General features: G+C 39.1%; 81 protein-coding genes, 2 pseudogenes and 1 riboswitch. Of the genes and pseudogenes, 19 read left to right on the forward strand and 64 right to left on the reverse strand.

Annotated elements, in window-relative coordinates; translation table 11 throughout:
• Positions 1-174 precede the first annotated feature (174 nt).
• The 22 genes from JK635_RS21625 to JK635_RS21730 all read right to left on the reverse strand — a co-directional run bounded on the left by JK635_RS21625 (position 175) and on the right by JK635_RS21730 (position 21,072).
• On the reverse strand, positions 175-2,358 hold the full coding sequence (locus JK635_RS21625) for a sensor domain-containing protein (protein WP_202656007.1): 2,184 nt from the start codon (positions 2,356-2,358) through the stop codon (positions 175-177).
• 333 nt (positions 2,359-2,691) lie between these two features.
• Positions 2,692-4,743 carry a methyl-accepting chemotaxis protein gene (locus JK635_RS21630; protein ID WP_202656008.1) on the reverse strand — a complete coding sequence of 684 codons (2,052 nt, stop codon included), beginning with the start codon at positions 4,741-4,743 and terminating at the stop codon, positions 2,692-2,694.
• 489 nt (positions 4,744-5,232) lie between these two features.
• On the reverse strand, positions 5,233-6,357 hold the full coding sequence (gene eutH / locus JK635_RS21635) for an ethanolamine utilization protein EutH (RefSeq protein WP_202656009.1): 1,125 nt from the start codon (positions 6,355-6,357) through the stop codon (positions 5,233-5,235).
• A 198-nt stretch (positions 6,358-6,555) separates the two neighbouring features.
• Entirely contained in the window at positions 6,556-6,825 is a 270-nt protein-coding gene (locus JK635_RS21640) for a EutN/CcmL family microcompartment protein (RefSeq protein ID WP_202656010.1), read from the reverse strand.
• Positions 6,822-7,505 carry a hypothetical protein gene (locus JK635_RS21645; RefSeq protein ID WP_202656011.1) on the reverse strand — a complete coding sequence of 228 codons (684 nt, stop codon included), beginning with the start codon at positions 7,503-7,505 and terminating at the stop codon, positions 6,822-6,824. Before JK635_RS21645 ends, JK635_RS21640 begins: the two co-directional genes overlap by 4 nt.
• Positions 7,506-7,517: 12 nt before the next feature.
• Positions 7,518-8,141 carry an ethanolamine utilization phosphate acetyltransferase EutD gene (eutD, locus tag JK635_RS21650; RefSeq protein ID WP_202656012.1) on the reverse strand — a complete coding sequence of 208 codons (624 nt, stop codon included), beginning with the start codon at positions 8,139-8,141 and terminating at the stop codon, positions 7,518-7,520.
• An 18-nt stretch (positions 8,142-8,159) separates the two neighbouring features.
• Positions 8,160-8,927, reverse strand: coding sequence for a cobalamin adenosyltransferase family protein (locus JK635_RS21655; RefSeq protein ID WP_202656013.1), 768 nt, complete (start codon positions 8,925-8,927; stop codon positions 8,160-8,162).
• Positions 8,928-9,033: 106 nt separating this feature from the next.
• Positions 9,034-9,324, reverse strand: a complete 291-nt coding sequence (locus tag JK635_RS21660) for a BMC domain-containing protein (protein WP_202656014.1) — start codon at positions 9,322-9,324, stop codon at positions 9,034-9,036.
• A 62-nt stretch (positions 9,325-9,386) separates the two neighbouring features.
• Positions 9,387-10,850, reverse strand: coding sequence for an acetaldehyde dehydrogenase (acetylating) (locus JK635_RS21665; RefSeq protein ID WP_202656015.1), 1,464 nt, complete (start codon positions 10,848-10,850; stop codon positions 9,387-9,389).
• Complete coding sequence (locus tag JK635_RS24825) at positions 10,847-11,461, reverse strand: BMC domain-containing protein (RefSeq protein WP_202656016.1); 615 nt, start codon at positions 11,459-11,461, stop codon at positions 10,847-10,849. Before JK635_RS24825 ends, JK635_RS21665 begins: the two co-directional genes overlap by 4 nt.
• A 10-nt stretch (positions 11,462-11,471) precedes the next feature.
• Positions 11,472-12,125, reverse strand: a complete 654-nt coding sequence (gene eutL / locus JK635_RS21675) for an ethanolamine utilization microcompartment protein EutL (RefSeq protein WP_202656017.1) — start codon at positions 12,123-12,125, stop codon at positions 11,472-11,474.
• A 19-nt stretch (positions 12,126-12,144) separates the two neighbouring features.
• The gene (gene eutC / locus JK635_RS21680) at positions 12,145-13,032 is read right to left on the reverse strand and encodes an ethanolamine ammonia-lyase subunit EutC (protein ID WP_202656082.1); all 888 of its coding nucleotides are present in this window, start codon (positions 13,030-13,032) and stop codon (positions 12,145-12,147) included.
• Positions 13,033-13,053: 21 nt separating this feature from the next.
• Positions 13,054-14,421, reverse strand: a complete 1,368-nt coding sequence (locus JK635_RS21685) for an ethanolamine ammonia-lyase subunit EutB (protein ID WP_202656018.1) — start codon at positions 14,419-14,421, stop codon at positions 13,054-13,056.
• Positions 14,422-14,445: 24 nt separating this feature from the next.
• On the reverse strand, positions 14,446-15,876 hold the full coding sequence (gene eutA / locus JK635_RS21690; protein WP_202656019.1) for an ethanolamine ammonia-lyase reactivating factor EutA: 1,431 nt from the start codon (positions 15,874-15,876) through the stop codon (positions 14,446-14,448).
• A gap of 138 nt (positions 15,877-16,014) precedes the next feature.
• A complete protein-coding gene (locus JK635_RS21695; protein WP_202656020.1) occupies positions 16,015-17,418 on the reverse strand; it encodes a GAF domain-containing sensor histidine kinase in 1,404 nt (467 codons plus the stop codon).
• Positions 17,411-17,983: an ANTAR domain-containing response regulator gene (locus JK635_RS21700; RefSeq protein ID WP_202656021.1), complete on the reverse strand. Its 573-nt coding sequence runs from the start codon at positions 17,981-17,983 to the stop codon at positions 17,411-17,413. The genes JK635_RS21695 and JK635_RS21700 overlap by 8 nt, the downstream gene beginning before the upstream one ends.
• Positions 17,984-18,018: 35 nt before the next feature.
• A complete protein-coding gene (locus tag JK635_RS21705) occupies positions 18,019-18,453 on the reverse strand; it encodes a EutP/PduV family microcompartment system protein (protein WP_202656022.1) in 435 nt (144 codons plus the stop codon).
• A 9-nt stretch (positions 18,454-18,462) separates the two neighbouring features.
• Positions 18,463-18,813: an ethanolamine utilization microcompartment protein EutS gene (gene eutS / locus JK635_RS21710; protein ID WP_202656023.1), complete on the reverse strand. Its 351-nt coding sequence runs from the start codon at positions 18,811-18,813 to the stop codon at positions 18,463-18,465.
• Between the two features lie 200 nt (positions 18,814-19,013).
• A complete protein-coding gene (locus JK635_RS21715) occupies positions 19,014-20,153 on the reverse strand; it encodes a 1-propanol dehydrogenase PduQ (RefSeq protein WP_202656024.1) in 1,140 nt (379 codons plus the stop codon).
• 162 nt (positions 20,154-20,315) lie between these two features.
• A complete protein-coding gene (locus JK635_RS21720) occupies positions 20,316-20,777 on the reverse strand; it encodes a EutQ-related cupin domain-containing protein (RefSeq protein WP_202656025.1) in 462 nt (153 codons plus the stop codon).
• A gap of 17 nt (positions 20,778-20,794) precedes the next feature.
• The gene (locus tag JK635_RS26255; protein WP_202656083.1) at positions 20,795-20,929 is read right to left on the reverse strand and encodes an ethanolamine ammonia-lyase light chain EutC; all 135 of its coding nucleotides are present in this window, start codon (positions 20,927-20,929) and stop codon (positions 20,795-20,797) included.
• The gene (locus JK635_RS21730) at positions 20,926-21,072 is read right to left on the reverse strand and encodes a hypothetical protein (protein WP_202656026.1); all 147 of its coding nucleotides are present in this window, start codon (positions 21,070-21,072) and stop codon (positions 20,926-20,928) included. The genes JK635_RS26255 and JK635_RS21730 overlap by 4 nt, the downstream gene beginning before the upstream one ends.
• Positions 21,073-21,702: 630 nt before the next feature.
• Here JK635_RS21730 and JK635_RS21735 point away from each other — a divergent pair.
• Together JK635_RS21735 and cuyB are read left to right on the forward strand one after the other, a co-directional pair.
• Positions 21,703-22,572, forward strand: a complete 870-nt coding sequence (locus JK635_RS21735) for a LysR family transcriptional regulator (protein WP_202656027.1) — start codon at positions 21,703-21,705, stop codon at positions 22,570-22,572.
• Between the two features lie 148 nt (positions 22,573-22,720).
• A complete protein-coding gene (gene cuyB / locus JK635_RS21740; protein ID WP_202656028.1) occupies positions 22,721-23,413 on the forward strand; it encodes a cysteate racemase in 693 nt (230 codons plus the stop codon).
• Positions 23,414-23,532: 119 nt separating this feature from the next.
• Here the strand turns inward: cuyB and JK635_RS21745 are convergent, their stop codons facing one another.
• From JK635_RS21745 to JK635_RS21760, 4 genes are all read right to left on the reverse strand, one after another.
• Positions 23,533-23,730, reverse strand: coding sequence for an aspartyl-phosphate phosphatase Spo0E family protein (locus JK635_RS21745; RefSeq protein WP_202656029.1), 198 nt, complete (start codon positions 23,728-23,730; stop codon positions 23,533-23,535).
• 319 nt (positions 23,731-24,049) lie between these two features.
• Positions 24,050-25,345, reverse strand: a complete 1,296-nt coding sequence (locus tag JK635_RS21750) for an NCS2 family permease (protein ID WP_202656030.1) — start codon at positions 25,343-25,345, stop codon at positions 24,050-24,052.
• A gap of 85 nt (positions 25,346-25,430) precedes the next feature.
• A riboswitch (purine riboswitch) is annotated at positions 25,431-25,532 on the reverse strand.
• 271 nt (positions 25,533-25,803) lie between these two features.
• The gene (locus JK635_RS21755) at positions 25,804-26,325 is read right to left on the reverse strand and encodes a hypothetical protein (RefSeq protein WP_202656031.1); all 522 of its coding nucleotides are present in this window, start codon (positions 26,323-26,325) and stop codon (positions 25,804-25,806) included.
• Between the two features lie 178 nt (positions 26,326-26,503).
• Positions 26,504-27,136 carry a nitroreductase family protein gene (locus tag JK635_RS21760; protein ID WP_235888311.1) on the reverse strand — a complete coding sequence of 211 codons (633 nt, stop codon included), beginning with the start codon at positions 27,134-27,136 and terminating at the stop codon, positions 26,504-26,506.
• A gap of 135 nt (positions 27,137-27,271) precedes the next feature.
• Here JK635_RS21760 and JK635_RS21765 point away from each other — a divergent pair, with 135 nt between their 5' ends.
• Positions 27,272-27,628: a winged helix-turn-helix transcriptional regulator gene (locus tag JK635_RS21765; RefSeq protein ID WP_202656032.1), complete on the forward strand. Its 357-nt coding sequence runs from the start codon at positions 27,272-27,274 to the stop codon at positions 27,626-27,628.
• A 35-nt stretch (positions 27,629-27,663) separates the two neighbouring features.
• Here JK635_RS21765 and JK635_RS21770 read toward each other — a convergent pair whose 3' ends face one another.
• The 13 genes from JK635_RS21770 to JK635_RS21830 all read right to left on the reverse strand — a co-directional run bounded on the left by JK635_RS21770 (position 27,664) and on the right by JK635_RS21830 (position 38,925).
• Positions 27,664-28,683, reverse strand: coding sequence for a pirin family protein (locus JK635_RS21770; protein ID WP_202656033.1), 1,020 nt, complete (start codon positions 28,681-28,683; stop codon positions 27,664-27,666).
• 113 nt (positions 28,684-28,796) lie between these two features.
• Complete coding sequence (locus JK635_RS21775) at positions 28,797-29,471, reverse strand: YdeI/OmpD-associated family protein (protein ID WP_202656034.1); 675 nt, start codon at positions 29,469-29,471, stop codon at positions 28,797-28,799.
• A 143-nt stretch (positions 29,472-29,614) separates the two neighbouring features.
• A complete protein-coding gene (locus tag JK635_RS21780; protein ID WP_202656035.1) occupies positions 29,615-31,357 on the reverse strand; it encodes a hypothetical protein in 1,743 nt (580 codons plus the stop codon).
• Between the two features lie 15 nt (positions 31,358-31,372).
• On the reverse strand, positions 31,373-31,867 hold the full coding sequence (locus JK635_RS21785) for a prepilin-type N-terminal cleavage/methylation domain-containing protein (RefSeq protein WP_202656036.1): 495 nt from the start codon (positions 31,865-31,867) through the stop codon (positions 31,373-31,375).
• A complete protein-coding gene (locus JK635_RS21790) occupies positions 31,864-32,274 on the reverse strand; it encodes a type IV pilus modification PilV family protein (protein ID WP_202656037.1) in 411 nt (136 codons plus the stop codon). Before JK635_RS21790 ends, JK635_RS21785 begins: the two co-directional genes overlap by 4 nt.
• Positions 32,275-32,688: 414 nt before the next feature.
• A complete protein-coding gene (locus JK635_RS21795; protein ID WP_202656038.1) occupies positions 32,689-33,327 on the reverse strand; it encodes a response regulator in 639 nt (212 codons plus the stop codon).
• Positions 33,299-34,123, reverse strand: a complete 825-nt coding sequence (locus JK635_RS21800; RefSeq protein WP_202656039.1) for a sensor histidine kinase — start codon at positions 34,121-34,123, stop codon at positions 33,299-33,301. The genes JK635_RS21795 and JK635_RS21800 overlap by 29 nt, the downstream gene beginning before the upstream one ends.
• Before the next feature lie 33 nt (positions 34,124-34,156).
• The gene (locus JK635_RS21805) at positions 34,157-34,879 is read right to left on the reverse strand and encodes an ABC transporter ATP-binding protein (protein ID WP_202656040.1); all 723 of its coding nucleotides are present in this window, start codon (positions 34,877-34,879) and stop codon (positions 34,157-34,159) included.
• Positions 34,876-35,688 (reverse strand): ABC transporter permease, encoded by an 813-nt coding sequence (locus JK635_RS21810; RefSeq protein WP_202656041.1) that lies wholly within the window; start codon positions 35,686-35,688, stop codon positions 34,876-34,878. The genes JK635_RS21805 and JK635_RS21810 overlap by 4 nt, the downstream gene beginning before the upstream one ends.
• 77 nt (positions 35,689-35,765) lie before the next feature.
• Positions 35,766-36,275, reverse strand: a complete 510-nt coding sequence (locus tag JK635_RS21815; protein WP_202656042.1) for a nitrous oxide reductase accessory protein NosL — start codon at positions 36,273-36,275, stop codon at positions 35,766-35,768.
• Positions 36,272-37,549, reverse strand: coding sequence for a right-handed parallel beta-helix repeat-containing protein (locus JK635_RS21820; protein ID WP_202656043.1), 1,278 nt, complete (start codon positions 37,547-37,549; stop codon positions 36,272-36,274). Before JK635_RS21820 ends, JK635_RS21815 begins: the two co-directional genes overlap by 4 nt.
• 251 nt (positions 37,550-37,800) lie before the next feature.
• A complete protein-coding gene (locus tag JK635_RS21825) occupies positions 37,801-38,220 on the reverse strand; it encodes a GNAT family N-acetyltransferase (RefSeq protein ID WP_202656044.1) in 420 nt (139 codons plus the stop codon).
• A 21-nt stretch (positions 38,221-38,241) separates the two neighbouring features.
• The gene (locus JK635_RS21830) at positions 38,242-38,925 is read right to left on the reverse strand and encodes an MFS transporter (protein WP_202656045.1); all 684 of its coding nucleotides are present in this window, start codon (positions 38,923-38,925) and stop codon (positions 38,242-38,244) included.
• A gap of 53 nt (positions 38,926-38,978) precedes the next feature.
• Here JK635_RS21830 and JK635_RS21835 point away from each other — a divergent pair, with 53 nt between their 5' ends.
• Both JK635_RS21835 and JK635_RS21840 read left to right on the forward strand, forming a co-directional pair.
• Complete coding sequence (locus JK635_RS21835; RefSeq protein ID WP_202656046.1) at positions 38,979-40,238, forward strand: ABC transporter substrate-binding protein; 1,260 nt, start codon at positions 38,979-38,981, stop codon at positions 40,236-40,238.
• Between the two features lie 216 nt (positions 40,239-40,454).
• The gene (locus tag JK635_RS21840) at positions 40,455-42,047 is read left to right on the forward strand and encodes a long-chain-fatty-acid--CoA ligase (protein ID WP_202656047.1); all 1,593 of its coding nucleotides are present in this window, start codon (positions 40,455-40,457) and stop codon (positions 42,045-42,047) included.
• Positions 42,048-42,270: 223 nt separating this feature from the next.
• On the opposite strand, the gene JK635_RS21845 is transcribed toward JK635_RS21840, so the two are convergent.
• On the reverse strand, positions 42,271-43,944 hold the full coding sequence (locus tag JK635_RS21845) for an Ig-like domain-containing protein (protein WP_202656048.1): 1,674 nt from the start codon (positions 43,942-43,944) through the stop codon (positions 42,271-42,273).
• Positions 43,945-44,189: 245 nt separating this feature from the next.
• Between JK635_RS21845 and JK635_RS21850 the strand changes: the two genes are divergently transcribed.
• The 5 genes from JK635_RS21850 (at position 44,190) to JK635_RS21870 (ending at position 49,542) form a co-directional block, all read left to right on the forward strand.
• Entirely contained in the window at positions 44,190-45,401 is a 1,212-nt protein-coding gene (locus JK635_RS21850) for a sensor histidine kinase (RefSeq protein WP_202656049.1), read from the forward strand.
• Positions 45,398-46,075 (forward strand): response regulator, encoded by a 678-nt coding sequence (locus tag JK635_RS21855; protein WP_202656050.1) that lies wholly within the window; start codon positions 45,398-45,400, stop codon positions 46,073-46,075. The genes JK635_RS21850 and JK635_RS21855 overlap by 4 nt, the downstream gene beginning before the upstream one ends.
• Before the next feature lie 137 nt (positions 46,076-46,212).
• A complete protein-coding gene (locus JK635_RS21860) occupies positions 46,213-47,142 on the forward strand; it encodes an ABC transporter ATP-binding protein (RefSeq protein ID WP_202656085.1) in 930 nt (309 codons plus the stop codon).
• Between the two features lie 15 nt (positions 47,143-47,157).
• On the forward strand, positions 47,158-48,372 hold the full coding sequence (locus tag JK635_RS21865; protein WP_202656051.1) for an ABC transporter permease: 1,215 nt from the start codon (positions 47,158-47,160) through the stop codon (positions 48,370-48,372).
• A gap of 12 nt (positions 48,373-48,384) precedes the next feature.
• Positions 48,385-49,542, forward strand: a complete 1,158-nt coding sequence (locus JK635_RS21870; RefSeq protein WP_202656052.1) for an ABC transporter permease — start codon at positions 48,385-48,387, stop codon at positions 49,540-49,542.
• A 116-nt stretch (positions 49,543-49,658) separates the two neighbouring features.
• On the opposite strand, the gene JK635_RS21875 is transcribed toward JK635_RS21870, so the two are convergent.
• The 3 genes from JK635_RS21875 to JK635_RS27760 all read right to left on the reverse strand — a co-directional run bounded on the left by JK635_RS21875 (position 49,659) and on the right by JK635_RS27760 (position 51,938).
• Positions 49,659-50,027 (reverse strand): PfkB family carbohydrate kinase, encoded by a 369-nt coding sequence (locus JK635_RS21875; protein ID WP_202656053.1) that lies wholly within the window; start codon positions 50,025-50,027, stop codon positions 49,659-49,661.
• 239 nt (positions 50,028-50,266) lie between these two features.
• Entirely contained in the window at positions 50,267-51,265 is a 999-nt protein-coding gene (locus JK635_RS21880; RefSeq protein ID WP_235888312.1) for a LacI family DNA-binding transcriptional regulator, read from the reverse strand.
• 535 nt (positions 51,266-51,800) lie between these two features.
• A complete protein-coding gene (locus JK635_RS27760; protein ID WP_438803843.1) occupies positions 51,801-51,938 on the reverse strand; it encodes a zeta toxin family protein in 138 nt (45 codons plus the stop codon).
• 409 nt (positions 51,939-52,347) lie between these two features.
• Here JK635_RS27760 and JK635_RS21890 point away from each other — a divergent pair, with 409 nt between their 5' ends.
• The 4 genes from JK635_RS21890 to fucP all read left to right on the forward strand — a co-directional run bounded on the left by JK635_RS21890 (position 52,348) and on the right by fucP (position 55,780).
• On the forward strand, positions 52,348-52,758 hold the full coding sequence (locus JK635_RS21890; protein ID WP_202656055.1) for an RbsD/FucU family protein: 411 nt from the start codon (positions 52,348-52,350) through the stop codon (positions 52,756-52,758).
• A 91-nt stretch (positions 52,759-52,849) separates the two neighbouring features.
• Complete coding sequence (locus JK635_RS21895; protein ID WP_202656056.1) at positions 52,850-53,455, forward strand: KpsF/GutQ family sugar-phosphate isomerase; 606 nt, start codon at positions 52,850-52,852, stop codon at positions 53,453-53,455.
• Positions 53,456-53,476: 21 nt separating this feature from the next.
• Entirely contained in the window at positions 53,477-54,403 is a 927-nt protein-coding gene (gene rbsK, locus JK635_RS21900) for a ribokinase (RefSeq protein WP_202656057.1), read from the forward strand.
• A gap of 27 nt (positions 54,404-54,430) precedes the next feature.
• Positions 54,431-55,780 carry an L-fucose:H+ symporter permease gene (gene fucP / locus JK635_RS21905; protein WP_202656058.1) on the forward strand — a complete coding sequence of 450 codons (1,350 nt, stop codon included), beginning with the start codon at positions 54,431-54,433 and terminating at the stop codon, positions 55,778-55,780.
• Positions 55,781-56,062: 282 nt separating this feature from the next.
• Here fucP and JK635_RS21910 read toward each other — a convergent pair whose 3' ends face one another.
• Positions 56,063-56,608, reverse strand: a complete 546-nt coding sequence (locus JK635_RS21910; RefSeq protein WP_202656059.1) for a pyridoxamine 5'-phosphate oxidase family protein — start codon at positions 56,606-56,608, stop codon at positions 56,063-56,065.
• A 110-nt stretch (positions 56,609-56,718) separates the two neighbouring features.
• On the opposite strand from JK635_RS21910, the gene pdxR reads away from it, so the two are divergent.
• A complete protein-coding gene (pdxR, locus tag JK635_RS21915) occupies positions 56,719-58,149 on the forward strand; it encodes a MocR-like pyridoxine biosynthesis transcription factor PdxR (protein ID WP_202656060.1) in 1,431 nt (476 codons plus the stop codon).
• Between the two features lie 27 nt (positions 58,150-58,176).
• Here the strand turns inward: pdxR and JK635_RS21920 are convergent, their stop codons facing one another.
• Positions 58,177-58,620, reverse strand: a complete 444-nt coding sequence (locus tag JK635_RS21920; protein WP_202656061.1) for a MarR family winged helix-turn-helix transcriptional regulator — start codon at positions 58,618-58,620, stop codon at positions 58,177-58,179.
• Between the two features lie 143 nt (positions 58,621-58,763).
• On the opposite strand from JK635_RS21920, the gene JK635_RS21925 reads away from it, so the two are divergent.
• Entirely contained in the window at positions 58,764-59,288 is a 525-nt protein-coding gene (locus JK635_RS21925; RefSeq protein ID WP_202656062.1) for a CarD family transcriptional regulator, read from the forward strand.
• Positions 59,289-59,344: 56 nt separating this feature from the next.
• Here JK635_RS21925 and JK635_RS21930 read toward each other — a convergent pair whose 3' ends face one another.
• The 11 genes from JK635_RS21930 to JK635_RS21980 all read right to left on the reverse strand — a co-directional run bounded on the left by JK635_RS21930 (position 59,345) and on the right by JK635_RS21980 (position 71,269).
• Positions 59,345-60,529, reverse strand: coding sequence for a M20 metallopeptidase family protein (locus tag JK635_RS21930; protein WP_202656063.1), 1,185 nt, complete (start codon positions 60,527-60,529; stop codon positions 59,345-59,347).
• Positions 60,530-60,601: 72 nt separating this feature from the next.
• Complete coding sequence (locus JK635_RS21935; RefSeq protein ID WP_202656064.1) at positions 60,602-61,429, reverse strand: MetQ/NlpA family ABC transporter substrate-binding protein; 828 nt, start codon at positions 61,427-61,429, stop codon at positions 60,602-60,604.
• Positions 61,430-61,443: 14 nt separating this feature from the next.
• Positions 61,444-62,043, reverse strand: coding sequence for a methionine ABC transporter permease (locus JK635_RS21940; protein WP_202656086.1), 600 nt, complete (start codon positions 62,041-62,043; stop codon positions 61,444-61,446).
• 50 nt (positions 62,044-62,093) lie between these two features.
• Positions 62,094-63,116: a methionine ABC transporter ATP-binding protein gene (locus JK635_RS21945; protein ID WP_202656065.1), complete on the reverse strand. Its 1,023-nt coding sequence runs from the start codon at positions 63,114-63,116 to the stop codon at positions 62,094-62,096.
• A 350-nt stretch (positions 63,117-63,466) separates the two neighbouring features.
• Positions 63,467-64,315, reverse strand: a complete 849-nt coding sequence (locus JK635_RS21950) for a carbon-nitrogen hydrolase (RefSeq protein WP_308079184.1) — start codon at positions 64,313-64,315, stop codon at positions 63,467-63,469.
• 5 nt (positions 64,316-64,320) lie between these two features.
• On the reverse strand, positions 64,321-65,925 hold the full coding sequence (locus JK635_RS21955; protein WP_202656067.1) for an amidohydrolase: 1,605 nt from the start codon (positions 65,923-65,925) through the stop codon (positions 64,321-64,323).
• A 15-nt stretch (positions 65,926-65,940) separates the two neighbouring features.
• A complete protein-coding gene (locus tag JK635_RS21960) occupies positions 65,941-67,305 on the reverse strand; it encodes an APC family permease (protein ID WP_202656068.1) in 1,365 nt (454 codons plus the stop codon).
• A 575-nt stretch (positions 67,306-67,880) separates the two neighbouring features.
• The gene (locus JK635_RS21965) at positions 67,881-68,483 is read right to left on the reverse strand and encodes a response regulator transcription factor (protein WP_202656069.1); all 603 of its coding nucleotides are present in this window, start codon (positions 68,481-68,483) and stop codon (positions 67,881-67,883) included.
• The gene (locus tag JK635_RS21970; protein ID WP_202656070.1) at positions 68,480-69,619 is read right to left on the reverse strand and encodes a sensor histidine kinase; all 1,140 of its coding nucleotides are present in this window, start codon (positions 69,617-69,619) and stop codon (positions 68,480-68,482) included. Before JK635_RS21970 ends, JK635_RS21965 begins: the two co-directional genes overlap by 4 nt.
• A 7-nt stretch (positions 69,620-69,626) precedes the next feature.
• The gene (locus JK635_RS21975; RefSeq protein ID WP_202656071.1) at positions 69,627-70,364 is read right to left on the reverse strand and encodes an ABC transporter permease; all 738 of its coding nucleotides are present in this window, start codon (positions 70,362-70,364) and stop codon (positions 69,627-69,629) included.
• Between the two features lie 2 nt (positions 70,365-70,366).
• Complete coding sequence (locus JK635_RS21980; protein WP_202656072.1) at positions 70,367-71,269, reverse strand: ABC transporter ATP-binding protein; 903 nt, start codon at positions 71,267-71,269, stop codon at positions 70,367-70,369.
• A 351-nt stretch (positions 71,270-71,620) separates the two neighbouring features.
• Here JK635_RS21980 and JK635_RS21985 point away from each other — a divergent pair, with 351 nt between their 5' ends.
• Positions 71,621-73,063: a L,D-transpeptidase family protein gene (locus JK635_RS21985; RefSeq protein WP_202656073.1), complete on the forward strand. Its 1,443-nt coding sequence runs from the start codon at positions 71,621-71,623 to the stop codon at positions 73,061-73,063.
• Between the two features lie 513 nt (positions 73,064-73,576).
• On the opposite strand, the gene JK635_RS21990 is transcribed toward JK635_RS21985, so the two are convergent.
• Positions 73,577-74,146: a DUF5626 family protein gene (locus JK635_RS21990; protein WP_202656074.1), complete on the reverse strand. Its 570-nt coding sequence runs from the start codon at positions 74,144-74,146 to the stop codon at positions 73,577-73,579.
• A 172-nt stretch (positions 74,147-74,318) separates the two neighbouring features.
• Here JK635_RS21990 and JK635_RS21995 point away from each other — a divergent pair, with 172 nt between their 5' ends.
• Both JK635_RS21995 and JK635_RS22000 read left to right on the forward strand, forming a co-directional pair.
• A complete protein-coding gene (locus JK635_RS21995) occupies positions 74,319-74,456 on the forward strand; it encodes a hypothetical protein (RefSeq protein WP_202656075.1) in 138 nt (45 codons plus the stop codon).
• A gap of 43 nt (positions 74,457-74,499) precedes the next feature.
• Positions 74,500-75,450 (forward strand): annotated as a pseudogene (locus JK635_RS22000) (transposase); the annotation flags it as partial.
• A 537-nt stretch (positions 75,451-75,987) separates the two neighbouring features.
• Here the strand turns inward: JK635_RS22000 and JK635_RS22005 are convergent.
• The 7 genes and pseudogenes from JK635_RS22005 to JK635_RS22035 all read right to left on the reverse strand — a co-directional run.
• Positions 75,988-76,318 (reverse strand): annotated as a pseudogene (locus JK635_RS22005) (PTS system mannose/fructose/sorbose family transporter subunit IID); the annotation flags it as partial.
• Positions 76,319-76,378: 60 nt separating this feature from the next.
• Positions 76,379-76,696 (reverse strand): type II toxin-antitoxin system RelE/ParE family toxin, encoded by a 318-nt coding sequence (locus tag JK635_RS22010; protein ID WP_202656076.1) that lies wholly within the window; start codon positions 76,694-76,696, stop codon positions 76,379-76,381.
• Entirely contained in the window at positions 76,689-77,090 is a 402-nt protein-coding gene (locus JK635_RS22015) for an AbrB/MazE/SpoVT family DNA-binding domain-containing protein (RefSeq protein WP_202656077.1), read from the reverse strand. The genes JK635_RS22010 and JK635_RS22015 overlap by 8 nt, the downstream gene beginning before the upstream one ends.
• A gap of 298 nt (positions 77,091-77,388) precedes the next feature.
• Positions 77,389-78,300, reverse strand: coding sequence for a PTS system mannose/fructose/sorbose family transporter subunit IID (locus tag JK635_RS22020; protein ID WP_202656078.1), 912 nt, complete (start codon positions 78,298-78,300; stop codon positions 77,389-77,391).
• Between the two features lie 18 nt (positions 78,301-78,318).
• Positions 78,319-79,125 (reverse strand): PTS mannose/fructose/sorbose transporter subunit IIC, encoded by an 807-nt coding sequence (locus tag JK635_RS22025; RefSeq protein WP_202656079.1) that lies wholly within the window; start codon positions 79,123-79,125, stop codon positions 78,319-78,321.
• Positions 79,126-79,161: 36 nt separating this feature from the next.
• The gene (locus JK635_RS22030) at positions 79,162-80,130 is read right to left on the reverse strand and encodes a mannose/fructose/sorbose PTS transporter subunit IIA (protein WP_202656080.1); all 969 of its coding nucleotides are present in this window, start codon (positions 80,128-80,130) and stop codon (positions 79,162-79,164) included.
• A gap of 777 nt (positions 80,131-80,907) precedes the next feature.
• Positions 80,908-81,282, reverse strand: coding sequence for a DUF956 family protein (locus JK635_RS22035; protein WP_202656081.1), 375 nt, complete (start codon positions 81,280-81,282; stop codon positions 80,908-80,910).
• Positions 81,283-81,878 lie beyond the last annotated feature (596 nt).

The following is an 81,878-nucleotide window of genomic DNA, read 5'->3' on the forward strand; positions in this document are numbered from 1 at the left end:
TTTCATGTATTTAGCTTAGAACACTACCGCGCTTTCGCTTGGTGGCCCCTTCATTTGGTGAGCGATCTGACAATCCCTCACCAAATGAAGGGGTTAAATTTTGCCCACATTAATTTTACTCATACGTCCTAATTTGTTTTCCTTCCCTTGCTTTCTCGCCATTTTTTCAATTGATTAAAGTACCAGCCCTAATTTTGGGTCTACCTTACTTAGTTGGCTGGCCGCTTTCACTATATCGTCAAAGTTAGCTTGAATTTCTTCAATAGGTAACGGTTTACTAAATAAATATCCTTGCACTTCATGACAATCATTCTGTTGAAGAAATAATAGCTGCTCTTTTGTTTCCACCCCTTCAGCATTAATTTCTAATTGTAACTGATGGGCCATGGCAATAATTGTTTTTACGATTGTGGCATTATTAGAATTGACAAGACAATCACGAATAAACGACTGATCAATTTTTAATTTATCAATGGGAAATTGCTTTAAGTAATGGAGTGAGCTATACCCTGTCCCAAAATCATCCAAACTAATTCTAACCCCAAATTTCCGTAATTCACGAACAATCATGAGTGCATGATGAGTATCTATCATCATACTTTCGGTAATCTCCAGTTCTAGGAGTTCCGGAGGCATCTCCGTTTCTGTTAATACCTGGCCGACCATCTGAGAAAAGTTAGGTTGAAAAAACTGCTGCAATGATAGGTTAACGGAAACAACCAGCGGCGGAAATCCTGCTTCGCGAAACGCCTTTGCGTCTAAACAGGCTTTTCGCAGTACCCATTCCCCAATTGGAATAATCATGCCGGTTTCTTCGGCCAAAGGTATAAATTGGGCTGGCGAAATCATTCCTTTTTGTGGATGCTGCCAACGAATCAAGGCCTCTACACCAACAATTTTTCCCGTAAAAATATCCAGCTTCGGCTGATAGAATAAGATAAACTCTTCCCGTTCCAACGCCTTGCGGAGGTCTTTCTCCAGCTCCAATCTATCGTTTATTTGTTCCATTGACCTTTTTTCGTAAAATTGATAATTGTTCTTCCCCATTCTTTTTGCCTGGTGCATTGCCAAATCGGCTTTCTTAATTAATATGCCAATATCGTCACCATCTTGAGGATATTGGCTGATTCCCAAACTTGGTGTGACATACATTTCATATTCATTTAACAAAAATGGTTCATTTAAACGTGATAAAATTTTCTCCGCTGTTTTTAAAGCTCCTTCTTGGTTAACATTGGGCTGAAATAGAATGAATTCATCTCCGCCTAATCTTGCAAGACAATCATCAGGGAGGATACAATCTTTTAGCCGCTCGGAGACCTTTTTTAATAAAAGATCGCCCATGTCATGGCCTAATGTATCATTGATTAATTTAAAGCGATCCAAGTCAAGGAAAAGGATCGCTGCTGTTTTAATCTCTCGGTTTGCCATTGTTTCCTGGTAGTGGGATGTAAATTGATAACGGTTAGGCAGCCCGGTCAAAGCATCATAGTAGGCCAGATGTTTGATCTTCTCTTCAGCCATTTTTTGCTCGGTAATATCAATGACACTTCCAATGACAGCCGGTTTCCCTTGATAAATCGTTTTCGTCCCATACACTTCCAGATAAATAATACTTTGATCTTTTTTTATTCCACGATATTGGTATTTCATCCCTTTATTTTTATTAGTAAACCTTTTTTGAATATTTTCCTGTACAAAGGCTACGTCTTCAGGATGAATGAATTCGGAAAGTTTTTCTCCAATTATTTCTTCATACGTATAACCAAACCATTGTAATAATTGTGGGTTCACATACACGAACCGGCCATTTTGGATAATATAAATACCGACCAAAGATTCCTCGACTAAACTGCGATATTTCAATTCCGCTTCCATAAGGGCTTTTTGCGCCTGTTTAAATCTCGTAATATCCTTAAGAATAGCATAGGCGCCGACAATTTTTTCATTAATAATAATGGGAATGCTGGTTACATCCAATTCGATTCGTGCTCCTGATTTGCTGTAAATCGTTGTTTCGTAATTTGCGGCTGTACCGTTTATCGACTTTCTAAAGTATTTTACGGTTTTCTTTAACTTCTCCGGGGCAACATATTCAGCAAACGGACGTTGGAGCAGTTCTTCTATGGTATAACCATAAGACTCGACTACCGAATTAGCGCTTAACAGATTCCCCTTCAAGTCTATTGTTAAAATCATATCGGGATTATGATCGTAGAGGGACTGGTAGTATTGTTCACTCGTTTTTAGTTTTTTGGATTGTACAGCAAGCTTTCCTACAAAATATACCACAATTAAAATACCAAATACGATTATTGCAATAAGGCATAGTTCTAAGATCCGCATCTGCCATTCCATTCCATCACCGTCCCCGCAGCATTTAATATTCTCTTTTTTTAAGGTGATTAAATTTTACCATATTTTTTGATATAATTCTGAATATTTTGCTATTTTTTATAATTTTTTTACATTTTTTGTACTATCCTGACAAAACAATATTATGCTCACGCTTTACCTTAGCTTGATTTTATAAAATAAAAGGCTGAAACTTTGTAGAATCAGCCTAATTTTGCTTGTAAAATTGGTTAAAAATTCCCCAATTATTTACACGAAGACTTATCAGTCTCTGTATATTCACAAAATATTGGCTCGGGATTCTTTTCAATTCCCTCTTACTCTTGCACCAATTTTTTATATTTTAAACATACTGGTCGATTCCTGTAACTCTTGGGCCATTTTTTTAAGTGTTTCAGCTGATACAGCAATTTCGCCCATTGCCAAATTTTGCTCTTTCGCTGACATCGCGACATTTTGTATTCTTTCTGATGCTTGTTCAGCTATGTTCGCTACGTTTTCAATATCTTTTACCATTTCCTCGGAACTGTTATTAACCCCCATTAAATGATCTGAAACTTCTTTTGACATTTTCGCAACTTCGCCTATCATTTGGGCAATTTCATTAAATGTTTTACCACTTTGATTGACAAATTCCAGTCCATCTTGGACCATTTGTTTATTATTATTCATTGCCGTAACGGTTTTCTCGACTTCGCTTTCAATATCTTCAATAATTACAGAAATATTTTTTGCCGCTTCCTGTGATTGTTGCGCTAAAGTTTTTACTTCATTTGCTACCACCGCAAAACCTCTGCCGTTTTCTCCGGCTCTCGCCGCTTCAATAGAGGCATTTAATGCCAGCAAATTCGTTTGTTCGGAAATAGCGGTAATCAAATCAACAATCTGATTAATTTGTTTGGATTTTTCACCTAATTCATCCACCCGACTGGCTGTTTCTTCAGTCGTTTGATGAACCAAATCAATTTGGGAAATCGCCTTCCTAACCACTGCGCTACCGTTATTAGCTTTATCGTTCGTTTCTGATATCAAGTTTGAAATGGAAGTATTAGAACCTAATGCTTGTTCCATTCTAGTTGTAATTTCTTCAGCTACCTCTGTTGAATGGGTGGTTCTTTCCACCTGTGTTTTGGATCCAATAGCGACTTCCTGAATTGCATTATTAATCTGAACGTTTGCTGTGCTCGTTTCTTCAGCGATAGCCGATAATTCTTCAGAGGTTGCTGCCACTTGGTCTGATTGACTTTTCACTTGTTGAATGATGTGTAAAAAGTTATCTTTCATTTGATTTAAATAGCCGGCCATTTTTCCAAACTCATCTTGGCTCTTGATATCTAACTGATGTTGGAAATCGCCATTAGCCAATGTTAAAGCCATGTCATTGACTTTATTAATATTTTTCACAATGGATTGATTATAAAAAAGAATCACTAAAACAATTAATGCAATTCCTACCAAACTGACAATGATTAAAATGTTTGAAAGTGAACTTAATGATGCATACAATTCATCATCTGGAACCACTAGACCAATTGTCCAATTTGTGTTTGGTATTTTTTTAAAAAATAAAGAAGTGTCCACATTACTGCTATTTGTGAAGCGAAGGGATCCGTTTTTCTTTTCGATAATTTGACTGCCTAACTTCGCCAAATTGGCATCATTATCTTCTGTAATCTTCGCTTTCATCACTTTTTCGGAGTCAGGTGCAGCAATATATGTTCCATTATTATCTATTAAAAATGCATAACCTGTTTTTTCAACTTGAATATCCTCAATCGTTTTTTGGATTTGACTTAAGTCAATATCAGCTGTGACCACACCAAGAAATTGTTTTTGCTGATCATAAAATGGAGCAGTAGCCGTTACCATAGAGACGTTTACGTTCGTATCGAGATACGGACTTGTTAGCACAACAGGTTTATCAGTATTGGTTGCAATTTGATACCAATCTTGAGATGTGTAATCAAATTTTACATCACTGTATTTTTGTGTTGTTTTTATTGCATTTTGATCCCAGTAAGCATAGGTTGAAAAATATCTTAAATCCTTTTTATATTTATAAGGTTCAAAAAAGATTCCTCCTCCAAACGCATTTTTATTTGAAGAAAAAACATTTGTAAGGATTTTTTGGTAATTTGATAGAGAGTAGCTCTTTGGTGATACTTCAATCATCCTGGTAAGTTGCTCAGGTATACTACTTGTTTCCAGCAAATAGTTTTCTACGGATTGTGTCACACCATCTAATCTATTTTTCATTCGATAATTTATCTGTTCTTCCAGTAGACCTTTAGCATTAATATAGGTGACCGATATGATAGACCCAAAAATCACCAGTAATAAAGGAAGTATAATTGCCAATGTACGCATTTTAATACTTTTGAATTTCATTTAGATTCTTACCTTCTTTCTGTATATTCACTCCGTGATATGTATCGATTTGTTTCCCATCTTTATGTCCTCTTCTAAATGAACGGCATTATATCTACGTTCCATCCCTCTCTTCTCCATCATTTGAGTTTCATATTTTCTCTTCCTCAATACCCATAATTTTTTCAGTTTTATTTACCCAATTACTTATATTCGCATCTCCAGAAAATTAAAATACGTGTGTATTACTTTCAAAACAATCCTTTCCTATCCACCTTTTCCAAAAAAAAGAAGCTTTAAAGAGAAAAAAATCTCTATAAAGCTCCTTTGCTTTTATTGCACGCCGTTGTGCCAATTTAATTATATCATGAGAAATTCATAATTAATTGGCGATTTTATGACATTTTGTAAAATATATCTATTCTAATTCAAAAGAGATATTTTTTCTGAACAACCAAACAAGGAAAACGACCATAATTCAGACATGAAAATTGCATCAAACCAAAAACTTTAGTTAGCTTTAGCAAGTGGAGATTGTCCACCTTTATCTCCTGTCTTTCCAAACATTCTGTTAGCGATAAAAATCGCAACAAAGATTACCGTAATTCCTCCAACTAGTTTACCAACAATCATTGGGAAGATCATATCTTTTGCTACACCAGCTGCAAAGCCTAAGTGGTCACCAAATACAAAGGCTGCAGATACAGAAAAAGCAACATTGATAATTTTACCGCGGTCATCCATATCTTTTAACATCGAAAACATCGGAATATTATTAGCTAAAGTTGCAATCATACCAGCTGCAGCTATCTCATTCATACCGAGAAGCTTCCCTAATTTCAACAGTGGCTTTTTGAATACTATCGTAATTACATCAACCATAACGTAAGCTCCTGCTAGAACTATCGCAATACTGCCGACGATGGAAACCCCTTCTTCCACTTTTGCTGTTCCCGGAATAACTGTTAGCCCAGTTAATGTCTGAATAATCCCAACCGCAAGACCAATTGTTGCAACAACCACAACACCATGTCCAAAAATGGTAAACCCTTTGATCATTTTTTCAGGTATTAACCAAAGACCTACCACAATTAAAGCGGAAACTAAAATGATTGGAACAAGGTTTTTCAAAATCATAATAATTGAAAACCCAGCTGTTAGCCCTCCTGCTAAACACCCAAGAGGAATGGTAATCATTCCTGCCAAAATCCCGGTCGCTAAAAACTTATGATCTTTCTTTTCAATAATTCCTAATGCAACAGGAATCGAGAACACAATGGTCGGTCCCATCATTGATCCTAAGATAACCCCTGAAAACATTGCAGCATCCGGTGTTTTAGCCATCTCCTGAGCCAACTGGAAGCCACCCATATCAATCGCCAAAAGACTTGTTGCAAACATCGATGGGTCAGCACCAAGGGCACTATAAATAGGGACAATTATTGGACTTAATACCTTTGCCAATACAGGTGCAATTACGATAATCCCAACCATGGCCAATGTTAAAGAGCCCATTGCCATAATCCCTTCATCAAACTTATCGCCTAAACCGATTTTATTTTTGAAGCACTTATCTAAAGCCCCTATCACCATAAAAATAACCATTAAATACAAAATAATATCATTGATTCCCATTATTGGAGTCCCCCAATTTTTTATTTAGGATTAAATGTTTTAGTTCCGTACTTGGAGAGTGTATTTCTGAAGAATCTACTATATATTTAGGATCAATCCCCGAAAGTGAACATGAAAGGGCCTGGTGCTTTTTTAAACATGTAATCAGCTGTCAAATAGCCTCTGCTGATACTCCGAAGCTCCAATACTCCAATAGCATTATTCATTTTCAACCTCGATTGAATCAATGACCCCGACAATTACGGCATCAACTGGTATGTTTGGATTTTCGAGTGACGCCCTTGCACCCCCGCCCTGACTAATCAGTACCAAATCATTGACACCAGCACCGGCATTATCAGCGGCAACGAAATAGCCTTTCATATCACCATTCTCATATAGAGGTTCTATTACGAGAAACTTTAACCCATTTAATTTATCGTCTTTTCTTGTAGCCCATAGACTTCCGACAACTTTTCCGACAATCATGACAATTCCCTGCCTTGATGAGTAATCACCAAATGATGTGTCCGAATAAAGTCTTTTGCAAGTGGAGTGATGATACTTTTGTCACTAATGATGATTTCCTTTATATTTTGTAAATGCATTTTTTGTAAATCAGCTTCAGAAATCACTCTCTTGGTGATTTTTGAACTTTTTTTACAGGGAACTTTCAGTTCTTGCTCCGTCAACTGTTCCGGTTTTTCTTTCTCTAATTGTTTTGGCTCTTTTAACAATTCATTACTATATAAAAAGAAAACTCCAAAACCTTTTAATTTCTTTTCATATTCCTCATAAACTTTATATAATAACGCAGGTGACTGCTTCTTGTATTCACGGTATTCCACTCCATTTTGCAACACGATAACCTTTTGGCCCTGTAATAATTGATAGAGAATAAATTGTTCTTCAACTGTTGTTCCAATACCATTTGCCAAATTTGCCAGCATCGTAACTGTTAAACGAGGAATGAGGACCATTTTATACGGACCATGCTCCAAGTAATTTTCTTTAGAAAAATAAACGATATCAGAGGATTCTTTGAAAATCCGTTCTAGTTCAGGAACCCGATTGTGGGAGAGGACACATACCGATCCTTGCTTTTTATCTTGTTTCAGTTTACAAGCAAGTTCCTGATAAACAGCCTCTACTAATCGTTCAAAATCCATTACTATCACCTCCTAAGCGCCATTTTTAATAATTCGGCCCAAGGTACCTTTGCTAAAGCCACAGGCATTTGCCTCATCATAGTCAATATGCATATAGGTGCGATATTTTTCACTAACTCGGACTAATACATCATCAAAGATCAATGGGCGACTGCCATACACCTTGACCTGGACAATTTCCTTGTCTTCCAGTTTAAAACGTTTGGCATCCTCTGGACTTACGTGTATATGCCTTTTGGCAGCAATGACACCATTTGGCAGCATGATTTTAGCTATAGGCGACTTTAAAATGATGGAAGGGGTGCCGAAAATATTACCGCTTTCACGAACTGGAGCTTTAATACCAAGAGTTACAGCATCTGTTAACGATACTTCAACTTGCGAGTCCTTTCGTTCCGGTCCCAAAATTACAACGTTTTCGAATTTCCCTTTTGGGCCAATAATGGTCAGCCTTTCTTTACAAACAAATTGACCTGGCTGTGAAAGTTCTCGGTTCTTTGTTAATTGATATCCTTCTCCAAATAATTGATCAATCGCTGTCCGATTTAAATGAATATGGCGACCGGATGCTTCAACCTCAATGAACTGTTCCTTTACTTTCGAGAAAACCTCAGTGATTAGTGTTTCGATTTGCAATCCATCTCACCATCCTTCTTATGATTTGTACTGGCCAGTTTTAAACTTAAACATCATAATGTAAAATAAGGAGGAAAGACGGTTTAGTGCTAGGATAATATCGCCTCGCTCAGCATCGCCTGTCTCTGTTCTAAAAGCAGCGTAAGCAGCTAATTCCGTTTCTCGAACCGAACTTCTTAAGGAGTTTAGAAGAACAACTTCTTCTCCCATTTGATAGTCTGGAATAAAATGTCCGGTTCCGAAATATTTATTCGGATGGTGGGACATTTCCCTTAGCTCGGTGGGATTCATGTGTTGGAGATAAAATTCCTTTACTTCTTCCCCAAGTACTTCACATCTAAGGATATTCCTTACAAACTCCAGAATCTCTTGCAGATCTTCAACCAATCTTGGAACTTTAAGTTTTTGAAATGCAATTTGCGTTTCCATAATCTTTGACTCTAGTGAATCTAGTTTTCCACGTAAAACAATCCGTTTATGGTCTTTAAATACGAGAACATTGCCATACAAGGCTGTCATATGCTCCGGTTTTTTTTCTAAATTGCCTCCATATAAAGTTCGATAAGGATATCTCTTTTCTTCCGACTTATCTATCTTTGCTGCGACTTGCTGCCCATTTATAGCAGTTTGCTTCTCAATAAACTTCAGTTTAATATGGTGCTCAGCTAAAAATCCTTTGGCCGATGGTGTTACAACTGTCCCTTTGGGAATTTCTAATGCATCTGTTGTTTTAAGACCTTTTCCTTTTAGAAGTTTACGAATCTCACTTTCAGTTAGCACAGCCATTTATGTCACTTCCTTATAAAAAGAAGACTGGCCCGTACGACTAAAGAAGTCTCCTTGAATGCAACAACGTATTTTTAAGTTTTGTATACGGGTCAGTCGTTCTTTCTTACTCTTCAACATTTACATTAGGCAAAATTGCAGCTACTTCTGTATGTGGGCGTGGGATTACATGAACTGAAATTAATTCACCGACACGTTCAGCAGCTGCAGCACCGGCATCTGTTGCCGCTTTAACAGCGCCAACATCTCCGCGAACCATTACTGTAACAAGGCCAGCACCGATTTGTTCCTTCCCGATTAAAGTGACATTTGCTGCTTTTACCATTGCATCTGCTGCCTCAATTGCTCCAACTAATCCTTTTGTTTCAATCATTCCTAATGCATTTGTGTTTGCCATTTTTACTTCCTCCTCGAATTTTTATGTTTAAATTCATCATTTTCATTAAAACAATCATCTAGTTAATGTAATTGTGCCAGCACTTGCTTCACGATTGATTCAATCAATTCCTTTTGATCGCAAACCCCAAAGGATGGTTCACATGTTGGTGTATTTTCCCTCAGATCCTCCAGTTCCTTAACTCCATAGGCAACACGGCGAATATTGATCAAGTTCAACGGACCAATATTATCCGATGTAGATGTTCCTCCAACAGCACCGCAACCAAGTGTAAGTGCTGGGACAAGATTAGTCGTTGCCCCAATACCCCCTAGAGCACCAGGAGTATTAACTAGTAATCTTGAAACTGGTTTCTTCAAGGCAAATTGTTTAATTACTTCTTCATTTTCAGAGTGAATGATTAAGGTATGCCCCGCTCCTTCATTCAAAAGAAGTTGTATGCATCTCTCACATGCTGCCTGCCAATCTTTTTCTGTATAAAAAGCCAAGATTGGTGCTAGTTTTTCCCGTGAGTATGGTACGTCTCGTCCGACTCTTGATTCCTTGGCAATTAATACTCTTGTGCCATCCGGAATGTTTAATTCTGCTAATTTGGCTATTTGCTCAACGCTTTTTCCAACAATCGCTGGATTCATTGTTCCATTAGAGCGCATTATAAATTTCTCTAATTGTTTTCGCTCTCTTTCAGAAAGAAAATAACCGCCCTGCTTTGAACATTCTTCAATTACTTCTTCACGGATGCACTCCTCTACGACAATTGATTGCTCAGAAGCACAAATAACGCCATTATCAAAGGTTTTAGAATCAAAGATTCGTTTTACAGCTAATGGAATATTAGCAGTTCTTTCAATAAAGGCAGGGCCATTTCCAGGTCCTACCCCGATTGCAGGGGTTCCCGACGAATAGGCAGCCTTTACCATTGCGGACCCGCCAGTTGCTAGAATTAATGAGACATCCTTATGTTTCATTAACGTTTCTGTACCTTCAATAGCTGGAATCGACATACAGCTTATAGCATCGCTTGGACATCCCGCTTTTACCGCAGCTTCTTTAATCACCCGGACTGTTTCCAAAATGCAGTTAATAGCGTTTGGATGGGGCGAAAAAATAATTGCATTTCCGGCTTTAAGGGAAATCATCGCTTTGTAAATGGTTGTCGATGTCGGATTGGTCGAGGGAATTAATGCTGCAATTACTCCTAATGGAACACCAATCTCCATTACTTTCTGTTGCATATCCTCTTTTAGAATGCCAATTGTTTTTAAATCCTTAAGTGATTCGTACACGGCCTGAGAAGCAAAGGCGTTTTTTAACACTTTGTCCTCCCATTTGCCGAATCCTGTTTCTACCGCTGCAATTTTTGCCAGTTCCTCCCTATTATCATAGCCAGCTTCGGCAATTGCCTTAACAATTCGATCAATCTGTTCTTGGCTTAACAGTGCAAGCTGTGATTGCGCGGCTTTCGCCTTGCCAATTAACTCACGTGCCTCTTGTATCGAACGCAAATCTTTATCTAATAAGGTCATTTACCTTGGATCTCCTTTAAATGATTTGTTAATATTTCCAATAGAAATTCCTTTCTGCCATATTTTATTTGGCTGGGCTTTATATTTTTAATATGACAGGAACGAGCAAGTTTTCTTAGCTCCTCAACAGTTAGCCCTTCAAGATTGTTGATATCTGGCTCCGAGGATTTTTCAACTAATTTTTCTTGTTGCTGTGTAATTAGCTCAGCTTCTTCTACAGTAGGATGGAACTCTTCTTCTTTCACTGATCCAATTTCTTCCGTTTCTATCGTCTCTTCTAGTTCTTCCATAACTAATTGAGATTGATCCTCTACATTAGGAAGAGTTGCTTTCCTACGAGGTTGAATAAGGATCTGTTCTGTTTCTTCATGAACTCTTGCGATGACATGGGACGATAGAATTGTACTGCATTTGGCTGCTGCCTCTGCCCCAGCCTCCACAGCTGCTTTAACTGCCCCTACATCCCCAATCACCATGATGGTGACTAGTCCACCTCTAATTTTTTCTATATTTTGCAATGTGACGTTTGCAGCTTTCAGCGCGGCATCTGCGGCTTCGATTGCTCCGACGTATCCTCTTACTTCAATGAGTCCAAGAGCAGTTGTATTCATAGTCAACTACCTAAAAATTCGTTGGATTTTCTGCTACAAATTCAACTGCCGCCGCAAAAGCATCACATGCTGCTTTACAAGCTGATTGACTGCCTGTTAATAAACCGCCGCCAAAGTTTGTTTCTGAAGGTGGACCATAAAATGCTGCAAGTTGAACGTCTGCTGCTTTTAATGCAGCATCTAGACCATACATAGCCTCTAGTGGAGGTGCAATCAAGTAGGCAATTGCTTCTCCCTCTTTAATACCGGCTACTTGTGATAAATAAGATCCTGTCCTAGAGATACAATGAGCATAGTACGGAATCGAGTTATCATCATTTGCGCTAACAAAATGGGCGCCATTTTCAATAAAGTCTATAGCTGCATTGATTCCGCTCCTTACTTCGGCTGGACTTGGACCAGCAAGAATCCCAATGATTTCCCCGGCTAACTTCGTTGAGGCATTGGCGCTTCCGGCATACATTGATTTGGCATAAACAACGTCTACATCCGCTGCTTTTGTTGCTTCATCCAATGCGGTATAGGTAACATCATCAATATCAGCTGTAATTAAACCAATACTTTTATGATGAGGTTTTAATGCAAGCTTCTCTGATAAATCAGGGTTGACATTAGAAATTATTTTTACACTCAAAACTGTTGCGTGGATCGGTTCATGTTTCATTTTATCTCTCCCATTTCCGTTAATTTTTCAAATCAATGCCGGAAGCCTTTTTGTCAATCATCTTTTTGATGACTTCAGCAATATGGGCGCCTGCTTCTACTGGAGATGTGCCGCCTTTATGAATATTGGAGACAACTGTTCTTCTTGCTTCCGGCATATCAACGGTCGGTTTATAAGCAATATAGGCACTCATCGACTCCGCTGTAACTAATCCTGGACGTTCTCCAACAAGCAGGCAAACAACATCCGCATCTGTTGCTTCACCGATCACATCCATCGCAGGAACCCGGCAATATTTCACAAACATGATATTGTTAATGTCAATTCCGTACATCTTTAGGCCTTGTTTAATAGCTGGAAGGATATCTTCCATATTGGCTTCAATGGCGGCAGAGCTTAGGCCGTCACCGACCACCAATTGTACTGTCGGTTTACCGCAGACATCCTTCATTTTCTGAACCATTTCATCCGAAAACTGTCTACCAAGGTCAGGCCGGGTTAAATATTCATCCTTACTTTGACAAAGAGTTTGAAACGGAATCAGACCATTTTTTTCAACAAACTCCTCTGAAACATGGGAGAAAACGGCATCTTGCGCGGCCGCGTGGTCTGCTCGAAAGCGAAGGGACGTAACTGTCTTATAACGAGGGCCGGCCCGCCAAACACCAATTCTTGCCGGGGTTTTCTCTTTCATTTTTAAATATCCTTCTTTATCCTCCGGTTCTGGTACGAGTAATTGCTTCTTAATATCAAACTCCGTAATGTCCTCTAAACATGCTTCTTCACAATCAAGACAGACTAGTTGTTCCGCCCCTTGCACCTCAATCTTTTGTTTTTCTTCCTTTTCATCTCCAACCATGTCTTTTAAAATATTTGCGATCAAGGATTTTAATTCTGTCTCATTCACCATTCAAAATTCCTCCTTTCCTTATTTTAAGAACGTCGATGCATCGCCGGCTTTTGAAGTTAACTTGCCATATTCATCAATAAAGCCCATTTTGAACATCCATTGCTCAAATTCCTTAATCGGTTTTAGCCCCAACAGTTCTCGTAATGTCGGAGTGTCATGGTAGCCTGTACACTGGTAATTCAGCATGACATCGTCTCCATGAGGTATACCCATGAAATAGTTAACTCCAGCTGATGCTAATAAAACTGCTAAGTTTTCAATATCGTTCTGGTCTGCCTTCATATGATTCGTGTAGCAGGCATCACAGCCCATTGGAATTCCAGTTAATTTACCCATAAAATGGTCTTCAAGACCGGCACGGATTACTTGTTTGGAATCATAAAGAAATTCCGGCCCAATAAAACCAACTACGGTGTTAACCAAAAATGGTTGGAACTGTTTTGCAAACCCATAGCAGCGTGCCTCCATTGTTAATTGGTCGACACCATGATGAGCATTAGCTGATAATTCAGAGCCTTGTCCCGTTTCAAAGTACATGACATTTGGCCCCATAGCTGTTCCTTCTTTTAACGCAAGCTGACGTGCTTCTTCCAGTAACGAGGCACTAATACCAAACGCGGTGTTTCCCTTTTCCGAACCGGCAATTGATTGGAAAATCAAATCGGATGGGGCCCCTTTTCGAATGGCTTCCATTTGGGTAGTGACATGTGCCAAAACACAAATTTGCGTCGGAATTTCCCACTTATTTTTAAATTCATCAAATTTCCTTAAAATTCTCGATACACTTTCGACTGAATCATCTACCGGATTCAATCCGATAACGGCATCCCCAACACCGTAAGATAACCCTTCCATAATGGAGGCAATAATACCATCCGGATCATCTGTAGGATGGTTTGGCTGAAGCCGCGCTGATAAGGTTCCTTCCAACCCAATCGTTGTATTAGCCGTTGCGGAGACTCTTACCTTTCTGGCAGCATAAACCAAATCGAGATTAGACATTAATTTTGTGACAGCTGAAACCATTTCCGAGGTTAAACCCCTTGAAACTCTCCTAATCATTAAACCTGTTGTATTTTGGTCCAAGATCCATTCACGAAGTTCCTGTACGGTCCAGTTTTTAATTTCGTTATAAATTTTTTCATTAACAGAATCTTGAATGACTCTCGTAACTTCGTCGATTTCATAAGGGACAGCCGGATTGTTACGCAAATCAGCCAACGTTAAGTTTGCGACAACCACCTTTGCTGCTACCCTTTCCTCGGCAGACTCCGCTGCAATCTGTGCTAATTTATCTCCTGATTTTTCCTCATTAGCCTTTGCCATTACTTCGTTAACACTTTTAAACTGGTATGTCCGACCAAAGAGTTTTGTTTTTAAAATCATAAATATCCTCCTCTCAAGGCAAAATTAATGAAACACTAACGTTTTAATCACTACGGGAAGAACGCTTCCATCAGCTACCGGATACCCGATATCGATGTAATCGCCATTTTCCACATGAATTCCATCTATACAAATAAGGTCTATTGGATACCCAATTTTTGCATAAATGGTCTGACCTAATACTTTTGCAATATCTTGTTCTGTGATGATAACCATAGGAAATCGTTTTGTAAGCAAACTCTCCATTCCATCTAGCAGGCCCTCTGCGTACCATTGAATTTCCCGGAATGAAGGATTTAGCTTTCCACAAAAAGCAACTGCTACATTTTCGATGTTTCCATCTACCTTAAACCAATCCAGTTTCTTTTGGATTGTTTCACTTAGTAAACGAGCATCCAGTGTTTCTTCTTCTTTCGCAATCTTCAATACTGGAAGATTCTTTAGAGGAAAAAGACCATCTGTATACGTAATCGTACTGCCGCTTATCTCGGTTGTATGGGTGCCTGCCCCAACAACTGTTGCTCTTATTGTTTCTGCCGGCGTAATGATGTTAAAGGCACTCATAAGCATTGATTGGCGGATAGCTTTTCCAAGAAGAATTCCAATATCACCAAATTTAAAGGGATCTTCATCTGACTCGTTATAGATAGAATCGGCAACACCTCCCGTAAATGATAAATACTTCGCCTTTGCTTGTGGTTGTAATCCTTTATGTGTAATTGCCTGATGATAAAATGAAGAAGTAGTTTCCATACCAACACTTTGTTCAATTATTTGTACCATTTCATTTATAATTGGCTGCAATTGTTCGCACGATGTTGTCTTGCCCTCTTCAACCTTCAAATTTCTTTCCTTAATCAATTCCTTTATTTTTGGTGAAATATAGGTTACCTTCTTAGATCCCGGGTCAATTTTGATGAGCCTTCCACCAATATCCAGACAGCCTGTATCTATGACTTCACCTTTATTTAAATAGGCTAGATTACTAGTACCTCCACCAATATCAATGTTGATGACCGACGTGGAATGCTCCTCTGAAAAAACATGCATTCCTGCTCCCTTAGCTGCAATAATGCTCTCCAAATCAGGCCCTGCCGTTGCTACAACAAAATCACCAGCAAATCCGCTTAATGTTTGCAATACATCGTTGGCATTTTCCCTTCTAGCTGTTTCCCCAGTTATAATAACGGCTCCGGTTTGAATATCTTTTTTTTGAATTCCTGCATTTTCATACTCTTGATTGACAAACTCTTCAATTTTTTCCATATCAATTTTGTTATCAGAAAGCAGCGGTGTGAAAATAATTCGACTCTTATAAATAACTTTCTTATCAACAATGACAATTCTTGGTACAGTAAAACTTGATGCCATATTTTCAATCGTAATATTCGAAAAAACTAACTGGGTGGTCGAAGTTCCAATATCAATTCCAACACTTAAAATCTGTTCATTCATCTCCTCACCTCCTGTCCCGCAAGAAAACAAAAAGGCTTAAGGATATAATAATTTCTTACACAGAAACTACTTATAACCTTAAGCCTCTTTGCTTCCGGATTTTGACGCTGCATTGCGTCACATTATACAAATTAAATTTTATTCATTTTGTAATTCGAACTGGAAGGAAATATCAGTCCCCTTCTCCAGCCTATTGAATTGAAGAGTTCCCTTTAATTTGTCCTTTACATAACTCTGGACAATGGAAAAGCCCAAGCTATTTTTTACCTCATTTGAAAAGTCAAAGCCAGCCCCATCATCGATAACAGAAATGTTAATTTTACTATTCTCTTTGTGCACCTTAACCTGTATTGTACCTTCATTATTTTCCCCAAAAGCATGATCGTAGCAATTTTGTACTAACTCATTAATGATCAAAGCAATAACTGTGGCGTGATCACTGTTAATCATAAAATCTTCATTAGATACATAATGCAGGCTAATTTTATTGTTATCAGAATAGCTTTGATGTAAGTTATTTAGGACAAACTGGATTACCTGATTTAAATTAATTGCATCGCTTAATTGTTTTGATAATAATTCATGGGTTGCCGCTATCGACAAAATTCGATTCATACTGTCTTTTAGTAATCGTTTTGCCTCAGCGTTATTACTTCTTCTTGACTGCATTCGTAACAACGAGGCAATCGTTTGCAGATTATTTTTTATCCGGTGATGAATTTCCCTTATCGCTACCGCTTTTAAGGTCAATTCTGCGTCTTTATCTTTTATCTGGGTGATATCTCGTAACACCACCGCAATTTTTTCCTCACTATTCGGCACAACCACTTTTTTCATTAAGAAGTAGTAGTCCCCAATCTTCACCTCATGATTAAAGTTAAGTCCTTCGTCTACTAATAATTGCTCGAATGTGATCTCATTGATAGTCAAATCGTCATAATGCTTTCCTTCAATTTCATCCATAAAACCCAAGCTTTTATAAAGAATTTCAGCCTTCACATTTTTGAATTGAAGAAAACCGTCTTTATCAAAAATTAAGATGGCATCGTCTAAATAATCGTTTAGGCTCTTGATTGACAGTAGAGTAGACGGCAGCAATTCTTGACGCTGATCATTAAGCTTGAAATTTTTTTCAATATCATCACTAATATCTTTTTCCATTATTAATGTGCCAATAACCTTCTGCTCATTACAGATTGGATAAATATCTTGTGTCACATAGCGGTTTTCTTGTGTTTGCGCCTTTATATTACTTGTATGCTCACCAGTTGACATTACGTGCCACACACCTGGTTCATTTTCTCGTTTTGCCATTTCACCGACTGGAGTATCCCAGTACATGGACTTTCCCTTTGGTTTACAATGGTAAACAACAATTGATTCATCCTTCCTTGTTGTTGGTACATCAATGAAGATATCACATTCTAAAAAATCAACCATGATGTCTACGACATCAGCCATTTTCAAAATTTTTTCTATGTCATCGTTTGTTAAGTTGGTATACTGTTGACAAAGTTCTAGGATCCGTTTCTTATCACTCATACATGATCATGATTGTTCTGGCAATCTCCCCCATGGAACAGCGCCGATCCATGCTCAATTTTCTTATAAATTTATAGGCCTCATCTTCCGTTAATTGGCGTTCCCTCATAAGTAACCCTTTTGCAATGTCTATTGCCTTTCTATCCTCTAGCTTTTGTGATACCTTTCTCACTTCAATTTCTAGCCTGTTCAATTCTTTTCCTTTTGCAATAGCCGTTTCAATTGTTGGAATAAATGATTTTTCATCCAGCGGTTTAACTAAATAACCTAACGCTCCTACTTCCCTCGCTTGTTGAATATAGTCAGTATCATTAAAAGCACTAAGCAATAAAATTCCACCTGCAAGTTTTTCACGCATAATAATTTTACTTGCTTTTAATCCATCCAAAATGGGCATTTTAATGTCCATGATAACTAAATCGGGAGAATACATTCTGCATACATCTATTGCTTCAAAGCCATCGGAAGCTTCTCCCACAACATCGTAGCCAGCTTCGCATAATAATTCGCGTATATCGATTTTTGTAATCGGTTCATCATCGACAATTACAATTCGCTTTTTCATATTTTATTTAATTCTCCTTAAGCTGTTGTCTTAATTCAATCAAGCTCCAGATACTTCCTTAATTCTTCAATTCCTTTACCTGTTGAAACGGACGTATGAAACAACTTTTCAGCCCCGGCTATTTGCAAATGTTCCTCTGCAGCTTTCACTTGCCGCTTATTGTTTGCTAAGTCAATCTTTGTAACAATCCCAATAATGGGCTTTGGAAAAACAGCAGCAAAGGAAGGAGGAAAGAAACTATCTTCTTCAGTACAATCTTGTACTAAACCAATAACATCTGCATCTGCAGCTGTTACAATTAGGGCTTTATAATAAAAGCGATTTTCTATATATTCCCCAGGAGTATCGATCGCATGTTCAAACAGATTTATTGCCTGGGTTTTTTGGTATTCAACGACTTTCCCGTGAAGCTTTTGACAAAGGGTTGTTTTCCCACTACCGGTTTTACCAATCAAAATAATTTTCTTCATCGTTATCTCCTATGTTCTCGTAACCTGAGGAATAGAAAAATTCAATATCGACGATAGTCCATTTATAACTTCATTCAGTGCATACTCGACTGAAGATACATCCCCTGTCAGAACAACTGATCCACTGAATCTGTCTACAAATCCAATCTCCACATTGCCAGCTTTTGTGGCAATATCAGCAGCAATAATTGACGCTTCACTAGGAGTAATCGTTAAAATTCCAATAGCATTAGTTGAAAGATTTGATAGGCCTAATTTTTTATATAAATCTGAATCTGGATTCGCAATAATATGCGCTAATGTTACCTGTTTACCAGGTACATATTCCTGAATGACCCTATCTTTATTTTCATGATCCATTTTTAATCCAATCCTACCTTTTTCCTCCTTTGCCCTATAAAGGATTTATTAAATTAAAAACAAAAAGGAGCTTTGAAAAAAAATAACTTTTTTCAAAAGCCCCATTGCTCTCTTAATGAAAGTTGCACTTCCTTGTGCTATTTATAGTATAAAAGAAAAATATTAGTTGTGAGCGTTTACTTTTTAAACAATTTGTGAACTTAAAAAATTTGCTTAACAATTGCTTCAATATCGTTTGTTGTTGGCAACCTTGGATTTGCTTTTGTGCATCCATCCTTTAATGCTGCTTCAGTTATTGTCTCTAAAGACTTCATCAGTTGCTCATATGTCAGTCCGCATGCTCTTAAATTCTGCGGCATATTTAGATCTTTTTTTAATTGTTGAATATGTTGAATCAAGCTTGTTACTCCACTTCTAATGTTGCTTGACGAGAAACCACTTTTTTTTGCTAATTGGGCATATTTTTGCGCTGTGAGTGTTTGTGTGCTATTGGAAAAACCCTTCAGGTCAGCATTATATTCAATTACTGCTGTTAGTAAAAGAGCATTCATTCTTCCATGAGGAATATGAAATTGCGCCCCACACGCATGTGCAATCCCGTGATTGACCCCAAGTCCTGCGATATTGAAAGCCATTCCAGCCAAACAAGATGCATAATGAACCTTTTCTCTTGCTTCGATGTCTTTTCCATTGTTATAGCAACGCAATAGGTAATCAAAAATTAACTGGAAAGCCTTTTCAGCCAATGCATCGGAAAAATCGTTGGCATTAGTCGAAACATATGCTTCTAATGCGTGCGTTAAAACATCTAAACCAGTATCAGCGGTAATGACCGGAGGAACAGAAATGACAAGATTAGGATCCAAGATAGCTTCATCAGGTAATAAAGAATCTGCAATAAGCGGATACTTAACATGTTTTTCTTGATCAGTAATTACCGAAAATGAAGTAACTTCCGATCCTGTACCACTTGTAGTTGGAATTGCAATAAATTTTAAATCATTTTCCTGTTTAAATAATCTTATCGAAAATTCTTTAATCGCCTTCGCTGTATCAATTGCTGAACCACCTCCGATTGCTATCAGGACCGAAGGATAAAATTCCTGTAAGGCCTTTACACCGATTGTGACCGTTTCAATAGGAGGGTCGGGGATAATATCACTAAAAATTAAGTACTCATTATGATTAGAATGAAGCCGATTCGTGACCTCACTAACAATTCCTGACTGGACAATAAATGGATCTGCGATAATAAAGACTTTTTGTCCTGTTATCTTCAGCAGACTGTCAAGCGAGTTTGCACCAATATTAAGTTTTGTTCGTAAAGATATTTCCTCCATTTCTAATTATCCTTTCTGAAATATTCTTGTCCCATTACATGTTTCTAACCCGGTGGTGAAGATGTATTGTTTTTTCACCAACCTTTCTTTTTCGAAATATATTTTCCTAAAACTCCTGATAGAATTTCTTGAATTATTTTAAAATCTATTGACAGGTTATAATCATTGGTTTGCCCAGTCAGCTGGATATGTGATATATAAAAAACGTGCATGATTCTTTACTGAAAATTGGATCTTGCTATCTCTAGGAATAAATATTATTTCTCCCTCTCCGGCACTGATTGTCTTTCCATTCACCAAGATATCAAGCTGGCCTTCAATGACATAATCTATTTCGTCATATTTCAATGTCCAATCAAATGTAGTATCAGCCATTTCCATGACCCCACATCCTAATCTAGGACTCTCTTTCAAAGTAAAAATATCCTTTGTGTAGACAATATCCTCTTTGCTTCCAGTATCCAAACGATCTTCTTCTGTCACTTTGATTGTTGGAATACTAACTGATATCACACCGCTCGAGTCAACGGTTTTATTTATTGCCTGGATTCCTCCTATGTCTAATTGTTCAGCGATAACTTTTTTTATCAAATCTTCCAATAATGATTTATTTAATGTCTCCACAATGTTCATCTCCTAATTTATTGAAATTTATGATACTTATTTAAATTGATGCCGGAAGCCTTTTGTTCAAGTATGGTTTGAATTAGACCGGCAAGATATGCACCTGCTTCAACAGGAGCTAAACCTCCTTCGTGAATTTTTGAAATAACTATTCTTTCAGACTCTCATGGTTAAACATAACTTCTATTACGTTTTTTGAAAGATTATCCATTTGGCTGTTTTCGTTAGTTGCCTTTGTTTCATCACCATTGATGAGTTCTTCAAGTATTTGGTTAATAACTGTTTCAAGATCCATTTCTCAATCTCCCTCCTCCAAAAATATAGGAAAAATTTTATACTTCTCTATTAGTCTCCCATGCAGCGCAAAATCAGCGCTGCACCACAAAGAATGAAAATAGTTATACTTTCATGATGGCTAAAACTACTGGGCTCAAGCCTATGCAAATTCTTTTTGGCTTATAAAAGCAAAAAGGCTTAAGATTATAAATATCCCTAAAGGTAGGAATATTACTTATAACCCTAAGCCTCTTTGCTTTTAAATCTATGCTTCAACATTGAAGCATATATAACTATTTTTTATTCATCTGTAATCGATAAACTCAACAGCTTTATCTTTTTAAAGAAACAAAAAGGGACCTTTGAAATTTCAAAAGCCCCATTGCCTTCAATATTAAAGCTGCACGCCTTTGTGCTGTTTATAGTATAAAATAAAAAAGCGAACTACGAGCGTTTACTTTCTTAACAATTTGTGAACTAATTCATTTTTTCTCAATAGTTTCTTTATCAGTATTGTTGGAATTCTTGGATCCGTCAGTGAATTTTCCTGTAAAATTCATAACCCATTCTACTAATTCATTATATTATAAGAATATAGTTACATGACTAACATCAAAAATCACGAGCCGTCAGAAGGGTGGGTTCCGAATTGAATCTCGAAAATATTGAGGCTTTTGTCTATGCTGTTCATTTAGGAAGCTTTGTTAAAACGGCCGAGGCTCTCTATTTAACACAGCCTTCCGTTACCGCACGGATTCACTCCCTGGAAAGTGAACTTAATGTGGAATTGTTTCAGCGGACTGGGAAACATATTTCCCTAAGTGAACAGGGGAAAATTTTTTTGCCATATGCACAAACGATTCTCCAATCTTATCAGGAAGCAAAGGTGAAACTGCATCATCCTATCACCACACCCAATCAATTAAAAATTGGCTGTGCCAGTTCTATTTCGAATTATATTATCCCAGAGCTCATTCCTACCTTTCAACAGGAATATCCTAATGTCAACATCAAGATTATTACTGGGCATTCCAACGATATTTTGGACAAAGTGCTGAATAAGAAGGTCGATTTCGGTATCGTTCGCACGGTTAAACACTCGCAAATTAAATCACTGTTATTTCGCCACGATCCGATTGGCTTGTTTGCCCCGGCGGGACATCCCCTTCTACAAAGTGAGCAGGTCACGATTGAGGAAGTAAGTGAACAACCATTGATCTTTTTTGATTATGGGTCGGTAGATTGGTTGATGATCTATCGTTTATTTGATTCTAAAAATCTTAAACCTAATATCATTCTTGAAGTAGATAGTATGGAAACAGCCAAAAACCTGGTCATGAATGGTGTGGGGGTCAGCTTCTTACCACAGCATTGTGTGGTAAAAGAGCTTGCGGACGGTCGACTGTTTCGTGTCCCACTCATTTCCCCAGGTCAACTTGATGTAAAAATTGAGATTATTTATCGAAAGGGTGAGCGGAAATCACCTTTTATTGACTTTTTTATTCTCAACAGTGTATGAACTCAGATACATTCATAGGGATATAAGTTTCAACCGAAATCTAGTCCCTATATATAGAAGTTCTATAATGAATATAGGATTTCGATATACGCTGCCTCTCACCCTGGACTTATACTTTAAGTGAATAATCAAAAAGGTGGAGAGTGGTATGAAGACAGTCGGTATTATCGGCGGCATGGGACCGCTAGCTACAGTTGATTTGATGACAAAAATGATTCTCTTAACACCTGCAAAAAACGATCAGGAACATATTCATATGATCGTGGATAATTATCCGCAAATTCCGGACCGTACTTCAGCGATCATAGAAGATGGAATCAATCCACTGCCATTTATGATTCAATCAGCCCGCAGATTGGAAATGGCTGGAGCTGATATGCTTGCGATTGCCTGCAATACGGCACATTATTTTTTACCAGATATTCAAGCCGCAGTCAGCATCCCGATTATAAACATGCCGAAAGAAACGGTAAACTATATTAAGGAAACGGGATTAAAACGCATTGCTTTATTAGCGACTGATGGAACACTGGCCACAAAGCTATACCAAAATTATCTTAGTGAAGGTAAAATTACTGTACTAATACCTGACGAAATGACACAAGCGAGAGTGATGGAAGGGATTTATGCGGTAAAATCCGGAGATACCATGGAAGCGAAGGAAATATTGCTGCAGGCAGCCGAGACAATGATTACTGCAGGGGCAGAGGCCGTCATTGCCGGGTGCACCGAAATTCCTTGTGTTTTAAGTGAACAGGATGGCATCAATGTCATTGATCCCAGTTTTATTTTAGCAAGAAGGATTGTCGACCTTGCTTCAGGAAGTTTGGTTTATTCATAAGTCAGGCAGTATTGTCATTTTTTCTTTCTCCCTCTTATAAAAGAAGATATTAACAGCCAATCGCTCGTTCGATTGGTTTTCTTATTTAAAAAGCGATGCCTGCAGCAATGCCTTCATCACTAAGACGCAGAATGTTTACAGCACATTCCACTTTTATCTTCCATACTAACAAGCTCATTTAAAGCTATATCGAGTTTTTTACTTGCAAGAAGTGTTTCTTCAGCAGAAAGACCTTTTTCCATTCCTAATTTAATCATCCGTTTTCGTAATCGCTCAATTTTAATAGCAAGAAAAACTTTTCGCTCATACATACTCATGGAGGTCACCCTTTCTGTATTTCCTCCTAACAGGAACTTACATTAATTCAAGACTTAAAGCAATCATACAATTATTGTTTTAAGTGGAATTAAATATAGCAAAACCCTTTTTAGTCCTTTATTCCCATAATATATAAATTAATCATTTTTTTATATGAAAAATATCACAGAAATAAAAAAAACACGATATTTTATCCCAAGCGCGCCTATAGTCATGGTTATCATCAAAAGAAAACCCACGAACGGGTCGCGACGTTTGTCCGCCATTCGTGGGCATTTTCTTGATATCTGTAGGATTTTGAACCATATCCAGCTATTATTATATGACATAGACAAAATAACCGATAAATATCGCACATAAAACATACATAATCGGATGGACTTCCAATGTTTTCTTAGTAGCTAACATCGTGATTGGATATAAAATAAATCCTAAGGCGATTCCAGTTGCGATACTATAGGTTAAAGGCATCGTAATAATCGTGACAAAGCATGGAATCACAATAGCAAAGTTACTCCAATTGATTTTGCTGATCTCGGTTGCCATCATCGCACCAACGATGATTAAGGCTGGTGCCGTTACCTCCGGTGTGACAACCGCAAGTACAGGTGCAAAAAACAATGATATGGTAAAGCATGCGGCGATGATAATGGATGTAAAGCCTGTCCTGCCGCCCACAGCAATCCCCGCCGTTGACTCCACAAATGACGCCGTTGTTGAAGTTCCCAATACAGAGCCAACAATACCGGACAACGAGTCGGCCAAAAGGGCTTTCCCGGCATTTGGAATCTGATTATCCTTCATTAAACCGGCCTGGCTGGCAATCGCGATCAAAGCGCCGGTTGTATCAAAAAAGGCAACAAATAAAAAGGTGAAAATAACAGCTAGCATTTTTATCGAAAAAATCTCATCCAAATGGCCGAATAGCACCCCAAAGGTAGGCTCTAAACTAGGAATGCTCCCAATAATTTTATCCGGAGGAGTAATAATTCCAAATATCATCCCGAGAATGGTTGTGAGCACCATTCCATAAAAAATGCCCCCTTTTATCCCTTTATTTAATAGAAAAATCATAATGATAAAGCCAACAATTGCGAGTACGGTCGGGGCTGATTTGAGGTTGCCAATTGCAACAAAAGTAGCTTCATTTGCCGTAATAATACCGGCATTTTTCAAACCCATAAAAGCCACGAAGAAACCAATCCCAGCGGCAATAGCATGTTTTAAATCTGCGGGAATAGCGTTAATAATTTTTTCGCGGATTTTTAATATACTTAAGATCATGAATAACAATCCAGCGACAAATACCCCGGCCAACGCTGTTTCCCACGGTATTTTCATGCCAATACAGACACTAAACGTAAAAAAGGCATTAATTCCCATGCTAGGCGCAATTCCGATTGGAAAATTAGCCATTACACCAATTAACAAGGATCCGATAATCGCCGATAAGGCAGTTGCCGTAAATAACGCTCCCTTGTCCATGCCGGTTTGACTCAAGATCACCGGATTGACAACTAGAATATAAGCCATTGATAGAAATGTCGTAATTCCTGCGGCACTTTCCTGTTTAAAAGAAGTACCCCGCTCGGAAAATTGAAAGTAGTTTCTCATGATTGTCCTCCATATCTATTAAAAAATCCCCCGGCTCAAGCTGCCGCAGGATGTTCTGCAAAGGACAAATTGTATACTTTGATAAATCAAACGCATTGCCCCTTGTAGACAGGCTATTTACGGCAGCCTGGTAGAGACATTCGAGCCATATTCTCGAACTTATACAAGGTGAATCTATATTAGAATAATAAATGAATATTATCAGTGATAAGGTTCATCGTCAATAACAATCGTCATTTTCAGCCAATTAAGTTAACTTGAACAAGGAACATTTTTGATTTGCCGATATATTGGCATAATTCACCGATAAAAGGTCCTGTTTCGCCGATATGTAGGAAAAATCGCTGATACATTTTTCTAAACTATTTTATTAACAAAATATTCCTTCTAAAATAAGAAAAAAGACAGCGATTTTTTATGATCGATGTCTTTATGATCGTTGTAGGATTATTTTTTTATTAGCTGCTTGATTCTTCGATCTTTTTTCCTCCAAGTTGGAAGCCAAAATTGCCACCGTATTTTCCTAACTTCCCACCTACATGTGCTCCAAGGCCGTGCCCGCCACCTAAATGTCCGCCGGCTTGAACACCAACGCCCTGCTGACCGCCTAATTGACCAGCCGCATGAAGACCAAGACCATGTCCTCCTCCCAATTGACCGCCGGCCTGAAGTCCAAGGCCATTCGGACCTCCTAAAGAGCCCATGGCATGTACATCCAGTCCCTGTCCGCCACCCAGTTGGCCGCCGGAATAAACCCCAAGCCCATGCTGACCGCCTAATTGACCGCCAATATTGTAGCCAACTCCAGTGCCGCCGCCTAATTGACCGCCACCATAAACACCGCCATATTTGCCCCCAAAATACCAATGTCCCGGGGGAGGCGACCCGTAATAAACCTTTGGGTAGGAGTAAGTATATTGATAATATGACCGTGAATAGGGACTCGGTTGATACCCAAACATATTAGGTCCTGTTATCATCCGCAAAAACCTCCAATCTTCTTGATGATCTAGTCTATGCTTAGCTGACCAGACGTGTTAACGGCGCTTGACACTGGATAAAAGAAAAAAGCAGCCTATACCTTCAAAGCTGCTTCTGTTACTTGTTCAATTTGATTATTAGATTTTCGAGTGACCATATAAATGCTTCGGGCAATTATTATTTATACTCCAGTACCTCTTTTAAAGGAATCCTTGTCGTTTTAAATGCGGGTGCTGCTGCTTTGCCTAATGCAATCAGGACAACCGGTTCATAGCGTTCCGGTACAGCGAATCGCTGACTAAATTTTGCTTTATCAAACCCGCCCATTGGAACAGTATCATAGTCTTTTGCCTTTGCAAGCAGCATAATTTGCATCGAAACCAGCCCTGTATCAAAGAAGGCAATATTTTTGCGAATTTCTTCAGAGGCATGTGGATACGTACTATTAGCACTTTTGATTAACCGTTCCATATTAGCTTCATCCATGTACCCAGCCTCATTAGCACTCCGGTATACTCTTTCAATGTTGCGGTACATTTCCTTATCAGCTAAAACGGCAATAACGGCTGATGATGTCTCCACCTGTTCCTGGTTGTTGGCAATTTCCCGCAGTTCCTTTTTCGTATTTTGATCATCAAAGACAATAAAGCGCCATGGCTGAAGATTACTTGAAGAAGGGGCAGAAATGGCTTCGCCTAAAATTTCTTCAATTTCCTGTCTTGAAATCTTAAAGTTAGGGTCGTATTTTCTAACTGAGTGACGTTCTTTTATCACATCAGATAAGCTTTTCATTGCTGTAGTGGTCATCATTTGTCTCCTCCACGCTTTTTTCTAAACTTACTTTAAGTAAGTACAGAAATAAGCTTACTATTAGTTAGTTTATTCGTCAAGTTTCATTATTTTTAGTAAAATAGGATCAAGACTAAATTCTACGGAGGCTGTTTCATGGATGAGTGTTCGCCGAAAATGATCACCCCTAATGAGTGTCAGGGAATTTGCAAAGACTTCCACAGTACTATTGAATTCATTGGTAAACGTTGGGTTGGTGTGATTATTTATAGTTTGTTACAAGGACCCAAAAGGTATCATCAAATCTTGGCGGAAATCCCTGGCATTTCGGATCGGTTGTTAACAGAACGGCTACGAGATTTGGAAAAAGAAGGGCTAATTATTAAAAGGGTAGATAAAACTTCGCAAAAAAAGGTGGAATACGAATTAACATCAGCTGGGAAGGAGCTTGAAAAGGTTATTGCAGCAATTATGCATTGGATTCAGCAAAAAGGAAAAAGTCAATACCAGTAATTTTTTGCAAAAAAAGAAGCATGAAAATCCATGCTTCACGATCTTTGTTCTACTCTTCCATCACCATGTTGGGCAAATCTTCCGGCACTGCGCTCGTTGACAGGATCAAGCCGTCCCCATGGCCATCCTCCGAATTGTGTTCGGCGATAGTCATTAAAGGCAGCGCGGATTTCTTCCTCCGAGTTCATCACAAACGGACCATACTGGGCAACCGGCTCCTGAATCGGCTCTCCCTCAAGCAACAGAATAAAAGCATCCTGGCTGCCATTGGTCATTTCAACCTCTTGGTCACCCGCAAGCTTTACACGATGGAAAGCCATAATGGTCGTGCCTTCTAACTGGATTTTTTCCCCTTGGTAAAAATACATATTTCTGTTCAATGTTTTCGAGACAGCTGGCAGTTTAAACGTAGCCTCTGGCTCCATATGAATAAGAAAGATACTAACATGATGGTCAGGATCCTTGGCCCAAGAAGCAGGGGCTGGATCTAAACTAGTCTTGCCTAGCAGGCTCCCGGCAATGAGGCGAACGGTTGTCTTCTTCCCATTAGGGCTAGTTGTTTCCACTTCGGGGATATCTTCAGCCCACAGCATTTTATAATTTGGATTGGCTGATTTTTCTCTAGCAGCGAGGTTCAGCCAAATTTGAAAAAGCTCAAGCGGATTGTCCTTATCCTGATGGATGAGAGGGAACATTTCGGTATGAAGACAGCCTTTCCCGGTTGTCAGCCATTGCACATCGCCATTTCCATAGCGTCCTCTAGCACCGGTTGAATCAAAATGATCAACAAACCCTTCAAGAACGATGGTTACGGTTTCAAATCCTTTATGTGGATGGGCTGGAAATCCTGGAACAGTTGTACCATGATACATTCTAAAGCCATCTTTTACAGTAAAATCCTGGCCCAAATCCCTGCCCTCCAGCGATACGGCCGGCCCCTGCTGATCATTTCCGGCGGGATAAGCATCTTTATGATGCATAGTTATAAGAAAGGGATCTTCGGTCTCCCATTGAAAACTAAGCTTTTGAATTTTGAGAATTTTATTGTTTCCCATCTCTATGCTCCCTTACAGCGATTTTTGATGATGTTGATTTGGAAATCCATTGTTACCTAGCGAACTCCTTTTCTAAGCTTAAGGGCATCTTAATGCTTTTAAAGCCAGCCCAATCATTTTTTATTTCTAAGATATAGATCTTTGGTTTTAAACCCTTCACTAAGAATCATTTTCATTTCTTCGCGGCGTTTGGCCTTTGTTGTTTCTTGTTTGGCACTATAGATATATCGTGCCCAGTCTTTACGATAGCCAGGAGTGAGTGACTGATAAAAAGCCAGCAATTCTGGTGTATCCTGTAAATCCTTTTCCACCTCTGGAATTAAAGCCTCATAGTCTTCTACCCTTTGGCTCGGTTTGGAGGCAGCGTTTTGTTCCTGCTTTTTCGATTCTTCTTTCAGGCCAACTACTGTAAACACCTCATCCAATCCGACCATCCGGGCAAATTTAATCGTGCTGTCTCCAATATAACCATTCTCGTCAGCACCTAACCCGGTTAATAGATCGTCACGATGAATAAACGTTGAGTATACTTTATTGCCTTTTTTCGGATAAGCTAAATAAAGGTAGCCGTTTTTGTTAAGGGCATTTTTTTCAATGACCTGATAAACAAGCTCCTTTAGTGACTCCAAATCCAGGACAAAGGCAAAAATGAGATCATACGGCAGTGAGACTAACTCCGAGTCATATTCCGCCAGATCAGCAAAATAATCAGCTCCAGCAGGTAGATTTAATACCGCTTTCTTTTTATATTTTTGCAAATTTAACTTTTCTGCTATTGATTTCGCCATTTGATCACCCATTAAAAAATATTTCAACACTCTTTAAGTTTAAAAGTTTCACACTTAATTAGCAAATTGGCTGTTTGCAGTAATTTGCATTATATCTGGTCGGAGACTGCCCGTAATAGTTTACCATAATCGTGAAGGATATCTTATTTTTCATAAATGGTTTCAAGCTCTTTCATCGTGAATTTATCAACCGTTGGAATTCCAATCGGCGGATTTAACACCATCCCTTTATTATATATAATTGAAAGTCTCGATGTTGTTGGGGCCAGTGAAGTTTGTCTTTCTTGAAAATAAAGCTTGTCTAATGACGGCCCAACCGAAAAAGAGTTTGCAAAAGGCTTATCTTTTGTTTTTCCCTTAGTAACATTCAATACCACCGGATTCCCGTAAACACCGCCATGAATTTTCAGATTCGATCCAATTCCAAAAATTTCCAATTGTCGATTTGAATAAAAATAAGCATTCAGTACCTTAGGCTTATCTTCAAATTCATTATTATTGGCAATTGTGACTTCCTCATCAGCAATAATCACAGCCGTCCCGTCTTTATCCGAAAAATCTTCAATATTAGCTTGGCGTGTAACATATACCGTTCCGTTTGTATTAAAATCACCATTAATATCCACACTGTCTTCAATATACATTTTTCCGGTGAAATTAAAATTTTTTATCTCTGTTTTTTCGTCAATATAGATAAAACTATCTTCGGATCCTAACGTAAGCGAACCATATTTAGATACTTCATCAGGTGTATACTTGTTTAAATCAATAAGCTCGCTGCCTAAATATCCCTTGCCATTGACATGAATTGATCCTTCCACTGTTAACTTACCGCCAGATTTTTCTCTAAGTAACTTTTGGGCTGTACGTATTTTTAGGTCCCCGCCAACAAAAAGGTCGCCTTTCACAATTAATTCACCTTCGGGATCGATCCTAAGATTTCCATTTATTCTGGCATCTCCATTGATCACCAGTTTACCAGATTCCAAGATTCCAAGACGTAAAAATTCAGCCGAGCCATTTATTGTTGTCGGACCAACAACTTTACCAAAATCATTAAGCCAGTAGGTTTTAAGATTTTTTTGGCTGATTTCAGTTTTCTTTTTTTCATCTACCAGATTTTTCGGCAGTATGGTTTCCGTTAATAAATTCCGATTGAGCATTTTTGGAACAACCGAAAAATATTTATTCATATTATCCGGTTCGGGTATAAATGGGACCCAACTATTTTGTTTTTGATTATAGCGATAATAACCCCCGGAAACCGTTAAGTTCCCTTTAATCGCAGGGTATGAAGTATTAACCCAATAATCCCGATCAGGCAAGATTAAGCGGTATTTTATAAACTTTCCTTGATTTCTGGTATACACGTTCCCATTGACTAATACATCCCCTTCAAGATATGGTGCCCCGTTTAGTACAAGATCACTTGGAGAAACGGTGCTATATTGAAATACCTCAGCAATAGTAGAAATTGTTACTTTCTTTTTTATAAATTTTCCTGTTTGTCCAATCGGGGATTTTATCGTGACCTCTTCTAATATAACACCGGAATTTTTTATTATCTTCCGCTCTAAAGTGTATCCATTGTTAACACCAAGGGCTGCAACATGATCTAAGGCAGATTGCAACAGTGGTAAAGCTGTACTCTCATTCAAGTCCCCATTATTAAGATTCTCAATTTCCTGATCAATATATGCGAGGCCCATTTCGATTGAATTTTCCGCATTTACCTTGTTTTCAATAGACTCTTTATTTTTCACAACACCTTTTAAAGAATTCATGGTGTAAGCAGTTAATGAAAGCCCAATAATTCCAATCAAAGTAAATATTAAAAGGACCGAAACCAAGGAATAGCCTTGTTGTGCTTGGAATTTTTTAACCATGGGAATGCCCTCACTTTATAATCGGTAGAATTTATTCACTTCAAATTTTTGATTATTTTGCTGGTCTGAGATAATTAAATTGACTAAAAGGCCTCCATTTTTTAAAGAAAATGAGGAGCCTTCAACAGAATATGGGTCAGAATTAATCCTTCTTCCCTCTATTAATAAGTCCTTTTTGTTAATTTCAATTGCAACTTTTGATCTTTCAATTTCTTCATACTCGCCTGAGGTGGTATTCATTTCTACACCATTTTCAATCGCCCAAAAACTAGTGAAATGATCTTCGCTGTTTGCTTCGCCAATGATTTCAATCGTGTCCACATTAAGCATCATTTTGTCAAATTGATTACAAATTTCAATGGTTTCATTTCTAATGTTAACATCTTCGATGGAAGCCTTATTCACTCTCATTGCGGTAGTATAGATCGAATAAGCAGTAATAAGGATAATGGAGGAAATCGCAAGTACCGCTAATAGTTCGACTAAAGTTACGCCACTTTGTCGTCTCATTTTCGTACATACCCCTCCAGTTGCGTTTTATTCTGTTCGTTTTTTGTAAATACGGTTATTTTTACAATAAGGACGCGATTAGGAAGATCTGGATGAGGGATAACGATAACTTCTGCGGAATACCTGGATACGTCAGTTGAGGAGTCTAGTTGAAGTTCGTCGTTTATTTGTATCGACTTTGGATTCCCAAGATTTGAAGATAAAATGTCAAATCCCTTTGCTTTATATACATCTAAAAGACTTTGACAAAGCTGAATGGAAGAAAAACTTTTATCCATATGTTTGTTTTGCTGGAAACTTTGAATAAAGTAAGAACTGACAAGCATAAGTAAAATCGTGGTAAGAACAATGGATGCAAGTACCTCGACAAGTGAAATTCCTTTTTCCTCCTTCAATATTCTATTCATTTAATCACCTGCTTGAATGATTTGAATTAAATGAAAAATAACTATATTAGTCTACTCATATATATTTTACCATTAAAAAATTCGACAAATTTGGCATATTCGTGACATTTATCACAGTTCTCGATGAGTTAAAATGAGGAAAATGCGGAGAATGGTTTTTTATTAAAAAAAGGAACATTCCCGAAAGAAGTTCCTTTTACTTAACAAATTTTTTTAAAAAATAGAATGGCTCAAGGAGTTACTGGAAAAGACGGACCCCGCCATTAGCGAAATTAGTGAGGAGATGGGATTCAGCGAACCCGGTAACTATACTAAAACCTTAAAAAATACGAAAATATAACTCCTTACCAATACTGGAAGTTGTTTTTCATCAAAATATAGTTCTTTAAAATGCTTTTATGTGTCCCTCCCCATTTAATTTGAGATGTATTTAACCGCATAGGATGCCAGTTGTACTCTGTTTTCGAGACCAAGTTTATTTAGCAGGTGTTTGATGTGGTTTTTAACGGTGTTTTCGGCGATATATAGTTTTTCCGCGATTTGTTTGTTGGTGAGCCCGTCTGAAACCAACAGGAGAATTTCCTTTTCCCTAGCTGTCAAGGTGCTGATTTCAGGGGTGTTCATTAAGTCGCGCTCTCTAAATTGGTATAAAAGTTTTCCAGCGAGATTCCTTGTAATGGTGTCGGAGCCATCAACAATCGAGTGGAGATATTGCAGCCAATCATCCGGCTCCATATTTTTCAACAAGTATCCCTGTGCCCCATATTGAATCGCTGTAAATAAATCACCAACGTTATCAGAAACACTGAGGATGATCACTTTTATCAAAGGAAATTTTTCTTTGATAATTTTTGTTGCCTCCAAGCCATTCATGACAGGCATTTCAATATCAATTAATAAAATATCAGGGTTCAGTTCTTCACATAGCTGGATTGCCTCTTTGCCATTTTTCGCCTGCCCGGCAATTGAGAAAAGATTATCGTCTTCAAGAATCTCCAATATTGCCCGGCGTGCATGTGGATGGTCATCTGCGATTAACACTTGATAAGTCACCGTGGTTTCGCTCCCTTTTTACGACGATGATGGTTCCATCGTCTAACTCAGAGATTATCTCAAGCTGGGCATCCATTTTCTGGGCTCTTTCCCTTAACATAACTAAACCATATCGGGTGCGCTCACTTTGGTTGGGCAAAAACCCTTTGCCATTGTCTTTGATCGTCATTGTCCAGCCTTCAGAAGTTGTATGTAATTGTAAAAATGCTGTGGTTGCCTGGGAATGCTTGCGGATATTCGTAAACGCTTCCTGAATAATACTAAAAAGCTGTACCTCTTCCGCGGGGCTAAAGGATCCTTCTTCGGTTCTAATCGAAATCTTCGCCTCAATCCCTGACACGGCAGACCACTCATTAACCCAATTTTCAATTCGTTTTTGTAACGACGGCATTTCCTCGGGATTCATCCGTAGATTATAAATCGCCTGCCTAACATTGGCATCGATCGAATTGAGCAACCCCTTTGCTTCTTCTATTTTTCCTTTTGATAGATTCACTTTCAGTAAAAATAACGTTTGCGCAATATTATCATGCAATTCTTTTGCCAGCCGTTCCCGTTCCTCATATACGGCCCGCATTTCCCGTTCCGATGCAATTCGTCTATTTTTTTTCGCAATGATATTAAACATCCAGGTTGAGAAGAAATACATAATCACTAATGTTAACAAGATAATCAAGTAGTTTCCCAAAGACATCGATAGTTTATGAAGGAAAACGCTATGCCTGAGAAGTTCAAATCCACCAATCAAGATAGCAGGAAGTAAAATTGTAATTACTTTCAACGTTCGGTAAGACATTGAAAACGCCACCTTCTAAAACGCTATATATATCTATTTAACCATAGATACTTCTTTTTGCCGATAGCGGTTGGTCAAGTCTACCATCAGTTGTTCGGGATTTTGATGATTATTCACAATAAGTTCGGACATTTTACCCTGATCCATAAAGACTATTTGATCTGCGGCTTCTGCGGCAACGTCCATCATATGGGTGGAAAAAATTATGGTTGTGCCGCTGCTTTTTATTTTTTTCAGTAAATCAATGAATACATTAATCCAGTAGGGATCAAGGCCGTTTGTTGGTTCATCGAGGATTAGGACAGCGGGATGTGCCATCCATGCCTGGCCAAATAAAAGCCGCTGCCGCATCCCTTTCGATAAATGCTGGATTCGTTCATTCTGTTTTTCCTCCAGGCCGAGTAGCTGAATGACCTCTTGAATTCGGGATTTGGCGACTTTTCTAAAGGCTGCATAAAAGGTGAAAAACTCGTTAACAGTTAAGGATTCTTGAGCATAAAATTCATCAGGCATATAGCCGATCAGTGAAACGTATTTTTTACGATTGGTCAGTATGTCAACGCCATCAATCAGGATTTTCCCTTCATTTGGTAAGGAAAGGCCGGCAATCATATGAAGCAACGTGCTTTTACCGGCACCGTTTCCACCGCATAAAGCGATGCACTGCCCTTCTTCAGCCGAAAGTGAAAACGGGTAAAGTGCCATTTTGTCTTTAAAAAACTTGGCGACCTGTTTGATTTCGAGTCGGGCGGTCATGTCATTCTCCTCCGTTTCAAGCTGATTATGGCAAAGGTAAACAGCAGCAAAAAGTAAGCAAGCAGATAGAGAATCAAAAGAATGATTCCCGTGCCCGATTCAAATAAATGGACAACCGAATCATATGATTGCCCAAAAACAGCGCCGCTGTCCCAGCGAATCATCAGGAAAACACGAAAAAACTCGGCCGGATTGATGAACATCGCCAGCTTCATTAATGGTTCAATCAGTGGATACGGCATGAGTCCAAGAATGGCGATTAATGCCGTCGGCCAAATCATGATACCAAAAAACCAGGCCGCGACTGACAATGTGAATGCCTGCCACTTTGTTTTGACAAAGGTTCCAAGAAAAATACCCATCATTAAAAAAGCAAATATGAGCAATAAGGAAAACCAATAAATCCTGACCAGCCAGGCAAGCGATAACGGAACTCCTGTTATTAAACCAATAAGCATGCTTACACCAAAACTAAATGTAAACATTAAGGTTTGTGCCGTAAAAATACCGAGGAATTTCCCGCCTATGTAAGCAGCGATACTGACAGGATACGTGCACAGAAGCCGCCATTGGCCATTTTCCATTTCATTTGCAATCGAAAAGGAACCGTTCATCATCATAAACAGCGGTAATAAATACAATAAAATGTTGACAATCGTACCGCTTATATTGGTAAAGCCGGAAATGCCCATATTGTTTTTCTCCAGTAAGAATAATAAGGAAAAAACAATCACCCATAGGAAAAGAAAAGTATAAAAAGAGCGCTGTCTCGTCAATGTTTTCCATTCTGAAAACCATAGATTGATCATTGTTTGCGCTCCTTTCTTTATAAATAGATCTTAAACACATTTTTATTTAATAGGGAGAGAACTTGTCCCTCCGGCGATTAATGATTCATGTTCATGTTCATTTTTTTCTTCATTTCTTCCATCATTGCCTTATTTCGTTCCCAACTATGGCTGCCTAGATCGTCTGCAGTTAATAGTTCGCCGCTATTTTTGTCGATAAAGTCTTGGGCTGCTTTTTTATCGCCAAAGGCAATGACATTGTAGGCCATTGGCGTTTTAATCGATTTGTCGTAAACGAATGATGCTTTCTCCACCTCAAGCCATTTTTTAGTTTGATAGTCTTTGATAAAGGAATTACCGATTTTCTCATCCTTGTTTTCACTTTTCCATTTGTACATACAGCCGATATCATCAAATTTGAGCGTCTTTTCATTTTCGAGAATAATTTCTGATGCAAACCCGTCATCTTTTACTGCCATATGACAAACATCACATTTATCTGTTTTTTCATTGATGGCAGCAGGTTTATAGTCGGTTTTTCCACACCCGGCAATCAAAAACAGCAAAGAAAAAATAAGAACAGATTGTTTTACAATTGAAAACTTCATATTTTTTTCCTCCCAATATATAGTAAGAATAAACTTCCGGTAATCAGTAAAAGGCTTAACAGTAGGACAGATCGTTTTTCTGATTTCACTTGGACGTTTTTTTGCCAGTCAGATGTCATCAGTGGTTCTTGATCAGTGACCAGCATCTCATCAGGACTCTTGAGCATTTTTTGCAGTAAAACAAGGCCGGGATGCTGAAAAAACAACTGGTATGGCGGCGTTTCACTTGTCAGTGTCAGAAAATAAGGGTCAGCCTTAAAGGCGATGTTACTTTTGTGATTTCCATCCGTATCCAATGTTAAGGCACCGTCCCAGTAGTTATGCTGGATTTGATTTTCACGGCTGCTAGTTGCTTGGATAACGTTTACATTTGCGATGAAAGCATTCTCTTCCATTATCGTTTTAGTCATTTTTTTCATTTGTGTTCCAATAAAATTTGCCTCGACTTTGTTTTGTATAATCGTATTGCTGCTGGAATCTTCGATATACATTCCGAGACGATTGTGCGAAATCGTATTATCACGAATGTTGGAATGATGAACATCATACAAAAGCAGCCCCTGGGCATTCACATTTTGCTGATTATCAATCAACTGGTTTTCCTTAATCTCCGCGTATTTCACCCCCATAATCATCGCCCCAGTTACATTTTTCGTCGATGTATTTTGCTTTAGGGTAATATGATCTGAGAACATCACGTGGACTCCGTACCTTGAATGTTCAATAGAATTTTTTATTAAGGTATTATGATTGCTGTTTTCAAGGTAAATTCCGTCTTGGACATTTTTTATTTCGCATTGTTGGAAGAGGTTTTGCTCAGACTGCCAAAGGTCAATCCCATTTTCTTTGTGTTGCCCATGAATCCGGATATTTTCAAACTTGGATTTTTGGACATTTTTCAGCTTCAAAGCGATTTTTTCCGAAGTAACAGAAATATTATGAAGCTGGTGCCCACTGCCGCTAATGGAAATCGCTGCACTGTTCTTGCCGCTTAGACAATCTACGAGTTTGATGTCTCTAAGCCTAACTCGCTTTCCAGTAATGGTAATGGCGGGTTTGGATGAGCAGTTATGGATTATTACCCCTTCTGCCTCCACCACAACCGGCTTGTTTATGACAATCCGTTCACGATATGTACCTGCCTTTAACTTAACCACCCCTCCAACCGGGGCAGCATTAATTTGAGTTTGTAGAGAATTTTGCGCCCATGCCTCTTTTCCAAAAAACAAACTTACAAACACCAATACCAGCAGAATTTTGATAGAATTCTTCATCCATCACAACCTTCCTTTTTCCGTAAAGGTTATCTATATTTAGCGTAAAGGAAGGAAAGTTGGTTTCCTATGACTCGAATGGGCTATTTATTTTGAAGTTTTTATGAAGTGAAGTGAGCGGGAGCGGAGGGAGGATTTACTTGCGGTTAAGCTCGATTTACTTGCGGATGAAACCGATTTATCTTCGAAGAGGAACGGTTTCATCCATTAATAGGTATTCCATTTTAAAAAGTTAGCTGAATCAAAGATTCCTATTGGCCGCTAACTCTTCTCATAAAATGCAATGGACCCAATTTTTCGGTAAACCCCCACTTTTCATAGAATGGCCGCATTTCCGTTCGGCAATATAATTCAAAATGCTTTACCGACTTAAGTTTGGGGTGATGGATGATCTCATCCATCAAGCTCCTCCCCAGCTGTTGTCCGCGAAAACGTTTGTTGACCATCACATCGAAAATCACAGCTTTATAGACAAAGTCAGTAAGAACTCTGGCAAATCCGATCAATTCTTGGGTGTCCACATCTATGAAACCAATAATAATATTGGAGTTTTCCACCATAGTCTCGATTTCTTTCCGCTCCCTCCCTTTCGTCCACCATTCCATTTGAAATAGATAGTATAAATCGTCTATTTGGCCGCTTGTTAGTGTTTCCACTTGAATATAGTTCATATTGCAACCTCCCATGATTTTTCATTTTAACTTCCATAAAAATGTCGCGCGGTACACGACAAACACTGCTGCGTTAAAGATTGCCGACATGAGAAAGATAGGTGCCGTGCCCCACTCATGAATAACCCATCCCGATAAATAGACAGTAATCGGCATGCCAATCCTAAAGAACGTTCCGGTGATCCCGCTGATCCTGCCGATCAGCTCGGGCGGTGTTTGTTCGAGCCTGAATGTATAGGCACAGACGCTGTAAAATGAGGTCGCCAGCCCGCTGATAAACAATGCTATAATTAACATGTAGCTATTGTATGAAAAAAACAGCAACAGATATGCAGCTGCATGAAAAATTGCCGACAAGCCAAACAATACGCCCAGACCCCATGACAGCCTCAATCTACTGGCCAACATGCTGCCTGCCATTCCGCCAATTCCGACAGCCGAGATGACAATTGCTACTTGTGAAGAGGCAAGGTGAAGATCTTCCTTTGCAAAAATAATGATCGTTGTTTGAACAACAGTAGCGGTTGCATTCAACAGCATGATAAACAGGGTCATCAGCCAAAGGGCTCTGTTGCCGCGGAATGATTTCCATCCTTCATGTAAGTCAGCCAAGAAACCAGAGACTTTCTGTCGTTGTTCGTCGGATGGGTGTGCCAGCCGGGACAGGATCAACAAGCTTAATAAATAGGCTCCAGCGGTAATCATGATTCCATGTATATGACACGATCGTTATTTACGATTATGCTTCTGAAAAGGCTATGGGCACACTGGCCCATTACTGGGAAGCTAACGAGAACAAAACAGAATGGACCTTCTTTTTAAAAAAAGGGATTCTATTTCACAACGGCAAGGAGCTTACAGCAACAGATATTAAGTACACATTCTCGTTGCTATTGCATCCTGATTTTGAGCAATTTTGGCTCGTAGAGAATATTCACTTTATCGAATGCTTAAATCGATATACGATACGCTTCCATTTATACAAACCAAACGAGCTGTTTTTGCAATTTCTCAGTTTTCCGGCGCTTTCGGTCATTCCTTCAGGAAGCACAAGTTACATCGGAACCGGACCTTTCAAGGTTCAAACTTATAACCCAAATTACATAGCTCTTGAGGCAAATCCCTCCTATTTTGAAGGCAGGCCTTTCGTCGACCGAATTGAGATCTTAAATGTCCCGAGAGAATACGAGAAAGAAATTTTAGCAGATCATACCAGTATTTTTGTTAACACTGGAGAAGGCAGCAACCATATTGGCGACCCGTCACATAAACTGATCAAGGGGACGTATGAAGGAAGTACTTTATTTACTTTCAATCTAGGGAAAAAGACCGGCCCGCAGCAAAACTTATTTTTCCGAAAAGCAGTCCATAAACTGATCGACAGGAAAAAATTGATTGCCGATCTCGGACCGCCGCGAATGATTCCTGCTGCTAACTTTGACATAAACGATTCACTGGAAATGACTTTTGAAAAAGTGGACGATGAGGAAATCCGGGTTTTGTTGCAGGCAGCAGGCTATCGGGGAGAATCAGTACAACTTTTCACGTACGACCGCCATCAACCAGATGCTGAATGGATCAAACAGGAAGCAGCCAACTATGGCGTTTCTTTTCATGTAACGATTCTCGGTTGGAATGAAATCCTTAAACAGGAAAATATCAATCAAGCAGACTGTATTTTGTTTGAAGCCGTTTGGGGAGAAAATGAATTATCGAAACTGGAACTCTATCAATCAGGCTTCAGCTTTTTACGGCAGCACCTCAATCAAGAAACAGCAGAGTTTATCGACAGGAACATGACGGAAATCATGGCTGCATCAAGGCGAGAGGATCGTTCCATCCTGTTTTCGGAAATTGAGTCCCGCCTGATAGAAACAAATGCGCTTGTGTTCCTCGTTCATAAAAACATTGAGTCAACCTTCCACCCCTCGATTAAAGGGGTACAACTAAATACCCGGGGAAATGTCGATTTTAAAACAATCTGGATCAAGCCGGATTTAACAGAAAAAGGAAAATGACATAAAATCCAAAAGTTGTTTAATGAAAATATTCAATAACACCTTTTTATTTATTTTTCTATCATCTAAGGGCGATTAAATACGGCTAAATTCGCTATAAAAATTGAATTATAGACAATTTTTACTATTATTAATAATTTTAGTATATTTTAGGCAAAAAGATATGATAAAATAACGTTTGAAAAATTCAAACTATTCTTTCGGGAGGGAAACAAGATGAATGTACCTTTAGTGTTGACGCAATTTTTGGACCGTGCTGTTTCATTGTATGGGGACAAGAAAGCTGTATATTGTGATACAAGAGCTTTTACATACCGTGAGTTGCAGGAACGGGTCAATCAGCTTTCTCATGGATTAAAAGCCTTAGGTATCACCAAGGGGGAACGGGTGGCTTACCTAGCACCTAATACAGTTGAAATGCTCGAAGGCTTTTACGGCGTATTTCAACTTGGCGCGATTATGGTTCCGCTCAATATCCGCTTAAAACCAGAAGACTATTTATTTATCCTGAATCATAGTGAATCGAAAGTCCTGTTTGTCGATCAAGATATTTATCACTTGATTGAACCGATCAAACAACGTTTAGAAACAGTTGAGCATATCATTGTTCAATATAAAGACGACAAAACAAATGAAACCGATTACGACAAGTGGCTAGCAAGTTTTCCGAAAACCTCGTTCGACCGCGAAGACCTTGACGAAAATGACGTTTGCAGCCTGCTTTATACAAGCGGTACGACCGGCAACCCAAAAGGTGTTATGCTTACCCACCGTAATAATTACCTGCATGCACTACATACCATGCACCATTTGCGCGTAACGGATCAGGATGTCTACCTTCATGTCCTGCCAATGTTCCACGTGAACGGCTGGGGCTCACCCTTCTACTATACAGCCAACGGGGCTACTCATATTTGCTTAAAAAAGGCTACGCCGGAAGCTATTTTTAATGCTATTCAAGAATATAAAGTAACCGTTTTGCATATGGCGCCAACTGTATTAAATTCCTTGCTGCAATATTATGAGAAAAACGTCCCGGAAATTGATCATGATGTACGGGTTGTCATCGCAGGCTCTGCGCCGCCGCCAGCGTTTGTAACCCGAGTAGAAAAGGAACTCGGCTGGGAGTTTATTCAAGTGTATGGGATGACGGAATCAACACCGCTCAGTTTGATTTCCACCATTCGTTCTGAACTTACCCACCTGTCCCCGGGAGAAAAAGCACGGCTGAAAGCGAAAGCCGGGTATCCAATGATTGGCTGTGATGTCCGTGTCGTGAATGAGCATGGTGAAGAAGTAGCCCACAACGGCAAAGAAATCGGTGAAGTTGTCACAAGAAGCCATGGAGTCATGTTGGGCTATTGGAAAAATCCCGAAGAAACGATGAAAACAATTCGGGACGGCTGGCTTCACACTGGAGATATGGGAACAGTTGATGAGAATGGCTATATTGATATCGTTGACCGTAAAAAGGATATTATCATCAGCGGCGGCGAAAACATTTCCTCTATAGAAGTTGAGGGGGTATTATATGAGCATCCAAGTGTCCTTGAGGCGGCAGTCATTGCAGCGCCGCACGAAAAATGGGGTGAAACACCGCATGCCTTTGTCGTATTAAGAGAAGGGCATCAAGTCAGTGAAGCGGATATCATTGCTTTTTCCCGGGAAAAACTAGCTCATTTCAAGGCCGTTACCGGCGTCACTTTCGTGAACGAACTGCCAAAAACAGCTTCTGGAAAAATACAAAAAGTTCACTTAAGAAACGAGTATTGGAGCAGCCACGGAAAGGAAGGCAGGTTTGTTAATTAAGCTTGCTGCCTGACATTTAGAAAGTTTAAAATAAGTTGAGAAAGAAATGGCCAGTTTCATAACTGCGCCATTTCTTTCTTACCTATTTGTTGGAGGAACATGGAATGCAAACAATCTATAAAAATTTTTCAACCCATTGAAACCCACTCATTCTACAAAGGATGACAAAAAAGCTAACCTTGAAAATGAAACAAGTGCATTTTTAAGATTAGCTTTAAATAAATTATTTTGAAACAGTGACTTTTCTTGTTGCGCTTACTTTTCCTTTGCTGTCTTTAGCATTTACGTATAGTTTGGTTCCTGCCCGCTGCTTTGGAATTCGCACTTTAAAACTCCCACTAGCGCTGGCTTTTGCCGAGTATGTCTTCTTTCCGATTTTTATCGAGACGGCTGCATTTTTTTCGGCTTTTCCAGTAACAGTCGCAGTTTTATAAGTTAGTTTGTTCACAGTCGGCATATTTGGTGCCGTTCTGACAACTTTTATCACCTTTGCTTTACTTTTATTTCCCGCCTTATCCCTTGCCGTGACCGTAATGGTCTTTCCAAAGTTTTGTACAGGTATAGCTACTTTGTAGTTTCCGTATTTATCCGCTTTTCCTTTATAGCTTTTCGTAGAAATTGTTACCGTTACGGCAGCATATGCTTCTGTTTTACCAGAAACGGCAGTAGACCTGTTCGTAACTGTCTTCACTGTCGGAATCGCCGGTGCGGTTTTATCAGCAACGATAATAGTCTTCGCGGGGCTTGCTGCATTGTACTGATCCTTATAGGATATTGTCAGCTTGGTTCCTGCCTTTTGAACAGGAATATCAGCTTTAAAGTTCTTATTTTTATCAGCAACAGCACTGCCTATCACCTTTGTTCCGTTCTTTATCTGGATTCTGGCATTTGCCGGGGCTTTCCCGGATATTGACTTATCATTATCATCAACTATATTGACTACAGGTGCATCCAGCTTCCTGCTAATATAAGCTGAGGAAACAAATCCTATAACTTTGGCATCTGTTGTTTTGACCGGATACCAAACAAAGCGGTTACTGGTGGAAGATTTGTCAAAGGTGAAATTCCCTGTAATAATAAGTGTGGTATTTTTTGCCAGCTCTTTTTTAACAGAAGAGGCACTGCTATTGTCTGATCTTACCTTTACCTTATCAGCAGTTACAATTACTTTATCTCCCGTTTGGAAATAATAATTTGATGGATGCATTTCGCCCGTAATGGTATATTCCCTAACTTTAAAAACAATATTTTTGCTGCTATTAGGATCATAATCAAAGTCTTTTGTTTTGAAAGGGAACTGTGCCAGTGTCGTATCATCCAAAAAACTGTCTCGTTTCAATATGGAAAAGATTTTTTCTTGATAGGCGTTCGCATTACGTTTCCCAGTATCCTGGAACAGCGGGCTATTTATTGGTTTTGTCCCGTTATAAGCCATTACTGGAAAATACCAATTTTCAATCACTTCCCGGCCTGCGCCCTTTATTTTCGGCAAATCAGTGCGGTTATACATGCTGTTAAGAATCTCTACGCCTGCCTGAATATTATAGTAAATATCCGTTTTTAGTTTTTGTGGATCATAGTTTGCTTGATTGGTAAGTTGCATCAAACCGATTCCGCCGTCTTTTGAAATAAAGGGCTCGCCATTCGTAAATTGCTTCCAGCCGTTTTCCTGTTCGGCAATGGCCTTGACCACTTCAGGTGGAATCTTTGCAGCTAATGCTGCATTCGTCAGTAAACAATTGATTTGCTGGGGGGCAGGATTTTGATTTGGTTCAACTTTCCCATATATTTTTTCACATTTGGAGGTCCAGGACGTCGCTGCAGAGGCCCCGTCGTAAGACCACCCCAGGAGGAATATACAAGACAATACTACGGCCCTGAGTAGGGTTGATTTCATTCTTCAATCTCCAATCTATCATTCTTATAGATATTTTATCATGATGGGTCATCTTTTTCGAGAAACTACTATCCAATTATGCAGATTCATAGGACATGCAGATGTGTTTCTAAAGACAATAGCTATTATTTTGCCACTCCGGATTCAACCATACCGAAAAGTTTTTATTTTACAAAAATCACTCTTTTAACAGTCAAATAAACAGTGTAAGATATCGTTATATTTAGCAGATTGGCGGGAAAAGTATGGAGTCATTAAGCAAACTGACGTTTCTTCGGATTATCATGTTTTATCTGATTTGCTTCGTGTATTATTTTATCATTTTTGACGGCAATAGTAATCTTCAAAGATATTTTCTGTTTGCAGCAATCGCTATATTTACAGTTGATCAAATTCTTCTTTGTGCAAAGGATCAAGAACGGTGGATTCACGTGGTGTTGACTATGGATTCACTTGTGGCAGCCGGTTTGGGCCTTGTTTTTCCGGGAACGACTGGACTGTATTTGACGATATTTGGCATTATTGGGGTTACCTTGTTCTTGGCGATCACGGACAAACAAATCATTCGAAGATATGTTGCCTTTTTTCTCGTGATTTGGGCTGTAATTATCCTCTACACCTATCAAGCTACGGGAAAATGGCAATTGGCTGAGAATGTGTTAAATACCGGGTTTGTTCTTTTTGGCAGCTTTGTCGGGAGCTTAATCCGCAAATTAATGGATGCCCGCACGACCGTGAATGCCCAATATGAAGAGTTAAATACCTCCCATGCGGCTTTAAAGGCGGCTCATGACCAATTGCGCCTTTATTCCAAGCAGGTGGAGGAATTAACAATGATTCGCGAGCGAAATCACATTGCCCGCGAAATTCACGATACGGTCGGTCACAAAATCACGGCTCTCCTTGTCCAAATTCAGCTTGCAAAAGAAATGATGCAGCTTGACCTTGAAAAAACAAAGGACGTACTGCGGCAATGTGAACAACTCACACGCGAAACGCTGCAGGAAATTCGTCTTTCCGTCCGTACGCTCCATGAAGACGGTGAGGAGCAGTCCATGCTCCAGATTTTACGAAAACTATTTCAAGACTATTCCAAATTAACCAATCTCGAAACAACTTTTGAAATGGACGGAGACCCCGCTTCCATTCCGACGACATTGCAGCCCACGATCATCCGGATCATTCAAGAGTCGCTGACGAACGCAAAGCGGCATGGTCAGGCAACTCAATGTTCGGTCATGCTTAATTGTCAGCACGAGAACATTACCGTGCGAATTAAGGATGATGGAAAAGGAGTTCCAGAGGTGGTGCCTGGGTTTGGCTTGGTCAATATGCGCGAGCGGATCTTGGATCATGGCGGTACGTTGCAGTTTCTCAGCCAAGCCGATGAGGGATTTGAAGTCATCGCAGAATTCCCGATGAAAAAACTAAAATGGACGGCAGGTGTAAGCCAATGATAAAAATCATGGTAGTTGATGATCAATCATTAATGCGCGACGGTCTGGCCACAATTCTCAGTTTGCGAAATGAGCTGGAAGTTGTTGGAACAGCTTGTGACGGTCAGGATGCGTTTGAAAAAGCGAAACGATTGATTCCGGATATCATCTTAATGGACATCCGCATGCCGGGGACAAACGGTGTCGACGGAACGAAATTGATTCGTGAGGAAATGCCTGAGATCAAGGTACTGATGCTGACAACGTTTAAAGATAGTGAGCTGATTTTTGAAGCGCTTGAAGAGGGAGCGAGCGGCTATTTGCTCAAGGACATGCCGACAGATACGATTGTACAGGCCATTTTAACTGTTCATTCCGGCGGTGTTGTCCTTCCTCCGGATGTGACGGCACAAGTTATCAAGGAAATGAAGCATTCTCAAAGTATGGCTGCCCCATTAGAAGGAAATCCCCCTGCCGCCCCAAAGGAAACAGAGGATTTGACGGAAAGGGAGCATGATGTATTAAGACAGCTGGGATATGGTCTAAGCAACAAGGAAATTGCGGAAGTTTTATTCATCACCGAAGGCACGGTAAAGAACCACGTATCCAACATTATCAGCAAACTGGGGCTGCGGGACCGGACCCAGGCAGCCATTTTTGCCGTCCGGTATGGAATCACGACTTACGATATATGACGTTTGGCATAGATAGGTATGAAAATCGGCTGAAACCAGCCGGTTTTTTTATGGAAAAATATCCCCTGCGATAGATGGAAGTTCCTGCAAAACCATTTATGATTACCTTAACAAAAAAATAAGTGAAGGTGATCAACATACTGAAGATTAAAGATATAAAAAAAAGCTTTGGAAAAAATGAAGTGGTTAAAAGGATTACATTTTCTGTACAAAAAGGCGAGTCATTTGGTCTGCTTGGGCCAAACGGTGCCGGTAAATCAACGACCATCTCGATGATTTGCGGATTGCTGCCATTTGATGCCGGCGAAATTGAAGTAGCCGGTAAATCAGTGAAAAAGGACCCGATGAGCACAAAGAAAAAGATCGGCGTCGTTCCGCAGGATATTGCCCTTTATCCGACAATGTCGGCAAAAGATAATTTGGTTTTTTGGGGCAAAATGTACGGCTTAACGAGCGCCCAAGCAAACAAAAGGGCCGCCGAGGTGCTGGAATATGTCGGCTTAAAGGACCGTGCCAAGGAGAAAATCGAAACTTTCTCTGGAGGAATGAAACGGAGGATCAATATTGGTGCCGCTCTGATGCACAAGCCTGAATTGTTAATTATGGATGAACCGACCGTTGGAATTGATCCACAGTCGAGAAATCATATTCTTGAAACAGTCAAAAAGCTGAATCAGGAAGGAATGACAGTCATTTATACGAGCCATTACATGGAGGAAGTGGAATACCTGTGTGAACGAATTGGAATTGTTGACCATGGTCAAATGATTGCCCTTGGAACAAAACAAGAGCTATGCAACCGTCTGGCTGGTGGAACGGTCATCAGCTTACAGCTGAACGAGATAGAGTCTGAATTCATCACGTTCGTGAAGGAGCTTTCCTTTGTTGAACAGGTCGTCTCAAAAGACAATACCATTGAAATATTTGTAACCCATACCAATTTGGCTATTGGCGAGATTGTCGGTAAAGCCGTGACATCAGGACTGCAGGTTCAAGCCGTTCATGTACAGGAGCCAAATTTGGAGTCATTATTTTTACAATTAACAGGAAGATCATTGAGGGATTAAGGGGAGGGAAGATGGATGAAAAGCTTTACTATCGCTTGGAAAGATTTGCATATACGGTTGAAAGACCGAAAAGGGTTTCTGATGATGATTCTCATGCCGCTGATTTTGACCGCCATTTTGGGTACAGCTTTGAGCGGCGTCATGGGCGGTGAAGAAAAACTGCCGCTGACAATCGTCGGAGTAGTGGTTCAAGATCAGGATGAACTTGCAACAACCTTTGTTGATGATGTTTTAAAAAGCAAAGATATGCAAGAGTTCATTAAGGTTCGCACAGTTCCCTCCGAGAAGAAAGCGAAGGATTGGTTGAAGAAAGAAAAAATTGATGCTGGCGTCGTGATCCCAGTTAAATGGAGTGGGCATTTAAAGGACGGACAATTAAAAGACTTGACGCTGCTCACCGATCCGGGAAAATCATTGCAGGCTTCAATTGTGGAATCAATTACGACTTCTTTTACCGATAAAGTGGTTACCATGGCTGTCTCTTCGAAAGTGGTCATGGAGCAGCTTGCCTCGTCCACTCCGGTCCTGACTGGAAAGCTGGATATGAGAAAGGCAGCCGCTGAGATTGCCGGACAACTGCAAGAGCAAATGAAAGCTGCAACCAACTCCGTCTCGGAAACGCCGATCGGAAAACGGTCGGTATCCTCGAGTCAATACTATGCCGCTGCCATGGCAGCAATGTTTTTACTCTATAACATCACGACTGGCGCCAAATCACTATTAAATGAGCGGGCAACAGAAACGCTGGCAAGATTGCTGAGCACCCCGACTGGAAGAATGCAGATTGTCTTCGGAAAATTTTTAGGAACGTTTTATTTTGCTGTGATACAGTTTACCATTTTTACACTTACAACCCATTTTGCCTTTCAGGTGGACTGGGGCAAAAATTTGATGCAAGTTGCAGTGATCGGGCTGGTTTACAGTTTTACCGTCGCAGGTCTTTCGATGCTCATTGCCGCACTGATTAGGGAGGAAAAAACGGCCGATGTCATCGGCGGGATAGGTATTCAGATTTTCGCTATCCTGGGCGGGTCAATGCTGCCGCTATCGGTATTTCCAGATTTGATGCAAAAAGCAGCGAATATTACACCGAACAAATGGGTACTAACCAGTTTTATTGATATCATGTCCGGAACCACCTGGAATACGCTGCTTTTGCCGGTGACGGTATTACTAACAATCGGGATTATTTCCCTTTCCATCGGCACCGTGAAATTTAAATTACGATAAGGAGTGGAACAAATGCGAAAAGCATGGGCCGTTTGCCTGTTGGAGTTAAAAAAAGTATTTCAAAAAAAGCAAAGCTATTTTCTGATGTTTGCCATGCCCCTCATTTTTACGCTTATTTTCGGAGGACTTTCCGGAGACGGCAGCTCGGATCGAATGAAATTGGCTGTGGTGGATGACGATCAATCGACACTTTCCAAAGGGTTTCTGCAGTCTGTTAAAGAGAATGAATTATTTACTTTGGTGCCTGAGAGCAAGCAACAGGCGGAACAAAAGGTAAAGGACAAGAAACTGGGCGGAATGCTGTACATTCCGAAAGGCTTTGAGGAGCAAATGATGGCGAAAGAGGATCCGAAGGTTGTTTTTAAACATGGACCAGAGTTCACATCCGCGACTGCCATTTCGCAAATGATCAATCAAAGTTTGACAAAAATCAAAATGGAATTGGCCGCCAGTCTCCAGTCGAGCCGTTTAACAGGAGAGGATTGGAAACCTGTTTTTTCTGCGATTACGAAGGAGACTTCAACAGCTTCAACCGCTGTGCATAAAATCGAAGTAAAAAAAGGCAAGGCGCAGTCAAAATTAAACAATCAATCGGCTAGTTCCGCTGGTTTCTCAATTATGTTTGTAATGATTGTGATGATGAGTGTCAGCGGGACGATTTTGGAAGCAAAAAAATCGGGTGTCTGGTATCGGATGATGTCGACGCCGATTTCGAGATTTGAATTAATGGCTGGCTTTTTTCTAGCGTTTTTCATCCTTGGCTGGATTCAATTTGGCATCTTAATGGCCGCCACCTCCGTTTTGTTTGATATCCAATGGGGAGATCCTTTGGGCATTGCTGTATTAGTATCGGCCCTGTTGCTGTGTGTCGTGGGATTGGGTCTGTTCATCGCTGGATTTGTCACTACGACCGAGCAGCAATCCGCCTTGGGTAACATTGTCATCATCTCCACTTGTATGCTGGGCGGGGTCTTCTGGCCGCTTGATGTTGTACCGAAATTCATGCAAAAGATAGCCGAATTTGTGCCGCAAACATGGGCGATGAAAGGATTCACCGAACTCGTTGCCCGCAGCGGCGGCGTTGCCGACATAACTCTCCCTGTAGCAGTGCTGTTATTATTCTCGGCAGTATTTCTTGTGGTCGGCATGTCGCGGGTGCGATTTGAATAGTTTGAATTGGCTATTGAACGAAGAAAAGGGGTCAGTCTCTCGCTGCTTTAATGCAGCGGGGACTGACCCTGTCATACACATTATAGGCTGACCCCAGTTCATAATACTATTCTTTGTTATACATATTCTTTATTTTGTTCCATGAATTCTTGAACTTCTTTTAAATTTGGTAAAGATGGAATAGCTCCTTCTTTTGTTACTGTAAGGGCTCCTACTGCATTTGTGAATCTCACCACTTCGTGAAGTGGTTTTCCATTTGAAATTCCTACAGCCAGTGCTCCGTTAAAAGAGTCCCCGGCTGCAACGGAATCTACTGGATTTACTTTGTAGCCGGGAACATGGATGGCTCCAGATTCCGTTATAATTAACGCCCCTTTTTCTGCAAGTGTAATAATGATATTTTTGACACCTTTTTCTAAAAGAATCTTTCCAGCGGTCTTCGCATCTTCCAAAGATTTTATTTTAATACCTTTGAAACTTGCCAAAAAACATTAATTCTGAACAAATCCTAAATGTCAGACAACGATTAATAAAATTTTGTCAACAATCAATTATTGTAAGCAATTACCCGAGTATGTAATCGTTTACCTAATTATGAAAACGATTACATATTTTTCAATATACTATAAAAAAATCTTGTTTCTTTTATTAAAAAGAGGATTTTTAATCCATCTTAAAAATCCTCATTCCCATATTAATAATTATATTTCAAGACGATAATATGTTATTCTATCAGTATTTTCGGTCTGAATTTTTCGATGACTGGTTCTGTAGAATGGTTCATTAACCGGTTCATTAATATTTCTCCGACACGAACCCCCATTTCATATGGAGATTGACTCACATACACAATATTTGGCGATTTCAATAATTTTGCTCCCTCTACTTCCCCATACGAAGCCAATACAACATCACGTGGCAGTGAATATCCCATACGAGTTAACTGCAGGAGTACCCCAAAGGACATCGTATTATTAAAAGAAATAATGGCTGTAGGTTTATTATTTCTGTTAAAGAAATTTTTAACTGCATTTTCCCCATCTTCCTGATTAAAGTTCCCATTAAATATAAAATCAGGATCTTCTTCTAACCCATATTCTTGTATCGCTTTTTTAAATCCATTATATCGTTCTATACCGGTACTTACGGTTTGGGGTCCATTAACAACTCCAATCCTGGTATGGCCTTTTGAAAGTAAATAATTAGTCAATTCAAATGCTGCGTTAAAATTATCTTCTGCGACAAAATCGATCGATTCATTTTGTTCCGTCAATTCCCTATCCACTAAAACAATCGGAATCCTGCTATTTTTTATCTTATTTACTATTTCCTCATTCTGGCCTGATGTGGCTAATACTATGGCATCTACTCTTTTTTCAAACAAAAGGTTTAACAATTCATTTTCTTTTTTTGGTTTTTCCTCTGCACTGGCAAAAATTAAATTATAACCATTTTGATAAACAGTATCTTCAATCCCTCTTGAAATCCTCATAAAATATGGATTTGATATATCTGGGATAACGACCCCGATCGTATGGGTCTGATGGTTCTTTAAGCTCCTTGCAAGTGCATTGGGCTGATAATTTAACATCTTTGCTGTTGAAAGAACTTTCTCTCTTATTTCATTACTGGCGTATCCTTTATTACGAAGTACCCTTGATACTGTAGCAGTGGATACTCCTGACGCTTTCGCAACATCCTTTATGGTCACATTATTATTCAAATAATCATCCCCGTAACTTGGTAATCGTTTGCATAGCAATTGATAAATTGATCTTATTGTCATTTTCTAATCCATTACTATTATAACTTTAGTTTTGCATCTTGAAAACTCAATAAATCCCGCTATTTATCCAATCACATAAAGCAAGAAAGTCCGCATGAACACTGTTTTTTGGTATGATTATGGCAACAACTCCAAATCCACCAAAAGGACGTGTTATCATGCAGACTAACTTGAATGAAATCCAAAAGATATTAAAAACCCATGGATTTTCTATTAACCAAATTAGGGTTTGCTGAACGAATCACGAACTGAATATTATCCGTTTTCCCAAAGACCCGAATAGTATATTGAAAAATTGCTATAATAGAATCCTGAGCTTGCGCTTGCCTTCTCCAACCCAACTTTCCTTCAATTGCATTCTTTTCAGAACGAACCCACCACGTGCAAAACGTTTTCCAGCTTCCAAAAAGGCTTCAATAACAATTAAGTTTTGTTCTTGTGATTCTGGTAAAAATGGAGGTATTGGCCCCTTTTAAATATAGTGATAGAAATCATCCGTGTGCATATGTACCGACTTTGATAAATTAGATTCTTTAGCAACAATTGATGCCGTTGTACTTTTACCAGTTCCTGGTGAACCAGTAATTATAATAATTCTACCTTGTTTCATAAATATTCTCCTCTTGTAAACAATAAGACAATCGGTTGATAACAGCGTTGACTGTATGGGGAATTGTTCCTACCTTAATTATTCCAACTTTTTTATCGTTCATCTTAATAATCGGCTCCTACAAATAAAATAATGTTTAAATTAGGAACGGATCTTCCGCCCGAACAAACCCCTTTGCTTCTTTTACCAACTTTTTAAACTCGGTAATTTTCCCCACACCAAAACTCCTCTCTAAAAAGGTAAATGTCCTGCCAAAAAATGAATAAAAAAATTGACATAACCATGAAACCGTTTTACAATCATTTATGTAATCGATTACCTAAATAGTTTTTGTAACAGCAATCGATACCAATTTAATTTTTTTAATAGACTCTTTGATAGAGTCTACCTATAAAAGGGAGGAAATATCATGTTAATAACAGAATGTATTCATCCTAAGCTTTTGGAAGTTGTTGCCTCTTGCGGCCACGGAGATAAAATATTAATTGCAGATGGAAATTACCCGTTAAATTCATGCACGAATGTTAATACAACGAAGGTTTTTCTTGGACTTGCCCCTAATTTACCGTCAGTTACAGATGTTTTAAAAGTATTAAATTCCATTTGTAATTTTGAAAAGGCCGAGGTTATGGATCCACAAAATGGAGAAAAACCAGAGATATTTACTGAATTTATTGACATACTTAACATCGATGAATTGAAAAAATTAAACCGCTATGAGTTTTATGAAGAATCACAAGCTAAAAATATTATTTTAGGTATTAGTACTGGAGAGACACGGACTTTTGCAAATATCTTACTTACAGTTGGTGTAAGATAGATACTATCTTTATTTATTTAGCAACTTATGTAATCGATTACCTATTTACATTAAATTAAAATCGATTACTAAACTGAAAGGAGAAAGAAAAATGAATATAACAACCATAATTAGTAACGTAATGAATTCTGAAATCGATACCATGCTGCAAGTTAAAGAAAATATTGATCAATCCTATGAAAGAGCCGTTGAAAAAATACTGAATTGCACTGGAAAAGTCATATTATTAGGGGTTGGAAAATCGGGGCATATTGGAAAGAAGTTAGCTGCAACATTTGCAAGTACAGGCACACCTTCCTTTTTTGTACATGCAACAGAGGCTGTTCATGGCGACTTAGGAATGATTGAAAAAGAAGATGTTGTCATTGCCATTTCAAACAGCGGGGAGACGAAAGAAGTGCTCAACACATTGCCTTCATTAAGAAGAATTGGAGCAAGCATACTTTCTATAACAGGAAATAAAAACTCCACTCTTGCTAAATCCAGTGAGATTGCAATTGAAGTGAGGGTAGAACGTGAAGCTGACCAACATAACCTGGCTCCTACAAATAGCTCCACAGCAACATTAGTAGTTGGAGATGCACTAGCACTTACCGTTTCTCAGCTTAAAGGGTTCAAAAAAGAAGACTTTGGACTTTATCATCCAGGAGGAAGCCTTGGTAAGCAATTATTTGTGACCGGATTCATTAAAAATTAATTGAAAAGGATATGACTTCTAATGAAAAACATTTTAGTAATTGGCAGTTTTATGACAGATTTAGTTGTTCAATCAGAAAAGGTTCCTGTTGAAGGCGAAACCACTATTGGAAAAAGTTTCAATAGATTTACAGGTGGAAAAGGAGCCAATCAAGCCGTTGCTGCTGCACGATTAGGCGGAAAAGTGACAATGATTGGGAAACTTGGTGAAGATGACTTCGGCAAAGAGCATATTCAAGCACTAAAAGCCGAAAACATCAATACTGATTCAATATTATTTGACTCCGAAGCAAATACCGGTATAGGAAATGTGATTATTGATTCTAATGGGAATAATAGAATTATAGTTGTTCCGGGAGCAAATTTGAAGTTAACAGAACAAGATATCAAAGATTTTGAAGAAATCATTAAGCAATCAGATTTTGTTGTATTACAACTAGAAATTCCATTACCCACGGTTTATATGGCAATTGATTTGGCAAATAAACATAAAAAAACAATCATTCTCAATCCTGCTCCTGCGCAAAAAATTGACTCTGATTATATTCAGAAGATTGATTATATTATTCCGAATGAAACAGAAGCAAGCTTGTTAACAAATATGGAAGTGAACAGTCTTGAAACCGCTAAAACGGCTTCAGAAATTTTATTAAACCAAGGTTATAAAAATGTCATTATCACACTAGGTAAAACAGGTGTAGTTTATCGAGACCCTTCTGAATTTAGGTTTTTTGAAGCATATACGGTAAATGCAGTTGATACAACCGCAGCAGGGGATTCCTTTATTGGAAGTTTTGTATACGGTTTAGCAAGTGATATGAGTATTGACCACTCCATTAAACTAGCTGTTACTGCCTCTGCCTTAACTGTTACAAAGCTTGGAGCACAACCATCACTGCCAGTGATGAGTGATGTTGAAAAGTTAATGTTGGTTGGTACAACAAGGTAAATAAATGTAAAGGTGGATTGATTTCCTATGGATAAGACAAAATTCATTCAACAACCTGATGGATATTTAAACCGTGTACCAGTTCTGCAATTTGTATTGGTGACTCTGCTGTTTCCATTGTGGGGGGCTGCTGCAAGTTTAAATGATATTTTAATTACTCAGTTTAAAGCTGTGTTTGAATTAAGTAATGTTGCTTCAGCTTTTGTTCAAAGTGCCTTTTATGGAGGATATTTTCTCATTGCGATTCCTGCAGCGACCATTATTAAAAAAACATCCTATAAATTAGCCATTATCATCGGTTTGCTATGTTATATTATGGGATGTTTTATATTTTTTCCGGCATCCCATATGGCCACATATGGCATGTTCTTAGTGGCAATCTTCGGAATCGCCATCGGGTTAAGTTTTTTGGAAACCTCAGCTAATACGTATACAACCCTGTTAGGTCCAAGGGAAAGTGCGACAAAGAGAATTAATCTAGCACAGCTCTTTAATCCGATTGGCAACATTGTTGGTATATTACTTGGTAAGTACTTTGTATTTACAGACGGTGAAAGTAGTCTTCAAGAACAGCTTGCGGGGATGAGTCCTGCTGAAGCCAAGCAATTCAGTTTAGAAATGCTACAACGCACATTAGTACCATATAAAATAATTTTGATGATTCTATTAGCTGTATTGATTTTATTTCTTATCGTAAAATTTCCAAAAGCAAAACCGGAATTGCCTAAGAAAACGAAAAAGCAGGTTGATCTAGGAGAAACGTTAAAATATTTATCGAAAAACGTTCCTTTTAAAAAGGGGATTTTGGCTCAATTTATTTATATGGGATTGCAAACGACTGTATGGTCATTTACCATTCGTTTAGCTTTAGATGTAAATCCACACGTTAATGAACGATTTGCTTCAAATTTTATGATTTATAGTTTTATAGCATTTTTTATTGGCAGGTTATTAGCCAATATCTTAATGGCTAGATTTAAACCAATATTTGTCTTAGCTTTGTATAGTGTTATTGGTTTCATCCTATTGGCATATACAGCCCTTGTTCCAAATATGTCTGCTGTATATGGTGCAGTGTTTGTAAGCGTTCTATTTGGTCCATGCTGGCCGACGATATATGGAAGAACCGTAGAAATGGTTGAAAATAAATATAGAGAAACTGCCGGTGCATTTTTAGTAATGGCTATTATCGGAGGAGCTGTTATACCTCCTATACAAGGTCTCTTCACGGATCTTTTTGGTTCACTACAATTATCATTCGTAGTACCGATGTGCTGTTTCCTTTATCTTGCCTATTATTTCTATAAAGAGAATCGGGCATCATCCAATAAAAATGTAGAAGAAGATTCAACGATCAAGCAATCAATTGTGCAGTAAATTTTATGCGAAATCTGTACCTTGGTAAACACAGAAGAAATTGTCGGCTGGTGAAGTTGTCAGAAACTATTTGTATTTATAAAGGAGGGTAAAGTTAAATAAACCCTCCTTTTTCTCTCGGAGTCATATAATCCATATGCATATTCATTCCTTCATTATGACTTACCATTGATCCAGTTTCAATATGGATATTTTTTTAAGTTTATAGCTCCTAATCCCCCTAGATCCAACATTACCCAGTATAACAAAGGATTTCTATTATTATGCATCTGTAATATTTAGTTAAATATCCATTTCGACTTTCCTGCCTTGTTGAAACAAAAGATGTGGATTTAGTTGATTTTCTTTTGCCGTCAGTTCACTTGGGGTCAGCTTAAACACTAATGTATAACTCCCTAGTGAGGAACGATACTTCTCGACATGGGAGGAAGATAGCTGTTTGTCATAATAACCCGGCACATACTTATCCAGCAACGCCTGCATCGCCGCGGTTGCCTCTGCTAAATCAGTTACCTTCGTAAGTGAGCCAAACAGCATCACACTCATATAGGCGGTATCGGTCTTCGCTGGGATTGGACTGACCATTGTTCCATAATCTTCTGCCACCGTAAAGCAACCGTTTGGATTAGTCTCGATGAGCTCGATTTTTCTCCCTTGCGCAGCACCGTGGAAATAGATCGCTCCGTTCAGCCAGGTGAAATTCAACGGAACAACATAGGGAGAATTCCCATCCGTTAATCCGAGATATCCTGTCCGTGTTGTTCTCAAAAACTGGTCAATCCGTTGTTGGTCGGTACAAGCTAATTTTTCTTGGCGAATTTTTTGCATGTTTCCATCCCTTCTTTCATTCCATATGATAGACTCATTTTAAAGAATCTTTGCACAGGAAAAAAGTGACAGATGTTAGAAAAATGATAAGGACAGATGGAGGGTGAACAATGGAAATTTCCCCATTTTTAAACAAGGAACTGCCTGAATCGCTTTATATGCAACTGTATCATTGGATAAGGAAGGAAATTGAAGACGGAAGGCTAATGCCGGGAACAAAGATGCCATCTATCCGTGAACTTACCGCCAATTTAAACGTCAGCCGGAACACGGTGGAGACAGCGTACCAGCAATTACAAGCAGAAGGATACCTCGAAAGTATCCCAAAGAGCGGGGTTTGGGTGGCAGAAATTGAAAAACCGGTATGGCATCTTCCTCCAACTGAGCATCCCATTATACCGGAAAAGCAAGCATCACCAAAAGTGGCTGTGGATTTTGAATACGGAAATGTCGATCTGGACAAGTTCCCGATCAAGCAGTGGAAGAAATGTCTTACAGATGCAATCGATCAGCAAAACAACTGGTTATTCCAATACGGAAACAAAATAGGTGAATTTTCATTACGGAAGGAAATTGCGCACTATCTACAACAATCGAGAGGTGTAAGAGCCACACCGGAGCAAATTTTGATCACCGCAGGCACTCAGACCTCCATATCAGTGCTCTGCCGGCTTTTATCACTGAATGGTGAAACCGTGGCAATGGAGGAACCTGGTTATCTTGGTGTCCGTACCGTCTTTAAAGACGAGGGATGCCATCTCAAACCAATTCCACTTGAACATGATGGATTATCAGTTAAACATCTTCAAACATCGATGGCCAAGGCCATTTATGTCACCCCTTCACACCAATTTCCTTACGGAATGGTTCTGCCTGTTGCTAAACGAATACAATTATTAAAATGGGCCTATCAAACAAATGGATATATTTTTGAAGATGATTATGATGGTGAATTTCGTTACCGCGGCCAGCCGATTCCCTCTTTGAAATCACTGGATGAAGAGGGGCGTGTTATTTATTTAGGAACATTGTCCAAATGCTTCCTTCCTACTGCAAGATTAAGCTATATGGTCCTTCCCCCTTCCCTTATGGAGTTATTATTACAAAAATTTGCAGAATATAACCAATCAGTCTCGCCGATTATTCAGAGAGCGGTTGCTCAGTTTATGAAATCAGGGGAGTTTGAAAAACATATCCGGAGAATGCGTAAATGGTATCAACGAAAACACCAGGTTCTGTTGACGAGTATCCAGCAATATATGGACACACGGGTCAGCATAATCGGTGAAAAATCAGGCTTACATATCTTATTAAAACTAAACGGTATGACCGCTTCCAAATTAATCGAACGTGGGCTGAGCCATGGGGTTAAGGTTTATTCCCCCGCCCGGTTTTGGTTGCTGCCCAACGATGAAATTGAATCTATTATCATGTTGGGATTTGGCGGATTGTCACTCGAAGAAATTGAACAGGGTATTCGAATTCTTGCAAGCTGTTTACCGAAAGACTTAGAAAAAAAAGGCGGCCCTCCATTGCGTTAAAGCAGCGGGGGCTAACCCTTGTTGGGATTATTTCAACTTATCTATTCGCCAATCTGTTTGAAGAATACTTTTTAGAATTGAGAGTTGTTCTATACCGATCGCATCAGCAATCTTTTTCTCAAGCATAGCCTTTAATGACTTATTTTTTTCATAGCACTCTTGGCCAAATGCTGTCAACTGGATGCATTTTTCCTTTTTATTGTTTTCAACATCTTTTATTTCAACTAATCCCTTTGCCTCAAGACGTTTGATGAACTTATGTGTTGCTTGTCGAGAAATATCCACATTTTTTGAAACATAAGAAATTGTCGGCTGCTGATTTTCATATATTCTGGTTAGGATAAACCACTCAGAATTTGATATATAAATATCACTATGATCATTCCATAAATGTTCGGCAGTACTTCGAAGTTGAACATGGCGTTCGCTAATCAGGTCAAGTAAACCTAAGCTTTGCAATTTAGGATCCAAGCAATTCACTCCTATTATTTTTCTCGTTATCACTATACCAAGGACATTTAAAATCGTCAATTAAGTTGACATTTTTACACATAAAGGATTATAATAACATTAGTCAACTTAGTTGACAATTATTCATTAAAGGAGTTAATTTAATGTTTAACAAAGGAGATCTAATCGTTTATTCAGGACATGGGATATGCAAAATCGAAGATATTTGTGACATAAACATTGCCGGAAATACAAAAGCATATTATGTTTTACAACCTCTTAATAACGACCACCAGCTGACAATAAGAACCCCAGTAGATAATAACAAGGTAACCATGTCAAGTTTGATGCAGAAGGATCAGGCTGAGGAAATTTTAGACTCATTCCAATTCCCCGGCGCCAATTGGATTGAAAATAACCACTTACGTATCCAAACCTATAATAATATTGTAAAATCCGGAAATCGTCGCGAAATTGCTAAAATAGCCAATACCTTGATTCGGAAAAAGCATGAACTTGAGTTGAAGGATAGAAAAATAAGTGAACAGGATAAACAGCTTTTAACTTCAATCAAAAGTGTATTGTTCAAAGAAATGGCCCTATCTTTGCATACGACATACGAAACCATCTCTAATGAAGTTAACAAACTTTTGTTAAATAAAACGGAAGAACAAATTGAATTGAACTGAAAAAAGGTCAGTCCCCACTGTTTAACGAGAAAGGAACTGACCTTTTTTTAAAATTATTAAAGCAAATAATTTGAAACAATTTTTACAAAGGAGCGACCGATGTTTAACAGCGCTCTTTCATCGATATCAAATTTCGGATGATGATGTGGAAAGTGTGTAGCCGCATCCTCATTTTGCGACCCTACTCTGAAATAGGTGCCTGGTTTTTCCAGCAGGAAATACGAAAAGTCCTCGGCTCCCATCGAAGGTTCCATTTCCATGACATTTTCGGAAGAAAACTCCTCCATGAACCATTGGCGAACGGTTTCTGTTTCTCGCGGATGATTATATAATGCCGGATAGCCATTTAAATAATCAATTTCAGCCGCTGCCCCAAACGCCGCAGTAATCCCCGCAACGATGCTGCGAATTTGTTCTTCCACCTGCTTGCGGACATCGGCATTAAACGTGCGAACCGTTCCTTCCAATACCGCTTTATCTGCAATGACATTAAATGCGCTGCCTGCTTGAAACACACCTATCGTCACGACCGCTGATTTTAATGGATCGACCCGACGACTGACAACTTTTTGCAAGGCACCGACGATTTCACTGCCAATCACGATCGAATCAATTGATTCATGGGGTCTTGCCCCATGGCCGCCCTTCCCTTGAATCTTGATGGTAAATTTATCAACAGCCGCCATTTGATAGCCGCTGCCTGTCGTTACTTTTCCGACAGCTGTTTGCGAATCCAAATGGGCGCCGAAAACATAGTCCACCCCGTCCAAGACACCGGCTTCGACCATAAATTTAGCGCCGCCTGGCGGTGTTTCCTCCGCCGGTTGAAAAATAAACACTACATTTCCTTTCAACTGATCGCGAAATTCGTTAAGCACTTTGGCCGTGCCAAGCAATGCCGCCGTATGACCATCGTGGCCACAGGCATGCATAACACCCGGATTCTGCGACTTATAAGGAACGTCTTTTTCATCCTCAATTGGCAAAGCGTCAAAATCAGCCCGAAGCGCAATCGTTTTTCCGGGCTGGGCTCCCCGCAAAATTCCGATTAAGCCATGGCCACCACCAATATTGGTTTCCACTTCTAACCCAAAGCTCACCAGCTTCTCCCTTATGTATAGCGCCGTTTTTTCTTCTTTAAAGGACAGCTCTGGGTGCTGATGCATATATCTTCTCCAGCTCACGATTTCTTCAAAGCTATCCGCTAACTTATCGTTTATTTCTTTTATAAGTGTCGTCATTTCCCTTTCCCCCTTTTAAAAAATAAACCGGCCCGCCGGGGATGCCGAAATCCCCCAGCAGGCTCCATTAAATTATCGTAATTCTTCCGGAATAAACCAGTAATCATCTTCGTTATGTTTTTTCATATAGGCCTTAAATTCATCAGATTGATAAGCAGCGGCAACGTCTTTTGCCCATTTGGTATTTTTGTTTGCTTTTTTCGTTACAGCTACTAATTCCAAGTGTTTCAGAACATCCTCGGATAAAAGCTTTTTCGATGGGTCCATATTGGAAGAGTAGACGATGCTTCCCGGAATAACGCCGTAGTCCAGATCAGCTAAAGATCTTGGAATCTGTGCAGAATCCATTTCTACAATTTTTAACTTGTATGGATTTTCTACAATATCCTGGGAAGTCGCCTTCATCAGCTCTACGCCATCTTTTAGTTTAATTAATTTGGCTTTTTGCAATAAGGCATAGGCTCTTGCTGCATTGGAAGCATCATTTGGAATCCCGATTGTGTCACCTTTAGCAATAGCGGCTAACGATTTTTTCTTACCCGGGAAAATTCCCGCTGGTACTGTTGGAATTGGCGTTAAATTGACAAGATCGGTCTTTTTATTTTCATTAAAATTTTCCATGTATGCAGTATGCTGGTCGACATTCAAATCCACGCCACCATCGGCAAGAGCAACATCAGCCTGCAATAAATCATTGAATTCCACTTGCTTAATGGTGTAGCCTTTTTTCTCCAAAATTGGCTTAACCGCATCTAAAAATAAAACACTGTACGGCCCTGGTGATGTCCCCACTTTAATCGTTGTTTTTTCTTTCCCTGCTGTTTTTTCCTCTTTACCACAGCCCGAAAGTACAAGCGTAAACAAAGCTAAAATACTGACAAAAATTGCAAGTTTCTTCATTCCTCTAATCCCCTTTATTCATGTCTTAATTTTTTTGCTAAACGATTACCAATGCTTTGAATGATTTGCACAATGATAATCAAAATAATAACCGTCAGGATAATGACATACGTGTTAAAACGTTCATATCCGTAAGTGATCGCCAAGCTGCCGACACCGCCGCCGCCAATCGTTCCCGCCATCGCGGTTGCGCCAATGAGACCAATGGTGGCGGTTGTCATCGTTAACACTAAGGAACCAAGCGCTTCCGGCAGGAGAAAATAACGGATCGTTTGAAACGATGTCGCCCCCAGCGATTTTGCCAATTCAATAATCCCTGGTCCAACCTCGAGCACCGAGTTTTCCACTAGGCGAGCGATAAACGGAGCAATATAGACAACCAACGGGACAATCGCCGCCGTTGAACCATACGTCTGTCCGGCAATCAATCTAGTTAACGGTGTAATCGCCACTAATAAAATGATGAACGGAATTGATCTTAGGATATTAATAATGCCATTTAGTATTGTGAAAAAAATCCGACTCGGCTTAATCCCATTTGGCCGTGTCATGACTAAAAGAATCCCCAGTGGAACACCGATTAACGTCCCGATTAAGAGCGAAACGGACACCATATAAATGGTTTCATAGATCGATTGGATAATTAAATCTGCAGAGACGCTGTTCACACAATCACCTCTTTAATAGAAATATTCCTTTCTGTTACATAATGGTAAAGATGATCAAGCACAGAATCTTCACCGAAAAAAGCAACCGTGAAAATTCCCAGTGTCGTGCCTTGCAGCTCGGTAACGTTAGCAAAAACGATGTTCATGTCAACGTCAAACTCTTTTGTTAGCTTTGTAAGCAGCGGCTCTGAAGCGGTTTTTCCAAAAAATTTCAGCTGATAGACCCGCCTATTTCGCTTCTCTGCTTGCAGTTCCTGCACTACACTTGAGGGAATTTCGTCATGGATAACCGTTTTGACGAATTCTTTTGTCGTCTCTCTTTGCGGGTTTCCGAATACAGCAAGGACATCGCCGGCCTCAATAACATTGCCTTTTTCCATGACGGCTACTTTATTACAAATCTCGCGAATGACTTCCATCTCATGGGTAACAATGAGAATCGTAATATTAAATTCTTGGTTGATCCGCTTTAATAGTTTAAGGATCGAGACGGTGGTTTTAGGATCCAGCGCGGATGTGGCTTCGTCGCATAAAAGGATTTCCGGATTGGTGACAAGCGCCCGGGCAATCCCGATCCGTTGCTTTTGCCCGCCCGATAACTGACTTGGGTAGCTGTTTTCCTTGTCTGCTAATCCGACAAATTCGAGTAGTTCTTTTACCCGCTTATGAATGGTCGCTTTGTCTACTTTATTTAACACAAGTGGCAGTGCAACATTATCAAAAACAGTCTTGGATTCTAATAAATTAAAATGTTGAAAGATCATGCTGATGTTTTTCTTAACCTGGGAAAGCTCCTGATTACTTATCGTTCCCAGTTCCTTTCCACCCACAATGACTTTTCCGGTTGTCGGTGTTTCTAGGGCATTGACCATTCTGAGTAATGTACTTTTTCCGGCACCACTATAGCCAATTACGCCATATATGTCACCTTTATCAATTTTTAACGATACATTATGTAACGCCGTCATTTTCTTTCCCTTATGATGAAATTCCTTGACGATATTATGAAACTCAATCACAGAAGACATTCACCTCTCATTTAATTCCGACTTAATTTATAAGATTTATTTGTTTTATTTATATACTATTATTTTTGTTATGTCAACATATGTTTTGAAATTTTGAAATAAATTAGAAAGTTGAGGAAGACGAGGTGCACTAAAGTAAAAAATAAAATGACAATAGTTGAATAGTAGAAATAGTTTTTTAAGAAAGAATTGTGGAGAACAAGGGAAGAATAACTAAATGAAAACTCGCCGATTGGCGAGTTCGTTAGGGCGGTTCATGAGGCGTAGTTGAATTTATGCTTTCCTGGCCAAAAAAGGAGGGGCACCCCTCCTAAACATTTAAGTGAATAACATTTCCTTGTTCACCCGGATATTTTTTCTTTCCCTAAAATTGGCCCATATGTGTCTGTCCGCCGGTCTCTTAAAAACTGTAAAAGGTTTCTGGTAAACTCAATTTCATGTAAATCAATTTCCTCTACAAGAATACCCTCCTTGTCGTCAAGAGATTGAATAATCTCACCCAGCGGATTGCTAATGAAGCTTCCGCCATAGAAATTCATCTCTTTTTCCTGCCCGACACGGTTTACGGCCGCAACAAATACGCCATTATGAATACTATGAGCAGAAATTGCCTTCGTCCAGGCAGCCCTTGTGGACAACTCTGGATGATCGGGCTCCGAGCCAATTGCAGAAGGATAAAACAAGATTTCTGCTCCTTTTAGCGTCAAGATGCGCGCGACTTCCGGAAACCATTCATCCCAGCAAATGCCAATCCCAATTCGGCCGAACTTTGTATCATAGACCGGATACCCGGTATTGCCCGGAGTAAAATAAAATTTTTCATGATACTGCGGTCCATCCGGAATATGGTTTTTCCTGGTCGTCCCCAGATAGTTTCCCTTTTCATCATAAACAGCTGCACTATTAAAATAAATCCCCTTTGCCACTCGCTCATAAAAAGGAACGATTAACACGATTCCGAGCTCCTTGGCAAGCTGCTGCATTTCCGATAATGCCTCATGTTCAAGCGGAATCGCTAATCGATAATTATCGACGGAAACCGTTTGTGGAAAATATTGCCCGTGATATAACTCCTGAAGGCAAATAATATTGGCTCCCTTAGCTACTGCTTCTCGAACCTTTTCCTTTGTTTTTTCAATATTCACTTCCATCCGCTCATCACTTGCTAATTGGATGAGCCCCACGTTCACTTTACTCAAAATGACCCCTCCTCAACTAATTCATAGACAACCTTTCCATCCACCATGGTAAAAATAACTTTTGTTTCTTTAATTTCTTCCACCGGTACGGCAAATAAATTGCGATCAAGGACAATGATGTCAGCTAATTTTCCTGCTTCAATGGTACCGAGTTCTTTTTCACGGAAAGACGCATAAGCTGGTGCCGCTGTATAAGCAAGCAAGGTATCCTTCAAGGAAATTTGCTCACCTTCGCCCCAAACAACCCCTTCATCATCCAATCTCGTTACAGCACGGTAAATCCCCGGAAACGGATTTAAGCCGACAACCGGATAGTCGGTACTGAACACAAGCTTTGCCCCATTGTCTGCAAGCGTTTTTTGTAAAAAGTTGTATTCCATTCTCTTCTTGCCAATCAGCTCTTCATAGACCGTCCTTTGGGTGACATTGATATGCTCCGGCTGGATGGACGGATGTACACCTAATTCACCAAACCGCTTAACATCATCGGGATGAAGCATTTCCACATGCTCAATCGCATGGCGCGAATCCCTGACGCCATTTTCCTGCTGAGCCGCTTCAAAGCAATCCAACGCCAATTGCACCGCACCATCACCGATGCAATGGAAGCGAACACGAAAACCGGCTTTATCGGCTGCTACCGTCCAGCTCTTAATTTCTTCAGCTGGAAAAACCGTACTGCCCTTTGTTACGGGATTATTTGTATACGGCTCGAGTAAATAAGCCGTATAGCTTGTCGTAACTCCATCGATAAACTGTTTAAAGCCAGCAAATTGCACCATGTTGGATTTATATTTTTCACGCAAGCTTTTTGCCCGTTCCAAATCCCCGTTCAGCGGAGCAACAAAATGAACCCGTGTTGTCAGTTTGCCTTTTTCCTCATATTCCGCATATAATTCTGCTTCTTCCGTACTCATATCTGGAATCCTTAGCAGATCATGAACCGATGTAACTCCGTATTTTGCTGCTTCTTGTAAGAAGCTATCAAGTAATTTTTCAAAATTAATGGGTAATACTTTGGTTACAAGGCCAACTGCATGTTCCAGCAGCAGCCCTGTCGGTTCGCCATTTTCATCCTTTACGATTTCACCATATGGAGGATTTTCCGTATTCCGGTCAATTCCTGCCAGCTCCAATGCTTTGGAGTTTGCCCATACACTATGAAACTCAGCTTGATATAATACGACAGGCCTGTCAGGGATCAACTCGTCCAAATATTTGCAGTGAACTTCCCCTTCAACCCACTGGTTTTGTTCCCAGCTGCACCCAATTACAAAGGGCTCATCCTTCTTTGTGTCAGCATAGTCTTTGACCATTTGCGCTGCTTCTTTTGCGGAACGTGCCGTATGGAGCCGAACACTGTCATTCAACATCCCGCCCAATAATAAGTGGATATGAAAATCATGGAATCCCGGCATAATAAGCTGGTCGCCAAAATCATAGATTTTTGTATTTTCATCTATATAATTTGAAAAACTACCAAGTTCGACGACATCAATAATTCTATTGTCTTTTAGTAATATCGATGCCGGTTCTGGAAGGTCTGCTTTCCCTGTAAAGACAGACTCCCCGTTAATTACAACATCAGCTATAAATGTCATCCTCTACCTCTCTCCTTACATTGAAAGATCTTTATTTGTTTCCTCCACATTCACAAAATCCATTTGCGGCGGTTGAACCCGGAATAGTTTGGTTTTATAAATTAAATAAAGTAAACCCACTGCTGCCCAAATACATCCCAATGTCATCGACTTCACATCGAGATCACTCCATAATTTTAAGGAAATGCCAGCTCCGATTATTGGAATGATTAAATACTGAATTGTTCCTCTTAGAGAGCGCTGTTTTCCTTTTATAAAATAATGGGCAACAACACTTAAGTTAACAAAGGTAAAGGCAAATAATGCGCCAAAGTTAATAAAAGAGGTGATCGTTACCAAATCGGTAAACAATGCCGCTAGTGCAATAATACCAACTATGATAATATTATTCGCTGGCGTTCTAAATTTAGGATGGATATAGGCAAAAAATTTCTTTGGAATCACCGAATCTCGGCCCATCGCAAAAAGAATCCTCGAAACACTGGCATGAGAAGCCGTGGCGGAGGTGAAACAAGTAACGACTATCGCTGCGATGAAAAGGGCATTAAAAAGTGTACCACCGATTATTTTCGCCACTTCAATTGATGCAGTATCCAAATTTTTGTACGACGTAAAATCCGGGTGAATGAGATGTGCCAAATACGAGATGATGATAAAACAAGTACCAGCAAACAGGGTGACAAACTGAATCGCCTTTGGAATCGTCTTTGCCGGTTTAATCGTCTCTTCCGCAAACGTTGTCAAGGCATCAAACCCTAAAAAGGATAAACATAAAATCGATGCACCTGAGAAAACAGCAATGATCGAAGTATGCTCATTCATAAACGGTTGAAGTGAAAAAACAGTACCTTGCCCCGTTCCGTTTATTAGTGCCTTAATGCTTAAAATAACGAAGATAATCAGTACAAGATATTGAAATCCGAGTAGAATCATATTCATCGTTACGGTTACCTTCATACCAATCAGGTTGAAAGCTGTTACAAGGACAATCATGCCGATAATCCACACACTTAGTGGTATACTCGGGAAATAATCCGTCATGTATAGGCCCAAAATAAGAAAATTAATCATCGGAATAAACAAATAATCCATCAGAATGACCCATCCGACCATAAACCCTAAGTGCGAGCTAATTGATTTTTGCGTATAGGAATAGGCGGAGCCGGCGATCGGAAATGCCTTCGACATCCTTCCATAACTATAGGCGGTAAATAGCATGGCAATCAGGGCAACCAAATAAGCAGCAGGTGTTGCACCTCTTGAAATGTCTTCGACAATTCCAAAGGTTGAAAAGACTGTTAGCGGTGCCATGTACGCAAGTCCCAATAAAACTAAATGAAAGAAATTTAATGACCGTTTTAATTGCACTGTTTTCTCCATAAATTCACATTCCCCCTTCGTTATTTAGGAATGCAAATTTTGTGCCAAGGTTTTAAATTATTACTATAATTTAAATATTTAGAATTTTATAGTTAAATTTTCATATATTCATATGCAAATCCGAATATTATATTCAGTTACGCATACCCAGAAGAGTGAAAACTGCTATATTTTGCCAAAATACACAAACTAATCACCGCATTAATAATGGGGTCAGTTCCCCAGTCTGGTAAAGCTTTAATACACTGGGGGACTGACCCTAGATTCCTTTAAAATCCAAGAAGTCAAACTATCGCTAGCTACTCTGATCTTCACCACAATTAATTTCAAATAAGTTAAGTAAATTTTTCAAATTGTCATTAAATTCTTTAGACGGATAGCTCATTAAGTGATCTATTAACGAGGTACTAAAGACCAAATTGTGTTATTTGTTCAGTTGAACAGCTCCTTAAAGATTTTTTCATCTTCTATTCATGTAAAGCAGATTCCAATAATAGACGGTCATAGTCATAGGTAAGGATATATAACCCACTAGAAGAACGCTGTATAGATTGGACGGCGCAGTGCCACAGATGTTAAATCCATCCTTTTGTTTCAGCGATACTTGCTGCTTCTGTACGATTCTTAGCTCCTAGTTTATGGATGATTTCCGATATATAGTTACGAACTGTGCCGGATGATAAGAAAAGGGCTTCGGTAATTTCCTTGGTGGTTTTTCCTAACGCAGCGAGGCGCAATATTTCCTGCTCTCTTTCGGTGAGTGGATTTTCCTCACGGATTACATCAAAGGTAAGTTCCGGACTAAATATTCGTTTCCCTTTCATGCATTTGCGAATGGCATCTGCGAGTTCACTAATTTCGCCATCCTTCAGCAGATAGCCGTGTACACCGCTTTTAACAGCTCTTTCAAAATATCCGGGGCGGGCAAAGGTTGTCAAAATGATCACCTTGGTTAAGGAGCCTCTTTTGGTTAACTCCGCAGCTACATCTAACCCGCTTAAGATCGGCATTTCAATATCCATTAAGCAAACATCGGGTTTCAGCTTGAGAATGGCCGAGAGCGCCTCCTCGCCATTCACCGCTTGACCAATAACCTCCATATCCTCCTCCATATCAAGTAAGGAGCCTAATGCACTTAACAGCATCCGTTGATCTTCTGCAATAAATATTCGAATCATGTAATTGACCCCTTCCGCCACTCTTTCTTAATAATCGGAATGGCCATTTCCAAAACAGTACCGTTACGGGTGGAAAGCTTGAGATCTCCGTCAATTAATCTCAATCTCTCTTCCATCCCACGTAAACCATTGCCAAACGGTTTGTTTTTATCAAGACCCATCCCGTCATCATGAACCACTATTTTGATTTTTTCGGGAGATTGTAAGAGTGAAATTGTACAATGCGTTGCCTTGCTATGTTTAACGACATTAGTTGCAGCCTCACGAATACACATACTTACAATATTTTGCGTTAGTGGAGGAATTTTTGAAAAATCTGCCTCTCCGCCGTATTGATAAGTAATTTCCGCAGCTCTCAATAACTGCTGAACCTGAATGAGTTCCTCGGCAATGGTGATCGTCCGCATATCGGAAACAAGTTCCCGAACCTGCTTTAGGGCAGCTCTTGAGGTTACTTCCATTTCTCTTGCTTCCAGCTGGGCACGTTCAGAATCGATGGCAACTAAACGCTGAACCAGTTGGCTTTTCAATGTGAGCAAGGAAAGAGTATGGCCTAGTTTGTCATGAAGATCGCGGGCAATCCGCACACGTTCTTCACGCTTTACTAATTCAGCGATATGTTGATTTGCCTGGTCAAGCTTCCGTTCGAGCTCCATTCTTCGATTCATTGAGCGCACACCAAAAGGGGATATGAGCATGACGATCAGAAAAGGAACAAAATATAACAGTTCTTCTGAGGAAAGCAAGGTTTTGGTTTTAATAGTATGATAAATAAATGGAGTCAAAAGAACTAAACCAAGAGCGGCCAGTCCTTGGTAGAATTTTGGCTTTTCACGATAATAGCCGATAAAGTTAGCAGGAAAAAATCCTAAAAAGATGTAGTTTAAATTGTAAAACACACTAAAAATGAAAATGATTGAAAGCTGTAAGGCTAACCAATATGTGAATGATTTTTTTCCTGCGGCAAAATAAAGCTGGCGATACGTGATAAAGAATAGCAGCACCATTCCATAGCCAATAAGCTGTTTCATCCCGGTTTCTTTTGATAAATAATAGACAGGAAATAGAATATAGATTAAAAAGATATAAGGAAAGAAGCCAAATTGGCTGGGAAACAGTCTGATTGACTTTTTCATTTCTTGATCACGCCGCTTCTTGTTTTCTTCTAATATATTTTGATAGTAACATGAACACGACTAAATAAGCGAATAAGATCACAATATTTTTCCAGCTGGGCAGCCCGCCTTGAACAATTTCCCATGCACCGCTGCCAAAATGATAGGATGGCAGCCAATGGCCGATGCTTTGCATGGCTTTTGGCATAATCTCAAGCGGCATCCACATACCGCCGCAGACTGCCAGCACCATATAAAGGACATTGCTGATTCCAGCCGCTGTTTCCACTTTTTTCATTAGTCCAAATAAAGTTCCCATCGCAAGAAACGGGATTGATCCAAGCAAAATCCACAAACCGCTCATGAACCATTCCATTGGAGTCAGTGAGATCCGATTAATGATGGCTCCCGCAAGAAAAATAACCGTGATTGACAGGATATGAATAACGCTTTGACCAACCATCTGGGCCGAAAAATAAATATGATCGGGAAGGGGTGTAAGACGGATGAACGTAGACCATCCTTGTGTACGCTCCTGAACCATGCGGATTCCAAGGGTCATAATAGACGAGCCCATCACACTAAAGGCGGTCATTGACATTAAGTAATGGGCCTTCCACGCTGCAGGATCGGCGGCATTAGTATTAACCACGTTGGTAAAAATATAATAGAAGATGATTGGCATCATCAATGACCAAAAAACAAAATATCGGTTCCGAAGCACCCGTTTGATTTCCATTTTACATTGCATTTGAAATGCTTTCATTTTTATATAGCCTCCTTATTTTCACTGGTTAGCTGGCGAAACGCTTCTTCCAGATTTCCACTTTCAATTTGGATGTCATGAGCCCCAATTTTTTCTTGAAAAAGCAGCTCCAGTATTTTGTCTGTATGATCTGAGTAGATGTATACACGATTGTTTTTTCGAAAAATCTGCTCAATCTCAGAATGATGATAAAGAATTTCCAATGATTTTTCAGGATCCGTTAAAAAGGATACAGCCTTCTTTGAAATTCTCGATTTAATTTGCTGGGGCGTTCCATCGGCAACGATACTGCCATCTTTAAATAGCAGAATTCTCTGGGCATTATCATCTGCTTCCTGTAAATAGTGAGTGGAAAAAATGATTGTCTTTCCTTGATTTGCAAATGTGTTGATCGTTTGCCAAAACCGCTGTCTGGAGGTAATATCCATACCAACCGTTGGTTCATCAAAGATCATCAACTCAGGGTTTCCGGCAAGTGCTAAAGCAAAGTTTAAACGGCGTTTCTGCCCGCCGGATAATTTTTCTGTCCGGGTTTTTAAATCCTGCTCTGTGAGACCGGTTAAATTGACAAGATCCTTTAATGGCAAAGGCTCAGGATAATAACTCCTAATAAGCACAAGAATTTCGTTTATCGTCAGCCCTGGCATCACACTGACTTCCTGCAGCATGGTGCCGATCTTCTGGCGGACATGCAGTTCTTGCGATTGGCTGTTGAATAGTTTAATGTCACCGGTTGTCGGTTTTAGCAGCCCCAAAATCATCGAAATGGTGGTCGTCTTTCCAGCACCATTCGGGCCAAGAATGGCTGTCACCTCACCTTTCTTCATTGAAAAGCTGATATTATTAACCGCTGTTTTATATTTAAATGATTTTGTTACATTTTCCAAACGTAAAATCTCGTTCATCCTCCAACACCTCCTGGTTTGTTCATCTTATTGTATGTGTACGGAGAAGGTTTTCTTAGTAAGAAATGTCAGCATTATTGGGTGACAATTGTCATTTTGTTGATTCAGTGCTTAATCCATCTGAACCTCTCATGACTAAAGTCACGAGGTTCTAAGGTACCTTTATTTAGCCTTCGGATAAAATTAAAATTTTAACATACTCAAAAACTGACAATGTTTGAATATGACATCTTGTAAAATAGTGGTATAAATTACCTGACTTTTTAAAAATGTGGTAACCAATAATGCAATATCCATTGTTCATGGCCATAAGATGTTAACAGCGGAAGGTCAGTTATGGGGGGATACTTTATGGAAAGCACGGTAAATAATCAAGAAATGGAGAAACAACGGGTAAATTCAACTAAGTGGTATGCAAACTGGAAGTTTATCACAGCCAGTATTATCTTTATTATCGCGCTTTTCATTACAGCAGGCAGCTACTATCAGATAACCCATTTTAATTCACAAATCAAGATTAATGGCATCAAAGTCGGTGGAATGACCGCTGATCAGGCACTAAAAAAATTAAAAACAACCGTATTAAAAAATGTAATCTATGTTGGAGATCAACCAATTTTCGACGGAAAAGATACAAAGATGGTCTTTTCGGATAAGGATCTGCCTGACCTTAAAAAATTATTAAAGAGCCAGTGGACTTTTTTTCCTTCCTCAAAAGCGAAAGATTATTCATTAATGCCCAATAACCAGGATCAGTATCGAAATCAGACGTTAAAAAAACAAGTGGAAGAAAAGCTACTAGCGATGAATAAGCGCTTAAAAGCACCACAAGATGCCATGGTTCATTTGAAACAAGGCAAAATTATTGTTACAAACAGTATTCCTGGAGAACAGTTTGATGTCACCAGTCTTTTGAAGGACTACGAAAAGCACAAGTACATTAGTGAAATTCGGCTCAATCCCGTATACAAACAGCCAATTAAAGAAGACAGCGAGTATGTAAAAAATCAACAGAAACAGTTTGAAGAATTCCTTGCCGAGGCCATTAATTACAAGGTGCAGGATAAAGTTCATACGTTAAAAGCGAGCGAATTAATTAAAAATGCCTCTATTTCAAAGGATTTACAGATTAAGATTGAGGACGCGGGTGATATAGAGAAAAGAATAACCAAAATTAACAATGCCCAATCCACTTTAAATAAGGATTTTAAATTCAAGACCCATTCGGGCTCAGTGATATCGGTTAAAGGCAGAGGCTATGGCTGGGCCATCAATGTTAACAAAGAAATACCCCGTATTATCAAAGCTTTTGAAAATAGGAAAAAATCCATTTCCGCCTCTAATATTTACGGATATGGCTGGAATGGTGAAGGCTATGGATATGGCACAACCGCCAATAACGGTATTGGCCATACCTATGCTGAAGTCTCCCTTGCCCAGCAGCGAATATGGATATACAAAAACGGGAAATTAGTTGTCACAACGAATGTCGTCACCGGTAACAACAGCACCGGTCATAATACCTCACCTGGCGTGTGGTATATCCTCTACAAGCAATCTCCTTCTGTTCTAACCGGTAGAGAGAACGGAAAAATCACGTATCAGGTTCCTGTTAACTATTGGGCTCCTTTTACAAATGACGGACAGGGATTCCACGATGCCAGCTGGCGAGGCAATTGGGGAAGCAACGCCTATCTTACAAACGGGTCGCATGGCTGTGTCAACACACCGCCAAGCATTATGAGATCTGTGTATGATAATCTCAGCCCCTATGATCCGGTTGTTGTTTATTGAGTATTGAGGTATGGAAGGTTGTTCCAAAAGTATAACTTTTTTGGAACAGCCTTCTCTTTCTTTTCAAAGAGTGGTTGTAATGAACAAAGCAAAAAACAGAGCAATCAATTAACCCAATTGAAACAAAAGTGGATTTAGATGATAAAGAAAAAATTAAATATCTTTGGAATAGTCAATTGAAAAAGTCGGTATCAAATTAATAGTCAAAACAACTGACGAAACTGAGCACACCTTTGGTTCGTTTGGAATAGATTTAGATGAACAAGCAGGTACTATGAGGCATCTTTGTGGTCTCCCTTATTAAGGTTTACTTGTCGAAAGCATAGAAATTTTGCCTATATTTATTGATAATCACAATGGTAAGTTTTTGTTTTGGTATATGAAAAATAGCTCATGCTAACAGGTGAACAAATGTCTAAATTGGTCCATCTCAGTGTGCTATTTGAAACTTGTATCTAATAAACATATATAAAGATGCAGTTTTGGAGTAAACTGCATCTTTTAAATTATAATCTACATTCTTGAAGAAACGGTTACTTTGTTATCGGTTAATTTTGCTTTTAAATATACATTGGAACCACCCAATCCACCTACCCAAGAAACATTTGCATCATATGAAGCTGCCTTATTGGTATAAGTCAAGGAATGATCATACAAATATCCCCCAATGACCCAATGATCTTTACCATAGGCATTGGTAAATTTAGACCCTGATGTATCTTTTGGAATATATACATCTACATAATAACTCATTCCCAAATAAGGAGTGTTTCCCGAAATCTTAAATCCTTTTGTCGTGCCATAAGGGAATAGGTGAGAATGCCCGGGAGTCAAACTCGCAATAGATAAAGCATTATCTCCACTAATTTCATAAAGAGGCTCTATGGTGATCGTTACTTCTTCTCCTTCTTTATCAGTAAAATTTACTTCCTTCATTTCATTTGAAGCCACATCGAATGTTATGACATTTTCTTTTTCACATTCTTTACTTGGCAATTCGGCTGCACTAGCATTCAAATACCCGCCAAAAATAAAAAGACCTAAAATAACCACAAAAGCCCCCAACCATTTCCAATTCTTCATTTCTATTAATCCTACCTTTTAAAATATATAATATTTGGTAAACACTTGATAGTTTACCATTATAATACCAATTTTTAAATAAAATCTACTAAAATGTCACAAATTATACAAATTTGTCCATATTATCAAGTGATATAATAAAAATCAATTATAAAAAAGGAGGGGATAGGTGATGGGTTTTGGGGCGATTCCATTATTTCTTTTTATGATCATACCTGCAGCGTATATCGTATGGGCTTCCACAACAATGATAAAATTACAAAGAGAGAAAATAGAGCTATTAAAATCAATTGATAGCAAAATGAATTAATTTCATAATTATGAGCCCTACGGGCTCAAGGCTTTTAAACACTGAAACTGTGGCTATAGATGCCACACACTTTGAAGCCAAGGATCAAGCACCTCCAAAGGGAGAAAAATCAAAAACCGAACCCAAGAAACGTGGGCGAAAATCAAAAGAAGAAAGAGAACAATGGTTAATTGAAAAAGCTGAACGCGAAGCCAACCTACCTATTTTTGAAAAGAAGATAGAAAACCAATTAGACGTTCCGTTAGATCAACTTCGTGCTGAAATTCCTCAAAATCCGGAGTGGGGTGTGAAGAAAAACAGCGAAGGAAAGAATGTTTTTTGGTATGGCTATAAGGCGCATTTAGCGGTGGGAACAAAAAGCCAATATATTCTTCAATCTCTCTTTTCTTCCGGAAATTTGAATGACGGAAAGGCAGCGATCCCTTTGTTAAAAGGAATCCATGAGCGTGTTCAACTTTCAACTTTACGTTATCAAACGATGGATGCTGGTTATGACTACGAACCGATTTATGAACAGATACACAAAATGGGTCAACAATCGGTTATTGCCTATAATAAGCGTAATGAACCTGAACCCGAAGGGTTTGATAAACATTTCGCTCCGACTTGTTTTCGTGAACACTCCTACCGATATGATAGTTTTGATCAAAAATACGAAACGCTTAAATATACACGCCCAAAGGAATGTAAAGAATGTCCGTTGGCAAATGAAGGTATTTGCCAAAAGATCTATAAAGTGAAAATCACGACAGATCTTCGGAAATATACCGCACCAGCCCGAGGCTCTAAAGCTTGGAAAACCATCTTTAAACGCCGTACCGCAGTGGAACGGGTGAATGCTTATCTCAAGTTATACTTTCAATTAGACAATGTCCGTTATCGTACCGGAAAACGTGCCAAAGTTCATTTTGACCTCGTAACCTTAGTTTATAATGCTTCAAAATTAGCTGTGGATCGTATTAATGCATCGTTAAATCAACAACAAGTTGCTTAAAATACAGACCGTATAGAATAGTTGTTTTCATTTCCAAACCTGTTGATTGGAGTGGAAGGCGGCGACTCCTCGAAAATGCTAAGGCATTTCCTTCGTGCGTGGGCTGTTCAAGAAGTAATTCAGTGTCCTGCGGGAAAAGCGTGGCTAGGTGAGACCCCGCAGGAGCGAAGTGACGAGGAGGCTCACGGACCGCCCGCGGAAAGCGTCCGCCTGGAACGGAAATCAACACAATGTTTAAGAGATAAAAACTTAAAAAATTTTTACATCAAATTTTCTGTTAGTCTGTGTTTATTTAAAAAAGCGATTTATGAAATTGATTCAAATAAATAAAAATTAAAAAATATCTGACAGGGGATTTTTTTATCGCTCTTTATTTAAAGTAACAAGAGTTTACATATTTTTCATTAAATTTCGGGAAAAAGGTATTATTAAGCACCTCCTTAAGTTGATAGGTTTATTATACAAGGAGGTGCTGCGCTATGAGTTGATTGAATACAGGCTTATATTTGCTCTTTGAAAAAAGCCAGGCAAACGTATTCAATACATTAAGTGGATTAAGTGGAATATAATACCACCTGCAAACAACCCAAGAATCATAACGATTCGAGAAACTATCTTCTTAAGCAATCACATGCAAAGAATCGTTAACACCAATCCAGCTAAACCAGGAATTAAGCTATCCAAGCTGGCTTATAAAGTAGTAACTTTAACAGGTTCTAATGAAAGACTGGCAGCTTGCAACGCCTCTTTTAATCCCTTGTACTCCGGAAGGTAAATGATTCCAGTCAATATAAGCACCTTTGGAAAGTTAAACTTGGAATACAACAGGCATGAATTTTTCAGATACCCAACGGTTAACTAAAGAACCATTGGCAGTCCATCTTGCTTAGTGAAATATAAAAAAACGACTCAGTTCCCCTGGTCGTTCCTATAAATTCAGATAGCGTTTTAATTCCTCATAAAAATTCTCCCTCGGCCCCATCATCAAAACAAGAATAAGTTGGCCGTTTGCATCTTCTTCCAGAGTATAACAAAGCTCGTAATTGGTTCTTAAATGACTAATATCAACACAGCTGAAACCTTTTAAATCACCTTTTTTAGGCTCATCAATAGTCGGATCTATCCGAATAGCTGTAATGGCATCATTGACTTTATTGAACAATGCTCGGTCTGTTTTCCTAATTTTTTTTAGCTGCTTTGCTGCACGATCACTTAGCTTAAAGGGGAATAATCCACTACTACTCATCCTCTTCGTCGTCCCCCACTAAATCTAAGTAATCATCTAAACTTCCTGTAATCACTGGATTTTCCATTGCTTCTTTTTTCATTCGGTCAAGAGCTTTCGGAATTTCAGATTTAATTCGGCTGAAACGTTGAATCAATTCCTCACCGCTGTACCCTTGATGAACAAGATCTTTTAAAATATCCTCTGAAAAATCCACAACTTCGTATTCAGCCGGACGAATAACAATTTCCTTTCCAGTAAATTCAACAAGAGCTTCATCTGATAAGTTCAAAGCGTCATAAAAGTCTTTTGGAATATTAATTTGTCGCTGCTTGGAAACTTTAACACGGCGAACCGGTTTCCTATTCAATTCACCCATGGCTTTACTTCCTTTCGGTAAAATAGCTGTTTCCATAAGTTATGCCCCCTTTTCGAGAAAAAACACAGTTTCTTTAAAATTTTATTCCTTTATTTCTTAATTTTAAAGTTATTCTTCCACTTTTACAATCAAAAAGACCAGACTGAACAAAAATGAATGACTAAACATAGCATATGGTTTTTTCTACATGATAGAGGAATAAGGTTTTTGTTTTGGCATATAAAAAGCACCTCCTTAAGTTGATAGGTTTATCATACAAGGAGGTGCTGCTCTATGCGTTAATGGAATACAGGCTTATATTTGCTCTTTGAAAAAAGCTAGGCAAACGTATTTACTACATTAAGTGAATTAAATGGAAGACGATACCAACCACGAACAATCCAAGAATCATAACGATTGGAGAAACTTTCTTCTTAAGCAACCACATGCAAAGAAGCGTTAACAACAATCCAGCTAGACCAGGAATTAAGCTATCCAAGTTGGCTTGTAAAGTAGTTACTTTAACAGGTTCTAATGAAAGACCGGCAGCTTGCTGTTGCAACGCCTCTTTAATCCCTTGCGCTCCGGCAGGCAGTTTATCCCAGTCAATATAAGCACCTTTGGAAAGTTTAACTTCGGATACAACAGGCGTGAATTTTACAGATACCCAACGGTTAACCAATGAACCCAGGATGAACATCCCCAGAATGGATGCACCTTTCGTGATATCTTGAAGTAATCCGCCAGATAAGTCGTCCGTAATTTTAGAACCAGCTTTGTAACCAAATTCTTGTGTATACCACATGAATCCCATCCGGATGAGATTCCATAAAACGAAGAAAATAATTGGTCCAAGGATGTTACCGGTCAAAGCAAGGGAAGCTCCTAATGCACCAAGGATTGGTCTAACCGTAAACCAGAAAACTGGATCCCCAACCCCTGCTAAAGGCCCCATCATACCGACTTTAACCCCTTGAATTGCTGTGTCGTCAACCGGAGCGCCATTTGCACGTTCTTCTTCAAGGGCTAACGTTACACCAATAACAGGTGAAGCAACATATGGGTGAGTATTAAAGAACTCTAAGTGACGTTTTAGTGCAGCAGAACGATCCTCTTTCGTTTTATATAATCTTTTGATGGCGGGAATCATCGTATATGCCCAACCGCCGTTTTGCATACGTTCATAGTTCCAAGAACCTTGAAGGAAAGTGGAACGCCACCAAACAGAAATACGATCTTTTTTTGATAATCTTAATTCATTTGCCATTTTTATGCGCCCTCCTTCTTAGTAACTATCAATAATATCGCCTAGTGGATCACCAGTGTTAGAATTTCCGCCATTACCTGAACCGCCTTGTTTAGAAAGCGCTAAATAGATAAGGGCAAGAGCTATACCAATAGCACCTAGGCCGATAAGTGTAATTTGTGAAATACATGCTAATACAAAACCAATCACGAAGAATGGCCATACTTCTCTTGTAGCCATCATGTTAATAACCATTGCATAACCAACGGCTACGACCATTCCCCCGCCGATGGCTAAACCGTCTGTTAGCCACAATGGCATAGAGGAAAGTAAGTCTCTAACCGGACCTGCACCAATAGCTAAAATTAATGCAGCTGGGATGGCAATACGTAACCCTTGCATACAGATCGCAGTGATTTGCCAGAATTCAACTTTTCTGATGTTGCCTTCTTGAGCAGCAGCATCCATAAAATGTACGATTGCTGTTGCAAGTGTACGAACGATGATTGTTAATAAAAGACCAGCAACTGCAAGCGGAACAGCAATCGCAATCGCAGAAGCCACACCAGCTTTACCTTGGCCACTTAAAACTAAAATAATAGCAGAGGCAACTGAGGCTAACGCAGCATCCGGCGCTACGGCAGCTCCGATGTTTGCCCAACCTAATGCGATCAATTGAAGCGTACCACCTAGGATAAGACATGGTACTAAGTTTCCTGTAACTAAGCCAATCAACGTACAAGCAACGAGTGGTTGGTGGAATTGGAATTCATCCAAAATTCCTTCCATACCAGCTAAAAACGCTACGATAAAGACTAATATTATTTGAATAATATTTAAATCCATGATTACTAATCCTCCCTTTACTCCTGATCATCAGGATTATTTTTGTTTGTTTAACTCCTCTTGAGCCTTCTTGATAATTTCATCCATGTCGCCTTTTGAATCGTTCGGAACTTTGCGCACATCGAAGTTCAAACCAAGTTCTTTTAACTTTTTAAAGGTATCAATATCATCTTGGCTAAAGGCCAACACCTTATTTGGTTGAACTTTACCAGGTGAGTGTGCCATCGAACCAACGTTGATGGTCTTTAATGGAACGCCACCTTCAACCGCTCTAAGCGCATCTTGCGGGTTTTCGAAAAGAAGTAACGCGCGCTGGCCGCCAAAGTGTTGATCATCTTTAGCAAGTTCGATCATTTTATGGACAGGAACAACATGTGCCTTTACACCTGGAGGAGCAGCCTGTTGGATCAGTTTTTTACGAAGTTCATCCTTAGCTACTGCATCAGATACAACGATGATCCGTGTAGGCTGTGTCGTTTTTGTCCAAGCAGTCGCTACTTGTCCGTGAAGTAAACGTGAGTCAATGCGTGCTAACACGTATTCAAATTTACCAGGGGCACCTGCTTTTGATGGCCCGGCAGAAGCTTTTGCAGATACTGCTGGTTCTAAGCTTTCCGGTTTTACTTTAACCCCTTCTTTAGCTGTGCCCAAAATATGCGCAGCAATTTCATGCGCTGTGTTCATTGAGAAGCGTGATGCAAAAGCTTCAATCAACATTGGCAAGTTCATACCAGCCACGATTGCCCAGTTGTCTTTGTGTTCTTCAAACAAGCTGTTGGCTTGGTTGAAAGGAGTTCCACCCCAAAGATCGACTAAGAATAATACTTCGTCTTGGTTGTCGAAAGAGGCGATTGCTTCTTTCATTTTTGCCTTTACAACATCAGGTCCTTCGCTCGGCATCAATGTTACAGCTTTTACATTTTCTTGTTTTCCAAAGATCATCTCTGCGGATTGCAAGATACCATTGGCAAAATCACCGTGACTAGCAATGATAATTCCTACCATCTTCTTACCTCCTCTTATTATTGTTACAGCAAAATAATATAAATAAGTTCTAAAAAACCTGTAACCAAAATGAATGCAGCATCTTTTCTTTTTTGATTAGTTGTATCAGATCAGTTTTTCGACCCATAGGCACTGGTGGATTCCAACTAATCATTTCGGCTTCGGCTGTTTTGATAATCTCCCTTGAAAACTCACCATGAGTCGCAACAACAAGTGAAATTAATTCCGACCCTCCTTGTTTTTTCTGGATTCACAACCTTCACTTTTTATAATGCATAAATCGTGCCAACCTTTGTATCAACCCTTACTATTTAATATTTCCCTATTCTCATTTCTATATTAAAACTAAAAAAGCCTGTTGCTCCGCCTGTTTGCGGATAGAAAAAAATTGTCCCATTTTAGAACAATTTCTTCATACAATACACATTTTAGACAATATAAAACGCTATCATGCAGAATGATAGCGTTTTTTGATACACAAACTATATTTTTTTGTAATTTAATACACTTATTTTTAATTGCACAGCACTTTCGATACACTTGTGATAATTTCGCTGAAAGTTACGAATGTATTACTTCCTACAGTTCCTTGCCGCCGAACTCTTTTAAAATCAGATCAGCAACATCTTCTCCAATTTAATGGCCGTTCGCTAACTGACTTGCTAATCGTCAGAATCGCTTTCGGTTTCCCTTCTAAGGTTTAGCAGTTTTGATGTTAACAATTATGGATTTGTCTCTACAAAAAAAGACAAGTTCCACCCTGTCTTGTATGTTAAATTATTTTTTTTTAGATTTTCTCTTCAAGCCGCGTTTGATAACATCAAAGAAACTTAATGATTGAACCATATGATTCGGATCAACGTATTCACGAATGGCTCGCAACACTTTTTTCGGATCTTTAGAAGAAAATGAAAACGTCCCATTCCGCTTAGTTTGGATAGCATAACGTGGGATCCATTTTCCTTTGAACATGACGGAAGCGATCACGTAATCAACTTCTTCCCAAGGAATTTGAATAAACTTACGGACATCACGATCATTGAAGAATTCAAATCCTTTGTCTCCGATCATAATTTTACCATATTCCGCAATTCCAATATGGGAGGTTGCATCAACAACTAAATCGACTTTTGTATTGATTGATTGAACCATTTGATGTACTCCATTTCTTTCTTTTATTAAAAATTATTATACGGTGTTTTATCACTTTAAGCAAAAAATACTTAGGACAAGGTCCACAAACATTATAATAAAAAAGAATTCGTTGCTTAATGGAATTGTTAGGGTGAGGAGAATACTTTATAAATTTTATGAAAAAATATAGTGATATAGAGCTTATACCATTGAGGAGGTTATTAGGGCCGAACCAGTTTCTTCTTATGTAAGTAACGGTAAGTATAACGGTTATTAAGGAAGGAAAATTAACTTGTGGATACTTATTTATATGCTTTTTATCATTTTTAACCTAGTCGCATTTTTTGTACCGAAAAGGATCAATAAGATTGAAATTTATACCACCTGTTTTTTTGCTTATACTTACGGTTTGACAACTGATTTAATATTCGATATGCACTATGATCTTTATGGCTATTTTCAAAAGGGCTTTCAATGGAAAGCGTTTTAAAATGGTACCTGTAGGTAGGACACTTGAAAAAGAGTGTTTCACCTACAGGTATTTTTTTATATACTTGAATTTCAGAATATGGGGATTAGGGGACAACATGAGTAAAATAACTTTTTCAATCAAA

It is taken from the genome of Neobacillus paridis (assembly GCF_016765675.1).
Lineage (GTDB): Bacteria > Bacillota > Bacilli > Bacillales > Cytobacillaceae > Neobacillus > Neobacillus paridis.

Coding starts and splice junctions, on each gene's coding strand:
- JK635_RS21625 (WP_202656007.1), bottom strand. CDS start 2,358: ATGGAATGGCAGATGCGGATCTTAGAACTATGCCTTATTGCAATAATC.
- JK635_RS21630 (WP_202656008.1), bottom strand. CDS start 4,743: ATGAAATTCAAAAGTATTAAAATGCGTACATTGGCAATTATACTTCCT.
- eutH (WP_202656009.1), bottom strand. CDS start 6,357: ATGGGAATCAATGATATTATTTTGTATTTAATGGTTATTTTTATGGTG.
- JK635_RS21640 (WP_202656010.1), bottom strand. CDS start 6,825: ATGATTGTCGGAAAAGTTGTCGGAAGTCTATGGGCTACAAGAAAAGAC.
- JK635_RS21645 (WP_202656011.1), bottom strand. CDS start 7,505: ATGGATTTTGAACGATTAGTAGAGGCTGTTTATCAGGAACTTGCTTGT.
- JK635_RS21655 (WP_202656013.1), bottom strand. CDS start 8,927: ATGGCTGTGCTAACTGAAAGTGAGATTCGTAAACTTCTAAAAGGAAAA.
- JK635_RS21660 (WP_202656014.1), bottom strand. CDS start 9,324: ATGGCAAACACAAATGCATTAGGAATGATTGAAACAAAAGGATTAGTT.
- JK635_RS21665 (WP_202656015.1), bottom strand. CDS start 10,850: ATGACCTTATTAGATAAAGATTTGCGTTCGATACAAGAGGCACGTGAG.
- JK635_RS24825 (WP_202656016.1), bottom strand. CDS start 11,461: ATGAATACAACTGCTCTTGGACTCATTGAAGTAAGAGGATACGTCGGA.
- eutL (WP_202656017.1), bottom strand. CDS start 12,125: ATGAAACATGAACCGATCCACGCAACAGTTTTGAGTGTAAAAATAATT.
- JK635_RS21685 (WP_202656018.1), bottom strand. CDS start 14,421: ATGATTTTAAAAACAAAACTCTTTGGTCGGACATACCAGTTTAAAAGT.
- eutA (WP_202656019.1), bottom strand. CDS start 15,876: ATGAATGAACAGATTTTAAGTGTTGGAATTGATATTGGAACTTCGACC.
- JK635_RS21695 (WP_202656020.1), bottom strand. CDS start 17,418: ATGAGTGATAAGAAACGGATCCTAGAACTTTGTCAACAGTATACCAAC.
- JK635_RS21700 (WP_202656021.1), bottom strand. CDS start 17,983: ATGAAAAAGCGAATTGTAATTGTCGATGATGAACCGATTACAAAAATC.
- JK635_RS21705 (WP_202656022.1), bottom strand. CDS start 18,453: ATGAAGAAAATTATTTTGATTGGTAAAACCGGTAGTGGGAAAACAACC.
- eutS (WP_202656023.1), bottom strand. CDS start 18,813: ATGGATCATGAAAATAAAGATAGGGTCATTCAGGAATATGTACCTGGT.
- JK635_RS21715 (WP_202656024.1), bottom strand. CDS start 20,153: ATGGAGGAAATATCTTTACGAACAAAACTTAATATTGGTGCAAACTCG.
- JK635_RS21730 (WP_202656026.1), bottom strand. CDS start 21,072: ATGGATCTTGAAACAGTTATTAACCAAATACTTGAAGAACTCATCAAT.
- cuyB (WP_202656028.1), top strand. CDS start 22,721: ATGAAGACAGTCGGTATTATCGGCGGCATGGGACCGCTAGCTACAGTT.
- JK635_RS21745 (WP_202656029.1), bottom strand. CDS start 23,730: ATGAGTATGTATGAGCGAAAAGTTTTTCTTGCTATTAAAATTGAGCGA.
- JK635_RS21750 (WP_202656030.1), bottom strand. CDS start 25,345: ATGAGAAACTACTTTCAATTTTCCGAGCGGGGTACTTCTTTTAAACAG.
- JK635_RS21755 (WP_202656031.1), bottom strand. CDS start 26,325: ATGATAACAGGACCTAATATGTTTGGGTATCAACCGAGTCCCTATTCA.
- JK635_RS21760 (WP_235888311.1), bottom strand. CDS start 27,136: ATGATGACCACTACAGCAATGAAAAGCTTATCTGATGTGATAAAAGAA.
- JK635_RS21765 (WP_202656032.1), top strand. CDS start 27,272: ATGGATGAGTGTTCGCCGAAAATGATCACCCCTAATGAGTGTCAGGGA.
- JK635_RS21770 (WP_202656033.1), bottom strand. CDS start 28,683: ATGGGAAACAATAAAATTCTCAAAATTCAAAAGCTTAGTTTTCAATGG.
- JK635_RS21775 (WP_202656034.1), bottom strand. CDS start 29,471: ATGGCGAAATCAATAGCAGAAAAGTTAAATTTGCAAAAATATAAAAAG.
- JK635_RS21780 (WP_202656035.1), bottom strand. CDS start 31,357: ATGGTTAAAAAATTCCAAGCACAACAAGGCTATTCCTTGGTTTCGGTC.
- JK635_RS21785 (WP_202656036.1), bottom strand. CDS start 31,867: ATGAGACGACAAAGTGGCGTAACTTTAGTCGAACTATTAGCGGTACTT.
- JK635_RS21790 (WP_202656037.1), bottom strand. CDS start 32,274: ATGAATAGAATATTGAAGGAGGAAAAAGGAATTTCACTTGTCGAGGTA.
- JK635_RS21800 (WP_202656039.1), bottom strand. CDS start 34,123: ATGTCTTACCGAACGTTGAAAGTAATTACAATTTTACTTCCTGCTATC.
- JK635_RS21805 (WP_202656040.1), bottom strand. CDS start 34,879: ATGACCGCCCGACTCGAAATCAAACAGGTCGCCAAGTTTTTTAAAGAC.
- JK635_RS21810 (WP_202656041.1), bottom strand. CDS start 35,688: ATGATCAATCTATGGTTTTCAGAATGGAAAACATTGACGAGACAGCGC.
- JK635_RS21815 (WP_202656042.1), bottom strand. CDS start 36,275: ATGAAGTTTTCAATTGTAAAACAATCTGTTCTTATTTTTTCTTTGCTG.
- JK635_RS21820 (WP_202656043.1), bottom strand. CDS start 37,549: ATGAAGAATTCTATCAAAATTCTGCTGGTATTGGTGTTTGTAAGTTTG.
- JK635_RS21825 (WP_202656044.1), bottom strand. CDS start 38,220: ATGAACTATATTCAAGTGGAAACACTAACAAGCGGCCAAATAGACGAT.
- JK635_RS21830 (WP_202656045.1), bottom strand. CDS start 38,925: ATGATTACCGCTGGAGCCTATTTATTAAGCTTGTTGATCCTGTCCCGG.
- JK635_RS21835 (WP_202656046.1), top strand. CDS start 38,979: ATGGGCACACTGGCCCATTACTGGGAAGCTAACGAGAACAAAACAGAA.
- JK635_RS21840 (WP_202656047.1), top strand. CDS start 40,455: ATGAATGTACCTTTAGTGTTGACGCAATTTTTGGACCGTGCTGTTTCA.
- JK635_RS21845 (WP_202656048.1), bottom strand. CDS start 43,944: ATGAAATCAACCCTACTCAGGGCCGTAGTATTGTCTTGTATATTCCTC.
- JK635_RS21850 (WP_202656049.1), top strand. CDS start 44,190: ATGGAGTCATTAAGCAAACTGACGTTTCTTCGGATTATCATGTTTTAT.
- JK635_RS21855 (WP_202656050.1), top strand. CDS start 45,398: ATGATAAAAATCATGGTAGTTGATGATCAATCATTAATGCGCGACGGT.
- JK635_RS21865 (WP_202656051.1), top strand. CDS start 47,158: ATGAAAAGCTTTACTATCGCTTGGAAAGATTTGCATATACGGTTGAAA.
- JK635_RS21870 (WP_202656052.1), top strand. CDS start 48,385: ATGCGAAAAGCATGGGCCGTTTGCCTGTTGGAGTTAAAAAAAGTATTT.
- JK635_RS27760 (WP_438803843.1), bottom strand. CDS start 51,938: ATGAAACAAGGTAGAATTATTATAATTACTGGTTCACCAGGAACTGGT.
- JK635_RS21890 (WP_202656055.1), top strand. CDS start 52,348: ATGTTAATAACAGAATGTATTCATCCTAAGCTTTTGGAAGTTGTTGCC.
- JK635_RS21895 (WP_202656056.1), top strand. CDS start 52,850: ATGAATATAACAACCATAATTAGTAACGTAATGAATTCTGAAATCGAT.
- rbsK (WP_202656057.1), top strand. CDS start 53,477: ATGAAAAACATTTTAGTAATTGGCAGTTTTATGACAGATTTAGTTGTT.
- fucP (WP_202656058.1), top strand. CDS start 54,431: ATGGATAAGACAAAATTCATTCAACAACCTGATGGATATTTAAACCGT.
- JK635_RS21910 (WP_202656059.1), bottom strand. CDS start 56,608: ATGCAAAAAATTCGCCAAGAAAAATTAGCTTGTACCGACCAACAACGG.
- pdxR (WP_202656060.1), top strand. CDS start 56,719: ATGGAAATTTCCCCATTTTTAAACAAGGAACTGCCTGAATCGCTTTAT.
- JK635_RS21925 (WP_202656062.1), top strand. CDS start 58,764: ATGTTTAACAAAGGAGATCTAATCGTTTATTCAGGACATGGGATATGC.
- JK635_RS21930 (WP_202656063.1), bottom strand. CDS start 60,529: ATGACGACACTTATAAAAGAAATAAACGATAAGTTAGCGGATAGCTTT.
- JK635_RS21935 (WP_202656064.1), bottom strand. CDS start 61,429: ATGAAGAAACTTGCAATTTTTGTCAGTATTTTAGCTTTGTTTACGCTT.
- JK635_RS21940 (WP_202656086.1), bottom strand. CDS start 62,043: ATGGTGTCCGTTTCGCTCTTAATCGGGACGTTAATCGGTGTTCCACTG.
- JK635_RS21955 (WP_202656067.1), bottom strand. CDS start 65,925: ATGACATTTATAGCTGATGTTGTAATTAACGGGGAGTCTGTCTTTACA.
- JK635_RS21960 (WP_202656068.1), bottom strand. CDS start 67,305: ATGGAGAAAACAGTGCAATTAAAACGGTCATTAAATTTCTTTCATTTA.
- JK635_RS21965 (WP_202656069.1), bottom strand. CDS start 68,483: ATGATTCGAATATTTATTGCAGAAGATCAACGGATGCTGTTAAGTGCA.
- JK635_RS21970 (WP_202656070.1), bottom strand. CDS start 69,619: ATGAAAAAGTCAATCAGACTGTTTCCCAGCCAATTTGGCTTCTTTCCT.
- JK635_RS21975 (WP_202656071.1), bottom strand. CDS start 70,364: ATGAAAGCATTTCAAATGCAATGTAAAATGGAAATCAAACGGGTGCTT.
- JK635_RS21980 (WP_202656072.1), bottom strand. CDS start 71,269: ATGAACGAGATTTTACGTTTGGAAAATGTAACAAAATCATTTAAATAT.
- JK635_RS21985 (WP_202656073.1), top strand. CDS start 71,621: ATGGAAAGCACGGTAAATAATCAAGAAATGGAGAAACAACGGGTAAAT.
- JK635_RS21990 (WP_202656074.1), bottom strand. CDS start 74,146: ATGAAGAATTGGAAATGGTTGGGGGCTTTTGTGGTTATTTTAGGTCTT.
- JK635_RS21995 (WP_202656075.1), top strand. CDS start 74,319: ATGGGTTTTGGGGCGATTCCATTATTTCTTTTTATGATCATACCTGCA.
- JK635_RS22010 (WP_202656076.1), bottom strand. CDS start 76,696: ATGAGTAGTAGTGGATTATTCCCCTTTAAGCTAAGTGATCGTGCAGCA.
- JK635_RS22015 (WP_202656077.1), bottom strand. CDS start 77,090: ATGGAAACAGCTATTTTACCGAAAGGAAGTAAAGCCATGGGTGAATTG.
- JK635_RS22020 (WP_202656078.1), bottom strand. CDS start 78,300: ATGGCAAATGAATTAAGATTATCAAAAAAAGATCGTATTTCTGTTTGG.
- JK635_RS22025 (WP_202656079.1), bottom strand. CDS start 79,125: ATGGATTTAAATATTATTCAAATAATATTAGTCTTTATCGTAGCGTTT.
- JK635_RS22030 (WP_202656080.1), bottom strand. CDS start 80,130: ATGGTAGGAATTATCATTGCTAGTCACGGTGATTTTGCCAATGGTATC.
- JK635_RS22035 (WP_202656081.1), bottom strand. CDS start 81,282: ATGGTTCAATCAATCAATACAAAAGTCGATTTAGTTGTTGATGCAACC.